The organism is Aeromonas sp. FDAARGOS 1404 (genome assembly GCF_019047085.1).
GTDB lineage: Bacteria > Pseudomonadota > Gammaproteobacteria > Enterobacterales > Aeromonadaceae > Aeromonas > Aeromonas veronii.
On sequence record NZ_CP077237.1, the window covers coordinates 2,847,501 to 2,960,074 of the forward strand.

Here is a 112,574-nt window from a genome sequence, read left to right on the forward strand (position 1 = left end):
AGCAGTGGGAGCCCTTCGGGGTGACTGCGTACCTTTTGTATAATGGGTCAGCGACTTACATTTTGTAGCGAGGTTAACCGTATAGGGGAGCCGTAGGGAAACCGAGTCTTAACTGGGCGTCTAGTTGCAAGGTGTAGACCCGAAACCGGGTGATCTAGCCATGGGCAGGTTGAAGGTTGAGTAACATCAACTGGAGGACCGAACCCACTAACGTTGCAAAGTTAGGGGATGACCTGTGGCTGGGGGTGAAAGGCCAATCAAACTCGGAGATAGCTGGTTCTCCCCGAAAGCTATTTAGGTAGCGCCTCGGACGAATACTACTGGGGGTAGAGCACTGTTTGGGCTAGGGGGTCATCCCGACTTACCAACCCCATGCAAACTCCGAATACCAGTAAGTAATATCCGGGAGACACACGGCGGGTGCTAACGTCCGTCGTGAAGAGGGAAACAACCCAGACCGCCGGCTAAGGTCCCAAAGTTCTGGTTAAGTGGGAAACGATGTGGGAAGGCTCAGACAGCTAGGATGTTGGCTTAGAAGCAGCCATCATTTAAAGAAAGCGTAATAGCTCACTAGTCGAGTCGGCCTGCGCGGAAGATGTAACGGGGCTCAAACCAGGCACCGAAGCCGCGGATTCACACTTATGTGTGAGTGGTAGGGGAGCGTTCTGTAAGTCTGCGAAGGTGTATCGAGAGGTATGCTGGAGATATCAGAAGTGCGAATGCTGACGTAAGTAACGATAAAGGGGGTGAAAAGCCTCCTCGCCGGAAGACCAAGGGTTCCTGTCCAACGTTAATCGGGGCAGGGTGAGTCGACCCCTAAGGCGAGGCCGAAAGGCGTAGTCGATGGGAAGCAGGTTAATATTCCTGCACGACTTGTAATTGCGATGGGGGGACGGAGAAGGCTAGGTGGGCCAGGCGACGGTTGTCCTGGTGAAAGTGCGTAGGTGGTGTTTCCAGGCAAATCCGGAGACACAACACTGAGACACGAGACGAACACACTACGGTGTGGAAGCCATTGATGCCCTGCTTCCAGGAAAAGCCTCTAAGCTTCAGATTACAAGTCATCGTACCCCAAACCGACACAGGTGGTCGGGTAGAGAATACCAAGGCGCTTGAGAGAACTCGGGTGAAGGAACTAGGCAAAATAGAACCGTAACTTCGGGAGAAGGTTCGCTCCTGACAGTGAAGTCCCTTGCGGATGGAGCAGTTGGGAGTCGCAGTGACCAGATGGCTGGGACTGTTTATCAAAAACACAGCACTCTGCAAACACGAAAGTGGACGTATAGGGTGTGACACCTGCCCGGTGCCGGAAGGTTAATTGATGGGGTTAGCGCAAGCGAAGCTCTTGATCGAAGCCCCGGTAAACGGCGGCCGTAACTATAACGGTCCTAAGGTAGCGAAATTCCTTGTCGGGTAAGTTCCGACCTGCACGAATGGTGTAACCATGGCCATGCTGTCTCCACCCGAGACTCAGTGAAATCGAATTCGCCGTGAAGATGCGGTGTACCCGCGGCTAGACGGAAAGACCCCGTGAACCTTTACTACAGCTTGGCACTGAACATTGAACCTACATGTGTAGGATAGGTGGGAGGCTTTGAAGGCGTGACGCCAGTTGCGCTGGAGCCGTCCTTGAAATACCACCCTTGTATGTTTGATGTTCTAACGCAGGGCCCTGAATCGGGCTCGCGGACAGTGCCTGGTGGGTAGTTTGACTGGGGCGGTCTCCTCCCAAAGAGTAACGGAGGAGCACGAAGGTTGGCTAATCCTGGTCGGACATCAGGAGGTTAGTGCAATGGCATAAGCCAGCTTAACTGCGAGACGGACAGGTCGAGCAGGTACGAAAGTAGGTCATAGTGATCCGGTGGTTCTGAATGGAAGGGCCATCGCTCAACGGATAAAAGGTACTCCGGGGATAACAGGCTGATACCGCCCAAGAGTTCATATCGACGGCGGTGTTTGGCACCTCGATGTCGGCTCATCACATCCTGGGGCTGAAGTCGGTCCCAAGGGTATGGCTGTTCGCCATTTAAAGTGGTACGCGAGCTGGGTTCAGAACGTCGTGAGACAGTTCGGTCCCTATCTGCCGTGGGCGTTGGATGATTGAAGGGAGTTGCTCCTAGTACGAGAGGACCGGAGTGAACGAACCTCTGGTGTTCGGGTTGTCACGCCAGTGGCACTGCCCGGTAGCTAAGTTCGGAATCGATAACCGCTGAAAGCATCTAAGCGGGAAGCGAGCCCTGAGATGAGTCATCCCTGACCCCTTGAGGGTCCTAAAGGGCCGTTGGAGACCACAACGTTGATAGGTGGGGTGTGTAAGCGCAGTGATGTGTTGAGCTAACCCATACTAATTACCCGTGAGGCTTAACCATACAACACCCAAGAAGTGTTCTAAGGCTTGTAACAGATACCAAGCGAACTACTAATTCAGTGATAATGACCTAGTCGTTATTCACGTCAGCTTTCTAGATTAAGAATTTGCCTGGCGGCCATAGCGCCGTGGAACCACCTGATCCCATGCCGAACTCAGAAGTGAAACGCGGTAGCGCCGATGGTAGTGTGGCATTCGCCATGCGAGAGTAGGACACTGCCAGGCACGCAATTAAACGGTGATGTGAAGAATCACGTCACTGGCTGCGAGGATGACACCTCACTGACGCGGCAAACAATTTAGCGCAAGCTAACCGAATGCGGAGCGGTAGTTCAGTCGGTTAGAATACCGGCCTGTCACGCCGGGGGTCGCGGGTTCGAGTCCCGTCCGCTCCGCCACTAATTTGAAGGCCTTCCCTACTGGGAAGGCCTTTTTTATATGGGTGATTTTTGCCCATAAGACCCACAGGTTTGCACGCCGGAACCAACACAAAGCCCAGTCTCTCGACAGGGCGTTGGTGTTTTTAGCGTGTTAAACAGCCAGTGTTAGCATTTATCTGCAGGAAGAGAACTAAAAAGCCTGTCATCTCCTCCATTTTCTATCTATATCAAGCTCTTATCTGATGGATTACTGGCCATTTTAACTGGTTTACTTTTGGCCAAACTCTGTTCATGGCGCGCGATTAGGGTTGTATCTCGCTTATAACTCGGTAGAGTAAGGGCATCTTGAGTTTGCCTGTCCCGCGCTGGGTTTGCCGGGTTCCAGGTGTAACTTGGCCAGTTTTTATCAACCTTAAGTCAGTGGTATCGATATGGAACAAGTAAACAAGTCCACCTTCAGCGATGTACTGGAATATGTGCGTATGTCCCGTCGCCAGAACAAACTCAAGCGTGAAATTGCGGATAACGAGAAGAAGATCCGTGACAACCAGAAGCGCGTGCTGCTGCTCGACAACCTGAGCGACTACATCAAGCCGGGCATGAGCATTGATGATGTACAGGCGATCATCGCCAACATGCGCGCGGACTATGAAGAGCGCGTGGATGACCACATCATCAAGAACGCCGAGCTTTCCAAAGAGCGTAAAGAGCTGAGCACCAAATTGAAGGGCATGAGCTCTCACAAATAAGCATTCAGCTTTCGCTTAAGAGACACCGGCCACAGGCCGGTGTTTTGTTATCAGCTCGGATCTCTGCCACTCCTGCAACAATCGGCTCCCCTTTTTAGAATTGCCCTGTTACCATCACCACAAAGCGGTCAATAGTTTCAAGCCATTGACTTGAAAAGACTAAGCTTGAGTGAAACACAATAAATTGCGCAACCATGGTGGGGCTGATATGGGCGCATCAGAACAGACGGATTTGACACAAGTGGCATCTCAAGATTCATCTGTCCAGACCTCGGACGGGAACCCAAAGCGCAAGCGTCGTCCCTGGTGGCGTTGGCTGTTCTGTTTTCTCTTTTTATTGTGCCTGGGGGCGGTGATCGCTCTGGTTGGCTATGAGATGAAAACCTCGAAGCTGCAATCTCAGGAGATCTCCCGCTATGCTGCCAAGCTCACCTATCAGGTCGAACCTGGTCAGAGCAAGCAGATCGCCTTCCCTGAGGATGGCCCGTTCGACAAGCGGCTCGGCTATGTGCAACTGCCGATGATGCAGGAGCGTTTGCTTCAGCGGGGCTATGAAGTCAGCAAGCAGGTGCATTTCTCCGACGCGCTCTATGACTATGCCAGTCGTGGCTTCTTCGTGCCCTATACCGAGAAGGTGCAGGCCGGTTTGACGCTGCACGATTGCCGCGCCGAGCCCTTCTATCAATTCAAGTATCCGACCCATCACTATCCGGATTTTGATTCTATTCCGCCTCTTGTCATCCAGTCGCTGCTGTTTATCGAGAACCGCGACTTGCTGAGCAACGAAGAGCCGTTGGCCAACCCGGCGGTCGACTGGCCCCGTTTTGCCAAGGCCGCGCTCTCTCAAGTGGGCAAGGCGCTCGATATGCAGGATCAATCTGCCGGTGGCAGTACCCTGGCGACCCAGGTGGAGAAGTATCGCCACTCGCCGGACGGGCTGACCCTGTCGCCGACCGAGAAGATCCGTCAGATGGCCTCTGCCAGCGTACGGGCCTATCGTCTCGGGCCGGAAACCCTCGAAGCGCGCAAACTGGTCGCCTGGGCCTACCTCAACTCGGTGCCGCTCTCGGCTGCGCCTGGATATGGTGAAGTGCATGGTCTGGGAGATGGTCTCTGGGTCTGGTTTGGTGCCAATGTCGATGACGTGAACCGTCTGCTGGATCCTGCCCGCAACCAGAATGCGCCGCTGGCCGAACAGGGACTTGCCCTGCGTCAGGTGGTCTCGCTGATGATTGCGCACCGCCGTCCTTCTTACTATCTGGCTCAGGGGCGAGAGGCATTGGCTACCCTGACCGACAGCTATCTGCGCCTGTTTGTGCAGGAGGGGATGATCACGCCACCTCTGATGGAGGCGGCGCTCAAGGCCAAGATTACGTTCCGTGACTTCCTGCAGTCCCCGGCTATCACCCGGGTGAACAATAACAAGGGGTTGCAGGTTGCCCGTACTCGCCTGAGCCGCCAGCTCGGGGTGCAGCTCTATGACCTCGACCGGATGGATCTGACCGCCGATACCAGCCTCAACATGCCGTTGCAGAACGAAATCTCCCGTTATCTGCAACAGCTGGCCGACCCGACGTTTGCCGCTCAGGTGGGACTGTTTGGTGAGCGCCTGCTCTCGCCGGAGAAGACCGGCGATGTGCGCTACAGCTTCACCCTGTTCGAGAAGTCGCCAGAAGGGTTCAAGGTGCGGGTGCAGACCGACAACACCGATCAGCCGTTCGATATCAACGAAGGTTCCAAGCTGGAGTTGGGCTCAACCGCCAAGTTGCGGGTGCTGACCACCTATCTGGAGATCGTGGCCGAGCTGCACGACAACTATGCCGGGATGCCGGTCGAGAATCTGCGTAAATTGGCGGCAGTCTCTCAGGACAACCTCAGCCGCTGGGCCATCTCCTATCTGATGACGGCTCAGGACAAGAGCCTGCCTGTAATGCTGGAAGCGGCGCTGGATCGCAAATACTCCGCCAGCCCCAACGAAGGGTTCTTTACCGGTGGCGGCATGCACACCTTCAACAACTTCCGCCGCGAGGATAACAATCGCATTCCGACGTTGCGTGACTCTTTGCGTGAGTCGATTAACTTGCCCTTTGTGCGGCTGATGCGCGATATCGTGCGCTACAGCCTCTACAAGGAGGGCAACCGTGCCCAGTTGCTGAAGGATGACAAGGATCCCCGTCGTCAGGAGTATCTGGCCAAATTTGCCGACAAAGAGGGCCAGACCTATCTGCTGCGCTTCTGGCGCAAATATCGCGGCAAGACTCCCGAAGAGCAGCTCGATACCTTCCTCGACGGTCTCAAGCCGAGTGCGGTACGTCTGGCGGCGGTTCACCGCTACCTGATGCCGGAAGCCAGCGAAGCGGCTTTTGCTGCCTTCCTGGCGGAGCGGTTGCCGAGAGAGAAGCTGAGCGCCAAGCGGGTCAATCAGCTCTATGTGAGCTATGGCCCGGGCAAGTATTCACTGCCGGATCAGGGCTACATCGCCCGGGTTCACCCGCTGGAGCTGTGGTTGCTGGCCTATCTCAAGGAGTTCGACAAGGCGACCTTTGCCGACGCGGTGGCGGCCAGTCGTGACGAGCGGCAGGAGGTCTACAGCTGGCTGTTCAAGACTCGCCATCGCAGTGCCCGTGACAGCCGGATCCGCACCATGCTGGAGGTTGAAGCCTTCCTCGATATCCATCAGCGCTGGGCCAAGCTCGGTTATCCGTTCGACCATCTGGTGCCTTCGCTGGCGACCGCGTTGGGTAGCTCCGGCGATCGTCCGGCTGCACTGGCCGAGCTGATGGGGATTATCCAGAATGGCGGTGTCCGCTCGCCAACCTTGCGTATCGAGCATCTCTCGTTCGCCAAGGGGACTCCCTTCGAGACCGAGTTTGAGCCGCAGCACACCGAGGGAACCCGGGTGATGCCGGCAGAGGTGGCGGCCGCCCTGCGCAGTGCGCTCTCCAAGGTGGTCGAAGGGGGCACGGCAAGACGTATCGCCGGTGCCTTTACCCTGCCGGATGGCACTGTGCTTCAGATGGGGGGCAAGACCGGGACCGGGGATAACCGGATTGAAACCGTGGGTCGTTATGGCAACGTGACCAGCTCGCTGGCGCGCAACCGCACCGCGACCTTCGTCTTCTATCTGGGTGAGGATCACTTCGGTACCCTGACCGCCTATGTACCGGGTAGCCAGTCTGACAAGTTCCGCTTCACCTCGGCACTGCCGGTGCAGGTGCTCAAGGGGATGGCTCCTCTGCTGACGCCTTACCTGCAACCGGGTTCCCATACCCAGTGTCTGGCGAACCAGTGATGCGAGCGAATTACCGCTCATCACGCAGATAACTGACCAGAAAAACGGGGAGGCTGACAGCCTCCCCGTTTTTATATCCTCATCGGGCGCAGCGGCGCTCGATTGCGATCAGGCGTTCAGTACGAACTGTTCGATCACCTGAGCTACACCATCTTCATCGTTGCGGGCGGTGGTGTGCTGGGCGAGCGCCTTGATCTCGTCGGTGGCATTGCCCATCGCAACCCCGAGGCCTGCGTACTCGATCATATGGCGATCGTTGCCCGCATCCCCGACGCAGATCACCTGATCGGCGGTCAGGCCAAGATGCTCGGCCAGTGCGGCCACGCCAGTTCCCTTGTTGCTCTGCTTGTTCATGAATTCGAGGAAGAAGGGGGCGCTCTGTACCACGGTATAGCGCTCATAGAGCTCAGCAGGCAGTCGCTCGATGGCGCGGGAGAGCTGGGGCGGCTCGTCGATCATCATCACCTTCATGATCTGCTCGTCGGCAGGCAGGGTGGCGAAGTCGATCAGATTGATCGGCATGCCGATCAGGCGAGATTCGTGCTCGGTGTAGGTACTGACACGGGGGCTGATCAGTCCACGGGTGACCGAGAAACCATGGACGTTCACTTCCAGCTCATCAGCCAGTTTGGCGACGGCGCTGGCGTCACTGCCGGTCAGCAGCTGGCTGCGGATGATGCGCTGATCGGCCACCTGTTGCACCAGAGCGCCGTTGTAGCAGATGACGTAGTCATGCTCTGTGGTGAGGCCGAGCTCTTCCAGATAGCGGCTCATCCCTTCCAGCGGGCGGCCGGAGGCCAGCACAACGGTTACCCCTTTGGCGCGCGCTGCGCTGATGGCGGCGTGGGTGCGGGGAGTAATCTGGCCCTGCGGGTTGAGCAGGGTGCCATCCATATCCAATGCGATCAGCTTGTACATCTCTCACTACCTGAGTCTGGGTGGCCCGCCCGGTGGGGCCAAGGAAGTGGCGAGTGTAGCGAAAATCGGCGGCGGGATCACGACCGGTTCAGCGATGGGGCTGTGCCGGTTGAGCTATTTGTGTCCCTCGTAAGGGGTCATCTCCAGGGTTTCATCATGGATGGTCAGGCGGGTAGGGCCTCGGGTGATGGTAACCTTGCGTTTGAAGCTGGCCATCTCGACCTCGATGCCGGAGTAGAGGTGCTGGGTGGCAATGACCTCCATCTGAGCCATCAAGTTTCGCAGCTCCTCCTGGTTGGCGGTGAGCTGCTCATCGAGCTGGGCCAGTTCGGCCAGCTGATGGTCCCGGATCGGTTTGAGCTTGCGCAGGGTATCCGGATTGCGCTTGTCGCCGGGCAGTTGCAGCAACTTCATGACCAGCTCCTTGATTTTCTCCAGCTGGGCCTGACACGCCTGCTGGCGCAGCTTGAGCTGGTGTTCCTGCTCCTTGTGGGTGAAGTAGCCGCCAAGGAGCTGCAGCCGGGTATGGTTGGCGGCCTCGGCCCCCAGGCTGGGGGCCATGATCAGGCGATTGGCAATGCTGGTGCCCCCCAGCAGAGTGCCTTTGCGCATGTTGCTATCGCCTACCTTGATATCTTGTCCGCTGCGGGAGTAGCAGTGGCTGAGCTGGCTCTGGATCTGGATATCCCCCCCCGCTTCCAGCTGGGCATACTGGGCGTAGCTGGCGTGGATTTCCCCTTGTGCATTGAGCTGGCAAAGGTACTCCCCCTGTTCGTTGCGGCGGCCAATGATGCCGTGGCGTACCGTGATGCTGCCCCCAGCTTCGATCCAGCCCCCTTCGATAAAGCCGCCGATGACGATGTCACCGCTGACCTTGATCTTCATGCCTGGGTTGACGTCGCCGCTGACGATTAAGCCCCCTTCAAAATCAATGTGGCCGTGGCGGGCATCCACCTGTTTGACGCTGAGCACCTCGTCCACCTTCATGCCCGCTTTCTCCTGACAGGGCAGGCCAGCCCGACCGGCAATCAGCAGGTCGGGATCGTCGGGGGAGATAAAGGTGCCCTCGCCAGCACTCATCGGGCTGTCTTTGCCATCCTTGGCTGGCAGGTCCTGACCGGTCACGGTAAAACCGGGCACCCCGACGGTGGCTGGATGACGGCGCATCAGCGGAGCGCCGGCCTTGACGGTGACGATGGAGCCGAGATCCCGCAGATCGACCTTGCCATGCCCCAGCTCCTGCGGTTTGAGGATCCGTTCGGCCGGGGTCTCCACCAGCCGCTCATAGCGAGTGTCCTGACCATTGACGGCAGGCTGGCCGTTGGCAATCACCAGCTTGAGCTGACTGCCGGGGGCGGCCTCCTTGGCTGACTGGATGGCAGCGATGAGCAGTTGCTCACTCACCCCCTGTTTGATTTCGCTGATGGCGATCGCCTCTTTCAGCTGTTCCAGCGTCACATACTTGCCACCCCAGTCGGCAGTGATCTGGGCGATGGCGCTCATGCGATCCTTCTCCACTATTACGGCGAGTCGGGCATCCTGACGCTTGCCGACAGGGATGGGGTTGGCGGGGACGGGGGCGGCAGGGTTGGTGAGCAGGGTATTAAGCAGGCTGATGGCCTGTTTGATCCCCTCGGGCAGAGGCTGATAGCGGCGACAGTTGGAAGCGAGCAGCAGAGCCTGCACATCTTGTTCCGTGACAGGTTTGGTGAGACCGGCGGCAATCCGCAGGCAGACCAGTTCCATATCGCTTGATAGCAGCAACCACTCTTTGCTTAACACCGCATCTCCTTGCTGGATGAGAACGGAACGATCGGCTCGCTCCTCTACTGTCATTTAATCTCTCAATGATTAATAAAGCGAGTCACCAACCCTGAGAGTGGGCAGTATTCAGATATTTCCTCTGAATGGTCAATGAATTGAAGTCAAATCGGTGATGGCGGCCAGATAAATGTGGGCGCTGTTTGGAAACGGAGTGAAAAGACGGATCGCAGCGCCAGCGACATAGGGTCGCTGGCAGGGGGGAGGTGGTTATCAGCTGCGCTGGGCTGTTCTGGCCAGGGTGAGGTAATCGCCGAGCACCGGTTCACCCAGCATATGGCGGCGCAGCATGTCGAGGGCGGCAAAGGCGAGGATCTTGCGGCGGCTCTCCGGGTCGGGGTGGCGGACCTTGACCGTCTGACCGACGTGTTTTCCATCGGCGCTGAGTAGCAGTGGTACACCCTCGGTGCCCTCTCGCCCTATGGTCAGTTGCAGGCCCGCATCGGCGGTCGGCAGTTGCGCCAGCTCATCGGCCAGTTGCGCGCTGAAGTGTGCTTCCAGCCGGGGATGGCCGTGACAAAGCGCCAGCAGCGCACCTCCACTCTCCCCCTCCAGCAGAGCCAGCGGTTTGCCTTGCAGCAGCGCAAGGATCTGCTGCGCCGGTTCCGTATCTCCGCCGCCAACCAGCCAGGGGCGGATCGTATCCAGCAGTCGGCGCTCTGCACTCTCCATGTCAGCGGCACTGGCGCCGTGGCCGATCAGCTTCAGCTCGATAAGGGGCATGGAGGAGCGGTAACCCAGCTCAATACCAGCTGGCCAGGGTTCGGCATCCAGCATATCGCTGAGCGCCGACTCCGAGACGCCGAAGGTGTAAAAGCGACGCAGCTCGGTATCGATCTGTGCCCCGGCCAGCTGTTTGAGGCGCGGCAGAATTTGCTCGCGTACCATCTGCTTGAATTCGAACGGCACGCCCGGGGTGAAGAAGAGCTGGCTCTGGCCACTTCGCACCACAAAGCCGCAGGCGGTGCCGACCGGGTTGTCGAGGATCTCGCACCCCTGTGGCAGCCATGCCTGTTTGGCATTGCTTTGTGCCATGGGGCGGCCACGGCTGGCGTAGCGCGCTTCGATGGTAGCGAGCCAGTCGGGGAAAAGGGTGAGCGGCTGGTCAAAGGCTTCAGCGGCGGCCTGAGCGGTGAGATCGTCGGCAGTGGGCCCGAGCCCGCCACACACCAGCACCACCTCGGCGCGGCTGGCACTCTCTTGCAGCACCGTTTTCAGGTCGGCGAGGTTGTCCCCTACCGTCAGGCGACGGCGCACCTGCCACCCCTGCTCCAGCAGCAGAGCGCTGAGCCAGGCCGCGTTGGTATCCACCACCAGACCCGTCACTATCTCGTCTCCGGTACTGATGATCTCGATACGCATGGCAGGCTCCTTGGATTAAACGGGTGGCAACGGTTGGTCTTGGGCCAACACAATCAGGCTTTGTTGTGCTCGAAGTAGTAGCTGATCCGGGTACGCGGATTGAGGTACTCGAACACGGCGGGCGGCAGCCGTTTGGGGTGGATCACCTTGGCGATCGACAGTTCGGCTTGCTGCAGGTCGATGATGGCGGCTTCCTGACGGGGAATGCGCGGATCGTAGACCAGCACCGAGGGGTAGAGCAGGCGGGAAGCGTTGACCGACATCACCAGCCCCACCTGACCGTTGGAGAGTTGCACCACGCTGCCGGGGGGGTAGATCCCCATCAGCCGGATCAGCATGCTGAGGTACTCCGGATTGAACTGCGCCTTGCGCTGCTTGTAGAGGCCGCTCAGGGCCGAGTAGGGCACCTTGGCCTGCATGTGGCAGAGGTTATCGTACTCGTTGATCAGCGACACCATCTGGGTCAGCGGATCGAGCTGGCCACCCTTGAGCCCTTCCGGCCCGCTGCCATCGAGATATTCGTGGTGATGGAGCACGATCCCCTTCGCCTCGGCCGGGAAATCCTTGGCCAGATTGAGCAGATCCAGCCCGTAGCGCGGGTGCTGGGCCATCAGGTTCTGCTCCGGCTTGGTCAGCGGCTCGGCCTTGCGCAGGATCTGGCTCGGGATCTTCAGCTTGCCGATATCGTGGAACAGCGCCCCCATGCCGACCTGACGGATCTCGTCGGCCGTCATGCAGCACTCCTTGGCCAGCAGCATGCTGAGCACGCTGACGTTGAGGGAGTGGAAGTAGAGGTTGTTGCCATCCTCGCTGTCGGAGACCAGATGGAGCACCATCTCGTCCACCGAGAGCAGCTGTTCTGTCATGGCGTTGACCAGCTCCTGCGCCTCGCCGATGGCATTGAGGGGGCGGGACTGGATCTTGCTCATCACGCTGCGCACCTGCGCCAGCGACTGCTGGAACTGCTTCTCGCATTGCTGCAGGTTGCGGCGATAGAGTTGCAACTGCTCGATGCGGCGATCTTTCTCCTGCTGCATCCGGGCCTGGCGCTGGGCGGCGTCTGCGCTCTCTTGTTGCTGAGGCTGTACCTGATTGAGGGGCTTGGGCGGAACGTCGCTCTTGTCGGGAATGATGGTGACCAGTTTCAGGCCGAGACGGCGGATCAGCTCGATTTCTTCTTCACTTTTGATCTTGAAGCTGGAAAACAGGAACGGGTGTTCGCGCCACCCCAGTGGCAGGGAGACATAGTTGCCGACTTGCAGTCGATCTACGGAAATCTTGATACCGGTCATTATCTTGGAAGCAGGAGACACACTGAGCCGTATGCTAGTCAAAGGCGGGGGTGAATACAAAAGGTATCTGATGACAGGGCAGGAGCTTTATTATAGGCTTCTGGATGTCCAGACATATTTACTGATGCAGTACAGGGAGTAAGCATGCCGATCAAGATCCCGGATCAGTTACCCGCCGCCGAAGTGCTGGGGCAGGAGAACATCTTTGTGATGACGGAATCCCGGGCCGTCACCCAGAACATCCGCCCGCTGCGGGTGCTCATCCTCAACCTGATGCCAAAGAAGATTGAGACCGAGATCCAGCTGATGCGGATGCTCTCCAACTCGCCGCTGCAGGTGGATGTGGATCTGCTGCGCATCGATGACAGGGAGTCAAAGAACACGCCACAGGCCCATCTGGAGAACTTCTATCACGACTTCGAGCAGGTGCGTGGCAACAACTACGACGGCATGATCATCACAGGGGCGCCGCTCGGGCTGGTGGAGTTCGAAGAGGTGGTCTACTGGCCGCGCATCGTCGAGATCATCGAGTGGTCCCATCAGCATGTCACCTCCACCCTGTTCCTCTGCTGGGCGGTGCAGGCGGCGCTGAAAGCCTTGTATGGCATGGAGAAGCAGACCCACGGCGAGAAGCTCTCCGGGGTTTACCGCCACCATCGCCTCGATGAGCACGAGCCGTTGCTGCGCGGTTTCGATGACGAGTTCGTCGCCCCGCACTCCCGTTACGCGGCGTTTGATGGCGATCTGATCCGTGCCCAGACCGACTTGCAGATTTTTGCCGAGTCAGAAGAGGCGGGAGTCTATCTGGCGGCGACCAAGGATTGTCGTCAGGTGTTTGTCACCGGCCACCCGGAGTACGATGCCCTGACGCTGGACGGGGAGTATCAGCGGGATTTGGCGGCAGGGCTCGAACCGGCTATTCCGGTCAACTACTACCCGAACAATGATCCGAGCCGGACGCCGCGCGCCAGCTGGCGCAGCCACGGTCATCTGCTGTTTGCCAACTGGCTCAACTACTACGTCTATCAGCTCACCAGCTATCGGGTGGAAGATATCGGCAAGGTCTTTACCTACGACCAGGGAGGCAAGTAGTCAGTCGCCCTGCGCCAGCCGCTCGGCCAGCTGGTCGAGCCACTGGCGGTGGCAGGCCAGGGTAAACGCCTTGGGTCTGTGGGCCTTGATGGCGACCATCGCCTCTTGCTGTTGCTGGCCGAGGGTCATCAGCAGCGCGGCGGCGACCAGACCGGTACGACCGCTGCCCCCTTTGCAGTGGATGACCAGATGTTTGCCATCCCCCAGCAGCTCGCGCAGCTGTGGCAGCGCCTGTTGCCAGGCAGCCTCGAAGTCGGCATCGGGGGCCAGATCATCCTCGATGGGCAGATGGAACCAGCGCATCCCTTCGTGCTCGACCTGCTGGCCGAGCTGCGCCAGTTCGAGTCGGATCAACTCGGCGCTTGTCATCAGGGTCACCACTCCGTGGGCACCGGCCAACCGCAGTTGATCGAGCGCCAGGGTCAGCGGCACCTGCTGGGTGCCGGGGCAGGGGGCCAGCAGCAGCTGACCGTCGACACGGGGAACCTCAAGGCTCCAGAAGGGGTGATACGGGTGCATGGCGGATCCTCGCGTGGTGGCCGCAGGGCTGTGACCGGTGAATGGCGCCAAGGATAGGCGGGGCAGGGGGGATGTCAATGGCCGTTGTGTTTGCCCCGGTTTACGGGCAGAGTCTAAAAAATTGAGCGGTTCAAGGAGTTAAGATGAGAAACCTGGATCAACTGGATTTGGATATCCTGGCCCATCTGTTTCGGGATGCGGGCATGACCAACAAGGATCTGGCCGCGCTGGTGGGCGTTGCCCCCTCCACCTGTCTGGAGCGGGTGCGCAAGTTGCAGCAGGATGGCGTGCTCAAGGGGGCGCACTGCGAAGTGGATTATCAGGCCCTCGGTGGCCACATTCAGGCCATGGTCTCCCTGCAGCTGGCCCGTCACAGCCGCCAGATCATCGATGCTTTCCGCGATGCCATTCTGGCGCTGCCCGAAGTGATCAGCCTGTTCCACATGGGGGGCAAGGATGATTTTCTGGTGCACCTCTGTGTCTCCGATACCGAGCACCTGCGCAACTTCGTCTTCGATCACTTCACCTCCCGCGAAGAGGTGGTGCACCTCGAAACCTCGCTGGTATTCGAGCACAAGTTCAGCCGCTCCCTGCCCTGCTTTCCCCAGCCATAACGGCCTGTGGGCCGACGGTATGGATAGATGGAAAAAACCGCCAGCTGGCGGTTTTTTCCATTCTGCTATCGGCTGAATCAGCACAGTTGGCTCAATTGGCGGCGGTGCGTTCATCCTTGGCCGTCTGATAGAGGCTCTTCTGATAGGCCATGCTGCCCCACAGGACAAGACCGAGGGCATCCTCCTTCAAGGCGTCCGGCTGCGCCGCCAGTGTCAGCTTCTCGCTGGCATTGTCGTAGACATAGCCCTCTGCCGCCCGCTCCGGTTGCAGGATCACCACATCCTTGCCGCGCATCAGGGCGAAGTTCTTGTCGTACTGCATGATGGCGCGCCCCGGCCAGTCGGCGGGCATGCGCGTCAGATCCTTGCCGAGCATGGGGTAGTCGGCACTGATCCTCATCAGGGAGAGCAGGGTCGGCGCCATGTCGATCTGGCTGACGATGCGCGGATCCTTTCTCGGCGCAATGCCGTCGCCCACGATAACCCCCGGAATATGGAAGCGGGGGATGGGCACCAGACTGGCGCCACCGACCCGGCTGTCGTGATCGGCGATGACCAGGAACAGGGTGTCCTTCCAGTATTCGGACTGTTTCGCCCTCTTGAAGAATTCTCCGATGGCGTAATCCGCATACTTGGCCGCGTTGTTGCGGGTCTGTTTGGGTTGCTCGAACAGTTCGATGCGGTTGTCCGGGAATTCGAACGGATCGTGGTTGCTGGAGCTGAACACCAGACTGAAGAAGGGTTTACCCTCCTTGTGCAGCGCTTTGAAGGTCTCGTCGGCCTTGGCCATCAGATCCTCATCGGAGGCGCCCCAAGAGCCCTTGAACACCGGATTGTCGAAATCCTTCTGCTCGACAATGGTGGTGAAGCCGTTGCCGAGGAAAAAGCTGCGCATATTGTCGAAGTGACTCTCGCCGCCATAAATAAAGCTGGTGTCGTAACCCCGCTGTTTGAGCAGATCAGCGATGGTGAAGAAGTTGGTCTGGCTCTTGCCGAGTTTGACCACCGCCTGTGCCGGGGTCGGCGTGAAGCCGGTCAGTACTGCCTCGATACCGCGCACCGAGCGGGTGCCGGTGGCGTAGAGCTGCTCGAAGGCCCACCCTTCACGGGAGAGCCCGTCGATATTGGGGGTAAGCGGCAGGCCGCCGAGGGAGCCGACAAACTGGGCACCCAGGCTCTCCTGCAGCAGGATCACCAGATTCTTCGGTTTACCCTGGAAGCTCGCCTCATTGAATGTCTGGCTGGGCAGTAGTTCGGAGTTGAAATCACTGGCTGGACGGCCACTCTCCTTGCGCATGACCTCGAGCACCTTCTGCTCGGTCATCTCGCCGTAAAACTGGCCGGCATCCTCCTCGGCGCCCATCTGCTTGATGGCAAAGAAGAGGGAGTAGGCGGAGTTGACGGTGAGCGAGTTGACCAGCGGATCTTCGGCAAAGGCGACCATGGCCGGGTTCAGGGCGCGGTGGCCGAGACTGGAGCGGGCACCGAGAAAACCTATGGCCAGAATGAGCAGGGCGAAAGCAGGACGCAGATACCAGCGGGGGAAGCTGAGGCCACGTACCAGACGGCCGCTCAGCCACCAGCCACCGGCCAGCACGGCGCCACTGAAGAGTAACGCCAACAGCAGCTCGGCTTTGCGGCCCGCCCACAGCATGGCGAACACCTCTTTTGGATAGATGAGGTACTCCACATAGAGGCGGTTGGGGCGCACGCCATACTCGGTGACAAACGAGGGGGTGGAGATCTCGAGGAACAGCATCAGCCAGAGTCCGACGGTCAGCCAGACGCGCATCAGTTGCAGCCAGCCCCGGCCGATGGCATGGGGGCCTGCCAGCAGCAGAGTGAGCATGGCGGGGACACCCCAGACCCAGCAGAGGGTCGCAAAGTCGACCCGGATCCCTTGCAGCAGCATCTCCTGCCAACCGGCCACGGCATCCACCCGTTCCAGTTGCCAGAGACCGAGGGCGATTCGGCTGAAAGAGAGAGAAAAAAGCGCGAGCGCGCAGAAGACGGCGAAGGGCCAGAACGGGCCGAGTCGCTGTTTTAGATCTGTCATGTTTGTTCCTGAATGAGACTGTAAACGTCTGTCCACAGACGTTTTTTTAGTTGTTGTGAGGTTATGACAGATCGAATTGGTTAAGGTTGCATTCAAGTTTGTTAAAAGTCGGCATTAACACATTTATCATCTAAAAATGTGATGTCGCGCCACTAATGAGCACAGCATAATCTGCTGGGTAAAATGTGAGCCGCAGCGTGTATGGATGGAGCGCTGGTGTTTATAATTGCCGCGAATTATCTCAATCGGAGCCGAAGGGATGCCGGTCTTTATCGATGTCGAGTATGTTCGGGGATGGCGCCTGTTTCTGGTGTTATCGGATGGCACCACGGGTGTGCTGGATCTGACCCCCTGGCGAACCCAGCCGCTGTTTGCAAAGCTGGAGAGCGAGCGTCACTGCGCCCGGGTCTTCATCAACCGTCACCACCAGCTGGAGTGGCCTGTTGGCTGCACGCTATCCGCTCATGAGGTCTATCACCTCATCTCTCCCATCGATGAGCGGGAAGCCTTCAGCTAATCCCCATTTTTTGTGAGCCAACGCCAGATTCCTGTTACTGGAATGTTTGCCCGTTTGCCTTTCTGAGCCAACTTGGGTAAAACCTGCGCAACATTTTGCCAACTTGCCTTCGCTTCACCTGACAGAGGCTTGCCGCTTTCGCGCCGCAGGCCTTTTTTGCGGCCTGATGGCAAACCTTTCCCTTGCTGAAAGGTTTGGTCGGTTGAATGAAAATAACAAAATAAACAAATACATAAGGAAAATGTATGGCTTGTCATATGCGCACACCTCTTGCCCTGCTGGTGGGCGGGCTCGCCTGTCACGGCGCTGCCGGTCAGGAATCGGTTCAACAGCTGGATCCCATGGTGGTGGTGGCAACCCGCCCCGCCAGCACCCTGGAGGTGACACTGGATCCCAAGAAGCCCGGTTCCCCCATGCCTGCTGCCGACGGCGCCGGTTATCTGAAGAATGTCACCGGCATGAACATGGTGCGCAAAGGGGGGCTGGGCGGCGATCCCGTGCTACGGGGAATGGGGATGTCCCGCCTCAACGTGCAGATGGATGGCGGCATGCTGGCCGGTGGGTGTGGCGGCCGCATGGACCCGCCCACGGCCTATGTGTTCCCCCAATCCTTTGACCGGATCCGGGTGCTGAAGGGGCCACAATCCCTCGAGCAGGGAGCCACCCTGGCGGGAACCGTGCTGTTCGAGCGGGACAGACCCGAGTTCACCGCACCGGGCCTCAAGGCCGATGCCTCGGCCCTTTATGGCAGCTTTGGCCGCGATGACCAGATGGTGGATATGACGGCGGGTTCGACCGATGGTTATCTGCGCGGTCAGTTCACCCACTCCGACAGCGACGATTACCGCGATGGTCACGGTAACAAGGTGCGATCCTTCTATCGCCGTGAGAACGGCACCGCCCAGCTGGGCTGGACGCCGGGGGAGCACACCTGGCTGGAACTCACCGCCGAGCGGAGCAATGCCCGCGCCGCCTATGCGGACCGCACCATGGATGGCCCCATGTTTGATCGCGAATCCTTCGGGCTGAAGCTCAAGCAGGAGCAGATCACCACTCACTGGCAGCGCAGCGAGCTGACCCTGTGGGACAACTACATCGACCACATCATGGACAACTTCAGCCTGCGGCAAAACAGCACCCCCAAATCCCTGAGCAACCCTGATCGCCGCAATACCGGCGGCCGCTGGGCCAACGATATCGCCCTTCCTGCCGACTGGTTGCTGACCGCCGGGTTCGACAGCAACCGGGATCAACACAGATTTCGCAAGGATCTGGATTATGCAGACAAGCCACGTCAGCGCACCCTGCGTTTCGAGCAGCAGGGCGGTTTTGCCGAGCTGGGGCGCCAGCAGGGGGCCCACAGCTACAAGGGGGGGTATCGTCAGGATCGGGTCGAGACAACCCGTTATGGTGCGGGTGATCAGACCCTCTACAGCGAGACCGAGCACCTCGACAGCGGTTTTGGTCGCTATGAGTACCAGTGGTCGCCCCGCTGGTCCAGTTATCTGGCGTGGGGACAGGCAGAGCGGGCGCCGGACTATTGGGAGCGCAACAAGGACAGCACCCCGTTCACCCTCAACCCGGAGCGCAGCCGCCAGTGGGATGCGGGACTGGCTTTGCGCAGTCGCGAGCTGGACCTGACCCTCTCCCTCTTTAGCGCTGACATCAAGGACTACCTGCTCTACAACAGCAAGTCGAACAAGGTGCGCAATATCGATGCCCAGACCCGGGGTGGCGAGTTGGAGGGGCGCTGGCAGTTTGCCGAGCAGTGGCGTCTCGATGGTGGTCTGGCGGTGGTCTATGGCGAAAATCAGAGCGACAACAAACCGCTGGCGCAGATGCCACCGCTCGATGGCAAGCTGGCCCTTGGTTGGCAGCCAAATGAGGCGCTGAACTTCACCCTGCTGGGGCGCGCGGTGGCGGCGCAGGATCGGGTAGATCTCTGGTCCGGTACCGTTGCGGGTCAGGATCAGGGGGAGACCCCAGGCTTCTTCACCATGAACCTGAGCGGCGCCTGGCAGTTTGCCAAGGGGTGGCAACTCTCAGCTGGGGTAGACAACCTGTTCGACACCTTCTACTACGAGCACCTCTCCAAGTCGGTGCACGCCAGTCAGGCGGGGTTGGGCTATGAGCAGAGCGGCCGCATCCCCGAGCCGGGGCGTGCCTACTGGCTCTCGCTCAACTACCGTTTTGCCTCGGCAGGGGTGCTCTAACCAGTTGAGTCAGATAACGTTTTCAGTCACAGACACCGCTGTGTGAGCATCGCTATCATGGTGAAAAACAGGCGTATCAGACGCCTGCTCTCACAGCGGGAACATAACAATGAAACAGGGAACGTTACGCTATGGCGGCCTGCTCGGGGCCGCCCTGTTACTTGTGGCTTGCGGCGGCAGCGGTAGTTCAGGCGGGGAGGGCGCTCCCCCCGTCGTCAATCCGCCGGTCACCCACCCTCCGGTCGCCACGGCCAGTCGTGCCTGCTATGGCGATGAGCAACCCGCCTGCAATCTGCGCATCTATCAGGTGATGGTGGAGTCGTTTGCCGATGGTGACGGTAGTGCCAACTACGGCGTTGGCTATGGCCCCTCCCAGCACAACGGCGATCTGCAGGGGATCATCGACAGTCTCGACCACATCAAGAGTCTCAACGTCAACGCCATCTGGCTCACCCCGGTGTTCGACTCCTGCGCGGGGCAAGGCGGCGATAACAAGCTCGATGCCACCGGCTACTTCGCCTGCGACTTTTTTACCGTTGATTCCAACTTTGGCAGCAATGCCAAGCTCAAACAGCTGGTGGACGGGGCGCACCAGCGCGGCCTCTACGTCTTCCTCGACGGGGTGTTTGGCCACGTCAACAAGGTGGGGGTGAGCAAGCCCTCGCCAGAGGGGCGTCAGCCAGCCCTCACCAGCGGCGGTGCGGGTTATCCTGGCCAGCTGGTGGATTACAGCAAGCCGGAGAGCCTCGCCTACTTCAAGGAGGTAGCCCGCTACTGGGTCGAGCAGTACGGCATCGACGGCTGGCGCCTCGATCAAGCCTATCAGCTTGGGCTGGATGATTGGCGCGCCATTCGCAGCGAGGTGGAGCAGGCCAGCGCAGCGCGCAAGGCCGCCGGTCAGCAGTGGGGCACCCTTGGCTACATGGTGGGCGAGGTGTGGAAGGGGGCTGACGACATTCGCGCCCAGGCTTATGGCAGCAGCGACAATCCGGCGCTCTCCTCAGCCTTTGACTTCCCGTTGCGCTACGGCATTGTGCAGGCGCTGGCGGTGGAGGAGTCCGGCAAGGGCGGGCAGGGGGCCAGCGTGCTCGATGCCAGCTGGAACAAGGTGGAGAACTACCCGAATCACGCCATGCCGAATCTGATGCTGGGCAACCATGATCTGGTGCGTTTTGGTGATCTGCTGGAGCGTGGCAACTTCAAGCCGACCGAGTACTGGCAGCGCCACAAGGCGGCCTTCAGCTTTATGGCGGCCCGCTCCGGCCCCATCACCTTCTACTATGGCGAGGAGTTTGGCGACGAGGTGCCGGGCTTTGCCGCCAAGGTTGGTGGTGACTGCGCAGCGCAGGGCTTGTGCGACGATCATGTGGCCCGCAGTGATGGCAAGGTGCCCGCTGTCACCGGTTTTGTGCCGGGTAGCGAACAGGCTGAGCTGAAAGAGTGGCTCGCCCAGCTGCTGGCGATGCGTGCCGCGCACCCCGCTCTCTATCAGGGAGAGCGAGTCAAGCTGGTGGCCGATGGCAGCCTCTATGGTGACATCAAGCAGACGGCGGGAGAGCAGATAGTCTACCTGCTCAACCTCTCCACCACGGCGCTCAGCTACAACCTGCCGACGGGCAAACTGCGCAGCGGCAGCGCGCTGGTGGATCTGCAAAGCGGCGAGAGTCTGGCCATCGGCGGCAGCAGCGTAACGGTGGAGATACCGCCCTTGAGCGGGCGTTTCCTGCGTCTGCAATAAGTCAGCCGCAGTACGCTTTGATATGAGAGAGGGCCCCTTCGCGGGGCCCTCTCTGTCATTGGGGGCGACAAGGTCAGGACCGGTTATACGGTGGTCTGGCCCCGGTTTTCCAGCCGCTGGCGGAAGGTGCGGGCCAGTCGCTCATAGAGATCCTGCGCCTCCTTGTCTTCGATATCACCGCGGATCCAGGGGTTGTCGACGATCTCCAGCAGCACGCAGTCACGCCCCTGCTGGCGTAAATCGAGCCCGTAGAGGCCATTACCGAGCTGATGCACGGCACGGCGAGCGGTCTGCAGCACCCGCTCCGGCACTTCGTTAAGCGGCAGCGCCTCGATGCGGCTCATGTCGAGGGGGTGCTTGCGGCGGCGAATGCGGTTGCCGGGTTCGGGCCGGTAGCGGCGGCAGGCGAACAGCGGCGAGCCGTCGAGAAAGCCGATGCGCCAGTCGAACTCGGCGGGGATCCGGCTCTGCACCAGCAGCAGGGCGGAGCGGCCCAGCCCCTCGTCCAGCAGGCGGGCCAGCTGTTGCTCGTCGCTGGCCATGGCGAGATCGCGCCCTTGCGCCCCGTCGGGCACCTTCACCATCAATGGCAGGCCGAGCCGCTGTACCAGCTCATCCACATGGTGGCGGCCGCGGCGGGTGACCACCATGGTGGGCGGCATGGGCACGCCGCTGCGCACCATCAGCTCGTAGAGATAGAGTTTGTTGCTGCAGGCGAGGATGGCGCGGGAGCTGTCGATCACCGGCATCTTGAGCTGTTCGGCGCGATGGGCAAATTCGAAGGTGTAGTGGCCGACCGCGGTTTCGGCACGCAGCCAGAGGGTGTCGAACTCCGGCAGCCGCTCGATGGCCGACGGTGGCAGGATCTCGGCCCGGATGCCTTGGGCGGCAGCAGCCCGGATAAAGCGCTCCAGCGCCAGCCCATCACTGCTGGCACGGCCGTCATCTGGGTCGACCAGAATGGCGAGCTGGTAGAGCGGCGCCGCCTGCTCCTCATCACCGGTGCCCACCAGCGCCTGGGCGTGGTGCAGCATCAACTCTTTCTCGCTTGGGCTCAGCTCCAGCGGTGACAGGCTCTGCTGCTGTCGCACCGACCAGCCGTGGCGGCCGCGCTTGAGGGTCAGCTCCTGCAGCGGCAACTGGCTCAGGCCGTAGTAGTAGCGGGCCAGTCCCGCCAGCTCGCTCTGTTCACACTGGCCGAAGATGGCGCGCACTCTAATCCGATCCTCGCTCTGCTGGGCCAGCCACCCTTGCGCCTTGCGCCACAGCTTGGCCGGTGGCTGCTGGGGTTGCAGTCGGCTGATGGCCTGCAGACCCGGCAGGCAGTGGTGGCCGCGGGCCTGGGCCAGTAGCGAGCAGTAGTAGCCTGCGCTCAGGTGCTCCAGATTGCGGCAGAGGTTGATGATGCGGGGTCGGCCGCCGGTGGTCGGCACGCCATGTTGCAGATAGGTGCGGGCGGTCAGCAGATAATCGGCATGGCAAGGCCAGTCGCCCAGCTCTTCGACGATGACATAGGTACTCATATTTTCGGCTCCACAGATCAGACTGCCTGAACAGGCAGGATCCCCAGTGGGCTTCGATGCACCGACAAGCACGACAATGGCGCGAGGGGAAACAAGAGGTTACAGTGCCTAATATGACGCCTTGGTAACTTGTGATACAAGTCGCATTTTTGGTGCTGAGGATAAATAACCGAACAAGGACTCCCCGTGTTGACCGTACGTGCGGCCCGAACCGATGATCTGGGCGCCATCGTTAATCTTGAACGCTACTGTTTTCCTCCCGAAGTCGCCTTTGGCCGCAGCCGCTGGCACTATCTGCTGGCCCACGCCAAGGGGCGCACCCTGTTGCTGCTGGATGAGAAACATCAGCTGATGGGCTATCTCTGCCTGCTGGAGCACAGAGGCTGGGATCGGCTGGTCATTCAGGCGCTGGCCATCCGCTGGACAGTGCGCCGTCTGGGCTGGGCCCGCCGTCTGCTGGAGCAGGTGATCTGCGAGGGCAAGGCCGCGGGATGGGGGGCAATTCGCCTCGAAGTGGGGGACGCCAACGAAGAAGCGTTGGCGCTCTATCAGGGGTTGGGATTTCGTCCCCAGCAGCGGCTGGCGGACTACTATGGCCGCGACCAGCACGCCCACCGGCTGGTGCTGCCGCTGGTGAGCGACGAGGAGCGTGAGCGGCGCAGAGTGGCTCGCACTCTGGCGCGCAAGCCCTCTGCGCATGCCAACTGACCATATTGAACGAGCAGAATCGAGGAGCAGGATGAGCTGCGACAACTGTCTTGCCACCGCCATCAGGGCCAAGCTGGGGCGCTGTCCGGTCTGCGCTGGCCAGACCTTCGTCATCGGCCTGATTGGCTGGCTGGTCTGGTGGTGGTGCGGTGCCGACACCTCGGTCAACGCCCTCACCGGCCTGCTGTTCGCGCTGGGCGGCTCAAGCCTGTTGCTGCTCCATCTGGTGGTATTTGTCTGGCGCAAGGCGACCGGACGTGAATTGAGCGATGAATAAATCAGATTGGTTTCAACAATATAAATAACAATATCGGTTGAGATAATGGAGGTTCAGATGATTGCAATGGTAACGGGCGCCTCGTCCGGGTTTGGTGAGTCCATCAGCCGTCAGCTGGTGCAGGCGGGCTACAAGGTGATCGGTACCGGTCGCCGTGCAGAGCGGCTCGCTGCGCTGGCTGACGAGCTGGGCGAGCAGTTTCTGCCGCTGGCATTCGACGTGCAGGACAAGGCGGCTACCTGCGCCGCCATCGCTGCTCTGCCAGCCGAGTGGAGCGAGGTGGATCTGCTGGTCAACAATGCCGGTCTGGCGCTGGGGCTGGAGCCGGCCCACAAGGCGGATCTGGAAGATTGGGAGCAGATGATTGCCACCAACATCAGCGGCCTGACCCTGCTCACCCGCTTGCTGCTGCCGGGCATGGTGGCGCGCAATCGCGGCCATGTCATCAACATCGGCTCCATCGCGGGCACTTACCCCTATCCGGGCGGCAACGTCTACGGCGCCACCAAGGCGTTCGTGAAGCAGTTCAGCCTCAACCTGCGCGCCGATCTGGCGGGCACCGCCATCCGCGTCACCAACGTGGAGCCGGGCCTGTGCGGCGGCACCGAGTTCTCCAACGTGCGCTTCCACGGTGACGATGCCAAGGCGGCCTCCGTCTATCAGGGGGTGGAGGCGATCCAGCCGGAAGATATCGCCAATACCGTGCTCTGGGTGAGCCAGCAACCGGCTCACGTCAACATCAACAGCATCGAGATCATGCCGGTGGCGCAGACCTTCGGCCCGCTCAATATCAGCCGTCGCTGATCGTTGCATTGGCTGAAACGAAAGAGGCTCCCGTGGGAGCCTCTTTGCGTTGGCGAGCCGGTCACAAGCTCATGATCTTCTTGAACTCCTCCGGCGAATACTTCTTCTCGGTGCGCTTGGTCAGATCCGTCATCAGCTTGTAGCGCAGAGTTTTGGCCATCTGATAGGTCTGCTCCAACTGGCCATAGGAGTAGTCGGCGGCCAGCCCGATGGCGGTAGCCTTGTCGCTGGCATAGGCCTGCTTCAGGCTCTTGTCGAGGACGGCGACCTCCTTGTAAAGCTTGCTGCTCTCCTTGCTCCAGACGCCGCGCAGCAGCGGCAGGTACTTGTCCGGATCGGCGCTGGCCAGCGCGGTCAGGCTGCGGAACTGCCAGTAGGCGGAATCATCGGAGTAGCTGTCGCTGCCGGTGCGATAGGGCAGGGGGTAGGATTCCAGGGTGTTGTAGAGCGGCACCATCACAGATTCGGCCAGCACGCCGTAGCTCTGCCAGATCAATCCCTGCAGCTCTTTGGGCATCTCCTTGCGCAGCTGGATGACGTGAGATTCCAGCTGGCGATCGATGCGGATCGGCCGCTCCGCCTTGCCCGCCAGCGGCGTGCCCTCATAGGTGGCGCTCAGCAGTTTGGCTACGTCCGGCACGGCGATGGGGGCATCCGGCTTCATAAAGAGCGGATATTGCGCCTGCCGGGTCGGCTGCGGGTGGCTGGCGGTCAGCATTTTCTGGCCAAGCCACTCCCGATCCACGTTGTAGGGGTCGGCAATCACCCCGAACGCCTTGGCGAAGTTGAACTCTTTCGGATCGGCGTTATCCAGCAGTTTGTGCTCGCGCACGAACTCCAGCAGCTTGGGCGAGTGCAGCACATCGGCGCTGTCGAGATTGACGCCGTGGATGCGCAGGCCGTTGGCCACCATGGCGTAGCTGTCGTCCGGCACCCGCACCGCGATCCAGTGGTGGCCGGAGCCGATCTCCATCAGCCAGGCCTCGTTCACATCCGCCAGATAGAGGCTGTTGCCCTCACCGGCGCCATATTGCTCCACATAGCGGCCAAGCAGCTCGACCCCCTCTTTGGCCGTCCTGGCCTGCGGCAGGATCAGGGTGGGGATGATGGCTTCAATCACGCCCTTCTCGATCAGCGGATCGGCTTTCTGGGCCTTGTCGTTGACCTCGGCACTGGTGGTGGCCGAAATGGCGACGTTGAACTCGTTGATGCCGCGCTCCTCGTAATATTTGCCTGCCGGATCGCTGGTGGTGGCATCCCAGTCGTGGATGGCGGAGTAGGCGAAAAATGCCTTGGGCATCGGCACTTCCAGCCCGTTGCCCAGTTTCCAGACTTTGCCCTCGTTCTGCTGCGCGGGCCGGAAGGCGAGGTACTTGTTCCAGTTGTTGACGCCAAAATCCTCGTTTCTGGCGATCATCACACTGCCGTCGGCGCTGGCTCCCTTGCCGACGATGAGGCCGGTACAGGCGTCGGCACTGGTGCCAAGCAGGGTGAGCAGGGTGGCGGAGAGAAGACTCAAGGGGTGTTTTTTCATAGGTGTACCCGAAGGGTTGCGGTGAGTGAGAGCCAGACGAGGGGATGAGGTGTGTGGAGGCTGCAACTCCGAACTGGCAGCGGAGTGAGCACGACAGATTGGTCTGCCTGTTATTAGTTTTTCGAACAGATCATCCATGACACGGCTGGCTGGTTGTGATGTGCGCCAAAATTGTATTCCCGAGTGGTTGTTTATTTTGTGATCGAACGACTGTTCCTGACTTTTCTCTGGCATCGTGGTGCGTGGACGGCAAAATGTGCCAAAACAGCGTGAGCTGGCAGCAGATGAGTCATGATTCTGACGCCTGCTTGCGTGGGATGCGTGGTGAGATCCGCCATATCTCTGGATCTCGCACTATCTGACAAGTTGGCCTGTAACTTGCTGGTTTAATTGATAATGGTGGGGCCTGACGCCCCATGTGATCGGATCAGCCTGTGCCCATTGCCGCAGATGCGCACTGAATTGGAGCCCCCCATGGATATCAAACCCTACAGCCAGCAGCTTGCCCAGAGCGCATCCAACAACCGCGCCCTCGCTACCCTCAACAGTGCCAGTAGCGGCGGTCAGGGTGGTGGCTGGGAGGAGATGGTCAGCCTCTCCACCCAGCGCATGACCGGCCAGGCCCAGCAGGTGCTGACCTACGAACATCTGGCCAAGAACAACAAGTTGCCACCGGCGCTGGATATGAGCTCCGACAAGGGGGGCGTGGTGCAGCAGCTGGTGGACAAGGCGCTCGGTTTCGATCGCAAGAAGTTCAACGAGATCGAAGAGAAGCTCAAGACCATCGCCGATAACAAGAAGCTGACGCCGGAAGAGCGGGCGGAGCAGAGCAAACCGCTCAACGAACAGCGAGAGGCGATGCTCAAGGAGGCGATGGATCGCCTGACCGGCAAGAAGAGCTCATCCAAAGATGAGGCCAAAACTGCCTGATCCTGCCGCTGTTCTGAGATCTACCCGGTCGGCACCGATGGGCCAGTGTCGACCGCCGATGGGCAAGCTTCTGCCACCTCTTTTGACCTCACCTCCCCACAGGCGCACAATGTTCGCGCATTGAGCCAGTCGAGGAGTCCGCCGTGTACAACTTCCAATATGCCAATCCGACCCGTATCTGTTTCGGCGAGGGGCAGATCGCCAGCCTGCCCGAACTGATCCCGCCCGGCAGCCGGCTGCTGGTGCTCTACGGCGGTGGCAGCATCAAGCAAAACGGCGTCTATGAGCAGTTGACCCGGGCGCTGGAGGGGGTGACGTGGCAGGAGTTTTCCGGCATCGGCGCCAACCCCAGATTCGAGCTGTTGATGGAGGCGGTGGCGCAGGTGAAACGCGAGCGCATCGACTTCTTGCTAGCCGTCGGCGGCGGCTCGGTAGTGGATGGCACCAAGTTTGTTGCAGCGGCCGCCTGCTACGAGGGGGATGATCCCTGGGATATCTGCGGTAAACAGGCGAGTGTGCACAAGGCGCTGCCGATGGGCTGTGTGCTGACCCTGCCAGCCACCGGCTCCGAGAGCAATCCCACCTCGGTGGTGAGCCGGGGGGATGTGAAGATCTCCTTCAGAAGCCCGCTGGTGCAGCCGCAATTTGCGGTGCTCGATCCGGCGACCACCTACAGTCTGCCACCGCGCCAGACCGGTAACGGAGTGGTGGATGCCTTCGTCCATATTGCCGAGCAGTACCTCACCTTTCCGGTGGGAGGCGAGGTACAGGATCGGCTGGCGGAAGGTTTGCTGCAGGTGCTGGTGGAGAACGGCCCCAAGGCGCTGGCGGAGCCGACCAACTATCAGGTGCGGGCCAATCTGATGTGGGCGGCCAGTTTGGCGCTCAACGGCCTTATCGGTTGCGGAGTGCCGCAGGATTGGGCCTCTCACGCCATCGGCCATCAGCTGACGGCGCTCTATGGGCTGGATCACGGCCAGAGCTTGGCGGTGGTGCTCCCCTCACTGCTGCGTGAGCGGGCGAGCCAGAAGCAGGACAAGCTGGCCCAGTTTGCCGAGCGGGTGTGGCATTCGACCCGCGAGGACAAGGCCCTGCGCATCGAAGAGGCGATCATCCGTACCGAGCAGTTCTTCCAGAAGATGGGATTGGGTACCCGGCTGGCCGACTATGGCCTCAGCGAAAGTTGCATTCCGGCGGTCTGTTCCAACCTTAAGCGGGTGGGGCGCACCGCGCTCGGTGAGCAGCAGGATATCGACCCGGATCGGGTGGCACGCATTCTCGCCCGCGCGCTATAAGCCGGCGCCGGTGTGTGTCCCTGGCTGATTCATTTTCCCAATTAAAGAGGGCCGCTTGTTGCGGCCCTCTTGCATGACGGGTTAGCCGATCACTCGGTGCGTGCCTTCAGATAACCGGCGTAATCCGGGATCTGTACGCTGAACGCTTGCCGCATATGGGGGCTGTCCATAATGAAATCGGCGGTCGCCTCGTTGGTGGCGACCGGGATGTTCCAGACCGCCGCAAGGCGCAGCAGCGCCTTCACGTCCGGGTCGTGGGGCACCGCATTGAGGGGATCCCAGAAGAAGATCAGCACGTCGATCTTCCCTTCGGCGATCAGGGCGCCGAGCTGCTGGTCGCCCCCCATGGGGCCGGAGAAGAGGCAGGTGATGGGCAGTTGCGCCTTCTTGCCGAGCATGGTGCCGGTGGTGCCGGTCGCATAGAGATGGTGGAGCTTGAGCTCCTCCTTGCGGCGCATCACCCAGTTCAGCAGAGGGGGCTTCATGTTGTCGTGAGCCACCAGTGCCACCCGTTTGTGGGGTGCCATCTCGCGTGCAATCTGTTCCATGGAAATCGTCCGTAGCATTGTTATTGGAAGAGAGTCGTATCCTAATCGAAAGCCATGACAGATGCTGTGTCGGGCGTATTAACTGTGATCCTGTCGAAAAGTTTTCGGGTCATGGCTGCTCAAATGAAGAGACCCGCGCTGGCGGGTCTCTTTGCTTGCTGGCCTGCTGGCTCAGGAGCCGTGGTGCAGTTGCGACTGCTGGTAGTTCTCCAGCCCGATGCGATCGATAAGGTCTAGCTGGGTCTCCAGCCAGTCCACGTGCTCCTCCTCATCCTCCAGGATCTCCTGGAACAGGTCGCGGCTGATGTAGTCCTGCACCGACTCGGCATAGGCGATGGCTACCTTGAGGTCGGGGATGGCATCCATCTCCAGCGACAGGTCGCAGCGCAGCATCTCTTCCACCGTTTCACCGATACGCAGCTTGCCCAGATCCTGCAAATTGGGCAGCCCTTCGAGAAACAGCACGCGCTTGACCAGCTCGTCGGCGTGTTTCATCTCATCGATAGACTCGTGATACTCCTTGTGCCCGAGCGCCTTGAGGCCCCAGTCATCGTAGATACGGGCATGCAGGAAGTATTGGTTGATGGCAATCAGCTCATTGGCCAGCACCTTGTTGAGGTGGGCAATGATCTTGGGATCTCCTTTCATCGACAGTGCTCCTTGGTTCGTGCCTGAGGCTTCGATCGTTAGAGCTTAGTCCAGAAAAATGACAACAAGAGGTCTGGCGAGCCAGCTCGCCTGAGAAAAGGGGTGACCCTGTTGGCGGGTCGCATCAGAAAAGAGGTGTCCGGATCAGGCCACTTCGTAGTAGAGCACGGGTTGCTCCTGCTCCATCTTGTCGAGCTCGGCGGCGATGATCTCCATGGTCATGCGCACGCACTTGCCGCACTGGGCGCCCACCTCGAGCGACTGCTTGAGCTGGCGGAACTCGCTGCTACCTGACTGCACCGCCTTGCGGATCTGGGTATCTGTGATGCCGCGGCACAAACAGACGTACATGGTGGATTACCTCATATGAAATTGAGTGAAATCTAAATGAGAGTGGTTCGCAATGCAAATAACCATTGGTAATAAGATCCCCCGCTTGCCACTTGTCACCCCCTTGGGGAGAATGCCCTGATACAGAGGGAACCATCATGCTCAAGAAACTGTTCAGTGCCCTGTTCGGGGGCGAGCCAGCCAAGGCTGCGGAAGTCACCCCCACCGAATATGCCGGCTATCTCATCTATCCGGAACCCATGGCCGAAGGTGGTCAGTACCGGCTGGCGGGCCGCATCACCAAAGAGGTGGACGGCGTGCTGCAAACCCATCGCTTTATCCGCTCCGATCTGTTTGCCAACCCGGCCGATGCCGAGCGCTTCATGGTGCAGAAGGCCCACACCTTTATCGATCAGATGGGGGAGCGCATGTTCGAGCCCCGCAAACCGGCTGACAGCCAGGCTTCATGACGCCGCCTGAGCTCAACAGCCTGCGCGAGGCGCTGGCCCGCGCCGGCGAGCGGCGACTGATCTGGCTGGAGGGGGAGGAGGCCGAGTGCATTGCCCGCGCTCAATCCCTGCTCGGCGAGACCGTCTTCTGGCTGGGGGCCGGGCCCGAGAGTTATGCCCCGCAACCCGCTGCCAAGGCGCTACAGCGGCTCGGTCAGGAGTGCGACACGCTGGTATTCAACGCCTTCAGCGGCTTTCACCCCGATGCCTTCGGGGCGCTGGCAGGTACTCTATGCGCCGGTGGCTTGCTGTTGCTGCTGACGCCGCCCAGAGTAGAGTGGCCTTCATGGCCGGATCCCGACCGGATCCGGCTGGTGGCCCAGCCGGAGGAGGCGGGCCGGGCCGGCCACGGCTTTATCGCCCGGCTGGTGCGGTTGCTGGCGGGGGATCCTGCCCTCTCTCTGGAGCCGCCGGTTTGCTCGCAGCCGTGGCAACCGATTGGGCCCGCACGCAGGCTGAGCTGCGATCAGGCACGGGCACTGCCTGCCATCCACAAGGTGTTGCAGGGCCATCGTCGTCGGCCGTTGGTGCTGAGCGCCGACCGCGGTCGTGGCAAGAGTGCGCTGCTGGGGCTGGCTGCCGCCGAGTTGCTGCGCCAGCAACCCTCGCTGAACATAGTGGTGACGGCCCCCTCACAGGCAACGGTAGCGACCCTGTTTGCCCACGCCGCTCGCGGGCTAGATACTACGCCTGAACAGCTGACCGGACTGAGCTACTGCTCGCCGGATCGGCTGGTGCACGAGGCGATTAATCCCGATCTGCTGCTGGTGGATGAAGCGGCCGCCATTCCGACCCCGCTGCTCGAGGCCATGCTTGCCCGCCAAAGTCGCATCGTGTTTGCCACCACCGAGCACGGTTACGAGGGGACGGGGCGCGGTTTTCACCTGCGCTTCAAGCGTGTGCTCGATAGCCAGACCCCGGAGTGGCAGGAGATCCGCCTCTCTGAACCCATTCGCTGGAGTGAGCGTGATCCACTGGAGCCGCTGATTTTCCGCCTGCTCGGCCTCAATGCCGAAGTCGCAATGCCCTTGCCGCCGACCAGCCCGAGCTGGCGTCTGGTCAATCAGGAGGCGCTGGAGAGCGACGAGACGTTGCTCAACCAGCTGTTCGGCTTGCTGGTGCTGGCTCACTACCAGACTACGCCGAGCGATCTCAGATCCCTGCTGGAGAGCCCGGATCTCGATATCCATCTGCTGGAGCAGGACGAGAGCCTGCTGGGTGTGGCCTTGGTGGCGCGGGAAGGGGAGATAGAGCCCGAGCTGGCCGAGGCGATCTGGGCCGGGCGTCGCCGTCCGCGCGGCCATCTGCTACCCCAGTCGCTGCTGGCCCACGCCGGTTTCAAAACGGCGGGTGGGCGCAGCTACGCCCGGGTGATGCGTATCGCCATCCACCCCGAGCTGCACCGGCACGGACTGGGTTCGCTGCTGCTTGGCAAGCTTGAGGAGCACTATCGTCAGATTGGCATCGACTACCTCGGCTCGGCCTTTTCGGCCAGCGCCGACCTGCTCCCTTTCTGGCGCAAGGCAGGGCTGGAGGTGTTGCGCATCGGCCTGCAACGGGATGCCGCCAGCGGATGCCACGCAGCCCTGCTGCTCAAAGCGCTGAAACCCGAGCATGAGATCGAGTTGAATCAATGGCAGCAGCGTTTCATTCGCCAGCTGCCGACCTTGCTGGCGGGTGAACTGAAAGGATTGGATCCCGAGTTGGTATGGCAATGTTTGCAAGGCAGCACCGTCACCGCGGCTGAGCTTGGCGAGTTCGAGCGTGATGAGGTTGAGTGCTTTGCCCTGCATCACAAGCCGTTTGAACTGAGCCAGTCGAGCCTGCAGTTGTGGCTGGCGCGCAATCTGGATGTGCTGGCTTCGCTGACTCCTGACGAGCGTTATCTGCTGATCGCTACCATCTGGCAATATGCCGATTGGGGAATGCTGGCCGCGAGGTTGCAACTGGCGGGCAAGCCCGCCGTGATCAAGAGGTTGCGGGCGCTGCTGGCGCGTCTCTTGAGTTCCTCTACCACTCGATAGGTTTGCCCTGCCAGTCGAGAAAGCTCAGCTCGCCATCCGGTTGCAGCCGGTTCATCAGGTTAATCAGATGGTCGGCTACCAGCTCGGGACTCTGCACATTTCCCGCCGGTACATTGGCGTGAAACGGGCGGGAGAGTTGGGTATCCACGGTGCCGGGATGGAAGGCCAGCAATTTGACGCCTGGGGCCCGCCTGGCCAGCTCGATGGCGGCACACTTGAGCAGCATGTTGAGGGCTGCCTTGGATGCACGATAGCCATACCAGCCGCCCGCTCGGTTGTCACCAATGCTGCCGACCCGAGCGCTGAGAACGGCCAGAGTGCAAGGCTCGCGGCCAAACAGCGGTAACAACTTGCTGATCCAGCGCAGCGGCAGCAAGGCATTGGTCTGGTAGAAGCGGGTCATGGCATCGAGATTGATTGCTTCGAGTCGCTTCTCTGGCTGGATTTCCCCCTGATGCAGGATGCCGTTGCAGATCACCACCCGATGCGGTCTCGGTGCCAACTCCGCGATGTGGGCTACCGCAGTTGCCATCTTCTCATCGCTGTAATCACAACATAGCCAGTGCAGACCCGGCGATGAGAGGCCAGCAGGTGCGGGCTGACGGCTGATGGCAATCACTGGCCCGACACCCGCCGCCAACCAGTGTGTCACCAGAGCCGCCCCGATCCCGCCAGAAGCGCCAATCACGACGATACCTTCACTCATCTCAGGCTCCTTGTGAGTACATGATGGATTTCACCATCTGCCAATGTTGTCCTGAGTGGCAGATACGATCGTGCCAGCCTGCGGGATCAAGCGGTTAACGCTGCAATCTTGCCGAGATCCGAACCGTTGGGTGAATTCCATTCCTATACTGAGGGAAAACCGCAGCGGTCTGCTGCCCGCGCAACCTGAATGAGAGTCACCATGATGTCCAAAGATGGGGAAGAGCGTAAATCAATCCTGACCGAAAGTGGCACCAACGAGCTCGAGATCATCGAGTTTCACCTCAAGAAGCAGCTACCGGACGGCCGTGAAAAAACCGCTTATTACGGGATCAACGTCGCCAAGGTGCGCGAGGTGATCCGGGTGCCGGAAACCACAGATTACCCCAATGCCCAGCGCCATATGGTGGGGGTCTTCTCCCTGCGGGATCGCCTCATCCCGCTGGTGGATCTGGCGGGCTGGCTCGGCATCAAGACCAACCCGGACCCCAGCCACAAGGTGGTGATCGTCACTGACTTCAACAAGATGGCCAACGGTTTTCTGATCGATAGCGTCAGCAGGATCCACCGGGTCTCCTGGGAGGATGTGGAGTCCCCCAGCCAGTTTCTGGAAGCGGGGGAGAACGACTGCGTGGTGGCCGTGGTCAGGCGCGATGGCAACCTCATCATGATCCTCGATTTCGAGAAGATCATCGCCGATATCAACCCCGAGCTCAGCATGGAGAAGTACGACGTCACCCAGGACCGTAAGGTGCTCATAGACGATCGCATGATGGCGCTGCGCCAGGGCAAAACCATTCTGGTGGTGGACGACTCGGCCTTTATCCGCAAGATGATCGAAACCACCCTGCGTACCGCTGGCTACAACGTGATCACGGCCAAGGACGGCGGCGAGGGGTTGGAGATGATGACGGATTTCGATCGCCTGGCCCAGGAGGAGAGAATGCCGGTGACCGGCTTCGTCAATGCGGTGATCACCGATGTGGAGATGCCGCGCATGGATGGTATGCACCTGCTCAAGCGGCTGCGGGATACCCCCTCCTACAAGGAGATGCCCATCGTGATGTTCTCCTCCCTGATGAGCGATGACAACCGCCAGAAAGCGCTGCAACTGGGGGCCAACGATACCATCACCAAGCCCGAGATCGGGCGCATGGTGGGGATGATGGACCATATGCTGCTGGGGATCGCCCCGCCTTCGCCCGCCAACAACATCTGACCTGCCGTTAACTTCCAATTAGCCGGTCGAATCCACTGACCGGTGCCTCAAGCGGCCACTCCTTGCCAAGGGGTGGCCGCGCTGTTTTGGCTGTTTGCTGCGATCCCGACGCCCCTTGTCTCCCGGACATGATTCATGTAATGATAATTATTATCATTTGTTGGTGTGAAGCATATGACAGCAACCTGGGTGAAGGGGTGGGTCGAGTCGACCGAAGGTGGCAGCAGCATGAGTCACTGGAAACAGCAGACCCGAGAGGGCAACCGGCTGTTTGACTGCGGCGAGTATCATCAGGCGCTAGCTCATTATCAGCAGGCGCTCTGGCTGGCTCGTCAGCAATTGGTGCAGTGGCATGACGCCGATGAGGCGGTGGCGGCGCTGGTTGTGGCTCACCACAATCTGGCGGATCTGCTGGTGGCCATGACTCTGCCCGATCGCGCCGCCGACCTGCTCTGCTATGTGCACGACTGCCTGCTGGCGACCTGTCACTCCCCCGCTTGCTCCTCTCGCCTGCGAGAGGCTGCTTTGCGCCATACCCGCACAACCCGTGCCGAGTTGCTGACGTTCGTACAGCGCCACGGCAGCCACGCCGGGATCATGCGTTCGCTCGGTCACTGCCTGTGTCAGAGCGAGCCCTCATCCCGGCTCCATTAATCCGAACAGAGGTCATCATGAGCCATACCCTGCCAGCCCTGAACTATGCCTACGACGCACTGGAACCCCATATCGATGCACTGACCATGGAGATCCACCACAGCCGTCATCACCAGACCTATATCAACAACCTCAACGCCGCGCTGGAAGGGGCGCCAGAGCTAGCCGCAATGCCGGTAGAGGCTCTGCTGCGCCGCTTCGATACTCTGCCTGCCACCTTGCAGGGGGCGGTCCGCAACCATGGCGGCGGCCATGCCAACCACTCCCTGTTCTGGCTGGTGATGAGCCCGCAGGGGGGCGGTGAGCCGGGTGGTGAGCTGGCTCTGGCTATCGAGCGGGAATTGGGGGGATTCGATGCCTTCAAGCAGGCCTTCACTCAGGCTGCTCTGAGCCGTTTTGGTAGCGGCTGGGCCTGGCTGGTGGTGGACAAGGCGGGCAGATTGCAGGTGGAGAGCAGTGCCAATCAGGATAGCCCCCTGATGCATGGCCATACCCCGATCCTGGGGCTGGATGTGTGGGAGCACGCCTACTATCTCAAGTACCAGAACAAGCGTCCTGACTATATCGCTGCCTTCTATCAGGTGGTGGATTGGGCCGAAGTGGCCCGCCGCTATCAGGCGGCGCGAGGCTGACTTGGCCGCTGGGAATGGGTGTACAGGCTCACCGCCACAACCTGCGCTGTAATAACAAGACCCGCCAGTTGGCGGGTCATCTGTTTATGGTGTGACTGTGCTGGCGCTGGCGGCTGAAGGGGCCACCGGCAATGTGGGCAAGGCCGCGCTGGGCGTCTTGGCGGTGGTTTCTACCGCGGGTTTAGCGGGAGTGACCGGCTCAGTCGTTGCCGCAGCGGATAAAGCAGGAGTGACTTGTTCAGTCGCGGCCGAGGCAGATGGAGTAGCCGACTCGGTGGCAACCGCGGCAGAGACTGCCGCTGGCTTGGCCTCATCCACTGCCGATTTGGGCTGCTTTAGGCAGGGTTGCAGGCTGCCGATGGTGCTCAGTGACTGGCAAGGCACAGGCAGACCGATGGGGACCGGTGCCCCGAGGAACTTGGGCCCCTTGTCCAGTACATAGAGGTCGAGTAACCCCATCAGGCGGGCAAAGACTTCCCGTACCCGGGTGCGGATCCCCTGATAGGCGCTGGGATCCTCGGCATTAAAGCCGACCGCGTCGATACCGAAATGGCGGGCGATGAAAATGGCCCGCTCGTTATGAAAGCCCTGGGAGACCACGGTAAAGCGCTCCTGGCCGAACACCTCTTTGGCGCGAACCACTGAGTCGAGGGTGCGGAATCCGGCGAAATCCATATAGATGGCGGAGGCGGGGATGCCCGCCTTGATCAGGGCGCGGCGCATCTGGCGTGGCTCGTTGTACTGCACGGTGGCGTTGTCACCGGAGACGATGATGAAGTCCACCTTGGCATTGTTGTAGAGCTCGGCCGCCGCCTTGATGCGGTATTTGAAGTAGTGGTTGGGGCCGCCACCGGAGAGATATTTGGAGGTACCCAGCACCACCGCAACCCGGTTGTAGGGCACTTTGTCTACCTGATCGTAGGTGTAGTGACGGGCATCCGAGACGATCCACTCGCTGTAGCCCAGCAGCATGGCAATCAGGGCCAGCAGCAAAACGAGGCAGGCGAGGAGGATCTTGGCAAACTTCTTCATGCGCGGTGCGGTCAGGGTCTGAAGTTGGGAGTGGCTATCGGCATTCTATTACAACTCGGCCGCCGGCGTCAGGCTTGATAACGGGCGGGCACCTCATTCGGGCAGAGGTTGTCGCAGCAGAGGCCGGGAGAGCGGGAGGATAAAGCGAGGGGCTGCGGCGGCAGCCCCTCTGTTGGGTGAAGGTCTATCAGTGGGCGGAGTCGTTACCCTTGCAGGCGTCTGACTCCTTGTTGGCTTGCCACCAGGGCAGCAGATCCCGGGCGAGCCACGCCTGATAGGCGTCGCTGTCGTTGGCGATCAGGCGGTCCAGCTCCCCTTCGAAGTCGCTCATCGCCTGCTGTCGATCCGGATTGCGCAGCGCCTGTGCCAGCGCCAGCCAGCTGGCGCCGCGACCGGTATCGTTGAGGAAGCGGTGCACGGTATAGGACCAGGAGTAGACCATCTCGCCACCCTGGTCGTAGTCAAGGTGGAGGATAGCCGCCAGTGTCGGGCGCTGGTTGGCGGGGCGGTTTGCCACGTTATCCAGACCTCGGGCAAAGCACTGACCGTGGGCGATGAACTCTGCAATCCCCTCGGCCCACCAGGTGGTGCGGTTGAGCGGATAGTGGCCGAAGCTGCCGTACTGGTTGAAGCGGCCGTCGAGATAGTGAACGTACTCGTGGCGCAGGTTCCACACCTGGAAGGCAGGGCGTTTCCACTCCGCCTCATAGGCGAAGAAGCGGGCCTGATTGCCGGGACGAGCCGGATCCCCCTCGATATAGATGCCGCCATTGTCGGTGGAGACACCAAACAGCGCGCTGCCGTAGCGGCCCCAGTCGGCGGAGGAGTTGAAGATCACCAGCTCCAGCGCTTCGTTGTGATCATCGGCCACCGGTTGCCAGCCTGTCTCCATCTGCTGGTGGAAGCGCTGCTCTTCATCACCCAGCTCGCGGCAGATCCCTTCGGCCTGAGCCTGGGTCAGATCCTGAGCGCGCAGACGCAGGGTGGGTGAGCAGGTGTGCTCGAACGGCAGAATATCTTCCATGCGGATCGGTGTGCAGAGCCCGGCGAACTCGCCGCTGATACAGGCTTCGCTGGTGCGATCCGTGTAGGTGAGGTAGTAGCTGGAAAGGGTCAGGGAGACCTCTTCCAACATGGCAGCCGGATGCTGTCCGCCCGGGATCAGCCCTTGCTGGCGCATGATGGCGATGACATCGCGATCCAGCTGTTGGCGATAGGCGATCGCCTTATCCGGGCTGGTGTGATGGAGGTAGCGCATCATCTGGTAGAGACGGCTATGGGCATCGAGGATGTTGTTGAAGATAAACAGATCCCGTGAGCCATCGCGCTGTTTCCAGAGGGCCAGCTCGCTCAGGCCAAGTTGCAGCAGGCTCTGGCGCAATGCCGCCTCCTGTTGCAGCACAGCTGCGCTGAAGTCAGCCTGCTGACCGTAAGAGGCGCTCTGATCGACCAGATTGAGCAGCTCGAACAGGCCATCGGCCCAGGGTTTGTGGCCATTGATCTGTGCCGCATGTTGCACCGCATAGCCGAGCGCCTGGTTGAGCTGGGCCAGCATGGGGGCGGCACTCTGGCGGAAGGCGGCTTGGCCAAGTTGTCCCTGCGCCGCTACGCTCCAGGCTTCCAGCACTGTGCCAGCCTGATCCTGTGGTTCGGCACCCAGCAGCAGGGGGTGGTTGAGCAGATCAATCATCACCCCGGCCAGTGCCCGGGCGGCCTGATCACTCTCCTTGCCAACGCCGCCATGGTAGTTATGGGCGCGCACATAGTAGAGCAGCTTGTCCATTGCCGGATGGGTCGGCTGGTTGGCCGCCAGCAGGGCACGCATCCCGCGAACCACCGCCATCAGCTTGGCGTCATCGTGGCCGTAATCCGCCTGCCAGGCAGGACTGTTCTGGCTGCTCACGTCGGCCACCAGTTTGGCGGCATCGCTGTCGAGCAGATCCACATCGGGTTGCTCTGGCTCGGAGCAGAGACGACCGTTGGCGCGACGACACTCCAGCTGCTCCTCTTTGCTGTCTAGCACAATGGGGCGATTGAGCACCCGGCTCTCCTGCCACGCTTTGCTCTCTGGCAGGGGTTGCCACTCGCCGCCAGCGACAGGGTATTGGTAGCCGCTATCTTGCAGCGTTACCTGCACCTCGCTGCCAGCGGGGATCACCTGACGACAGATGCGATAGCGGATGGTGTTGCTCCCCTCCTTGCGCTCCTGCGGCTCATCACACTCCTGCTGAGGCGTGAGCTGATCCAGCTGCCACTGATAGCGGCGCCAGACATGGATCTCGCTGACCTGAGCGGCAGCCTGACTGCCTGCCACCGGTTGCAGACGGAAGAAGATCTGCTCCAACCGGCCATCCCGCTCACTCGGGGTCTCTTCAAGTACCTGCAACTGCTGCCAATCCTGCGGCTGATAGTGCCACTCCGGCTCTGCGCAGCGGCCTTGTGCGTTGAGTTCGCAGCGATCCAGCTCCCTTTCGCTCTGACCCAGGATGATGGCTTGCGGCAGCGGCAGACGATCCTGCCGCTGGGCGGTCGGCGTGCCCGCCAGCTGCTCCCAGCGACCCTGCTTGAGGCCATAACCAAAGTCATAACTGCTGGCGGGAATGAGCTTGCCCGCCGGAATCCGAGCTTCACAGCGCACGAAGCGGATCTGCCAGCCCGCATCTACCTTGAGTTGCGGCTCGCCACATTGCTGCTCGGCGAGGGCCGCGAGATCGCTGCTCTGCCAGTCGAAGCGACGGTAGACCCTGAGCTGCTGGTAAGGAGCATTGCTGCTGCGCGCCTTGAGCTCGTAGGTGATCTCGGTGATGCGAGCGGCCAGTTGCCGGCTCGATTCGCCAGTCAGCTGATACTGTCGCCAGTCATTGGGGGAGTAGTTGGCTTGCGCCGAGGATGTAGCCAAAAGCAGGGGGCCTGCCAGCAGCAGCCACCCGGTACCCGAACGGTTCATTTTTATCCCTTTGTTCTGTTTGTGTATTGTCTTGCGAGTAATCGCAAGGCAATTTACAGGGACTCAAAAGAATATCAATGATTTTTTAAATAACATATAAATCAATGGTATAGTGTTGATTTATATGCTTGCTGTTTTTGAACTCCTGCCGCCGTAGTGAGGGCTCACATGCGACTTTATCGAAGAAGTTGTTAGTTGTGTAAAGTGCGTGTCAGATCTCATTTAATCAACACGAGACATGCAGCAAATGACCAGGAAAAGCGAGATGTCCCTATGGCTTAAGCCACATTATCTGGGCGTATGATGACTTGTGACTCAATCAGCAAAGCCAGCTATTTGAGCGTGAGGAGGCGGGATGAAAAGATATTGGCCGCCTGTATGGGTAGCACAGGCGACCTGATAAGAGCTTCTTTCAACACCACCTGCTCATCTGTTTCGCGCCAATTTCAGCATCACTACAGATGAGTCATCAGAGATAGCTGACAGTCACGATCGCCATGTTGCTGGCATTGGTCACTTTGTAGCTGATAGTGCTGCTAATTGAGCTGATTTGACCGGCTTGCTGCAAGTGAGCCAAAGGCATGGTCTGCTTGTTCATGCCTGAATAGCAGGTCACGCTGCTGTCAGAAAAATCACATGGAGATTCGTAGATAGTGCCAGTAAACGTCACTGAGCCATCAGCTGCAGAAGCAGTGGATGGCAACAAGGCGGTACCAAGCAGCAAGGAAGTGCATACAGAGAGAACTGTCTTGCGAACTAAACGGGAGGCGGTGTGTTGAGCTTTCATATCTATGTCCTTTTCGTCACAGGTGTTGTACGAAAAGGGCAACGCAATCAAAGAGTAATGCCATAAATCGGCAATAACATCACTCTTCTCAGGTGGCAGCTCCGCTGTCTTAGGTATCAAAACCCTTAGACCGGTGGCTTTGCGTCCCGACCTTTCGATCGGTTTGCCCTTTACTCTATGTCTAGATGATAACACTCCACTTTGAGAAATCAATCGGCTTAAAAATCATGAGAGATGGATCACAGTTAGTCTGCATAATTAATAACGTATATTTATTTTTTTTATCTCAAATCTTGCCTGTGAATATTGCGGACAAGCCTCTATATTAACGCGTCATATCTATGATTAATATGTAATGTAGTAGATGTATATTTATATGTGGGCTGCCAATGATTTGATTACCTGATTACCTGATTACCTGATTACCTGATTACCTGATTACCTGATTACCTGATTACCTGATTACCTGATTACCCCTTTAGGGGGCGATTCATGAAGTGGTTGATAACTATTGTCAAAAATAGATAGGTTATCTTTGTTGTGTTTTTGTTGGATTTTTGTGTGCAACTTTTAATTCATAGTCTGACAATATTGCAATAGATGTCCTTTATATGAACTTTATTTATTTCATGATATCGTTTTATGTTTTGTTGTTGGTTTAAGTCATTGTTTTTTAGGTGTTTATAAAAAAATTTATACAAATCAAAATGTATTTGATGTGCATCAAACGAGTCGTTAATTTGTTCGTCAAGCAAAAGCAGAATGCGGCTTTCTGCACAGACGACAAGGACGTATGTAGTTGTGCAGTTGAGGTGTAGCGGGAACTACCCCTGATGCGGTGTGCTGCTTTTGCTTATTTAAATAAACCTGAAGAGGCACAGTTTATTATTGGCATGACTTCTCATCGGCTTAATGAGAGACGAGCGCCAACAGTTGCTGTGCAGTATATCGCGGCATCACTTAATATCGTGACTCCAGCATGATTGGAGTGATGCAGTACAACACACGTTAATGTAGGTATAAACGAATGAAAGCTAATAAAATTCTGGTTGCTATGGGTGTTGGTTCCATGCTGCTGTGCGGCTCCGCTTTTGCTGCTGGTGGTGCCGGTTCCGGTAAAGTCACTTTTAACGGTGAAATCATCAACGCTCCTTGCTCTGTAGCCCCTGAGTCTGTTGACCAGGTAGTTGAAATGGGCCAGATCAGCACCAAAGAGCTGGCCAACGGTGGTGAGTCCAACTCCAAGCCGTTCAGCATCAAGCTGCTGAACTGTGAAATCTCCGACGCCGAAGATGCTGTCAAGGTGACTTTCAGCGGTGCCAAAGACCCGGTAGATTCCAGCCTGCTGGTGATCGGTGGTGGTGACGCCGCTGGTGCCGGTATCAAGATGACCGCTCCGGGTGGTGCTCCGATCGTGCTGGGTACTCCGACTTCAGCCTTTACCCTGGTTAATGGTGATAACGAACTGCCGTTCAGCGCCGTGCTGAAAGGCTATGCAAAACAAGACACCAACCCGCTGAAAGCCGGTGCTTTCACTGCAGTGACCAACTTTACTCTCTCCTACGAGTAATAGAGTGCCTTAACGTGTGACAAGGGTTGTGGTGGTGCGAGCCACCACAACTTCACACATTCTGTTTCCTCACATCGAACCCTAATCATGAAAACTTCAATGATGGCGGCCATGGTGCTGCAGCTGGTGATGATGGCGGGATCAGTCCACGCCAACGAACTCACGGATGGACTAGCCGAATCGGGCTGTACGCTGAAGGTGCTGCGCAGCATTCCGCTGCAGGCTCAGCAACCGGGTACGTTGAAAATCAGCGGTTGTCAGGTTGACGGGGCGACGGTGGCATCACTGCCTTTTATTTCCATGTCCGTGCGTGGTGCCATGAGCGATGAGCTGGGCATTCTCAATAACGGCCAATATCACAAGGTATCCGGTGAGCGCTTTATTGTCTCGGATATCGTCAACAGTGATCTGGAATTCAATTTGGGGCTCATCAGCAGTCAGCTGTTTTTTCCGGACAGTACGACGCTGTTAGAACTCAATTATATGTAAGCAAACCAATTGCTTAGTGTAGATACCTCATTACGTGAGACCTTTATGCAATTCCTAGAGTGAAAATATGAGCGTTTCAACATCAGACTCTGTGAGAAAAAAACATTATTCAAAAATGGCTTTTATGCTATGCGTGCCCAGCCTGATGGCGGTGGCAAATCACGCATGGGCAGAAACGGAGTTTAATATTGATGCGCTCGATCTGGATGAGCGGACCAAGATCGACCTCTCCCAGTTTGCCGACGAAGGCTACATCCTGCCCGGCGACTACTACCTCGAGATCGAGGTCAACAAGAACAAGCTGCCCCTGCAGAAAATCCCTTTCTACGAGAGCGATACTGGCAAGGGAAAGGGTGGGGTAGCCTGCCTGCCGCAAGACGTGATCCCCAAGCTGGCGCTGACCGACGAGGCCATCGCCAAGATCGATACTTGGCACGATGGTCAGTGTGCCAACCTGTTGGCGCTGGACGGCGTAGTGATCTCGAACGATATCGGTAACGGCTTGCTGCGCATTGCCATCCCTCAGGCGTGGATGAAGTACAGCGATCCCAACTGGATTCCGCCCGAGCAATGGGATGAAGGGATCCCGGGGATGATGCTGGATTACAACATCAATGCCCAGGTCAACGAAGGCGATGGTTACTCCAATCACAACATCAGCAGCTATGGTACGCTGGGGTTCAACTACGGCGCCTGGCGTCTGCGGGGTGACTATCAGGCCAGCTCTTACTGGGGTGATAATGAGCGGACGTCGACCGAGCTGAACCGTATCTATGCCTATCGTCCGCTGCCGAACATGGCCGCCAAGCTGACAGTAGGTGAGCAGCAGCTCAACTCCCAGTTAATCGATGGTTTCCGCTATACCGGCGTCAACCTGGCCAATGACGAGCGCATGCTGCCGCCTAGTCTGCAGGGTTATGCGCCGGAAGTGAGCGGTATTGCCAAGACCAACGCCAAGGTCACCATCTCCCAGTCCGGCCGGATCATCTATGAAACCAACGTGCCGGCGGGCCCGTTTCGCATCCAGGGGCTGGACAGCTCGGTGCGCGGCCGCCTTGATGTGCGGGTAGAGGAGCAAGATGGCAGTGTCAACTCGTTCCAGGTAGACACGGCAACCGTTCCCTACCTGACTCGCCCTGGCTATGTCCGATACAACCTGGCGGTTGGTGCACCTTCCGAACAGACGGATTCGGTGCACGATGTGCACGGCCCTGCCTTTGTGACCGGTGATTTCTCCTGGGGGGTGGCGAACTCCTGGTCGCTCTACGGCGGCAGCCTGATTGCGGGTGAATACAACTCCATGGGATTGGGTATCGGTCGTGATCTCTATGCCTTCGGCGCTATTTCCGCCGACCTGACCCAGTCCATCGCCAAGTTGCCGGGCCTGTCGACCAAGATTGGCCAGTCGGTACGGGTGAACTACGCCAAGCAGTTTGATGAATACAACAGCTCGATCACCTTCGCGGGTTATCGCTTCTCCCAACATGACTTCATGACCATGTCGCAGTTCCTCAATAACAAAGATCGGTTGGAGAACAACACTACGACCTCGAGCGATGATTACAATACCTGGGGTGACAAGGAGCTCTACACCATCACCGCCAACAAGACCTTCTGGGCGGAGGATGCAGCCAAGGCGCTGACTGTTTATCTGGACTACACCCACAGAACCTACTGGGATCACGAGGCAGAGGATCGCTACGGCCTCACTATCAACAAGAACGTGAACATCGGCAGCTTCAAGGATGTCTCCGTCTATGTGTCGGCCTACAAGACCAAGACCGAGAACTACGAGGATGACAAGAGCGTCATGTTGACCCTTAGCGTGCCAATAGGGGACAGAAAGAGCGCGGGATACAGCGTACAGTCCTCCAACGGCAAGGTGACTCACCTGGCCACCTATCAGGACTACAGTCGACCGGATGATACCTATCAGTTGGGGGCGGGCGTGCAGAGCAATGGCCACGCCGTGGCGCGGGGTTACTACAACCACAACAGCGACATCGGTGCAGTCAGTCTCAATGCCTACAGCGTGCAGAGCGAATACACCTCGGTTGGTGCCAGCCTGCGTGGCGGTCTGACGGCGACCCAGCACGGTGCAGCCCTGCACCAGGCGACTCGTCGTGGCGGTACCCGTATGATGGTGGATACCGATAATACCTCCGGCGTCTCTTTCAACAATGGCCGCGCCGTGACCAACCGCTTTGGCGTCGCGGTGATCAGCGACATGACCGACTATCGCAAGAGCGACACCCGGGTCGATGTGGATCAGCTGAGCGACGACATCGATGCGATGAATGCCATCAAGCAGGGGACCCTGACCGAGGGCGCAATTGGGTATAATGCTTTCGAAATTGCGGAAGGGTTCAAGCTGCTGGCCAATGTCAGACTACCCGATGGCTCAGTGCCGCCGTTTGGTGCCACCGTCGTCAAGGATTCCGGCCGTGTGCTCTCGGTGGTGGATGAAGATGGCCTGGTCTATCTGACCGGGGTGAAACCGAATGAAGCGTTTGAACTCTCCTGGGGCGGGGCCCGCCAGTGCAAGATAGTGGCGCCGCAACAAGTAACCGATCTGTCGATGAAGACTCTCACTTGCAAGTAATGGGATACCGATGAAAAAGCTGCTCTCTTATATCTGTCTGGCTGCACTTGGCATGACCTCACTCAACGTCAGTGCCGCCATTGTGCTGGATCGTACTCGTGCCGTTTATCCGGGCGGCGCAAAGTCCATCAGCCTCAACATCAAGAACGAGAACCAGAAGCTGCCCTACTTGGCGCAGGCCTGGATTGAAGATGCCCAAGGCCAGAAGATCTCTTCTCCCTTCGTGGTGCTGCCGCCGGTACAGCGGGTGGATGCCAACCAGAAGTCCATCGTGCGCATCGCCAGTGTGCCGGCCATCGACAGCTTGCCCAAGGATCGTGAGTCCATCTACTACTTCAACCTGCGCGAGATCCCGCCCAAGAGCGAGAAGAGCAACGTGATGCAGATTGCCGTGCAGTCCAAGATCAAGCTGTTCTACCGCCCCGAGGCCATTCTGCCCGAGCGTGGGGCTGTCTGGCAGGATCAGGTGCTGATCACCAAGCAGGGCAAAGCCCTCAAGGTCAACAACCCGACCCCTTACTACATCACCTACGTGGGCCTGGGTCATCCGCAGGGCAAGGAGCGGACCACTATCAAGGGGTTCTCCGCCTTTATGGTTTCTCCCAAGTCAGAGCAGACGGTCACCATCCCGGAAGCACTGGGTAATGAATTTGTGATCAGCTATGTCAATGACTACGGCGGATATATGGATATCAAATACCAGTGCACAGGCAATGCCTGTAAAGCCGTGAAGAGCGAGTAAGCCTTATGCTACGTTCTATCTTCTGTTCAAGTCTTATGTTGTTGGCAGGAACGGCATTGGCAAATGGCTATGTGACGCCTAACCCAACCCATGATTACTATATATCGTTGGACAAGGCTGACATTCAAAACAGACCTGGTTTTACTACCAAGGCATTTGAGTGGAATTTGGGAGGGCAATACTCAGGTATCGTTACCTGCCCAGATAGAAGCATTCCACAATCTCCAGTGTACTATAAAGCAACAATGACGGATGGCTTGCCTCAAGTTGGTGATGGTTTTGTAAAACTGAATGACTTTTTGGATATGAAAGTCGAAATTTGGATAGCCGGTTGGAAGAAAAAATTTGTTACAGCCCCATTCCCGAATGAAAGTAACGATTACCCAAATTACTCTTGTACTAAAGGGAAAGAGACAAGAATAAATAATTTCGAAAGCGGTAGCCGTGGAAAGGTAACTTTTCGCGTGAGAAAACAAATAATTAATGGTGTGCAAATATCAGATCGTCAAGTTGTAGAGATGTATGGCCGTCTAGGGGCTACAACGACAGACTTTAATAATTTGCCAATGTCTAGAATTACGATTACATCTGCAATTTTATATGTACCAGAAGAGTGCGTGATCAATGGTGGGCAGACGATTGAAGTAGAGTTTGGTGATTTGCCAGGATCAGGATTGGATGGAAATAACTTTGAAAAGACGGTTCCGCTGACATTTCAATGCCGTGGTGGTGTTTTCGAAGGGGATGCTTTGAAGATCAATCTTGGTATTTCTGGAAAACCAACCTCTTTCAGTCAAGACTATCTGCGGACAACTCGGGATGGCTATCAAGGTGGAAATGTTATTTCCGATTTAGGGATAAAATTCAAACAGCTGGATGGTTCTCAGCTGAAATTGAATACCTTCTATCCGGTTTCCATGCAGGGAAATATCGGTGACTGGGGCTTTATCGCGGCACCGGTAACCCCAGCAGGTGCAGATATTCCGGCGGGCGATTTCTATGCGACTGCCACCATCGTTGCCGAGTTCCAGTGAGGATTTGTAATATGTTGCGGACATTGTGGATAGGTTTGGCGCTTTGCCCGATGCTGGCCGTGACGGCGGCTCCTCGTGCCAGCAATGACCTGGAATTGCTTGGCAATACGGTTCATCTCCATGGCAGGATCATCGATCAGCCATGTGTGGTTTCTCCTGAATCCCTTGATCAGGAGGTCGAGATGGGGGTAGTTGACGTGAAGGAACTCTATGCCAACGGAGTCGGACAGCTAGTGCCGTTCTTCATTCGTCTGACCAATTGCAAGCCGGGTATTTTCCGCATGGCCAAGGTGACCTTTACTGGCTCGCAGGATACCGAACTCAGCGGCGGATTGGCATTCACGGCGGGGATTGCCAGGGGGGCAGGCATCCGCCTGTATGACGTGGCTCAATCACCTCTGAATTTGGGTAGTGCCTCCCGCGGCTATCTGCTAGGTGGTGCGGCAGATAATGAGCTGCAATTTTTTGCCAGAGTCGAAGGACATCCGGCGGCATTGACCGCCAAGAACATCCAGCCTGGCGACTATTCTGCTGTCGCCAATTTCATCGTTGCTTATGAATAAACTCAGAAGTCGTTGCGCTGGATGACTTTTGTATTGCCATGGCTGGGCCAGGTGATGACGCCACCTAGATAACTGGAAAGGTAAATACCTCCGGGCAATTGAATGAACTTGGCTTTTTGTTTGGGGGGCGTTAGCGCCGCGACCAGAGTGGCGACCATAGCGTTATTGGTCAGCGCCTGCTGGTCAATGAAATTGACAATGGTATTTTTTATCTCGACCGAAATATCGCCATTATCCCGCTCAAGATCTCCAACTGAATCCAGATTGAACAGCGTCTTTCCCTGATTGTCAGTGGCTATCACGGTGGCCACTACAATTTCTCTGTTCATGGTCACAATATATTTACTCTTTCTGGTCATTTCTACCCAGTTGTCTGGTGCCTGACAATCTCTGTGATATCTGACAGTGGTTTCTTGATTATTGTAATAGTTGTTGGAAACGTTATTTCCCTGCTGGTTCATGGTTGTGATAACGCATTGAACTTCTTCGGCCACAGGGTGACCGCTACGCAACAGGAAGATATTTTCGGATAATTTCCTGCTGCTATTGTTGATGGAAAAATAGCTGATAGCTTCTTTTCCAACCAGAATTGAAATCTGCTCATCAGCTTTACGTGAAACAGGTTTTATCAAGGGCGTCAGTGAATCTATTTTCACATTCAGTGCTTTTTCCGTCTCGCTGGTCATATAGAGAGAAATCTGACCTAAATTGATAGTGCGTAGTGTATTTGCTGTCGCATAGTTATAAATGACGAGGGCTAGTGAAGTCAGCGAGACCAGCAACAATGCAAACAGCAAAATACGCCTTGGGCTGAAATATCGGTCATATTTGCGGCGAGTATATTGCCGCCTGGCTTGAGGTGCAGGGGAAGGCGTCGGCGCTTGAATTTCTTCCGCTGGTGCTGGTTCTTCACTTTCCCCAGCGAGCTCAATCGGAGCACAAAACATATAGCCAACCCGTGGGATAGTATCGATCGCATCCATTAAGCCGAAGGATTCCAGCTTTCTTCTCAACGAGAGTATCTGCCGGTTCAAATTGGTATCGGTATTGTCCTGATTTGGCCACAAGGCATCCTGCAGTTTGCTTCTGGGAATGACAGTGCCTGCCTCATCACACAACATTTCGAGTAGCTCGGCTTCCTTGTTGCTGAGCTTGATGTCCTTGTCCCCTTTCGAGATTCGGAATATTGCAGCGGAGAAAAAGATATCCTCTGCAATTTTATAAATTCTGTTACTCATGTGTGACTCGTCTTACTGCCAAGGAGAGCATTTTACCACCACGCAGTCTTTGTTCAAATAATGATAAATCGTCAATTTCTTTTATTATCATATGGTTAGATTTCCTACTAAATGCATGGTGGAGGGTATGGTACTACAGCCAATTAATTTGGTTCAAAAAATGTGCAAAAAAAGGCCGTTTATGTAATCGTTCTCACTTATTCAGACTGAGGAGGAGGATTTTGATACCACCAGCATTTTATTTTGAGTCATATGTGTATTTGGATGGCTCCATGGTGTCAGTTTTTGTCGCATGAATAATTATTGCGACCTAATAATATTCTGAAATTGTTTTCGCTGTGGTTTGAGATTGCCGCCAAGATCGGGCCAGGGGAGCCAGTGGTCGGGGACCATAAAGCCGGGCAGGGCGTTACGGATCCAGGCTGCCAGTTCGGAGTCGGGAACTGGCTCGCCGTGCCAGTCGATAAAGGCGGCGGGGCGTTGTCCCCACTCATCGCTCGGTACCGGTACCACCAGCGCCTGGGCAACGGCGGGGTGATCTACCAGTCGCTGCTCGATGGTTTCGGGCTGGATGTTTTCGCCACCCGAGATGAAGAGGTTATCGAGCCGTCCCTCTACCAGCAGTTCCCCTGCCGCAGTGAACCTCCCCTTGTCGCGGGTATGAAACCAGCCTTCGTCATCGAGAGGCAGTTCCAGCTCTCCATCTCGGTAGTAACCGGCAAACAGGGTGGCGCCGCGCACGCAGATCTCCTGCTCCCTGATGCACACTTCCCGCCCCGGTAGCGGTTTGCCAACTACGCCTGCATCGCCGGGGATAGCGGTGCAGACCTGACTGCCCATCTCGGAGAGACCATAACTCACCTTGGGTTCGAGCCCCATGGCGCAGAGGCGGCTCACCAGCGGCTGCGGGATGGCGGCGCCACCGAGCAGCAGCTCGCGCAGGCGGGTACGGGAGGGATCAAAGCTCTCTGCCAGCAGGCGCCAGAGTTGGGTTGGTACCAGCGAGAGATGGGTAATGGGTTGCTGTTCAAGCCGCGCCTTGAGCGGCTGACTGCGATCGTCCAGCACCAACGTGGCGCCCGCCAGAAAGACCCGAAACAGGATGGCGTAGCCGCCCACATGGAACAGCGGCAGGGAGAGTAGCCAGCCGCAGGCCTCATCGAGGGGAATGAGGGTGGCAGAGCCGCGTGCCGAGGCAAGATGGTTGCAGAGCCGGTGCACCACCGCTTTCGGCGTGCCGCTGGAGCCGGAGGTGAGGATCATGTTGTTGAGTTGGGTCGATTCCAGCGACCATGTTTCCTCGCTTGCTGGCAGTTCGCGCGTAAAGTCGAGCTGCAAGGGCTGCCAGTTGCCTGCCGGGATCTCCCCTGCCGACCAGAAGGCATCGGTATCGAGTTGTACCGCCAGCTCGCGCTGCTTTTCGAGAGGAAAGGCGGGATTGAGTGGGCAGAACACCACGCCGCTGCGCACGCAGGCCCATGCCAGCAGCACATCTTCCAGCGCACCGCGCACCACCGCAGCCAGATGTTCGCCACGGCGCACTCCGGCTTGTTCCAGCTGTTGGCACAGGCTGTTGAGGCGGGCATCGAGCTGGCGGTAACTGAAGGGCGAGGCGGCGTGGATGGCAATGCGGTTCGGGGCTGTGATTGCCCGGTGGCGTACCGGGCAAGGTGTCTGTTCGGGTGAACGGGAGGGGTCAATCACGGTAATACAGTTGCTCCAGTCGGCTCAGATCCGGTTTGCCATCTTCCCCCAGCAGATTGCCTGCCATCCAGCGGCGAGTATCCAGACCCGGCGCCTGTTCGGGAGCCCATTCGCCCGCCAGATGAAAGAGCTGGTTCAGGCCCAGATCCGATTCGAAGCAGGAGGAGAGGATCACCTTGAGCCGCAGTTCGCGGGCGCGGGCGATCAGCGCTTCGCAGTTGGCCAGCGAACCGAGCAGGGTGGGTTTGAGCACCAGCGCGCGCAGTTGCGGGATCGGCTCCCACGGCTTGCCCTGCGCCAGCAGTTCGTCCAGCGCCACCGGCATGCCGGTGCGGTTGGCGACAAAGGCGATGTCGACAAAGTCGGCGCAGGGGTCTTCCAGATACTCGATGCGATTCGGGTCGAGGTGGCCGCAGAAGGTCCACGCCTCCTCGCGAGTCCAGCCCTGGTTGGCATCCAGCACCAGCTTGAGGGAGGGGAGGCGGTCGCACAGCAGGCGGATCAGTGCCAGCTCGTCACGCATCGGGTAGCGCGCCACCTTCAGCTTGGCCTTGCCGGGCGTGCGGTGCAGCCACTCTTTCCAGTTGCGCAGCAGCTCCTGGGGGGAGCCTTGAATGAGGGGATAGGGCTCCGGCAGCGGGTTGCGCTGCTCGGGCCATGTCCGGCGCGCGCAGTCGAGGCCAAATTGCACCGACGGCAGCACGGGGTTCGGGGTATCGCCGGTGGCCAGGGCCGCCAGCGTGGCAAGGGCTTCTGCCTCTGCCTGTTGCAGGCTCTCTTTCGAGAAGCCGGGCAGGGGGGCGATTTCCCCCCAGCCGTCGTTGATGCGTACCAACAGCCCCTCTCGCGCCACCTCCACCTTGCCGTGAAAGGTCAGTGGCTGGGTAAAAGGCAGTTGATAGCGATACAGGGCGAGTGTCATCAGGGGTTCCGCTTGTATTTGGAGAAGTCGGGGCGACGCTTTTCGTTGAAGGCGTTGCGGCCTTCCTGACCCTCTTCGGTCATGTAGAAGAGCATGGTGGCATTGCCCGCCAGCTCCTGCAAGCCCGCCTGACCATCACAGTCAGCGTTGAGGGCGGCTTTCAGGCAACGCAGCGCCATCGGGCTGTTTTGCAGCATTTCACGGCACCAGCGCACGGTTTCGCGCTCCAGTTCCGCCAGCGGCACGACGGTGTTGACCAGACCCATGTCGAGGGCTTGCTGGGCATCGTACATGCGGCAGAGGAACCAGATTTCGCGGGCTTTCTTCTGGCCGACGATGCGAGCCATGTAGGAAGCACCCCAACCGCCGTCGAAGGAGCCCACTTTCGGGCCGGTCTGGCCAAACTGGGCGTTGTCGGCGGCGATGGTCAGGTCACACATCATGTGCAGCACGTGGCCGCCACCGACTGCGTAACCGGCCACCATGGCAACCACAGGTTTCGGGCAGGTGCGGATGTCGCGCTGGAAGTCGAGCACGTTGAGGTGGTGAGTCCCCTCGTCATCACGGTATCCACCGTAGTCGCCACGGATCTTCTGGTCGCCACCGGCGCAGAAGGCTTTCTCGCCAAAACCGGTCAGGATGATGGTGCCGATCTGATCGTCATAACGGGCATCGGCCAGCGCCTGCAGCATCTCTTTGATGGTGCGGGGGCGGAAGGCGTTGCGCACCTGGGGACGGTTGATGGTGATCTTGGCAATGCCATCGTTGGACTTGTGATAGAGGATGTCCTCGTAACCGGCGGAGCAATCTTGCCATTCAACAGGTGCATACAGTTCAGCTTCCGTCATTGCTTCAATCATGACTCGTCTCTTCTTGTTGGTTGACCCACTCCGCGAGGAGTCGGGCAAAGTTATCAGGCTGATGGGCATGCAGATTATGGCCGCCATCCAGCACCAAGTGGTTGATTCTGCGATCCTGGTTCGCCAGCTGGCAAGCCAGCTGATGGAATTTGTGATCCCGCTTGCCACTCACCCAGGTGACCGGCAGCTGGCTCGCCATGAGCCAGGGGGCGAGATCCGGCTGCTTGCCGAGCGAAGTGGCGCGCAGCATGGTGGCGATGCCCTGACCGTCGTTGCCAAGGCGGCGGGCGATCTGGCGGGCCCGGGCCGCATCGTCGAGATCGGCAAACACCCCTTGCCGGTACCAGTCTGCCAGCACGTCAGCCAGGGGCTCCTGCTCGAAGCGCCGTGCCCACTGTTCATCGTGCTGGATACGGGCGGCCCGCTCATTGTCTGGTAACCCCGGGTTGCAGTTCTCCAGCAGCAGCCCCCGCAGTCCGGCGGGCTCGCGGCTGGCGTGATAGAGGGCCAGTCGCCCACCCAGCGAGTAGCCCGCCAGCAGATAGCGTTCAATGTGGCGGCTGGCCAGCTCGGCGACCAGCCACTGGTGGCTCTGCTCAAAGTCGCTGACGTTGAGAGCGCGATGCTGGCCGTGACCCGGCAGATCGAGGGCGATGCAGCGGATGGCGGGCAGCCGGTCGATCACCGGTTGCCAGTCGCCACTATCCCCCAGCAGACCGTGCAGCAGCACCAGCGGCACATTGGCATCTTTATTTGCCACGGATGGCGGCCCCCAGCGCCTTGAGATCATCGGCCACCTGCTCGCTCGGTACCCGGATCTCGATCAAGGTAACGCCATGTTGGAGGGCGGCGCGGTAATCGTGCTCGAACTCGGGCAGGGTGGTCGGCGCCCGATAGGCGAGGCCAAACATGGCGGCAGCATGTTCAAAGCTGAGGCCGTGGGGCAGCCGGTAGTAGCTCTCCAGCAGCTCCCCTTCGGTGGGCACCGGCAACATACGAAAGATGCTGCCGCCATCGTTGTTGAGCAGGATCACCACCAGCGGTCGGCTCGCCTTGCTGAGCAGGGCGAGGCTATTGAGATCGTGCAGGGCGCTGAGATCCCCAAGCAGCAGGGTGGTGGGCTCATCACTGTCCTGCTCGATTGATTGGGCAAAACCGTAGGCGGTGGCGATCAGGCCATCGATGCCGGAGGCGCCGCGGTTGGTCATCACCCGGCTCGGCCCCTTGCCCGTTTCGCCGAGCATATCCATCAGTCGGGCTGGCATGCTGTTGCCGACAAACAGTTGCCCTTCGATCAGGCGGTTGAGGCGATGGCAGACCCCGAGCTCGGAGAAGTGCTCGCAGGCGGCGGTGATCTGCTGGCTGGCGTTATGTTGCAGCTCTGCCAATGTGTGCCAAGGGGCTTGTGTGGTGACCGGATGGGCCGCAGCAAAGGCGCTGGCACTGCAGAGCAGCCGGTTGCGCAGCCGGTAGTCGGGATCTAGCCGCGCCGGTTGCGGATCCACCAGCCAGTAATCCTGCCATGAATGGTGTTTTATGAACTGGCCAAGCCGCTTGGAGACAAGCCGCGCGCCAAATTGCAGCAGCACCTCGGCGCGGCCCAGCTCGGCGACGAATTCAGAGTCGTTGAGCGCCATATCCATATGGATGAGGTTGCGGCTATCGAAGCGGATCTGGCTCTGCAGATCTGCCAGCAACGGCCAGCCAAGTTGCTCTGCCAGTTCGGCGACCACCTGTGCCTGTTCGGGGTCAGTGATCCTGCCGGCGACAATAATGCCGCGCTGTTGGCGAAAGGTTTCCCACTCCGCCTGAGGTGGGCAGCTCGGCTCGTTTTGCTGCCACGGGCTCCATGGCTTGCGCGAGCCGAGCCAGTCACCGAGGGGAGCCAGATAGTCGGAGAAATCCTGATAGTGCTCGCCCGGGTAGAGGGGCTCGGGGTACATGCAGTTGAAGTGCACCACCCCGGGGGTGAGCGCCTGTTTGGCCAGCGCCTGATCCACCGAGCTCAGCACAAACGCCGCCGGAATGGTCGGGGTGGGGCTCGGCAGGTTCTGTTGATAGACGGGGTAGTGGCCGAAGATCCCCTGCTGGTCGATCGCCTGATTGGCGCCGTTGTCGATCAGTTCGTGAGGACGATCGGCGGAGAGAATAATCAGCGGTACACCGGTGAGCTGGGCCTCTGCCACGGCGGGCCAGAGGTTGGCTACCGCGGTGCCCGAGGTCATGATCACCGCCACCGGCCGGTTGCTCCCCTTGGCCAGCCCCAGCGCCATAAAGCCGAGACCGCGCTCGTCAAAGTGCAGGTGACGACGAAAGCCCTGATGTGCCGCGGCGGCCATGGTCAGCGGCGCAGAGCGGGAGCCGGGGGCCAGCGCGATGTCGCGCACCCCGAGGCGAAAGAGCTCCTCCAGCAAGAGGGAGGACCAGACGTGGTTGAAGGTGGCGTGCTGGCTCGAAAACGGGGGGCAGGCAAACTCTTCGCTGGCAGGCTCTTTACGGGTGGGCATAGGGGCTCTCGTAGCGTGAAAAGGGTGAATGACTATCCCAGCAGGGAGAGCACATTGGCGATCTTGTTGTCGAGCTCGGCCCACTCGGCGACAGGCTCGGAACCGGCAACAATGCCGGCACCGGCAAACAGGGTGACGCTGCCCGGCTGAATGCGGGCGCTGCGAATAGCGACCGAGAACTCGGAGGTCTCCCTACTCAGCATGCCGCAGGCTCCGGCGTACCAGCCCCGATCATAGGGCTCGAACTCGCGGATAAAGGCGAGCGCTGCCTCGCGCGGGGCGCCGCCCACCGCCGGCGTCGGGTGGAGGGCGTCGAGCAACTGCCAGTCGCAGACCCCGGGCTTGAGCTCGGCTTCGATATCGCACTTGAGGTGTTGCAGCAGCCGCAGTTTGAGAATGCGTGGCTCGGTCAGGGTGGCATCGTGGGTCAGTGGCGCCAGTCGGCTGAGGATGTCGGCATGTACCAGCCGGTTCTCCAGCCGGTTCTTGCTGTCGGTCAGCAGCTCGGCGGCCAGTTGGGCATCGACCTCTTCATCGCCGGAGCGGCGGATGGTGCCCGCCAGCGCCTCGGTAAAGAGGTGGCGATCTTCCCGGCGGTAGAGCCGCTCGGGGGAGCAGGCGATAAAGGCCTGCTCGGGGGAGAATTGAAAACCGAAGTGGAAGCAGTCCTGGGCGTGGCGGGCCCACTGGTCGAGCATGGCCCAGGGATTGATATCCGCATCATGGTTCGGACTGGTCAGCACGCTCTCCCGCGATAGCACCACCTTGGGAGTGTGGGCCTGAAAATCGGGGGCGGTGACGCGCTCCACCAGCGTCTGCCACTGGGCGGGGCCGGGGCAATCCTGTCGCTGCCAGGGCTGCTTTTGCAGGGCGGGCAGCGGGGCTTCCGGGCGCAGGGCATCGAGGGCGGCTTCGGCCGCCTGCAGTTCGGCCTCGAGATTGTTTTCATCCAGCCAGAGGTTGAGGCAGAGACTGACGCACTCGCCACGGCGCACCAGCTCGATGCGGGGCAGCACGAAACGGCAGGGGCCAAACCCTTGCCAGCCGGACTGGGCCGGATCGAACGCCAGTCCACCATAGTAGCGAGGGCTGTCGTCATGATGCTGGTTGGCTGTGTTAGTGCACACCTGCTTGATGGCGTGCGGCTCGGTCAGTTCATGGATGGCGCCCAGCGCGACATACTCGGGACGAGCCTCTCCACGGGCCTGCCAGTAGATGCGGGGATAGAGGGTTTGCGCCGCGAGCCAGCCCAGAAAGGAGCGGGTTTCGATCGCCACTCGCAACCGTACGAAGCCGCTGACGTTGCTGTGACGCAGGGCGTCCAGTTGTTGCTTGATATGGGTCTGAGCCAACATGGATTCTTTTCTGAGCCGGGTAGTAACGAGCGATCCGGTAGCTGGATGCCGTAGGTTTATGCCAAAGGGCGATGATTTCCTATATATTATCTGCCCATTCGTCCATGTAAATCGCCCGCGGGAGCTTCACTCTCCGGGGCCAAGTATACCCAAATCCGGTTCGATAACCCTTAACACGATCAATATCCGATTGTTTGGCCATCACAAAATGACAAATACCTTCTCTGTTTGGTTGCTGGCGGCGCGTTTGCGAACATTGCCGCTCGCCTGCTCTTCCATCCTGCTGGGCTCGGGGCTGGCTGCCAGTCGTGGCGCCTTCGATGGCACCATCATGGCGCTCTCCCTGCTGACCGCCATCCTGCTGCAGATCCTCTCCAATCTGGCCAACGATTACGGCGATGCGGTCTCCGGCGCCGACAACGGTGAGCGGATCGGCCCGCAGCGGGCGGTGGTCTCCGGCCTTATCACCAAAAAGCAGATGTGCGTGGCGATGGGGCTGACCGCGCTGGCGGCGGTGGCCAGTGGCCTGCTGCTGCTGGGCTGTGCCTTCGGCGGCCAGTGGCTGCAGATTTTGGCATTTGTAGTGCTGGGTGGTGCGGCCATTGTCGCGGCGGTGACCTACACGGTCGGCAAGAGCCCTTACGGCTATCGCGGGTTTGGCGATATCTCGGTGTTCCTCTTCTTCGGCCTGCTCGGGGTGCTCGGCTCCTACTACCTCTTCACCAAGAGTCTGGAGTGGGACCTGCTGCTGCCCGCCACCGCCTGTGGTTTGCTGGCCACCGCCGTGCTCAATATCAACAATGTGCGTGACATCGAGACAGACGCCGCCAGCGGCAAGATCACTCTGGCGGTTCGCCTTGGCCGCAACCGCGCCATCGCCTATCACTGGGTGTTGCTGGGGGCGGCGCTGCTGGCAACCATCGCCTTTATCCTGATCCAGCCCGCCAGTTTCTGGCCGTGGATCTTCCTGCCCGCCATGAAGCCTCTCAGCGATGCGGCCAAGACCCTTCGCGAAAGCTACGATGGCGAGGTGCTGACCGGTGCCCTCAAGAAGACCGCCATCAGCGCCTTTCTGTTCAGTCTGCTGCTCTCCATCGGGTTGGCGCTCTCCTGACAGCTGGTCGCAGCTCGCCAAGGCGAATAATGAAAAGGGCTCCCGAGATGGGAGCCCTTTTTGGTTTTGGCGGGTTTAGCTGGCGCGCGCCGCCCTGAGCGGGTGACGGGAGAAAATCAGGGTATCCAGCAGCCAGATGGCGATCATGGAGGCGCCCACCAGCGGGAAGGCGATCCCCAGCAGGATCAGCAGGGCGATGGCTCCACGCATCGGCGGGAGTTTGGCAGGCAGTGGCGGCGCGGCGAGACGGCCCTGCGGACGGCGGCACCACCAGATCCACAGACCACTCACGGCGCTGGCCAGCACCATCAGGCAGATAAGCAGCATGGCGAGCTGATGGGGCCAGCCGTAGAGCTTGCCCATGTGCAGCATGACGCCGCTCTCCACCGTCTTGGCGACCGGGCCGTAATCCTGCCAGCGTACATCGGCCAGCACCTTGCCGCTGTATTGATCGATATGCAGGGTGGCGTCGTTGCGCGGATCGTCGGCAAACAGGGCGATGGTGTAGACGCCGGTGACGCCGACCGGCGGGGAGATGCTGTAACCCGGTTGGACTCCCCGCTCATGGGCGATCTCGACCACCTGTTGCAGCGGGATCCGCTGGCTGGCCATCACCACTCCCTCGTGCTCGCCGTGGTTCATGGCGCCGTGATCGTGCGCTTCATCGATCGGCTGCGAGCTGGGCATGGGGGTATTCTCCACCGCCCAGGGGACGGTCTGCTCGTGAGCCTGATTGAGGGTGCGGGCCAGTGGCGCCGATTTGGGCACCTCGTTCCACATGGCTGCCGGGAAGCGGTTCCAGACCGCGGCAAACTGATCGCCCCAGAAACCGGTCCAGGTCATGCCGCTCAACAACAACAGCAGCAGGAAACCAGCGCCCCAGAAGCCGACCACGGCGTGCAGATCCCGCCACCAGAGGCGGCCACGCAGGCTCACTCTGGGCCAGAGGATGCCGCCCACCCCGGGCCCCTTGCGTGGCCACCAGAGGTAGAGACCGCTCAGCAGCAGCACTATCCCCCAGCCGGCAGCCAGCTCGATCAGCCGATCCCCGGTGGTACCGAGCAGCAGGTCTGCGTGCAGGGAGCGAGCCACCGCTTGCAGATTCCACTTGTTATCCATGGTGCCAAGCAGGGCGCCGCTGACGGGATCCATAAACAGAGTCAGCTCGCGATCCCCCTGATTGACGATGAACTGGGCGCTGGCATCCGGGCTGGCTGGCGGCAGGTATTTACGCAGGCTGGCATCGGGCATGGTCATCATCGCCTTGGCCAGCAGCTGGTCGGCACTCAGGGTCTGGCTGGCGGGGGCGACCTTCATCAGCTCTGGGTACATCAGGTTGTCGAGCTGGGGTTTGAACAGATAGACGATCCCGGTCAGTGACAGCAGGATCAGGAAAGGGGCGACAAAGAGACCGGCGTAGAAGTGCCAGCGCCAGATCCGTTGGTAATGACTCGAGTCCCTGTTTTTCATTGCACATCCTTGTTGGGGTGCCAAACCTTTCGGCTGGTGGAATGTTTGTGGCGGCGCGGATAATAGCAGTAACGTTTCGTTAACTGCAATCACACATCTTGAGATCGGTTCGGTGCTGGATGTCGGTAACATGAGGTGCCGACGGTTTGCCGGATAGGATGAGCACGCTTTGGGAAAAGCCTGTTTGCTGCTGGACTTTTCCTTATAAATTATTACCTTGTGGTAACAATTTGCAGGCGATGGTGGTGGTAACGGAATGGGAGCAGTCATGCAGACACATGGGCAATTTGACATGGAGCGCAGGGGCCAGATGCTGATCTGCCGCCCGAGTGGTCCCTTCAATCTGGCAGGCGCCATGGCCTATGAGGCGCGCTTTCGTCACGAACTGGTCGGTCTGATGGATGGCCCCTGGGGGATTGTCGAGGTCGCGACCGAGTTCGAAGCGGCCGGGCCCGAGGTGCTGGCCCGTTTTCGTCGCCAGTTTGGCTGGTGTGCCGAGAGTGGCTGTCAGTTTCTGGCGGTGGTCTTCGTGGGGGGCTTCAAGCGCTATCTGGCGGATAACATCTTCAAGGGATTGCCCTTTCGGGCGGTACGTTACTTCGAGCAGGAGGCAGCGGCCATCCAGTGGCTGGGGGAGCAGCTCAACACCGCTCCCTGTGAACCTGTGAGCGCTTGACGACCCCGCCCACCGCTTGGGCGGGCTTCACTCCAGCTTGATAAACCACTTGTCCCGCTCGTCAACGCAGTCGGGTTCACCCATTTCGAATTCACGGCAGATCAGCGGTCGCACCTCGTAGATACGGCACATCATGGTGTTGCGGTCGAGGGCGGCGCACCAGCCATCGTCCAGCCGGCGCATGACCGGTATCTCGCCATCCCGTTCCAGTACATAACGGTCCGGCACGCCGGTATCGGTAAAGAGCATCACTTCGAGGCGGCAGCAGCAGGCTTCGCAGTTCTGGCAGCTCACATCGGTTTGGATTGCTTGGGTCATGGTGCCTGTCTTGCCGCATGGCGGCATCGGAGATATGAAACAGGCGCCTGTCAGGCGCCTGTGGTCTGGCTAACGGCTTGCAAAAAACCTTAGCCCAGTTTGCGGGCGCGGTAGCTGCGACCCTTGATCTTGCCTTCCTGCAACCGCTTGAGGGCGGCGCTCGCCACGCTGCGCTTCACGGCGACGTAGGAGTACTGCTCGGAGATCTGGATCTTGCCCACATCGGCACCGGCAATGCCGCCTTCACCGGTCAGGGCGCCGAGAATGTCACCGGCCCGCACCTTGGTCTTGCGGCCTGCGTCGATGGAGATGGTCACCATCTGCGGGGCGATCGGCTTGATGTCGCGGCCGATGCTGTCGAGATCACCCAGCGGCATCGGAGCCTGCTGGTACTCTTCGATAAAGTTGACGCGCTGGGCCTCGTTCGGCTGATAGAGGCTCAGAGCCAGACCCTGCTGGCCGGCACGGCCGGTACGGCCGATGCGGTGCACGTGCACTTCCGGATCATAGGTCAGCTCGTAGTTGATGACGGCGCCCAGCTCCTTGATGTCGAGGCCGCGGGCCGCCACATCGGTGGCCACCAGAATGGTGGCGCTGCCGTTGGCAAAGCGCACCAGCACCTGATCCCGCTCGCGCTGTTCCAGATCGCCATTCAGCGCCAGCGCCGAGAAGCCCTTGGCGGCCAGATGGTCGGCCACGTCGTTACAGGCGCGCTTGGTGTTGCAGAACACCACGCAGGAGCTTGGCTGGTAGTGACTCAGCAGCCAGGTGAGGGCGTCGAGGCGCTGACCGGCAGGCACTTCATAGAGCTTCTGTTCGATGGCGCTCCCCTCATGCAGGGACTCCACGCTCACCTCGACCGGATTGCGCTGCACGCCGCGGCTCATCTGGGCGATCCCTTCCGGATAGGTCGCGGAGAAGAGCAGGGTCTGACGCTGCTGGGGGGCATAGCTGATGACCCGGTTGATATCTTCGCCAAAGCCCATGTCCAGCATGCGATCCGCTTCATCCAGCACCAGCGTCTTGAGGCCGGAGAGTTCCAGCGTGCCTTGCTCCAGATGCTTGAGAATACGACCCGGGGTGCCGACGGCGATGTGGGCACCAAAGCTCAGGGTGGCGGACTGCGGTGCGGTCGGGGTGCCGCCGCACAGGGTGACCAGCTTGACGTTGGGCAGGGCGCGCGCCAGACGACGGATCTCGGTCGCCACCTGATCCGCCAGTTCGCGGGTCGGGCAGAGCACCAGCGCCTGCACTTCGAGGCGGTTGACGTTGAGCTTGGCCAGCAGGCCGAGGCCGAAGGCGGCGGTCTTGCCGCTGCCGGTTTTTGCCTTGGCGATCAGGTCTTTGCCATCGAGCACCAGGGGCAGGCTCTGGGCCTGGATCGGGGTCATCTGCAGGTAACCCAGGCTGGTGAGGTTCTCTTGCAGGGCGGGGGAGAGATTGAGGCTGCTAAATTCGCTGTTGTTCACAAAAGGACTCTATTTCGGAGAAAACGGGGATGCGCGAGCGCTAAGGCCGCGCATCATACCAGAATGTGGCGCCGGATGTGGCGGATTTTTGAACGGCTGGCCACGAGGGGCCATGAAAGGTTCATTTGTTGCCAAACAGATCGCGGACGATCACCGACATAGCAATAAGGACTATTTTTCAAACACTCATCTAATTATTTATTGCGGATAAACGTTTTCTATTTTCAGTGTTTTAATATAATGGCTGGAAAATATTCTGCGATCAGTTACTGCGCCACAAGGAATGTTGCAAAAATGCTGATTAAATATTTTCAAAGAATATGAAAACGGCGCCTCTATTACTCAACATTATGTTTTAAAAGGATTTATGTTATCTGTGTTGCGCGATTAATATCAGTTCATTGCACAATTAATTTAAAAACGTTTGTATTATCCCGCCTCCATAATATTGCGCGGGATTGTGATGGCTATCTGATTTTTAAATGTGCAAATGTCTATGATGGCGCCGGTCAAAAATTACAATTTACTCAGGTGCTACAGGTATGGAATACGTTCACTTTGTGCTCGGACTGGTGATGGTCCTCGCTCTCTCTCTGCTGGCTAACCGCCACAACTGGAAACAGATCAAACTGCGTTATATCGGTCAACTGCTAGTGGTCGAACTGGCGCTGGCCTGGTTCATGCTGAACTCCGAAGTGGGTCTGGCGGTGGTGGGTGGCTTCGCGGCCGGCTTCACCAAGTTGATGGAGTTTGCCAAACAGGGTACCGACTTCGTGTTCGGTGGTCTGGTCAACGAAGGAGCCTTCTCTTTCTTCCTGATGGTGCTGATGCCCATCGTCTTCATCTCCGTGCTGATCGGTATTCTGCAGTACATCCGTCTGCTGCCGCTGGTGATCCGCGGTATCGGTACCGTGCTGGCCAAGATCAACGGCATGGGCAAGCTGGAGTCTTTCAACGCCATCAGCTCGATGATCGTCGGCCAGTCCGAGAACTTCATCGCCCTCAAGAACATTCTGCCGCACCTGAACGAGAAGCAGATGTACACCCTGGCGGCGACGGCCATGTCTACCGTCTCCATGTCCATCGTCGGTGCCTACATGCAGCTGATCGAGCCGCGCTACGTGGTTGCCGCGCTGGTGCTCAACATGTTCAGTACCTTCGTGGTGCTCTCTCTGATCAACCCCTACGAGCCGGATAACTCCGTGACCGACATCAAGGCCATTGCCGAAGGTGACGAGCACCACACGCCGAAGAAAGAGAACTTCTTCGAGATGCTGGGTGAGTACATCATGGCCGGTTTCACCGTTGCCGTGATCGTGGGTGCCATGCTGGTGGGCTTCATCGCCCTGATCGCCCTCATCAACTACCTGTTCGAGATGGCATTTGGCGTGAACTTCCAGTTCGTCATGGGCTACCTCTTCTACCCGATCGCCTGGATCCTGGGCATCCCGAGTGGTGAAGCGCTGCAAGCTGGCTCCATCATGGCGACCAAGCTGGTGACCAACGAGTTCGTGGCGATGATGGATCTGGGCAAGGTGGCTGCCGAGCTCTCTCCGCGCACCGTCGGCATCCTCTCCATCTTCATGGTCTCTTTCGCCAACTTCAGCTCCATCGGCATCATCGCCGGTGCGGTAAAAGCGCTGAACGAAGAGAAGGGCAACATGGTTTCCCGTTTCGGTCTGAAGCTGGTCTACGGTTCTACCCTGGTCAGCCTGCTCTCTGCCGTTATCGCTGGCATTATGATCTGATCCTCTGGCGGCACCCGCCACGGTTTGAGCCCCTGACCTCGTCAGGGGCTTTTTTGTTTCTGGCTCACAGCCGCCAGCCGCACCACCAGCCGGCGACCAGCAGGGTGAGGGTGCAAAAGCCGGTTTCGATGGCACCGCCGCTGCGCAGCGGCCAGCCCGGCAGGCGGTAACGGCGCTTGATGGGCCAGAAGAGCGGAATGCCCGCCGGGGTGAGCCAGTCCCCCAGCAGATGGCTGAGGTAGCCGACGATAAGTGCATCCTTGACTCCCATGGGCAGGGTGTCCGGCGGCAGGCTCTGGTTCAGCCCCCAGACGGCAGCGGCGACCGCCAGCAGACTGTGGGTGAAGCCGCGATGGCCGAACAGCCGCGACAGGGGTTTCGAGATCCACGGCAGGCGCTGCCCCAGCACCGATTTGGGGTGGTCGAGGTCGGGCAACAGGGCGCTGGCCAGCGCGGCAGGGATGGTCTGCCACAGGCTGGCATCGGCCAGCGCCGGAGTGAGCTGCAGTTTGTGGGCGATCAGGGTGCAGGTAACGGAGAAAAGCAGGTGCCCTTGGGCGGTCATGATGATTACGGCGTGGACAAGATGGCGGCGCATCTTACCAGCCTGACGGTTGTGGTCAGCTCTTATTTTAAAAATCAGGATGTTACGGCGAAAAAGCGCCCATGTTGGGCGCCTTTAGGGTCTCTTTACAGCTTGCCTTTGACCAGCCACTTGTCGAGGGCATTGGCGAAGCGCTGTTTGTCGGCGGCATTGAAGGGGGCGGGGCCGCCGGTCTGCACGCCAGCCGAGCGCAGCTCTTCCATAAAGTTGCGCATGCCGAGTCGCGCCTTGATGGTCTCGCGGGTGTAGATCTCGCCGCGGGGATTGAGTGCCTCGCCACCGGCATCGATCACCCAGGAGGCGAGGGGGATATCACCGGTGATCACCAGATCGCCGGGCTGAACCTGCTGGGCGATGACATGATCTGCCACATCGAATCCCTTTTCCACCTGCTGGGTTTTGATGAAAGGCGAGGGGGGCACCCGCAATCCCTGATTGGCCACCAGGGTGGTGACGACCTGGGCGCGGTGGGCGGCGCGGTAGAGGATCTCCTTGACCGGAATGGGGCAGGCATCGGCATCAACCCAGATGGGCATGGCATGGTTTCCTGTAGTGAAAGCGGATGGAAAACGAGTGCGGCCATGTTAACACAGGCCTCCCCTTCCCGGCGCGGGGCTGAGTCGGCCCAACCTTTGGTGTAAGCTGGGGCCAGCACATGAAACGAGAAGGAGACGAGATGGATCGGGTGCCCGGTGAAGTGATTTATGCCCTGACTCTGGATGGCAAGGGTGGCATGGCGCCGCTGACGGCGGGAAGTGAAGTCCCGGCGGCGCATCCCGGCTGGCTGCATCTGGATTACGGCAATCCCGATTCGGCACGCTGGCTGTTGCAGACCCCCTTGCTCAGCGAGGCGGCCAGGGAGTCGCTGCTCGGCCAGAGCAATCGTCCCAAGCTGGTACGGATGGGGGAGACGGTGCTGCTGATCCTGCGTGGCATCAACCACAACAAGGATCACAGGCCCGAAGAGATGGTGGCGCTGCGTATTTTCATCACCCCGGATCTCATCATCAGCAGCCGTCGTCGTCCGCTGCTCTCCGAACAGGATGTCTTCAACCAGCTCAAGCTGGGTGGTGGCGCCGATACCCCGGCCGACTGGCTGGTGGAGATCTGCGATGCCCTGACCGATCGGGCGGGGGAGTTTGTCGAGGAGCTGCACGACAAGATCCTCGATCTGGAGGAGATGGTGCTGATGCGCGATATGCCCGCCAATGGCCGCTTGGCGCTGATCCGCAAGCAGCTCATCATGATCCGCCGCTACCTCTCCCCCCAGCGGGATCTGGTGGCGCGGCTGGCCAACGAGAAGATCAGCTGGCTGGATGAGGATGACCGCCGTCGTCTGCTCGATATCGCCGATCGGCTGCGGCGCTGGCTCGACGACCTCGATGCCGGAGTAGCGCGCACCGCTGTGCTGGCAGACGAGATCAACAATCTGATGGCGGAGGCGACTAACCGCCGCGCCTACCAGATGTCGGTGATGGCACTGCTCTTTTTACCTGCCAGCTTCCTGACCGGTCTGTTTGGCATCAACCTCGGCGGTATCCCCGGGGCCGAGAATCCGACCGCCTTCTGGGTCTTCTGCGGTTCGCTGGTGGCGCTGGCAAGCGGGCTGGCTATCTGGCTCAAACATCGGCGCTGGTGGTAAGGAGGCATAACCCATGTGGCAATCAATTGGTCTGACCCTGCTGCTGTTGCTGGGGCATACCCTGATCCGGCGGCTTATTCACAAGAGTCTGCTGGCGCTCGGTCAGAGCAGGCAGGTGAGCGAGAACCGGGTGCTCTACGTGGCCCATGTGTTCCACTTCCTGCTCGGCTGCGCCACCCTGCTGGTGCTGGCCGGGGTGTGGGGGCTCGACTTCTCCCGACTGGTGGTGCTCGCCTCCTCCTTCTTTGCAGTATTGGGGGTCGCCATGGTGGCCCAGTGGTCGATCCTCTCCAACATCACCGCCAGCATCACCATCTTCTTCGCCTTCCCCTACAAGATTGGCGACCGGATCCGCATCCTCGACAAGGATGATTCGGTCACCGGCGTCATCACCGAGATTGGCCTCTTCTATGTGCGGGTGCGTGATGACAACGGCGATCTGGTCACCTATCCGGCCAACCTGATCCTGCAAAAGCCGGTAAGAAAGCTGGAGGGCAAGGTGGCGGAACCGCTGCAACCGGAATAGAAAGCAACCGGAATAACAAAAAGGCTCCCTCGGGAGCCTTTTTAGTGTGTGGTGGGTGGGGTTAGCGTTCGAAGAAGCGGTAGAGGTGCTCCACCTGAACCGGGCAGTCGGCCACCTGATGCAGATGTTCGCGGGCCTGCTCGACGGTGCCGAAACTGACCGGGCAGCCGAGGGTGTCGGTCAGCTCGTAGAGGGCGCCATCCTTGCCTCTGAATTCGATGATCCAGCCGGGAATAGCCACGTCGTGGAGTATTTCGGCCTCTTGCAGGATCTGTTGCTGATAGAGCTTACGAAGTTCACTGACTGTCATGATGCTCTCCTGTGGGGAATATCCAGCTCCAGTCTATGCCTGCCCTTTATATGCGGCAACGGGATCATCCCCGCAGGACCTCCCATGCCCAGCGGATGCGGATAAAGGTCTCGGCATTGCCGCCCCGATCCGGATGGTGCTGCAATGCCAGCTCCCGCCAGCGGCGGCGGATCGCCTCCTGACTCGCCCCTTCATTCAACTCGAACAGGGCCAGCGCCTCGGCTTTGTGCCCCTCACCGTCATAAGCGCGCCAGAAGCGGTTGAGCAGGGCCTCAACTTCGGCACGATCGGTCTGCCAGAACACCTGCCAGTCGAGATAGTAGCTACGCAGATTTTCGCCAAGGGCAAAGCCGTGACTGGCCTCCGAGCTCCCGACCAGTGGTTCGAGCCGGATATCCAGGGTGCTGATCACCAGCCACCAACCCTCTTCATAAAGCTCGGCTTGCAACTGGTAGAGGGCGTTCATGATCAGGAAGTTGACCCGAAACAGCTGCAGCTGCTCATCGTCGGCCAGTACCGGAATTGCCCCCTGCTGGCGCAGAGCAGCCATCAGTTCATGCACCTTGTAGCTGCCCGCCGCCTGTTGCAATAGCACCAGTAGCGGGGCGACCAGCGGATTGTGGTTGGCGTCGCTCATTCGGCACCCTGCTCTCTGGGCGGTTGCAGGGCGATCAGCAGCTCACCCGCCTGCGGGGTGACGGGGCCGGTAACGATCTGGGGCTTGCCCTTGCCATCCATGATGAACAGCGGGATGGCGCCGGGATTGGCGGCCTGATACTGGGCCCAGTCGAACGCCTCGCTCAGGCGGGTCGCTTTGATCTGGCCACCCCGGCTCAGCAGGCCGCTCAGCCGGGCATAGTTGATGTCGGGGCCGAACAGGTTCTGGCGAGCGCGAAAGGTGGCGCTCTCCCGGTTGGCCTTGCCGTGTTGCTCGCTGGATCGCAGGGAGTAGACCTGCTCCTCGCCGTAGAGGTGGGCAAAGTGCAGCACCCCGAGGGCGTTGTTGTGGCGGTTGGGGGAGAGTGCCAGCACGGTACTGATGCTGGTAAGCGGCAGGTGCAGCTCGGCATGTTCCGACTGGGGGTTGCCGAAATAGCAGGGGAGGTTGCTCATCCGCGCCTGTTTGCAGAACTCCCAGGCGGGATCGCAGAGCTGTACCGGCACCCCCTGATCCGCCAGAGCCTTGCCGATGGCTCGCGCCACCGAGTTGGCCCCTATGATGAGCCAGGTATTGGGGGCGCTCTGGCGCATCTTGAGCAGGCTGGCCAGCGGTGCCGAGGTGAGGCTCTGCAACACCACGGTGGAGATGATCACCGCAAATACCAGCGGCACCAGCTTGTCGGCATCGGGGATCTCGGCCTGATGCAGGCTGATGGCAAACGAGGCACTGACTGCCGCTGCGACTATGCCACGCGGGGCGATCCAGCTCAGCAGGGCGCGAGCCCGCCAGGAGAGATCCGAGCCCCAGGTCGAGACCAGAATACAGAGCGGGCGCGCCACAAACTGCACCACGCACAGCAGCGCCAGCACCATGGGGCCGAGCTGCCAGAGCTGTGCCAGATCGAGGCGGGCCGCCAGCAGGATAAACAGGCTGGATATAAGGATGACCGCGAGATCTTCCTTGAACGCCAGCACCTCTTCCAGATCCAGCCCCTCCTGATTGGCGAGCCAGATGCCGAACACGGTCACCGCCAGCAGGCCGGACTCGTGGCTCAGCCAGTTGGAGAGGCTGAAGGTGACCAGCACCAGCGCCAGCACCCCGAACTTGTGCAGGCTGACCGGCAGCCAGTCCTTGCGAATGAGCAGGGTGGTGAGCCAGCCTGCCGCCACCCCGATCAGGGAACCGACCAGCACTGTCTTGCCCAGCGCCAGCAGGGTGTGGCTGATGAGATCCCCCTGACTGCCGAGGCGCACCGCCTCGAACACCAGCACCGCAAACAGGGCGCCGATAGGATCGATGACGATCCCCTCCCAGCGCAGGATGCGGTCCACCTCCCGGGTGGGGCGGATCACGTTGAGCATGGGGGCGATCACGGTAGGGCCCGTTACCACCAGTACCGCGCCGAGCATGGTGGCGACCCGCCAGTCCAGCCCCAGCAGGAAGTAACCGGCGCTACCGATGACGGCGAAACTGACCAGCATGCCGGTGGAGCAGAGATTGCGCACCACCTTGCCGATCCCCTTGAGCTCGGCGAGATGGAGGGTCAGCGCCCCCTCGAACAGGATGATGGCCACCGACAGGGAGACCAGCGGAAACAGCAGCTCCCCGAGCAGGGCATCGGGGTCGAGCAGGCCGCTGACCGGGCCCAGAGTCAGGCCGGTGAGCAGCAGAAACAGGATGGCGGGTACCCGCAGCGACCAGGCAAGCCATTGGGCCAGCACGGAGACCAGGGCGATCCCGGCCAGAGAGAGGGCAATCATGCAGACCTCGAGTCAGGCAGTGAGTATGGAGCTAGTGTAGTGGCTAAGTTGGTCAGATTGACACCTGAAGGAGCGTGCATCATGGCCGGGATGGGGAGATGTGCGACAGTCGGCGTCATGGTGGCTGGCGGTGGTGTGAAGGGCGCCAGCCAGACGCCAACCGTGGTGATGGTGTGGCCTCGGGGCCGGATTAGATGGGGCTCTCCTTGTGGAGCTCGCCGACACAGTCGGCCAGCGCCAGTACCAGTGCGGAGCGCACCATCTGATCGAGCCGGTTGAGCTGCATCTGGTAGAAGGCCCAATCCTCTTCGCTGGCGGGGGGCTCCAGCTTCATCATGCCGCCCTGATTGACCCCGTGCAGGCGGTCGAGCAGATCGCGGATCGGCTTGTCGCTGAAGCGGTAATCCTTGGGGTCGCGCACCAGAAAGTCGCGGATCTTGATATAGGCTTCGATATCCTGATAGCGCTCGAGTGAGATGAGGCCGAGGGCGAAGATGAGCTTGAGGCGCACCTCCAACTGGCCGAGGGGGCCGCTCTGGTTGAGCAGGGGTTCGATGGCGTATTTGACGGCATACTCCTCCTGACGGAACGCGCGTCGCATCAGGGAGTCGACCGCCTCTTCCAGGATGGTCACGGCTTCGAGAAAGAAGCCGCGGGGGCCATCCTGCTCGTTCAGTCGTTCCAGTACTTCATCTTCCTGGTGTGTGGTCATAGGTGCATTGGGTCCAGCTGACAGGGAGAGAGTGGGCCTCTCTCCCGGTTTTTATCATATGGGGCACATTCCCTTGCCATTCAAGCGCTTGGCGCGCTATCAGTGGTGGCTGAATGCGCCGCAAGCAGGGTTATTACAGGGTTTCGTAACGGGCGACAATGGCGCGAACCACTTCGCTCTCTTCATCCAGTCCGGTGACGCGGGCCAACGCTTTCGCCGGGCCCAGCTCCGCCAGCAGGGCTTGCAACTCCACCGCCTGCGGATCATCGGCATTGCGATAGTGGAGCGCCGCGGCGATCCCTTCCTGCAACTGCTCGTTGGGCAGGCCGTACTCCAGGGTGCCCAGCAGCGGCTTCACCAGTCGATCCCCCGCCGCCAGCTTGCGCAGTGGCTGACGACCGACCCGGTCAATCTCGTCCACCAGATAGGGGTTGGCGAAGCGGGCCAGGATCTTCTCGATGTAGGCGGCGTGCAGGCGCGGGTCGAAGCCGTAGCGTTTCACCAGCACGGCACCACTCTCCTCCATGGCGCGGCGTACCTTGCTGCGGATCACCGGATCCTCGATCGCCTCGCGCACGGTGCGGTAGCCCCGCAGTTTACCTAGGTAGGCGGTGACGATGTGGCCGGTGTTCAGGGTGAACAGCTTGCGCTCGACGAAGGCCATCAGGTTATCGGTGGGCTCCATGCCCGCCACCTGTGGCAGTTCCCCCTTGAACTGGGTCTGGTCGACGATCCACTCGCTGAAGCTCTCTACCGTCACTTCCAGTGGATCATCGTTGGCAGCCGCGGCGGGCGGCACGATGCGATCCACCGCCGAGTCGACGAAGCCGATACAGGATTCGAGCGTGGCATGATACGCGACCGGCAGGTACTTGAGTACCTCCCGCTTGAGGTGGCTGGTGCCGCGCACCATGTTTTCGCAGGCGATGACGTTGAGCGGAGTCAGGTTGCCGGCATCGAAACGGGCCTGCAGCCCCTTGGCAAGGGTACTGGCAATCTTGTCCAGAATGTTGGGGCCCACTGCCGTGGTGACCAGATCGGCAGTGATGATACGGGCGATCACCTCGTGACCGGCGGAGCTCACCGCCGCCACGTTGCGCACCACGTCCAGCTTCTGATCCGCTCCCACCACATGGACCTTGTACTCCTGGCGGTGGTTGAGCTGGTCGATCAGGGTGTCGTTGACGTCGGCGAAGGTGACCTGATGGCTGGCATCCGCCAGCACTTTACCGATAAAGCCACGACCGATGTTACCAGCACCAAAATGCAATGTTTTCATGATATTAACCTCTTGAACCAAAGACGATGAAAGATGATTACGCAGCCTGTTCGGCGCCCAGCAGATCCAGGAAGGCCTGGGGATCCGTGGTGCTGGCCAGCCGGTCGATGAGACCGGGTTCATCCAGTGCATTGGTCAGGCGGGTTATCACCTGCATGTGTTCGTCGTTGCGGGCGGCGATGCCGATCACCAGCCGCGCTACCTCATCGGCAGCCTCGCCAAAGGCGACCCCGGCCGGGTACTGGCAGATGACGATGCCGGTACGCTTCACAAACTCCTTGGCGGCGATGGTGCCGTGCGGCACGGCGATGGATTCGCCGAGGTAGGTGGAGACCAGTTGTTCGCGCTCCAGCATGGCGTTGACGTAGTCGGGGGCCACGTAGCCGCGCTCGGCCAGCAGTCGGCCAGCGGTCAGGATGGCGGCCTCCTTGTTGTCCGCTTTCAGTCCCAGATGCACGTCATGACGGCTCAGGGTAAAGACTTCGGCGGCCTGCGGCTCGTAGCTGTCGTCGTTGGCGGCCACCAGCAGTTGCGGGTTGGCGACGTCATCGTTGGCGGCGCGGCTCAGGCTCTGTACCAGCTCCTGATAGAGGCCGTTGTCGAGGAAGTTGGTCAGGGAAATATGGTGAGCGTTTGGCGCATGGCGACGGGCCCGCTCGGTCAAATCCTTGTGGGTGATGACCCAGTCCACCTGATCGTCGAGCTGATCGATGGCGCGGTTGGTGACGCTGATATCGAGCCCGGCGGCCTGCACCCGCTTGCGCAGCATGCCGGCACCCATGGCGCTGGAGCCCATGCCCGCATCGCAGGCGACCACGATATTACGTACCGCCATCAGTTCTCCGCCCGGCTTCTTGGCCGCTGCGGTTTCGGGCTTGCCGCCCTTCATGGCTTTCATCTTGCGAGTGGCTTCACCGAGGGCATCGGCCTCGTCAGCTTCTGGCTGCTGGGCGCGAACGAATACGGCAGCGACCAGGAAAGAGACCAGAGTAGCGCTGATGATGGAGAGGGCGACCCCGATCAGGGAGGCTTTCGGCGTCATCAACAACACGGCGAAGATGGAACCCGGTGAGGCAGGGGAGACCAGACCGGCGTTGAACAGGGTCAGGGTAAAGACCCCGGTCATGCCACCGGCGATCACCGCCAGAATGAGGCGCGGGTTCATCAGCACGTACGGGAAGTAGATCTCGTGGATGCCACCGAAGAAGTGAATGATGGAGGCGCCAGCCGCAGACTGCTTGGCCGCACCACGACCGAACACCATGTAGGCCAGCAGCACACCCATGCCCGGGCCCGGGTTCGCTTCAATCAGGAAGAAGATGGAGCTACCGTGCTCGGTGGCTTGCTGGATCCCCAGCGGCGAGAAGATGCCGTGGTTGATGGCGTTGTTGAGGAACAGGATCTTGGCCGGTTCGACGAAGATGGAGGTGAGCGGCAGCATGTGGTTTTCTACCAGGAAGCCGACGCCACCGGCCAGCAGGCCGGAGAGCACCTTGACGAAGGGGCCAATCACGAAGAAGGCGAGGATGGCCAGCAGCATGCCGATGAGGCCGGCGGAGAAGTTGTTGACCAGCATCTCGAAGCCGCTCTTGACGCGACCGTCCATCGCCTTGTCGAAGCGCTTGATGGCCCAGCCACCGAGCGGGCCGACCATCATGGCTCCCATGAACATGGGGATGTCGGTGCCCACGATGACGCCCATGGTGGTGATGGCACCTACCACGCCGCCGCGCTCACCGCCCATCAGTTTGCCGCCGGTGTAGCCAATCAGCAGCGGCAGCAGATAGGTGATCATGGGGCCGACCAGCTTGGCCAAGGTTTCATTGGGCAGCCAGCCGGTGGGGATGAAGAGGGCGGTAATAAAGCCCCAGGCGATAAAGGCGCCTATGTTGGGCATGACCATATTGGACAGGAAGCGTCCAAAATTCTGTATCTTGACTTTGGTATCCGGTGATAACATGTCGGGACCCCGTTTTAAGCCTGTTTGATTAAAAGTGGTAGTCGGGATGGCCGGTTTTGCCGAACCGCCATCCCGGTCGTCTAAGCAACTTCAATCTACCAGCTTGATATCAAATTAGGCTGAAAACGGGGTGTCTTGTGAGCTAGCTCTCAGATACCCAGCGATACCCCCTCCAGAACCAGTGACCTGCGTCACATTCGCATGCTGTAATTCGGCTACATTTCGATCTTTTCTGTTTTACGCGACCATTTTTTGTGACTTGGCTCACCGAAATTGCTTTGTGGCTCTCCTGTTTAAGGGTGATTGGTGTCACAAATCTGATTTTTGTATTCGAATGGGACAACTCATTAAATCACTCATCAGCGGGTAGTGACGATGGATCTATCGCAACACTCCATTGCTTATCAATGAATCAATAAATTTGTAACCCGCTTTCAGTTTTTACGGTTGGTGATGAGGTCTCTTTTGCTGCTTGTTAATGGGAATGGGCGCCAACATGCAGGATGCTATCGAGCTGCAGTGTTCGGGGCGCTTGTTTTCCGCGCAGGCCAGATTGCAGATAAAAACAAACCGCCAGCAGGCGGTTTGTCGTTTTTTGCGATCTGGCCCCTGTCGGGGCTGCGGCTTAGTAGAAGCCGGCATCCTCGGGGGAGGGGCGGGTCTTGAAGCGGCGATGGAGCCACATGTACTGCTCCGGCGCCTTGCGCACGGCGGCTTCAATCTCTCGGTTGGCGCGGGCGGCATCAACCATGTCATCCCCGCTGGGGTAGTCGGCGAGCGGCGCGCCGATATGCAGGGTGTAACCCTCGTTGGTGCGGATGTTGTAGCAGGGCAGGGTGACGGTGTTCTTCACCCTCGCCAGGGTGGCGGTGCCGGTGATGGTGGCCGCCTGCTCTACCGCGAAGTAGGGCACGAACACGCTGGCGTGGCTGCCGTAGTCGTGATCCGGTGCATACCAGAGGGCGTCGCCGTTGCGCAGCGCCTTGATCATCCCCTTCACATCCATCCGGTCTACCAGATATTTGTTGGAGGCACAGCGCCCGTGGTACTGGGCATACTCCAACACCGGATTGGTGTTGGGGCGATAGACCCCCACGCCGGGGCGCACCAGCCCGAAACAGCGGGCGTTGAGTTCCAGCGTCAGGAAGTGGCAGGAGAGCAGCAGCATGCCCTGACCTTTTTCCATGGCGGCGATGACGTGCTCTTCCCCTTCCACCTTCATCAGGTTGCGCATCCGCCAGTCTGGCCAGAACCAGGCGATCCCCACCTCGAACACGGCGCAGCCCACGCTCTCGAAGTTTGCCTTGAGCAGTTTCTCCCGCTCATCCCGGGTCAGCTCGGGCATCGCCAGCTCCAGATTGCGATGGGCAATCTTGACCCGGGACTTCAATATCCTGGCGGCGAGGCGACCGAGCTGACGGCCCAGCCACATCTGGCTGCGCCACGGCAGCAGGGTCAGCAACCAGAGCAGGCCGAGGCCGAACCAGCTGGCCCAGTAACGGGGATGAAACAGGCGGGGCTCCAGGCGGGGAGCGTTGTCATGGGCCATGGCTAATCTCTTGTTCGCAAACACAATCGGGGGATTCTAGCCGAAAAGGGGGGGCGGGGGCGAATGGCAGTGTGCTGGTCAGAGGGGTAGCCTGCGTCCGGTTAGCGTGACAGCGGCGGCAACTGCGGTCGGCTTTTTCTACACCGGATAAAAGAGTGTGATAAAATCTCCCGCTGATTTTTCAGGTTTTGAGAGTCGATACAGATGAAGATCACCCTGCCCGATTTTGAAAAAGCCCGCGTTCTGGTCGTTGGCGATGTCATGTTGGACCGTTACTGGCATGGCCCTACCGGTCGGATCTCCCCCGAGGCGCCGGTGCCCGTGGTCAAGGTTGAACACATTGAGGAGCGTCCCGGTGGCGCGGCCAACGTGGCCCTCAACTCCGCCGCCCTTGGCGCTCACGCCGTGCTGCTTGGCCTGACCGGTCAGGATGAAGCGGCCGATGCCCTGGCCGGTCAGATGGCTGGCGTCAAGGTGGCCTGTGACTTCGTTCGTCTGGCCGACTTCCCGACTATCACCAAGCTGCGGGTGCTGTCCCGCAACCAGCAGCTGCTGCGTCTGGACTTTGAAGAGCCCTTCCACTCCGTCGATGCCACCCTGCTGATGAGCAAGGTCGAGCAGGCGCTGCCGAATAGTGACGTGATGATCCTCTCCGACTACGGCAAAGGTGCTCTCAACGACGTGCCCGGCATGATCCAGCGCGCCCGTGCCGCCGGCATTCCTGTGTTGGTCGATCCCAAGGGGACCGACTTCGAGAAGTATCGCGGTGCCACCCTGCTGACCCCCAACATGTCCGAATTCGAGGCCGTGGTGGGCAAGGTGAAGAGCGAAGAGGAGCTGGTCGCCAAGGGGTTGGATCTGGTCAAGCGTTTCGAGCTGGATGCCCTGCTGGTCACCCGTTCCGAGAACGGCATGACCCTGATCCGCGAAGGTCAGCCGGAGCTGCATCTGCCGGCTCAGGCCCACGAGGTTTACGATGTGACCGGTGCCGGTGATACCGTCATCTCCACTCTGGCTACCTCACTGGCGGCAGGCAAGAGCCTGGACGAAGCCTGTGCGCTGGCCAATACCGCTGCCGGTATTGTGGTCGGCAAGCTGGGTACCTCTACCGTCAGCCCGGTCGAGCTGGCCAACGCCCTCTACACCGAGCAGGAGACCGGCTTTGGCGTCATGTCCGAAGCCCAGCTGAAAGTGGCGGTTCGTGCCGCCCGTCTGCGTGGCGAGAAGGTGGTGATGACCAACGGTTGCTTCGACATCCTGCACGCCGGCCATGTCTCCTATCTGGCCAACGCCGGCAAGCTGGGGGATCGTCTGATCGTGGCGGTCAACACCGACGAGTCGGTTCGCCGTCTGAAAGGGCCGGGTCGTCCGGTCAACCCGACCGAGCGCCGCATGGCGGTGCTGGCTGCGCTGGGTGCGGTGGATTGGGTTGTGCCATTTGGTGAAGATACCCCGCAGCGCCTGATCGCCGAAATCCTGCCCGACCTGTTGGTCAAGGGTGGCGACTACAAGCCGGAAGATATCGCCGGTTACGCCGAGGTGACCGCCAATGGCGGCGAGGTGCGCGTTCTCAACTTCGAGGATGGCTGCTCCACCACCGACATCATCAAGACGATCCGCGAGCGCGGCTAACGTTCTGCTGGCCCCGCAATCTGGCGGGGCTCGCTATCGGCGGCTGCAAGCCGACAGAAATACGGATAACAAAAAGGCGACCTTGCGGTCGCCTTTTTCATGTCCGATAGCGGCTATCAGCCTTTGGCTTTTGCCGTGGCGGGCATCAGGCCCTGGTTCACTTCCACCAGATCCTGCGCTTCCAGAATACCGGCAGCCTGTTTCAGGCTCAGGATATTGAGAATGTAGTTGTAACGGGCTTCGGAGAGCTTCTGCTTGGCCTCGTACAGCTTGCGAGTGGAGTCCAGCACGTCGACGATGGTACGGGTACCCACTTCGTAACCGGCTTCGGTCGCCTTCAGGGCGCTGTCGGCGGAAACCACAGACTGGCTGTAGGCGCGCACCGAGCCGATGCTGGCGTTCACGTTGTTGTAGGAGGAGCGCACTGTGCTCTGCACCGAGCGGAAGTTCTTCTCCAGCAGTTCGCTGGCCGCCACGTAGTTGTATTGAGCTTGCTTCACCTTGGAGCTGGTGGCGCCACCGCTGTAGATGGGCAGCTTGAAGGTCAGACCGATATTGGCCTGATTGTCATTGCCGCCCGGAATACTATCCAGCTTGTAATCGGTATTGCTGGTTTGCAGTCCGGCACCCAGATCCAGAGTCGGCTCATGGCCGGTTTTGGCCAGATCGATCTGCTCTTTGGCAATATCCTTGCTGATGCGGGCACTGTGCAGTTGCAGGTTCTTGTCCAGCGCCAGCTCCAGCCACTTGTCGGAGCCGAAGGCGGTCTTCTGCGGGCTGAAACGATCGGTGTTCAGCACGTCCAGATTGCGGTGATCGATACCGGTCAGCTCGCGCAGGGTCTCGTAGCTGTTGTCCAGCGAGTTTTCGGCATTGATCTCGTCGGCCAGCGCCTGGTCACGGGAGGCTTCCGCTTCATGGACGTCGGTGATGGCGGTCAGGCCCACTTCGAAACGCTGCTGGGTTTGCTCCAGTTGACGCTCTACGGCAACCTTGTTGGCACGGACGAACTCCAGGGTATCCATCGCCTTGAGCACATCAAAGTAGGCTTTGGCGGTGCGCACCATCAGGTTCTGGATTTCGAGGTTGTAGGCAACATCTGACTGGGTGGCCTGCTTCTCGCTGATATCCAGATTGACCCAGTTACTGCGACGATAGAGGGATTGCGACAGCGTCACCTCACCCTTGGCGTTGGTATTGCTCTGGGTATCGTTCTTGTTTTGCAGATAATTGAGCCCGGCACCCAGATCGATCTGGGGCAGCAGAGGGGCACGGGATTCGTTGATCTTCTCGAAGGCCTGGTCGCGAACGGCTTTGGACTGCAGCAACTGCGGGTCTTTGATCTGGGCTTGCTGGTAGATGTCGAGCAGGTTTTCGGCATGGGCACCGGCACTGACGCCCAGCAACACCATGACTGACAAAAGTGTTCTTTTCATAGATCGTTTTAACCTTATGTAGTAACCCAAACTGGTTGCTGGAGAGGCAAATATTGTCACCGACCAAGCTTGATTGCAGCTTAATCACTCTACTATAAGCAAAATTTAATGCTAAGAGTCTCAGGTCCGGTGACGGGAACGTCAAGAACCGGACGCAGTTTTCTCCCCGCGTGCCTAGCCAAATGGTCTGTGGCTGCTAAAATCCACCCCTCATTACCATGGCACGCCGAGTGAATGAACGTTCATTCATGTTCCTCGGATTTTATGGTCAAACTGATACAAGTCAAGCTGACGGGAGCCCCGGATGTCGCAGCAACCCTTGCCGCAAGATCGGCATTACGCCGCCGATGATGTGAAAATCATTGAAAAATCAGCTGGATATAACGGCTTCTTCAAGGTGAATGTCTATCGTCTGCAGCATCGGTTATTTGCTGGCGGCTGGAATCAGCCCATCGTGCGCGAGCTGTTCGAGCGGGGTCATGCCGCCGCGCTGCTGCCCTATGATCCGGTACGCGACCAGATAGTGCTGGTGGAGCAGTTCCGCATCGGCGCCATGGAGACCAGTCCGACCCCCTGGCTGCTGGAGCTGGTGGCCGGCATCATCGACGAAGGGGAGACCGCCGAGGCGGTGGTGCGTCGCGAAGCGGTGGAAGAGGCCGGTATCGAGGTTGCCCGCTGCGAGCATGCCATCAGCTATCTGGTGAGCCCGGGCGGCAGCACCGAGCGGATCGAGGTCTTTGTGGGCGAGGTGGATGCCAGCAAGGCCGAGGGGCTGCACGGTCTGGCTGATGAAGGCGAGGATATCCGGGTGCACGTGGTGAGCCGCGAACAGGCCTACGCCTGGCTCAAAGAGGGACGCATCGACAATGCGGCCTCGGTCATCGCCCTGCAGTGGCTGGCCCTCAACCATGGCGAGCTGCGTGCCCGCTGGCTGGCAGATCGCTGAGGTGGCGCTGACCCTGCAACAGAGCAGGCGCTATGTGCCTGATCTGATGTCCTTGCAGCGTACCTGCGAGGTCAACTACTCACGGGTGTTGATTGATGGAGCTTTGCGATGCCGTTAGTTCAATCCCGGACCAAACGTTATGTGCCGGATTTGATGTCTTTGCAGAGAACTTGCGAGGTCAACTACATGGCGTTGATGAAACTGCTGCCGCCTGATGGGGAAGTCGGCGCCGAGCGCCGCTATCGGGTCGGCAACGATCTGCAGTTCCAGCTCACCATCATTGGCGAGAGTCGCTTCACCAATCAGGTGATCCTGAGCCAGCACAACCCCGAATTGCCCGAATATTTACAAGCTCAGATAGAGATTCGTTTGTATCACGATGTGCGGATGGCGGAAGTGTGTGCAGCGCAACAGATTTCCCGTTTGCAACCACGTTATGATTATCCCAATAAAAAGATGCACCAGCGGGACGAAAAGGAGCAGGTAAATCTGTTTCTGGCCGAATGGCTAAAATTTTGTCTCAGACATGGTACCAGCCCGATCAATATCTCCAGTTGAACAAATAAAAAGAAGCGTGATTTTGGAAACAGAGCTCCCCCAGGCGCAGGACGGCAGTGTGCGCCTGTTGCAAATTACCGACACCCACCTCTTCGCGAGTGCCGAAGGGCGGCTGTTGGCTGTGCGCACCGCAGAGAGTCTGGCCGCCGTGCTGGAACAGGTGCAGGCCAATGAACACCCCTACGAGGTAATTCTGGCGACCGGCGATCTGTCGCAGGATCACAGCCCGGAATCCTATCAGCGTTTCGCCTCCATGATGGCGCCCCTGGGCCGCCCCATCTACTGGCTGCCGGGCAATCACGATGACAGCCCGCTGATGACCGAATATCTCCATGCCGCCGGGATCAGCGAATCCAAACAGCTGGTGGGCGACCACTGGCAGGTGATCCTGCTCGACACCCAGGTGCGCGGCAAACCCCACGGCATGATTGGCGATCACCAGCTGGCCGCCCTCGACCGTGCCCTGCGTCAATATCCTGATCGCCACGCCCTTATCACCCTGCACCATCAGGCGGTACCGGTGGGCTGCGCCTGGCTGGATCAGCACAATCTCAAGAATGCCGATGACCTGTTCGCCGTGCTGGCTCGTCATCCGCAGCAGAAGACCATCCTGTTCGGCCACGTTCATCAGGAGTTTGACGAGGTGCACCGCGGGGTGCGGCTGATTGCCAGCCCCTCCACCTGCATTCAGTTCAAACCGCTATCCGACGGCTTCGCGCTGGATGAATCCGGCCCGGGCTGGCGCTATCTCACCCTCTATCCGGATGGGCGGGTGGCCAGCGAGGTGTGGCGCCTGCCGGTGGGACAGTTTGTGCCCGACCCCAACGCCACCGGTTATTGAGGAGAGCATTCCATGAAGTCGGTTCTCCTTTATCTGCACGGTTTCAACTCCTCACCGGGCTCCGCCAAGGCGCAGCAGATGGCTGCCTGGGTGGCCGCCAATCGGCCCGACATCGAGGTGATCATTCCGGCTCAGCCCAATACGCCGGCGGCGGCTTGGGCGGCTATCGAACAGACCATTGCCGATCTGCTGCGTCGTTATGGTAGTGAATTCAAGCTCGGCGCCGTGGGCAGCTCACTCGGCGGCTTTATGGCGACCCGGGTGAGCGAACAGTACGGCTGCCGCGCGGCGCTGATCAATCCGGCGGTGCGCCCGCACGAGCTCCTTTGCGACTACCTCGGCCCCCAGACCAATCCCTATACCGGTGAGCAGTATGTACTGCTGCCTGAACATATGGATGAGCTGCGGGCACTGGCGGTACCGGTGGCGGCGCCGGAGCGACTCTGGATCCTGCAACAGCAGGGGGATGAGGTGCTCGACTATCGCAAGGCGCTGGATGAGTACCGCTTTGCCCGCCTCTCGCTGGAGTGCGGCGGCAACCACGCCTTTGTCGCGTTCGAGCGCTACCCCGCCCAGATCATCCGTTTCCTCGGGTTATAGTCAGGTTTGAGTCAATAAGGGCGGTCTCGCCCTGCTTGTTCTTCTCCAGATCAAGCTTTCGGTGCGGGGAGTTTGTTCTACCCCCGCCTAGCAGTTAAGATTCCCTCCAAACGTCAATTCGCAAGGCCCTCCATGTCTACTCAATACAATGCGGATGCCATTGAGGTCCTCAATGGCCTTGAGCCGGTGCGTCGCCGCCCCGGCATGTATACCGACACCACCCGGCCCAATCACCTCGGCCAGGAGGTCATCGACAACAGCGTCGATGAAGCGCTGGCAGGTCACGCCCGCAATCTGGAGGTGATCCTGCATGAAGACCAGTCCCTCGAAGTGATCGACGACGGCCGCGGCATGCCGGTCGATATCCACCCGGAAGAGGGTGTCAGCGGGGTGGAGCTGATCCTCTGCAAGCTGCACGCGGGCGGCAAATTCTCCAACAAGAACTACCAGTTCTCCGGCGGTCTGCACGGGGTGGGTATTTCGGTAGTGAACGCCCTCTCCGATCGGGTCGAGGTGACCGTGCGTCGTGACGGTCAGGTCTATGACATCGCCTTCGAGCGTGGCGAGAAGGTGCAGGAGCTGACCATCACCGGCACCTGTGGTCGTCGCAACACCGGCACCCGGGTGCGCTTCTGGCCGCAGGCGAGCTACTTTGATTCGCCCAAGTTCTCGGTCACCAAGCTGGAGCACCTGCTCAAAGCCAAGGCGGTGCTCTGCCCCGGCCTCACCATCAAGTTCCTCGACAAGAACACCGGCATCAAGCTGGAGTGGTGCTACGAAGATGGCCTCAAGGATTATCTGGTCGACGCGGTCAAGCAGTTCACCTGCCTGCCGGAGCAGCCCTTTATCGGCTCCTTTAGCTCCGAACAGTCGGCGGTGGACTGGGCACTCTGCTGGCTGCCTGAAGGGGGAGAATGCCTCGCCGAATCCTATGTGAACCTGATACCCACTGCGCAGGGCGGTACTCACGTCAACGGTCTGCGTCAGGGGCTGCTCGACGCCATGCGCGAGTTCTGCGAGTTCCGCAACCTGCTGCCGCGCGGGGTCAAGCTGACCCCGGAAGATATCTGGGATCGCTGCGCCTACATCCTCTCCATCAAGATGCAGGATCCACAGTTCGCCGGTCAGACCAAGGAGCGCCTCTCCTCCCGCCAGAGCTCGGCGTTCGTCTCCGGCGTGGTGAAGGATGCCTTCAGCCTCTATCTGAACAGCAACACCGAGCTGGCGGAGCAGATCGCCGAGATCTGCATCTCCAGCGCCCAGCGCCGGATGCGCGCCGCCAAGACGGTGGTGCGAAAGAAGATTACCCAGGGCCCGGCCCTGCCTGGCAAGTTGACCGACTGTAACTGCGCCGACCCCATGCAGGGGGAGCTGTTCCTGGTGGAGGGTGACTCCGCGGGCGGCAGTGCCAAGCAGGCGCGGGATCGCGAGTTTCAGGCCATCATGCCGCTGCGCGGCAAGATCCTGAACACCTGGGAGGTGGAGGCTGGTCAGGTGCTCGCCTCGCAAGAAGTGCACGATATCTCGGTCGCCATCGGGCTCGATCCTGACTCTGAGGATCTCAGCGGCCTGCGCTACGGCAAGGTGTGCATCCTCGCGGATGCGGACTCGGACGGTCTGCACATCGCCACTCTGCTCTGCGCCCTCTTTGTGAAGCACTTCCGCACGCTGGTGGAGAAGGGCCACGTCTATGTCGCCATGCCACCCCTCTACCGGATCGATATCGGTAAAGAGGTCTACTACGCCCTCGACGAGGACGAGAAGAACGGCGTGCTGCAGCGGGTCGAAGCCGAGAAGAAGAAGGGCAAGGTGATGGTGACCCGATTCAAGGGCTTGGGCGAAATGAACCCGAAACAGCTGCGGGAAACCACCATGGATCCCAACACCCGTCGTCTGGTGCAACTCACCATGGAGTCGGCAGGAGAGAGCGAAGGGGATGCGGCTGACGAGACCCTGCAGCTGATGGACATGCTGCTGGCCAAGAAGCGGGCGAGCGATCGCCGCGAATGGCTGGAAGAGAAGGGCAACCTCGCCATCATTTAAGCCGTCGGCTGGCCCGCACTGGGCCAGCAAGCATTTAGCCGGAGTCGCCCTGTGGCGGCTCCCGAACCGAAAGAGAAAATCACATGAGTGATGCTATCGAGCTCAGTCTGGACGGGGTAGAGCGCCAGCCAATGCGCACCTTTACCGAACAGGCTTACTTGAACTACTCCATGTACGTCATCATGGATCGGGCCTTGCCGCATATTGGCGATGGCCTCAAACCGGTGCAGCGGCGCATTATCTACGCCATGAGCGAGCTGGGTCTGTCGGCGCTCTCCAAGCACAAGAAATCCGCCCGTACCGTGGGTGACGTGCTGGGTAAGTACCACCCCCACGGCGACATCGCCTGTTATGAAGCCATGGTGCTGATGGCCCAGCCCTTCTCCTACCGCTACCCGCTGGTGGATGGTCAGGGTAACTGGGGTGCGCCGGACGATCCCAAATCCTTCGCCGCCATGCGTTATACCGAGGCGCGCCTGTCCCGCTTCTCTGAGCTGCTGCTCTCAGAGCTCGGCCAAGGCACGGTGGAGTGGACGCCGAACTTCGACGGCACCATGAAGGAGCCGGTGGTGCTGCCTGCCCGCCTGCCGCACATCCTGCTCAACGGGGTGACCGGTATCGCGGTGGGCATGGCAACCGACATCCCGCCCCACAACGCGCGGGAAGTGGCCTACGCCTGTGCCGAGCTGCTCGACAACCCCAATGCGGGGCTGGATGCATTGATGCAGCACATTCAGGGGCCGGACTACCCGACCAACGCCGAGATCATCACCCCGCGCGACGATATCCGCAAAATCTACGAGACCGGCAAGGGCTCCATCAAGCAGCGAGCGGTCTGGAGCGAGGAGGATGGCGACATCGTCATCACCGCGTTGCCTCATCAGGCCTCCGGCGCCAAGATCATGGAGCAGATTGCCGCACAGATGGTGGCGAAAAAGCTGCCGATGGTCACCGATCTGCGCGATGAATCGGACCACGAGAACCCGACCCGTCTGGTGATCGTGCCGCGCTCCAACCGGGTGGATGTGGAGGGGCTGATGGCCCACCTGTTCGCCACCACGGATCTGGAGAAGAACTACCGGGTCAACCTCAACATCTTGGGCCTCGACAACCGGCCGCAGGTGAAGTGCCTCAAGACCATCCTCAGCGAGTGGATCCAGTTCCGCCGCGAGACCGTGCGTCGCCGCCTGCAATTCCGCCTCGACAAGGTGCTGGCTCGCCTGCACATCCTCGAAGGCTTGCTGATCGCCTACCTCAACATCGACGAGGTGATCGAGATCATCCGTACCGAGGATGAGCCGGGCAAGGTGATGGTGGAGCGCTTCAACATTACCGAGACCCAGGCCGAAGCGATCCTCGAGCTGAAACTGCGCCATCTGGCCAAGCTCGAAGAGTTCAAGCTGCGCGCCGAACAGAACGAACTGGCCGAAGAGCGCGACAAGCTGGAGCAGATCCTGGGCTCCGAGCGTCGCCTCAACACCCTGCTCAAGAAAGAGTTGCTGGCCGATGCCGAGAAGTACGGCGACGATCGCCGCACCCCGCTGGTGGAGCGTGCCACCGCGGTGGCGCTGACCGAGAAAGAGCTGGTGCCTAGCGAACCGGTCACCGTCATCCTCTCCGACAAGGGGTGGGTGCGCGCCGCCAAGGGCCACGACGTGGATGTCGAGGGGCTCTCCTACAAGGCGGGGGACAGCTATCTGGCCCACGCCTGTGGCCGCAGCAACCAGCAGGCGGTGTTCCTCTCCACGTTGGGCCGAACCTACGCCCTCGAATCCCATACCTTGCCATCCGCCCGCAGTCAGGGCGAACCGCTCACCGGCCGCTTTGCGCTGGGGGCTGGGGAAGAGGTGCGCCATCTGGTGATGGGCAACGAGGGCGAGCCGTATCTGATCGCCAGCGATGCCGGTTACGGCTTTGTCTGCACCTATGACGATCTCATCGGCAAGAACAAGAACGGCAAGGCGCTGCTCACCGTGCCGGAAGGGGGCCAGGTGATGGCACCCCAGAAGATCGGCTCGCCGGAGACCGATCTCTGCATGGCCATCTCCAACGAAGGGCGCATGCTGCTGTTCCCGCTCAACACCTTGCCGGTGCTCGGCAAGGGTAAGGGCAACAAGCTCATCAGCATTCCGTCGGCTCGCGTCAAGGCGCGGGAGGAGTTTGTGGTGATGGCCGCCGTGATCCCGCAGGGTCAGTCGGTCACCCTGTTTGCCGGCAAGCGCAAGCTGACCCTCAAGCCATCTGACCTTGACTACTACCGCGGCGAGCGCGGCCGCCGCGGCGCCAAGCTGCCCCGCGGTTTGCAGCGGGTCGATCGCATCGAGATTGAACCCGCCGCCGGTGCCGAACCGGCAGCCGGGGAAAATCAGGAAGGGTAATTAATAGAAAGGGCGCGGAAGCGCCCTTGTCATTAACGGGAAAATAGACAATATAATCTTATGTCTTTTGCCATATCTCCAAAACAATATGGTCGATATCAAAAGCTTTTCTTGTCAATATTAGCGAGCTCTCATTTCCATTTTTAATCTTGTTAATAATCCCATGTTTTATCAAAATAGGCATTGCGATTTTAATAATTTCTTTTAGATTTTCATCAAGCGTTTTATAAATGTTCGATTGCTTTATTAGTCGCCCTGAAATAAATAGGGCTAAAATATCTTTTACAACATACTTTATAAATGGCTTCTCGTTTGATTCATATGAATTTATTTTTTCATGATGACCTTGCTCAACTTTTTTCCAAAAAACTTTATGTGCCTCTAAAGTCACACTTTCTGCAAATATCCTTGATGATTCTGCTTTTCTATCCCAGTCAATTTGTATCCATTCAGATTTGGATAACATAAACCTATCAAAAAGTCGGTGATGTGTTGGACATAGTACAAGTATGTTTTCTTCATTCTGTGTACCACCTAACTTATTTGGAATGATATGGCATCTATCTATAGACCTGTTCTCACCGCAAATTTCACAAGGCAGATTTCGATTTAGAATTTCTCCATCCCATTTTATCTCTGCTTTTAGTCTTGAAATATAAGGCGAGTCAATATCATTGAATGGTCTGTTCTCAAGAGATGAGTAAAATGCCTTATAGATTAGACTTTCAATTTCGTAGTGGTTAGATAACGGAGATAGAGTAGATGCTTTCTTTGCAACAGCATCAATTTCTTTATGCAGCTCAGCTATTTTTTCTTTATACAACGGTATTTTTGATAATAGAGTTTCTATATGCTTTAGTTCTTCCAAGTCGAATGGATAATCAGGAGTACCAGTTCCCATATTATCACTCCAAAATTTTTAATTAGTCGTCGAAAACGATGATTTTAACGAAAGCATGTTAAATGATATAGAAATTTTGTCTCAGACTTATAGTCCTAGGACTGTAGGTCTGATTAGTGAAGCGTAATCATGTATGTGAGAATGTCAGTTACCGTCATGTGGTTGCTAATTCAAATCCCCCCCCCCTCATTCTCAGTCCTTCTCCTGAAGGGGGGATATTATAAACTAATTTAACTCTTATCGTATGTTTTCGCTTCTCTTGCGATATTTGAAATTTGGTTTTGATTTGCTTTTTAGTTGTATCACTTCAAGCTCTAACTTAGCCAACTCCAATGTTCTTATCTTTAAATTTAGATAAGTTAATTCATTCATTGGTACTTGAACTTTTTTATACCATCTAGACAAACCTAAAATGAATAGTATTATTGCGAATGATGGTGTGATTAACAGAAACCAAAAAAATCTAGTGTTAAATATCCACTCGAAATTTTCTTTTAAAGGTTGAGATAACTCACTATACCTCTTGTATTCTGTGATAATACTTTCATCACTTCTCTTTATTGCTAGCAATATATCAAGCTCATCCTCCAATGACTCCCTTCTTATTTCCCTATATGGACATTTCTCTATATGCCCATGTTTTATTGCATCTATCCTGCAGTTTATTTCTCTTATGCTAATCTCAGCGTCATTTGATTGAAGGTGCAGATTTGTTGCTTTTTCGTAATTAGATAACAAGAATGTTAAATAAACAAGTCCAGCAATACTAAATAGCAGTATCAAAAGTCCTGATATAGCAGAAAATTTATATAAATTATCTGTTGGTGGCGAGGGTAATACATTCATTTTTTATGCCTTTTTATTTTTTTAATCATAGTTCATTAGGTGAAGCAAGAGTCTATGTTAATGTTGAGTCCATAGAACGCAATAGTTTGAACAAAATTTATTAATGCAAAGGCCGTAGGTCTGATTAGTGATGAAGCGTAATCAGACGATCGCGAAAATCGGTTGCCGCAATTCTGCAGGTGCGCCAGCTGCTCTCTTCTCTATCTCCATAGCCACCGGGATTGCGGTGCGAACGATTACGCTTCGCTAATCGACCCTACGCTTTCCTGCTTGATTTAACGTTCTGCGGCTTGTCGGTGGCTTCGGTTGTGATGGTTTGTTCCCCCTCATCCCCGACCCTTCTCCCCTTATCTATGGTAAAGAGTGGGAGAAGGGAGCAGAGATCGCAGCCATTGATCGTGACAGTGGTATGGCGTGATAGCTAAGGGTGACAGCTATGGCTACAGGTTGGCAGGCGCTGATCCCCTCTCCCCGTGGGAGAGGGTTAGGGTGAGGGGACGCTGACAATAGGGTAAACGCCACAGCGAGCGCCAGGTGGGCAACCTGAAATGAGTCATCCATCCCACCAAAAGAGAAGAGCCCCGCCATCCATGATGGCGGGGCTCTTTACATTATCAGCCGCATTGCTGATTCAACCGTTCGCACTGGCAGGGGCCAGTGAAATGGCTGGCCCGAACCCGATTAGACAGGAATGGCAGTGGCCGACGGAGGCGGGGTGATCTTGGAGGCGATCAGCTGGCGCAGGCGGGGCACCAGCAGTAGCAACACCACGCCGCCCGCCAGCGAGCCCCAGCCCAGCATATTGAATACCGAGCTGTAACCCGGGTTGGTGGCGACCGGGGTGCTGCCGATATTCTGCGGCATGGCGCTGGACACATAGCCCGCCAGCACGGAGGCGACGCCAGTCACCATCATCCAGCATCCCATCATCAAGCCTTGCAGGCTGGCGGGGGCCAGCTTGCCAATCATGGCGTAGCCGATGGGGGAGATAAGCAGCTCGCCAAAGCTCTGCAGCACATAGCTGATGGCGATCCACTTGAAGGCGACCAGCCCGTCGGCCCCCGCCAGATGGATGCCTAGCGGCAGCACCAGCATGCCGAGCCCCATGCAAAACAGGGAGGCGGCAAACTGGGAAGGGATGTCGATATTCCACCCCTGTTCGCGCAGCCGCTTGAACAGCAGTGCCATCAGGGGGCCACCGATAACGATGACGATGGTGTTGATGTTCTGGATCCACTGGGGGGCGACCCGCAGCCCGAACACGTTGAGGTTGATGTTGTGCTCGGAAAAGAGCATCAGCCCCATGGGCGCCAGCTGGTAGAGCGACCAGAAGATGAGGGAGCCGAGGGCGAGGATCAGGTAGGCCACCATGCGGCTGCGCTCGGCGGCGTCCGGATGGCGGGCGGTCATCACGCAGAGCAGTACCAGCACCACGGCCCCCAGGATCAGCACGAAGCTGCCGCTGAAGCTGGCGTGGGTCAGCAGCAGGCGCAGCGCCGGCACCAGCATGGCCAGAATGGCGATACCTGCCAGCATGCGGCGGTAGAAGCCGCTCCCTTTGACGTGGCGCAGCGGGGTGCTGATATCCGCCAGAATCGGCCAGCAGGCGAAGGTGGCGATGATGGCGATGATGTTGCCCAGCGTCGCGAACAGGAACAGGGTGCGGTAATCCTCGGTGAGCTGGAAGTAGCCCGCCACCGTGAAGCCGATAAAGAAGCCCAGATTCATCCCGGCGTAGTTCCACAGGAAGGCGCTCTCGCGGCGGTGATCATCCGGGGCGAAGCGCTGGGTCAGCATCATGTTGAGGCAGGTGACGTTGAGGCCGCTGCCGGTAAGGAACATGGCGAGCCCCCAGTAGAGGCCGGTGATCCCCATCTCGGCGATGAAGTAGCAGCCGATCACCTGCAGCACCATCCCCATCACGAACAGGTTGCGGTTGCTGAGGTAGCGCCCGCCGAGATAACCGCCAAACAGGTGCAGGCCATAGTTGAAGGCCCCGAAGACCCCCATCATGGCGTTGGCCTGGGATTCACTGAAGCCGAGTCGCTTGGTGGCGTAGAGCACCAGCGTGGAGTAGAGCACGGCAAACCCCAGGGTTGAGAAGGTCTGGATAAAGAACAGCGCCCCGGAGCCGGGGGGAATGGTGGGGTGTTGATTCGAAGCGCTCACGGTCTGTCTCCTGTGAGAGAAGAAAGTCATAACTCGTCCTGAGAGCGTGCCGGTCTGCTGCCGGCTAGCCTTGTGCGCTTCCATGCTGGTCTGAAGGCCGGTCTGTCATTTAGCGGCCAAGCGGTACAAATAGCCATACCTGAAATTTAATCCGGCGCGATTAATTGCTTTTTATTGATCTATTCCGCCTTTTTATGCGTGATTGAGTCGTGGTTGTAGCTCGGCTTACCACACGATTGCGGCACGGCTGATGTGATCCAGTCGGCTATTTGGTGCCGATTATGGCGCTGTAGCGGGATCTGTGTCCCGCTTTGTTGTCCCGAAACGCAGCTGGCGCCAAGCCGTTGTATCGCAGGTTGTTTATTCATCCTCGGGTCTTGAGTGAATAAATATCGGGAAGAGAAGGGGTAGCCTCAGGGTGACTTGCGCGTGTTACCTCTCTGCTGTCGAGAGGGTGAGGGGAGGATAGAACAACGCCCGGCGGGCCGGGCGTTGTGGTGCGACTGATGGGCGGCGAAAGCGGCCTTAGAAGTCGTGGTAGAGCGGCCAGCCGAGCAGCGGGTGCTTGAGACCGGCGCGCATCTCGATGTTGTCGAGCTTCTCCGGTGAGGCGTTCTCTTTTTGCAGCAGCTGGTACTGGCGCACAAAGCCGAGGGTATGGAGCAGGTTGGGCACAAAGCCCGGGCTCAGCTCCTGCCGCAGGGCGGCGGCCATGTCGGCGGGCAGCGCATTCAGCATCAGAGCCAGCTGGGCGGCGAGGTAGTCGGTGTCATACCAGCCCTCGTCGAGCTCAATTTCCCGCGCCAGTTTGCGCTTGAGATCCTGCTTCACCTTGAGCGGGGCGGCGCCACTGCCCTTGCCGCAGAGGATGCGGTAGAGCAGCGCTTCGGCCAGTTTGTCCTCCATGGTGGGGTGGTCGCTCTCGCAGGCGAAGAAGTGCTGGTCGATGAGATCCATCAGGCGGCTCTTGTTGTGCTCGGTCAGCGCCTTCTCGTACTCCTGCCACCCTTGCCACTCCTCCACATCGGGCGGGCTGGAGATCTTGTCCAGCAGGCGGGCATCCACGTCACCGTAGAGGCTGTTGCCAGCCTGCTTGGGGCTGACGGTGATGAGCATCGACCAGCCCTTCTGGAACGGCTTGATGGGGCCTTCCGGCGCCTGCAGCAGCGCCAGTGCCTTGGCCGGATCCCGCGCCGAGAGCTCCTGCAGGCCGAGGCTCACCACGCCGATGACGTCGTGGGCGGCCTGCTCCAGCAGGTGCATCTTGTACTTGTTGTAGTACTTGTCGGCGAATTTGAGGCTCATCAGCACCGCCTTGCCCTTGATGGCGGCCAGCTGTTGCTGACTCAAGAGTTCGTTGTCGCGGCCAAAGCGCAGCACCTGGCTCAGAAAGGGGCCCTGGTTGGCATCGCGAATGACTAACTGCATGAATGGGCTCCTTAATCCAGAAAGCTGAACATGTCGTCGACGTCGCCGTACTCGTCTTCCTCGACCTTGTTCTTCTCTTTGGCCTGCATCACCAGTTCGGCGGCAAACTTGTTGATGATGCCGTCCCAGCTGGAGTGCTCGTTGCGCAGCAGCGCCTTGATGGCTTTCTCCACCTCGGGGGCCAGCTCGCGAATGAGCATCAACAGGCTGCGCGGGTCGTCCAGCGCGTAGTCGTGGACATCCTCGCTCTGCTGGCGCTCGCTGTAGCGCAGGGACTCTTCGAGATCTTCCTCTTCGGCGTGCAGCACGTCGCGATAGCCTTCGTCCTCTTCATAGCGATCGCCGCGATAGAACTCGATAAAGGGGATGGCGAGGTAGAAGAGACCGGCCGGGTCTTCGGCCACGCACTCGAGGATCTCGCGCTGCTTGGCTTCGCTATCCTGGGTGCGGATCAGGTAGTTGAGGAAGTCGAAGGTGTGCTGTTGCAGCTCGTCGGCGTTGTTCTTGATCGCCTCTTCCCAATAGAGCGGCTGCTGGCAGACGATGTCGCGGATCCGCTCCGGGGTCATCAGCTCGGAGATGATGGAGGGGAAGGAGATATCGTGCTGGCCGTTAATCTGGGTCAGGGTAACGATATCAATGTTTTCAATCACTTCTGCCAGCTGGTCGTCAGACATGGTCTTGGCGATCAGCTCGAACTTCTCGCTGGCCTGCTTCGGCTCGATAACGGCCAGCTCTTTGATCTCGATGGCGGTAATTTCTATCAGACTGTTGCTCATGCCTTGCCCCAATTAGAAACGGACTTCGTCGTACATATCCTGATCGCCGTCGTCATCACCATAGCGGTCACTGCCGCCGTGGTAGTCGGCGTCGGCATCTTCCCCGTCTTCATCTTCTTCGTCGCGCAGCTCATAGTCGTCATCGCCGCGGTGGCTGCCGCGCGGCAGCGGGTTATCGAGCAGGAACAGCACGGCGCAGGCTTCCATCAGCTGATCTTCGCTCTGGGCCCGCACCGCCTTGACCAGCGGCAGGGCGGCGTTGTTGAAGCCGACGCTCACCTTGAACTCGTCCCAGCTTGGCTGCTCGCCGTTGGCGAGCCACTTGTTCCACTGCGACTTGGCCTTGGCCGGGAACTGCACCCGGCCATAGAGGGCCAGCGGCAGATACTCGGGCATAAACTCCAGCATGCTCATATCGGCCAGCAGCAGGCTCTTCATCTGGTCGGTGAACTGTTCCAGCCCCTTGGGGTCGTCCTGATCCCGGTAGGATTCGATGTTTTCGCTGGCATCGCTTTGCAGCGACTTGAGCCGCGCCTGGTCCCATCTCTTTTGCATAGTTGCTCTTTCTGCCTGCTGTTTCAGGGGTAGAACTGATCCCACATCTCCTGCATGGCGGAGGCGGGGTCGGTCACGATGACGTTGTTGAAATCCTTGATAAAGGCGGCCCGCTGTTTCGGATCGGACAGCACTTCATAGGCCTGCTTTACCTGGTGCAGCTTGATGGCTGCCTGCTCTTTCTCTTCTTCACTGGCCCCGTGCAGCTTGTCGGGGTGGTACTGGTTTGACAGCCGACGATAGGCTTTCTTGATGTCGTTTTCGCTGGCGTTGGACTTGACGCCCAGCACCCGAAAGTAGTTGTTCATGGCAGATCCTGCATCACTGGCATCATAGGATTCACGCTGCGAGTGCCTGATGGTGGGGATTGGCAAACCAGGCACGGCAAAAACCCGTCATTTTAACGGAAACAGCCCGCCAACGCGATGAGTTGGGCGATCAATTAACGGGCGAGATGAAGAGGTGTCAGTTGAGCGTCTATTGTTGCCAGTCGGTCTGGCCAGTGCAAGGGGCGGGCACGGGAAGGCGATGAAAAAATGGTCAGGGGTGAGTGTGGGGTGAGATGGCGGCGGCAGCGCAAATCGGGCTGCCGCCGCAAGGGTTACTCCTCCCAGAAGGAGGCGGAGGTGTGGTAGATCATCTTCTTGCTCATCCCGCCATCGACCACCAGATTGGCACCGTTGATAAAGTCGTTGCGAGGATCCGCCAGAAAGAGGCAGGCGCGGGTGATGTCGTCGGGGCGCCCGACCCGGCCGCTCGGGTGCTGGCGATGATCTGCCTCGGTCAGGGTGTGGTAATCCTCCGCCTGGATCCAGCCCGGACTGATGGCATTGACCGTGACGGGGTAGTCTGCCAGCGAGTTGGCGAGGGACTGGGTGAGAGCGACCAGCGCCCCCTTGGAGGCGCCGTAGGCATCCCAACCCGGTTCGTTCTGCTGCCAGCGGGTGGAGGCAATATTGATGATACGGCCATAGGGCAACCCGCGGTTGGCCTGCACAAAGGCGCGGGCACAGAGCATGGCGCCGCGCACATTGACCGTCATCACCTGATCAAACTGGGCTGCGCTCAGATCCTCGAAGCGGGTGTGGAACTTGCTGATGGCGCCGTTGTTGATCAGCAAGTGGATGCCGCCATGCTGCGCACGCACCTCGGCAAAGAGCCGCACGATGGCCTGCTCATCGCGCAAGTCGAGCGGGTAAAAGTGGATTTCGGGATGGTCGAAAGCGTGAGGGGCCAGATCGGTGGCGATCACCCGATAACCCGCCTCGGCCAGTCCGATGCAGAGCTGGCGGCCAATCCCGCCAGCGGCGCCGGTGACCAGTGCAATTGGGGTGTGGTTGGTCCGCTCGTTCATTGCGCCGCTCCGTTGCGCGCCCGCAGCACCTTGATGAGGGCCGACACCTCCTGCTGACCAAATCCTTGCGCCACCCCTTCCTCAAACAGATCGGCGGCAAAGCGCGGGAAGCGGCTGTCGATCCCGGCATCGGTGGCGTGACCGGCGAGGCGGCTGATGGCGGCGCTCCAGGTTTTCAGGCTGGCGTAGGGGTGATCGAAATCGCCGTTCGCCAGCGTCTTGCCAAGGTGGGCCACATCGCCACCGAGAATGGGCGAGAGCTCGCTGAACTGGGCGCACACCTTGGCCACCGGCAGCCCTTCCGCCTCACAAATGAGCGCGCCGTGCAGGGCCCCCAGCAGACCGCCAGCAAAGTAGGCGGCGACGGCACAATCTTGCGCCGCAGCGGCGCCCACCGCCTCGGCCACATGGTCGAGGGTAGGTGCGAGCAGGCGCAGTACCGGCTCGGCGTCGCTAAAGGCGGCGCTGGCGCCCGAGCAGATGATGCTGGCATCACTGGTACCGATCTGATCCGGGAAGCAGAGGATGGCGCCATCGAGATAGCGGGCGCCGCGGGCGTGGCTCCAGCTCTCCAGCGCTCTGGCCCCCTGCGGACTGCCGGTGGAGAGCTGCACCAGCAGCTTGCCCGTCACCGCATCGCTCGCCTCATCCAGCAACTGCTGGCTGACGGCGTAGTTATCGACGCAGACAAGGGTGATATCGCTTGCGGCGATGGCCGCGCCAACCGAGGGGGCGAGAGTCGCGCCCAGCGCCTGCAGCGGGGCCGCCTTGGCGGCGCTGCGATTCCAGACGGTGACCGGATGGCCCGCCTTGATCAGGGTGGTGGCGAGGGCGGAGCCCATGGCCCCAAGGCCGATGACAGAGAGATGGCGCATGATGGCTCCTGACAGTGTTGATAGACGCTGATATAGAAAATTGGGATGCCTTGTGGCAGGTAAGCCACTATATTTGCCCAGTGTCGCCGTGAAAAATGGCTTTTATGACTGTCTGGCATAGGTGAATTCTATGGATGTGCGAACCCTGCGTGCGTTTGTGGCTGTCTTCGAGGAGCGCAACATCACGGCGGCGGCCACCCGTCTTTTCATTACCCAGCCCACCCTCTCCACCACCATCAAGACGCTGGAGGATGAGCTGGGGGTGACCCTGTTTGTGCGGCAGGCGCGCGGGGTGGAGGGAACCGAAGCGGCGCACCGGCTCTATCCCCGCGCCAAGCGGTTGATCGCCGACACCGACTCCCTCGCCCGCGAGTTTCGTGAAACCTCCCCCTGCCTCGAGCTGACGGTGGGAATTGAGGCTGATCTGGGTGATGGCGTGGTGGGGGCGCTGGTGCAAGGGGCGCTCGCCCACGAGGAGATCCTGCTGACCCTGGAGGAGGGCTGTTGTGGCGATGTGCGGCTGGGGTGTGAATCCCTGCGTTGTGGCGACGAGCTCTTTATCCCCCTGCTGGAGGAGGAGTTCGTGCTGGTGCTGCCGCCGGATCACCCGCTGGCGGGCAAGGGGACGCTCACCCCGGCAGCGCTGGCGAACGAGCCCTGGGTCACCTGCCCGCGCCACGACTCCCACCTGCGGCTGATCGCCATTCTCGGCAATCAGGCGCCGCTCTATCCACGGAGGGCGGGGTCGCTGCGACTGGCGGCGACTATGGTGGCCGCCGGGGCGGGGATCGCCTGGTTGCCCCGTTCGCTTTGTCCGCCCGGCTGTACAGTCGCCGAGCTGGCAGCCTCTTCCTTCAAGCGGCGGGTGGGGCTCTGCTACGCCCCGGATGCGTTGCGCTCGGCAGCGGTGGCGGCCCTGCTGGAGCAGGTGCGCGGGATGCAGCTCCCCGCCTGATGTCGGCATAAAAATGTCTGCATAAAAAAGGGCCATCCGGTGGGATGGCCCTGTTGAAGGCAATGTTGTTGCGTGGCTAGAGCGATGCCCACCAGAGCCGCAGCTGCAAGCCCCACTTCGAGCTCCAGCCGGTGGTGCTGCTCACAAGCGTCCCATCCTTGATAACGAGGAACGTCGGGGTGACCCCTACCTGCCACTTGGCGGCCAGCGCTCCCGACTCGTCGTTGTGGGTCGGGAAGGTGAGCCTCTTCTTGCTCATCCCCTTGGCTAACTGCTCCGAATTGCCGGAGCGCAGCGCCACCGTCAGCACGTGTTCCCCCTCTTGCCAGAGCTGCTGTACCGCCGGGGTGGTGAAACGGCAGACACCGCACCAGCTGGCCCAGTAGTAGACCAGCAGCGGCTTGCCCTGACTTAAGGTAGCGAGATCCGTGCTGCTGCCATCCTGCAGGGTGACGGGGGCGCTCATCGCCCCCTCTGGCAGGGTCGGGCTGCGCCACAGATCGAGCAGGGTCGAGATGACCAGCGCCATCAGCAGCAGCCAGAGCGCCTCCTTGCCCCAGCGGCGCCAGCGGGGTTGAGGGTTGGTAGTCATCGCTTACCCCTGCTTGGCCAGTTCGGCCTTCACCAGTTGCTCCAGCTCCTCATAAGGAATGGCGCCAGGTACCAGCTGGTTGCCAATCAGGGTCGCCGGAGTGCCCTGTACCCCGAGGATGGTGCCGATGCGCAGGCTGTTGCGCAGCTCCTCGGTCGCCTTGGCGGCCGGTTTGAGCGCGGTATTGCCGGTGGCGGCCAGCGCCTTGTTGATGTCCGCCTCGGTCAGCATCCCCTGCTTGCTCATCAGCTTGTCATGCAGGGTGAGGAAGCGGGCGGGATCTTGCTGCCACAGGGTCAGGCTGTATTGGGCCGCCTTGGCGGAGGTCTGCCCCTTGAACGGCAGCAGCTTGATCACCAGCCCCAGATCGTCCGGATAGGCCTTGAGCAGCTTGGTCAGCTGGGGATCGAACTGCTTGCAGTAGGGGCAGTTGTAGTCGGTGAACAGCACCAGCGTCAGCTTGGGGTTTTTGGCTCCCAGACGTGGGCTGGTGGCGCTGTTGAACAGCACATCCTTGTTGCCCTTGATGAAGTTGCCAAGCTGCGCCTCCTGGGCAGCCGCGTTCTGCTTCTCCCAGGATTCGGCGGCCTCGTCGAGGATCTTGGGGTTGGCTATCAGAGTCTCGCGGATCAGCTCCTTGATGCGGGCCTCCTGCTCCGGGGTGAAGGGGGCTGCGTGCAGAGCCGGAGCCAGCAGGGTTGCGGAAAGGGAGGCCAGCAGGGTCAGGGCGCTAAGAGTCGGTTTCATGGTTGCTCCTTAAAATCGGGTGGTGCCAGCCTGAAGCAGGCCAGCCTTGTGCAATGTGGTCAGCAGATCGTCCTTGTCGAGCAGGGGTGACAGCGTGACCCCCTGCGGCAACTCCGGGCCGTAAATCTGGTTGAAGGGGACGGCCGCCGAGCCCCGCTTACGCAGGAAGGCGGCGATGGTGTCGCTTGGTTTGCTCCAGTCGCCGCGCAGGGCCACCACATCGGGGGCCAAGAGGGCCTGTTGTACCTCATCGCGCAGCAACACGTTGTATTTGTTGGCCTTGCAGGTAACGCACCAGTCGGCGGTGACATCGATAAAGACCCGTTTGTTCTGGGCCAGCGCATCTGTGATGGCGCGTTCAGAGAGCGGCTGCCAGACCACCTTGTCAACGCTGGCCGAGCCCTGTGCGCTAAAGGCACCGCTCAGCAGCAGGGGGCTGCCAATCAGGGCGGCGAGGGCGATCGCCAGCGTGAAGCCGCGCATGCCGTAACGCCAGATGATGCCACTCAGCAGCGCCAGCAGCATGGCAACCATCAGCCAGCCTGTGGCATAGCGGCCGAGATGGTTGTCGAGCAGACTGGTGAGCCAGAGGCTGGAGCCCAGCATCATCAGGCCGAGCAGGATGCGCAGATGGTTCATCCAGCGCCCCGGTTTCGGCAGCCAGAGGGCGAGCCGTGGTAGGGCTGCCACCAGCAGCCAGGGCAGGCTCATGCCAATTCCCAATGCCGTGAAGATGAGCCAGAGCTGGCCAAGTGGCGCCGCCAGCGCAAAGGCCACCGCGGTACCGAGGAAGGGGGCCGAGCAGGGTGTCGCCAGCAGAGTGGCGAAGCTCCCCTGCAGGAAGTGACCGCCGAGGCCGTTGCCGCCGCTGGTGGCGAGGCGGGTGCTGAGGGCGCTGGGCAGGCGGATCTCGAACAGCCCCAGCAGGTTGGCGCAAAACAGCAGGGTGACCAGCACCATCAAGCCGATAAAACCGGCGCTCTGGAACTGGATGCCCCAGCCGACGGCCCCTTGCGTGGCGCGCAGCAGGCTGCTCATGGCCGCCAACACCCAGAAGGAGGCGATGATCCCGGCGCTGGCGGCGAGGAACTGTTTGCGCACGGTTCCCTGTTCACGATCCTGATGTTGCAGCACAGTTCCCAGCTTGAGCGCCAGCACCGGCAGCACGCAGGGCATCAGATTGAGGATCAGGCCGCCGAGCAGCGCTGCTCCCAGCAGCCAGAACAGCGAATGACTCTGGTTGGGCAGTGCGAGTGGCGCGCCGATCGTCCCCTTGCCCTGCCACGCCTGTTCGCCACTGGTGAGCAGCAGGCCGAGGGATTGGCCACGCAGATCCGGCGCATCCCCCTGCCAGCCATCGCTCACCGGCACCCGGGCGATCAGGGTGTTGCCTTCGACCTCAAGCGCCGGTTTGCCAAACTCGGCACCCTCCAGAGCGTCGATAAAGAGCGCTGGTGATTGCCAGCCCTCTGCCCGTTCGGCGCGCAGTTGCAGCTGGTTGTGCTGATAACCGAGCTCGACCCGGGTTTCGGCAGGCAATTGCTGGGGCAGGGTACTCATCGCCTTCGCCCAGGCAAAGTCGAAGTCGACCGGGGCGGCGCCATCCACCGCGAGGGTGAAGGGGAAGTCGGTCAGGATGCAGACATTGCTGCAGGTGGAGAGGCGCAGAGTTCCCTTGAGCAGTTGCCCGGCGGGATAGTTGAGGCTTAGGGGGAAGGTCACATCCCCCTGATAACCCTGGGTGCTGAGCCCGGCTACCTCGAAGTGGCGTGGCACCGGCCAGCGCCACTGAAAGTCACCGACCGGTTCGTCCCACAGGATCTGGGGAGCAATGCCCCCTTCTCCCGGGCTGTGCCAGTAGGTTTTCCAGCCCGACTCCAGCTCGACATCGAGCAGGATGCGGGTCTGATCTGCCGTGCTGCGGTCGGCCTGCAGCCGTACCCGGGCGTGATCATTCTGTGGGCTGGTGAGCCAGCCCGTGTCGCTGGCCAATCCCATGGATTGCCACAGCAGACCGCCCAGTAGCAGGGCCGCCTTGAAGAGATTCGACATCTTTTGGGTCTCGCAAAAATTGAGTGACAGCTAACGAAAGAACGCAGCCGAACTCATTCCCGCCAGACGCACAGGGTGAGGTGCAGACGCCGCTCGGGCGGCGAGATGACTCTGGGAGGGGGCAGTGGCGGTGTGTAGCGCCAAAGGGGAGCCAGCAGGGCGATCAGCACGGCCACGGCAAAGAAGAGCTGTTCGACGCAGAGCAGGGTGGCGGCGCTTAGCCACTTGCCGTTGAGCTGGCAGCTGGTGGGTTGCGGGCTGGCCGGTTTGGCATCCTCTTGATCCGTTGCCGAGCCTGGAACAGGCAGCGCCTGACAGCTGAGGGCGTGATCGAGCAGGGCAAGCCGGGCCAGCGGCTGGGCCGCACAATTGAGCACCAGCAGGCAGACCAGCAGCAGGAGATGTTTCGCTACCCGTTGTTGCAAAATCATGTTCGCCCCGTCCATCAAGATGGGGCCATCCTAACGACCAATGGCGGGTGGGGCAAGTCGGCGGCGTATTGATGAGCAGTACTGTGGGGGGCGCGACGGGGAGGGTGGTCGGTTCTGTTTGGCGAACGCTTGTTCGCTAAAAGGGGGATCAGTATACTGCGCCGAGTTAAAACTCGAGGTGTTCGATGCTCAAAATTGCCCGTGTGCTGCTGCTTGGTCTGCTGCTCATTTTCTGGTTCCTGTTCGGCCTGCTGCTCTGTCTGGTTCGTCCGCGCCATCCCAACAACGTCTATGTCTTCGCCCGCATGTATCACGCGGTCTGCCCGCTGATCGGGCTGCGAGTCAAGGTGACGGTGGCCGACGAGGTCAAATCGGTCGGCCCGGCGGTCTACGTCTGCAACCACCAGAGCAACTTCGACATCTTCACCGTGACCGGTGCGGTGCAGCCCGGCGTGGTGGCGGTAGGCAAAAAGAGCCTGCTCTGGCTGCCGCTGTTCGGCCTTATCTTCTGGCTCTCCGGCAACGTGCTGATCGACCGCTCCAACCGCTCCCGTGCCATCGGCACCATAGGTCAGGTGGTGGATCGCATCAAGAACCGCGGCACCTCCATCTGGATGTTCCCGGAAGGGACCCGCTCCCAGGGGCGTGGCCTGCTGCCGTTCAAGGCGGGCGCTTTCCACACTGCGGTACAGGCTGAAGTGCCCGTGGTGCCCATCGTCTGCTCCAGCTACTTCGGTCAGGTCGACCTCAATCGCTGGGACAACGGCGAAGTGCTGGTGGAAGTGATGGCGCCGGTCTGCAGCAAGGAGCACGGTGCCAGCGGCATTCGCGATCTCTCCGACACCTGCCGCGCCCGGATGGAGGCCAAGCTGACCGAACTGGACAGCAAGCTGGGCCACAGCCACGCCGCCTGACGGATATCGCAGACGAATCGACAAGGGAGCCAGAGGCTCCCTTTTTTGTTGGTAAAAATCACCACCTGGTTGGCTATTCTCACCAATAAACGCTTCTTGAATTTCCTCGGTAAATTCCCATCTATATGTAAAATAACAATAATTTTTCTTGGCACGGCTCTTGTAATGCAATGGGAAGAGATAGCCATCCCATCAACAAGGAGCCAGACCATGAGCGTATTCAGCCGCCTGACCGACGTGATTAATGCCAACCTGCACAGCCTGCTCGACAAGAGTGAAGAGCCGGAGAAGATGCTGCGCCTGATGATCGAAGAGATGGAGCAGGTGCAGGTCGAAATGCGTACCCAGGCCGCCCGCGTGATTGCCGAACAGAAGCAGCTGGAGCGTCACCAGCTGGCGTTGCAGGCGCAGATCCTGGAGTGGTCGGCCAAGGCCGAGCTCGCCATCCAGAAGGGACGTGAGGATCTGGCCCGCGCCGCCCTTACCGAGAAGCTGGCGGAGGTCAAAAAATGTGAACAGCTGGAGCAGGACAAGGCCCGGGTCGCCGAGGTGCTGGCCCAGCTTACCGCCGATAGCGAGCGACTGGCGGCCAAGCTGACCGAGGCGCGCGAGAAGCAGAAACTGCTGACCCTGCGCGAGCAGACTGCCCACAGCCGCATTCGTGCTCGCGCCCAGGTAGACAACCAGCGGATGCATGAGCTGATGGCGCGCTTTGATGGTTTTCAGGGCCGGGTCGATCAGCTGGAAGCCCAGCTGGAGGCGGCCACCCTGGGGCAGAATCCCTCGCTGGAGGCCCAGTTCCGCGAGCTGGAGCTCAATGACGAGATCGAGCGCGAGCTGGCTCGTCTCAAAGGCCAGAAGGCGGAGGTGTAATCATGAGCCCCTGGCCCAAGGATCTGGTGCATCGCAAGCTGACCGGGGTCTGCGCCGGTATTGCCAGGCGGTTGGGGGTCTCCAGAGTCACGGTGCGGGTGGTGGCACTGCTCGCCCTGATCCTGATGCCGCCGCTGGCTCTGGCCGCCTATCTGCTGGCGGTGTTGGTGATGCCGCCCCGTTATGAATTGAAGCGCTGGCTGGATTGACCGAAGGGTTGAACAGTCGGCAGACAAGGTACTGATAAGGAGCAAGTTATGCTGGAATTTTTCATCTTGCTGGTGGTGCTGCTGGTCATGGCACTGACCGGTTTTACCCTGGTAGCCATGTTGCTGGTGAGCGCCCTGTTCGTGCTGCTTGGGGCGCTGGGCGGCATGCTTGCTCTGATCATCAAGCTGGCCCCCTGGTTGTTGCTGGTGCTGGCGGTTTGCTGGCTGATCAGCAACCGTAGCAAGCGTTCCAATACCTACCTCTAACCCGCCTGAGGTTGTGCAAGACGTTGTGTGATGCTCCCTGATTTCCCCTTTCCGGCCACTCATCGAGTGGCCTTTTTTTGCCTGTCGTCCTCAAGGCTGGGTGGCTGCGGGTAACCACTGGGGGCTCCAGCTCTGCCAGAGTGCCGGGCTTTTTATCAGCTGTTCCTTGAAGGATTTCGGCTGCTGCTTGAGGCGATATTCGATGCGCAGAGCCGCCCCCTTCTCGCCGACTTCCTGTTGCCACGCCAGCGTCAGTGGCCCCTTGCCGCGCAGGGCGCGAGCGCCCTTGCCACTCTGGTGCTGGCGCAGGCGGCGCAGCGGATCCGTGCTGATCCCGGTATAGAGCAGGCCGGTGGCTGTACGCACCATATAGACAGACCAGCGGGAAGGGGCGGAAGGTTGCGGCGCTGGAGTGGTGGTCGCGGGTTCTCTCATTCAAATTCTCTGTGCCAAACTCAGAGGCAGCTCAAGGAGGTGCGATGAGAGTCTGGTTTTGGTTGTGGTTACTGTTGTCGGTCCCGGCTCTGGGGGAGACGATCCGTCTCTACGATTACCATCAGCATCCCCCCTTCAACACCGGAGTGGATGCAGGGCTGAGCCGCGAGCTGGTCAAGTATCTCAATGAAAAGCTGGGGGGTGAACCCAGAATCGAGCTTTGGCTGGTCAATCGGGCCCGGCTGGCGCTGGAGATGGCGGATCCCGACTTTGACGGTCTGGTGGTCTGGGTCAATCCCGCCTGGGTGGGGGATCCCCATCGCGAGCGCTATCTCTGGACTTTCCCGGTGATGCGCGACACCAACGAGCTGGTCTCGAACATTGACAACCCGGTCACCTATCGCGGGCCCGACTCCCTCAAGGGGTTGGTGTTTGGCGGGGTGGAGGGTTACCGCTATCAGGGGATCGATGATGCGGCTGGCCGCGGGGAGCTGGTACGTCAGGATGCCAAGAAGGTGAAGACCAACCTCGAGCTGCTGGTGCGCGGCCGCATCGATGTGACGCTGGTGAGTGGTTCATCGCTGGGCTTTTTCATCGACTCACAGCACTATCAGGGCAAGCTGTTTATCTCACCCTTCCCCCAATCCAGCTATACCCGCCATATCCTGCTGCCCAAATCCCGTCCCGAGCTGCATGCCACCCTCAACGACATCGCCGAGCAGATGGACCGGGATCCCCGTTGGCACAAGGTGCTGGAGTCCTATCGCGGTACGCCCTGAGGGCGGCGCTTGAGCCGGTGTAGCGGCAACAGGCTCACCAGCAGACCAGCCCAGACGAAGGCGAAACCGACCGCCTTGATGGGGTCTGGCGCCTCACCAAACCAGTAGATGGCGAGCAGGAAGGCGAGGCTGGGCTCGATATATTGCAGCAGCCCCACCGTGCTCATCCGGGTTCTCGCCACCGCGTAGCAGAACAGTCCCACCGGCAGCAGGGTGGCGGGCGCACTGCCCATCAGCAGCAGCTTGTCGGCCAGATCTCCGTTCACGAATGCCCCTTCCCCGTGCCATGCCAGCGTGCCGATGATGATCAGCGCGACGGGCAGTTGCACCATGGCTTCCAGATAGAGGCTGGTGCCGGTGTCGTAGTGGATCTTCTTCTTGATAAGGCCGTAGCAGGCGAAGTTGGCCCCCATGATGAGGGAGAACCAGGGGAGCTGGCCGTAGCAGAAGAGCATGTAGGCGAGACCCGCCAGTGCCAGAGCGACTGCCAGATGCTTTTGCGGGGTGAGCCGCTCTTTGAGGAAGATGACGGCGAATACAATATTGAACAGCGGGGTCATAAAGAAGGCGAGGCTGGTGGTCAGCACCTGTCCGGTAGTGAGGCACCAGGTGAACATGCACCAGCTGATGGACATGACGGGGCCCGCCAACAGAATGAGGCCGAGCTGGCGTGGCTCGCTGCGCAGTTGTGCCCAAGGCACCTTGTGGCCAAGTAGCAAAAACAGGGCTCCCAGCAGCACCACAGACCAGAGCACCCGGTGGGAGATCAGCTCCCACATGTTGACCTCGGGCATGAATTGATAATAGAGCGGCAGCATCCCCCACAGGATGAAGGAGAGGGTTGCGGTGCCGGTACCTAGCCAGTTTTTCATTATTATCCGTTTATTAAATTAAACATCCATGGCGATAGTAGGGGGCGCGCCCTGTTTCCACAAGAGGGAAAACAGGGAAATGCTGGTACTATCAACGTCATGCAGCGAATCGATAAGTTGTTTGAGCAAATCAGGGCCTGCCGTCTGTGTGAGGCTCATCTGCCGCTGGGGCCTCGTCCGGTGATCCGCGGGGCCGAGAGTGCCCGCTTGTTGATCATCGGTCAGGCGCCCGGCACCCGGGTGCATGCCAGCGGTATCCCGTGGGATGACCCCTCCGGTGATAGGCTGCGCCAGTGGCTCGGGGTCGATAAGGCCACCTTTTACGACGAATCCCGCATCGCCATCATGCCGATGGGGCTCTGTTATCCCGGCAGGGGAAAATCCGGCGATCTGCCGCCGCGCCCCGAATGTGCGCCCACCTGGCACGACAAGGTATTGATGCTGTTGCCCAATATCGAACTGACCCTGCTGATCGGCCAATATTCACAAGCCTACTATCTGCGGGGGGCAGCCAAAGGGTCACTCACCGACACGGTGCGCAGCTGGGCCGACTATGGCCCCGGCTGGCTGCCGTTGCCGCATCCCTCCCCGCGTAATACCCTCTGGCTCAGGAGGAATCCCTGGTTCGAGCAGGAGATCGTCCCCCATCTGCAGCAAAGGGTCGCCCCGCTTCTGGGGAGACCCTGAGTATTAGAGCGCTGGCTCGGCCAGCGGTTTTGGCTTGCTGCGCGCCATGGCGATAAGTGGCAGGACGATGCAGATACAGCCCAGCAGCAGCGGCAGGCCCGGCTGCTCGTCAAACAACCATACCCCGATGGCCACCGCCATCAGCAGACCGGTGTACTCCGCCGAGGCGATCTTGCTAGCCTCCGCCTTGCGATAGGCCACCACGCACAATCCCGCATAGACCATGATCAGCGCCGAGGAGCCAAAGGCGGGCCACCACATCTGCCACTGCCAGTCGCCCCCTTCCCACCAGGCCAGCGCGAGAATGAAGGGCATGCTCAGCACGTTGGTGAAAAACAGGGTCTGGGCGATGGGCTGCTTGAGCGGGATCCGCTTGATCAGCAGATTGTTCAGTGCCATCGACAGCGCCACCCCGAGCGCCGCCAGTGCGGCCCAGTTCACCTCGGTCGGGCGCAGCACGATCAATACCCCGATAAACCCGATAACCGCAGTCAGCACCTTCTGGCGCGAGATCGCTTCCCCCGCCATCCACACTGCCAGCGGCACCATCATCAGGGGGGCGGCATAGAAGAGGGCATTGGCAGTGGCGAGCGGCAAGCGGGTGAGGGCCACCACCATCAGGCAGACGCCGACCGCCCAAATATGGGCCCGCAGCAGGTGCCACTTGATGGCCACCGGTGGGTTGCGGCGCCATGACCAGAGCAGCCAGGGCATCAGCAGAATGGCGGCCGAGAGCTGGCGGAAAAAGACAAACTGGAAGATGGGCTGATCCGGCTCCAGCACCTTGACCAGCGCATCGGAAAAAACCGCCACCATATTGCCCAGCACCAGATAAAGGATACCGATCCCTACTGCATTCATACCACCTCCCACTTCAGATGAGCGGAGGGTAGCGTGCCGGTTGATATCCAGTAAAATGATAAAAAATGACCACTCATGAGATATTTAGATAGTGAAGCTTCCTCCCCTGCGTGCGGTGCAATATTTCGAGGTGGTGGCCCGGCTGCTCAGCTTCTCCCGTGCCGCCCTTGAACTGAACGTCAGCCAGAGTGCGGTCAGCCACCAAATTCGTCTGCTGGAGGATTTTCTGGGTGAGCGCTTGCTGCTGCGTCAGGGGAGGCTGCTTTCCCTGACAACCCAGGGGGAGAGTTACTTTGAGGGGATTGCCGCCGGGCTCAGCCAGATTGCCCAGAGCAGCGAACAGTTGCGTGGTGGCGGCGAGATGCGAGTCCGGCTCGCGGTCTACAGCTCGTTTGCGGTGAAGTGGCTGATCCCCCGCCTGGCCGGATTGCGCCAGCTCTACCCCGAGCTGGATTTGAGTCTGGAGATGGTGGCGGAAGATCCCGAACTTTCCGATCGGGTGGCGGACTGCTTTATCACAGTCTCACCCCACGGGCGTGGCTACTGTCACGATCTTATCTATCAGGAGCGGCTCTTTCCGGTCTGCAGTCGCCGTCTGTTGCAGCAGGTTAGCGGGGAGTGGCCTGAGGCCATCTGGCAGCTGCCGCTGCTCTCGGTGCAGTCCATTTACAAGGCGCGGGGGGAGGATTGGCAGCGCTGGGCCAAGGCGGGTGGGCTGGTGATCCCGGACGAGGCGCGGATGCACCATTTCAGCCATGTGCTGTTGGCGATGGAGGCGGCAGCCTGGGATCAGGGGGTGGCATTCGTGAATGATTACATGCTGCGGCCCGATGATCCCCAGCTGGTGGCCTTGCCGGTACACCAGCTGGAGACGGGGGATGCCTTCTACTTCACCTGCAAGCGCTCGCGGGCTCATGAGCCTGCCATCAGCCGGTTGCGCCAGTGGCTGATGATGGAGACACGCCAGAGCATGCCGCTCTAGCCTGCACCGTTACGCTCTCTTGAACTGGCTCAGCACAAACAGGCTGGTGGCACAGACGACGACCGAAGGCCCAGCCGGAGTATCCTGATACCAGGAGAGGGTCAGCCCGCCGAGTACGGCGAGGCAGCCGATCAGCGCGGCAAAGCCGGCCATCTGCTCCGGCGTCTGACTGAAACGGCGGGCGGTAGCGGCGGGAATGATCAGCAGGGAGGTGATGATCAGCGCCCCGACAAACTTCATCGCCACGGCGATCACCAGCCCAATCAGCAGCATAAGCACGCAGCGCAGCACATCGACCCGGATCCCTTCTACCCGTGCCAGCTCTTCCGAGATGGTCATGGAGAGCAGGGGATCCCACAACCGCCACAGGGTGAGCAGCACCAGCGCGCCACCGCCGTAGATCCAGAGCAGATCCATCGGTTGTACCGAGAGCAGGTCGCCAAACAGGTAGGCCATCAGATCCACCCGCACGTTATCCATAAAACTCAAGGTAACCAGACCGAGGGACAGGGCGCTGTGGGCCAGAATGCCGAGCAGGGTATCGGTTGCTACCTGCTGGTTGCGACTCATGATCACCAGCAGCATTGCCATGGCGAGGCAGCAGACCACTACCGCCAGGGTGAGATCGACCTGCAGCAGAATGCCCAGCGCGATGCCGAACAGACAGGCATGGGAGAGGGTATCGCCAAAATAGGCCATTTTTCGCCATACCACGAAGCTGCCGAGGGGGCCAGCCAGCAGGGCGATGCCGAGGCCGGCCGCGAGGGCGTATAACAGAAAGCTGTCCACTTGAATGTCCTGTTGCTTGCGCTATTTGCTGTGAGCGTTGTTGCGAGAAGGCAGGCGGATGACGGGGGCCTGCGGTTCATGATGATGGTGTTCGCCGTCGCAGTGGTGATGGTGGGTATAGACCGCCAGCACCTCCTGCTCCGGTCGCCCGAACAGACGGGCAAATTCGGGGTGGCGAGTCACGCTTTCCGGCTCGCCATGACAGCAGACGTGGCGATTGAGGCAGATCACCTCGTGGGTGCTGGCCATCACCAGATGCAGGTCGTGGGAGACCATCAGCACGGCGCAATTGAATTCGGCGGCGAGCTGGCCGATCAGGGCGTAGAGCTCGATCTGGCCAGTGATGTCCACGCCTTGAACCGGCTCGTCCAGTACCAGCAGCTCGGGTTTGACCAGCAGGGCGCGAGCCAGCAGCACCCGCTGCATCTCACCGCCGGAGAGTTTTTGCATCCGGTTTTCCAGCAATCCCTCTGCGCCCACCCGGGCCAGAGCTTCCTCGATGGAGAGGCGGCTATTTTTGCCCAGTTGCAGGAAGCGACGCACCGTCAGCGGCAAGGTGGGATCCAGATAGAGGCGCTGCGGTACATAGCCGACTCTCAGATCGCGGCTGCGGGTGATCTTGCCTGAATCCGGCGTGAGCAGGCCCAGCACCAGCTTGCTCAGGGTGCTCTTGCCAGCCCCGTTGGGGCCGACGAGCGTGGTGATTTTGCCTTTATTGAGGGTAAAGGAGACCTTGTCGAGCACAGAGCGTCCATCAAACGAGAGAGAGACCTCTTTCAGCTCTACCAGTTGGCTCATGACAACTCCGGGGTTTACAGCTAGTGAGAGTTATAATATAACAAAAAGCGGCTGTTATATTATCACATACTCACCCCCTGACGAGATTCACCAATGAGAATTATTGCGCTTTTCACTGCCCTGCTGGCGGTGAGTTTGCCTGTTCGTGCCATTGAGGTACTGACCACCATCAAGCCCCTTGGCTTCATCGCTGCGGCGATCACTGACGGCGTGAGTGAGCCCAAGGTATTGTTGCCGACCGGCGCCTCTCCCCACGATTTCTCCCTGCGCCCGTCCGATATTCGCAGCATCAACAGTGCTGGGCTGGTGGTGTGGGTTGGCCCCGAGCTGGAAGGGTTTATGGCCAAGCCGCTGGCCAATCATCCCCATGCTTTGGCCCTGACTCAGGTTGAGGGAATGCCGCTGTTCAACTACGCGACTCAGGATAGTCATGACTCCCATGACCATGATGATCACGATCATGCCGCCCACGAGCACGGTAACCATGATCATGATGAAGGGCATGAGGGACATCATCACGAAGGGGTCGATCCCCATATCTGGCTTGGTCCGACGCAGGCCAAAGTGATTGCCAAGGCGATCGCAAGTGAATTGGGCAAGCTGGATCCGGCCAATCAGGCTCGCTATGACGCCAACCTCGCGGCATTTGATACCAAGGTGGATGCCAAAGACAAGGTGATTGCTGGTCAGATGAAGGCGGTGAATGAGAAGGGGTACTTTGTCTTCCACGAGGCGTATGGTTACTGGGAGCGCCACTACGGCATGAGTTCAAAAGGTCACTTTACCGTGAGCCCTGAGCGTCGCCCGGGCGCCAAGACCCTGGTGGATATCCGCAAGGCACTGGAAGAGAAGCAGGCGAGCTGCATTTATGCCGAGCCGCAATTCTCACCGGCTGTGATCGAATCGGTGGCACGCAATACCGGCGCCAAGGTACTGTTGCTGGATGAGGTGGGTGAACAGGTGCCACTCGGCCCGGATGGTTATCCCCAATTCATGCAACAACTGGCAGACGCATTCGCCCAGTGTCGCTGATCGCCTGCTGAGCCTCTCATCCGGAGGGACTATACTGACCTCCAGCATCTGACATGGAGTGTCCGGTATGAAATGGTTGTTGATCCCGGTCTGCACGTTGGCGCTATGTTGCGCCAACGTGCAGGCTTCGCGTCTTTCCGAATATATTGCCAGTCCGGATCTGCGGGCCAAGCTACAGGAAGTGTATGGTGGCCGGGCCATCCAGCGGGCCGAGGCATTCTCTCGCCTGCTCACTCCCAGAGCGGGAACCACGGATCAGCAGAAGATCGAGCTGGTGAACAACTACTTCAACAATCTCACCTACAGTGAAGACCCCAAGCTGTGGGGAGATGAGGATTACTGGGCCAATCCGCTGGAGTTCATCGGTGCCCGAGGTGGGGATTGCGAGGATTACAGCATCTCCAAGTACTACACCCTGATGGAGCTGGGGGTGGATGAGAAGAAGCTGCGGCTGGCCTACGTCAAGGCGGTGCGTTACAACCAGTTCCACATGGTGACGCTCTACTTCCCGACACCCAAGGCTGACCCACTGGTGCTCGACAACATCAACAGCCGGATCCTGCCGGGCAGCAAGCGTACCGATCTCATTCCCGTTTACAGTTTCGATGCCAAAAGCATCTGGATCATGAAGTCACGGCGGGAAGGAACGCTGGCGGGGAGTGCCGATCGGTTGGCGCAGTGGACATCGATGAAGACCCGTTTCTCCAGCGAGCAACTGCGCTCTCCTCGTCGTCAGTTATAGCTTGCCCGCCGCCTTCAACTCATCGAAATATTTCGCCGCGCCCGGATGCTGTTCAATACTCAGCACCGGGCCGGTTTTATTGCGTGCCCGGTGAAACATATTGGCGTAGCCATAAGTCTGCTCATTGAACTTGGTCTGCTGGGTCAGCATGGCCTTGGTCAGACGATAGACAGACTCTTCCGGCATGGTGGCATTGGTAACCAGGGCGGCGGCAATGGCAAAGGTGGGAGTTGCCTTCAGATTGCCGGGGTAGATACGAGCGGGCACCTGACTACGTTGGTAATATTTGACCCCTTTGAGTAGCTGATCACGGGTGGCCCCATCGATGGGGAGGAAACTGACCGCGCAGCGTTTGGCGGTGTCGAGCACAATCCGGTTAGGATGCCCCATCACCAGTGCAAATGCGTCGATCTGCTTGCTGCAGAGTGCATCCGGCAGGTTGGCCATGCTCTTCAGATCGAGATCCTGCTCTTTCGCTCCCAAGATGTTGAACAGGGTCAGCGCCGTTTGGCGGGTTCCCGAGTTCTTCAACCCCATGTCGATGGGGGCGAGCTTGAGCTGCTCCAGTGATGTGATATCGCCGTCGGCACGGATCACTATGGTGAATGGCTCGGCATGGGTGGCAAACAGGGCGCGCAGCTCAGGTTGCGGCTGGGTGGTAAAAGGGCCCAAGCCCCGACTTGCCTGATATAGCCAGTCTGACTGCACCATGGCGTAGGAGGTCTCGCCACTCTTCAGCCGCTTCAGGTTTTCTATTGAACCCGATGAGCTCTGCAATGTGCACGCAAGTTGCTCATCGACCTCATGGGCCAGACGGCAAAACTCTTTGGTTATCTGGTGATAAATCCCCTGCTCACCCCCGGTGGTGATAGTGACGGTTTCAGCCATCAGGCCGGGTTGCCACAGTAGGGGCAACAGCATGGCGAGCTTCTTCATGATTGCGCCTCCTTGGCATAACCATCGATACCCCAGGTCCGCAGTTTGTCGATGTCGCGACACTCTCCCGATTCTGCCAGCAGGGTATAACCGGCGGCATGCATGGTTTGGGAGAGCAGATTCCAGTAGAGCGGCGCATCGGTCAGCTGACAGCTGATAAAGATGGGATTGAGCGGGTCAAGTTGATTGAAGGTATCCGCATTGAGGGGAATGGCGCTGAAAGCGAGCTCACACCCCTGTTCCTGCAACGCAGCCAATGTGGCTTGGCCGTGGGCGGGAAAGGTGACCACATCCCAGCGCCAATCCAGTGTTTTGCCGCGGCCCTGGCTTAGCAGAGGGGCGATCTCGGACCATTGCGGGTGATTGAGCAGGGAGAGGGGCAGCAAGACCCCTTCTATATGAGAGTGCTGCCACTGTTGCAGGGCGCTCTGGATGGTTGCGAGATCGCTGTCGGCACCGAGGGGCTGGCTGGGCAAGAAACGCTGATAGAGCGCGATCTCCCCTTGTGTGGAGACAAATTTTTGCAGTTGCCCGCCTTCCGGCAGCGGGCTCACTCCTTGCAGCGGCTGTGGGGTCGTCAGTGGCAGCTGTTTTCCCAGCTGGGTGATTTTGAGTCGTTGTTGCAGCAGATCCCGTTTGCGTTCGGAAACCAATTGGTTGATGGAAAGTGCCACTTCTCTGAGGTCTTGCAACCAGGGAGTGGGCAGGGTGCTGTTGAACTGGTGTTTGCGGATACGGATCAGCTGCAGGTTGATCTGCTCCAGGGGCTGCAGCAGGCGTTTGCAGACCAGAGAGATGATCAGGGTAAATACGACGAGGCCCGCCAGCAGCGCCAGACCGGTGCGACTGATGGCATTCCACAGATGCTGATAGGCGTAGCCGCTATGCCCCTCAAGGGTCAGAGTGCCCAGCATGCGCCAGCCATCGGTCAACTCTTGCTCAATCTTGACGGGGGGCATGCCGATAACCGAGGGAAGCCAGCCGGGGACATTTTGCTGGGTAGAGTGGAAGACCTTCTGAAACAGCAACTGGCCATCAGGATCGATCAGGGTGACCGAGCTGACGAAGCCGCCATCGAACATGGCATTGACGATGGTCTCGGCCAGCACATTGTCGTCATTAAGCAGGGTTCCTTGCAGCACCAGCCCGAGAGCGGTGATGGCGGTTTCCAGGTTGGCTGACATCTGGTCGAGGATGGATTGGCGGACCGTCGTGACTTCCAGTGCAAACAGCAGCGCTGCACCGATCAGGAACAGGACGACAATTATTCTGATTAACAGTTTTGCTAACGACATATCCACTCCATGGAAAAGTTATCGCAACATTTTGGGTTTCTATTCAGTAGCGAATCCGACCCGGTTCTTAAAAATAGGAAAAAATGGTTAAAAAAGACGATCATTTCTGCCCATCCGGGCGGGTTATGCATAAAATGTGAGGTTCATGCAGATTGTGATGAACTATTTGTAACTATTTGTGTCCAACAAACAGTTTTATACGGTTTTGTCACAACTGACATCACAACTCACACTCTTTAGATCTAAATACAGGATAGCGGATGAAACGTCTCCGTCCCTTGGTAGTACAGGCTGCCAATTGGGAACCACCGGTTCCCCGCAAACACTTTTACGCCATGCTGATGCTGACGGCCATGACCCTGTCAGCAGTGGCATTATTGCCAGCTCCGGGTGACATCCTTGAGCGGCCGCTGCGTCTTGAGTTGCCCATTGATACCGCAGGTACGGCAACCAACGAAAACAACACCGACTTTAACGAAATCCCCGATCACGAACTGGTTGATCAGAGTGCGCCGGATGACGACATCCCGGTTGACACCACCCCCCAGTGGCAGGATTACCGGGTCCGCAACGGCGAAAACCTGACCGCCATTTTTAACAATCTCGGTCTCTCCACCACCACCCTCTACAAGGTGCTGGACGCCGATAACAAGAATTATCTGGCGCGCCTCAAGCCGGGCCAGAATATCGAGCTGCTGATCGATCAGGACAACATCCTGCAGCAACTCAAAATCCGCCTGAACATCAAGCAGACGCTGGTGATGGCGCGCAGCGACGATGCCTATACCGCCTCCATGATCAATGAGAAGGTTGAGTGGCAACCGCAGCGTTACAACGGCGTGATCAACGGCAGCTTCTATGTCAGTGCCCGCAATGCGGGGATTCCGGCCAACCATATCCAGAAAATTGCCAACCTGTTCCAGTGGCGGATGAATTTCGCCAAGGATCTGCAGAAGGGCGACAAGTTCAAAGTGCTGGTACGCCAGGAGACGGTGGAAGGCAAGAGCACTGGCAACAGCCAGCTGCTGGGTGTGGAAGTGACCAGCCAGGGCAAGACGGTGTCGGCCTGGCTCTCCGATGACGGCAACTATTACGACGGTCAGGGCAACAGTCTGGAGCGCGGATTCCGCCGCTACCCGACCCACAGCCGCTATCGGATCAGCTCCAACTTCAACCCGGCCCGCAAACATCCGGTAACCGGTATGGTGCGTCCTCACGAGGGCACCGACTTCGCAGTGCCGGTGGGTACGCCAGTGCTGGCGACCGGTGATGGTATCGTCCAGAAGGCAACCAGCCACCCGCTGGCGGGTACCTATATCGTCATCAAGCATGGCCGTACTCTCTCTACCCGTTATCTGCACCTGAGCAAGCTGCTGGTCAAAACCGGTCAGCGAGTGAAGATGGGCGACAAGATCGGCCTCTCCGGCAACACAGGTCGCTCGACCGGTGCTCACCTGCACTACGAGCTGCGGATCAATAACCGCCCGGTCAATGCCATGACCGCCAAGCTGCCGATGGCTGAACCCCTGAGCGGCAAGGAGCGTCGTCAGTTCCTTGCCAAGGTGAAGAGCTACCGCAAGGAGCTGGCCGCGGGTTGATTCCTGTCGTCACAGCCTGAAATGAAAGGCCCCGCCAGATTGGCGGGGCCTTTTTACATGCGCAGTGAGGGTTAGTAACCCTTGTCGAAGTCGATCTTGCCATCCAGTGGCTGGCCATCGATAAAGCGGATGTAGTTGCGCACAAAGATCTGGGCTACATCATCCGGGAAGCTGTAGGCGCTGTTGTGGGGGGTGACGATGAGGTTGGGTTGGCCCCACAACGGACTGTCGGCGGGCAGCGGCTCCTGCTCGAACACATCCAGCACCGCCATCGCCAGCTTGCCGGTACGCAGTGCGGTGAGCAGATCGCCCGAGTGCACGGCGCTGCCACGACCGACGTTGAACAGGATGGCGCCCGGTTTGCAGTGTTCGAAGCGGGCGGCATTGAACAGATGACGGGTATCGCGGGTGGCTGGCAGCACGCTGACGATGACATCGGCCTGCGCCAGCATCTTGTTGAGCGCAGGTAGTTGATAAACCTGATCAAACCCGGCCCGCTCCCGACCGCTGCGGCTGATGCCCAGCACCTTCATGCCAAAATGTTTGCCGGTATGGGCGATATGCTGGCCAATGCTGCCGGTCCCCAGGATCAGCATGGTGCGCCCCTTGAGGCCCTGATAGGGGTGGCTCTGCCACAGTCGCTGTTTCTGCTGCTCCCGATAAAGGGGGATTTGGCGCATCAGGCTGAGCAGATGACCAAAGACATACTCGCTCATCAGCGGGCCGAAGATGCCGCGCACATTGGTGAGTTGATAGTCACGGCGACTGTCAGGGTCGAGCAGCACATCGACTCCCGCATAGGTGGACTGGAACCAGCTCAGCTTGTTGGCTTTGGGCAGCAGCGGTTTGGCACGGGCCGGTTCGGCCATCAGAATATGGGCTTCGCCGATCAGCTTCTCGGCATCGCTCTGGTTATCGGCTCGCAGAATGCGCAGATGGGGGAGATTGGCGGCCTTGAGCAGCCGT

The 112,574-nt window shown here is 59.5% G+C and carries 103 protein-coding genes, 1 tRNA gene, 2 rRNA genes and 1 riboswitch (2 of these 107 cut by a window edge); of the genes, 49 read left to right on the top strand and 57 right to left on the bottom strand.

Features of this window, described 5'->3' with window-relative positions; genetic code table 11:
* The 5 genes from I6L34_RS13230 to I6L34_RS13250 all read left to right on the top strand — a co-directional run.
* Window positions 1-2,369 (top strand): 23S ribosomal RNA (locus I6L34_RS13230) (it extends 521 nt beyond the left edge of the window).
* Between the two features lie 109 nt (window positions 2,370-2,478).
* Window positions 2,479-2,593 (top strand): 5S ribosomal RNA (rrf, locus tag I6L34_RS13235).
* A gap of 96 nt (window positions 2,594-2,689) precedes the next feature.
* Window positions 2,690-2,766: transfer RNA gene (locus I6L34_RS13240), tRNA-Asp, on the top strand.
* 413 nt (window positions 2,767-3,179) lie between these two features.
* On the top strand, window positions 3,180-3,497 hold the full coding sequence (gene tmaR, locus I6L34_RS13245; RefSeq protein ID WP_005336024.1) for a PTS system regulator TmaR: 318 nt from the start codon (window positions 3,180-3,182) through the stop codon (window positions 3,495-3,497).
* A 208-nt stretch (window positions 3,498-3,705) separates the two neighbouring features.
* The gene (locus I6L34_RS13250) at window positions 3,706-6,789 is read left to right on the top strand and encodes a transglycosylase domain-containing protein (protein ID WP_075116006.1); all 3,084 of its coding nucleotides are present in this window, start codon (window positions 3,706-3,708) and stop codon (window positions 6,787-6,789) included.
* Between the two features lie 108 nt (window positions 6,790-6,897).
* Here the strand turns inward: I6L34_RS13250 and yidA are convergent, their stop codons facing one another.
* From yidA to I6L34_RS13270, 4 genes are all read right to left on the bottom strand, one after another.
* Window positions 6,898-7,707 (bottom strand): sugar-phosphatase, encoded by an 810-nt coding sequence (yidA, locus tag I6L34_RS13255; protein ID WP_042056408.1) that lies wholly within the window; start codon window positions 7,705-7,707, stop codon window positions 6,898-6,900.
* A 114-nt stretch (window positions 7,708-7,821) separates the two neighbouring features.
* Window positions 7,822-9,489: a DUF342 domain-containing protein gene (locus tag I6L34_RS13260; RefSeq protein ID WP_075116055.1), complete on the bottom strand. Its 1,668-nt coding sequence runs from the start codon at window positions 9,487-9,489 to the stop codon at window positions 7,822-7,824.
* A 252-nt stretch (window positions 9,490-9,741) separates the two neighbouring features.
* Window positions 9,742-10,890, bottom strand: coding sequence for a CinA family nicotinamide mononucleotide deamidase-related protein (locus I6L34_RS13265; protein ID WP_075116007.1), 1,149 nt, complete (start codon window positions 10,888-10,890; stop codon window positions 9,742-9,744).
* 53 nt (window positions 10,891-10,943) lie between these two features.
* Window positions 10,944-12,182, bottom strand: coding sequence for an HD-GYP domain-containing protein (locus tag I6L34_RS13270; protein WP_058059392.1), 1,239 nt, complete (start codon window positions 12,180-12,182; stop codon window positions 10,944-10,946).
* A gap of 144 nt (window positions 12,183-12,326) precedes the next feature.
* Here I6L34_RS13270 and metA point away from each other — a divergent pair, with 144 nt between their 5' ends.
* Window positions 12,327-13,274 (top strand): homoserine O-succinyltransferase, encoded by a 948-nt coding sequence (gene metA / locus I6L34_RS13275; protein ID WP_040067127.1) that lies wholly within the window; start codon window positions 12,327-12,329, stop codon window positions 13,272-13,274.
* Here metA and I6L34_RS13280 read toward each other — a convergent pair whose 3' ends face one another.
* Window positions 13,275-13,793 (bottom strand): cyclin-dependent kinase inhibitor 3 family protein, encoded by a 519-nt coding sequence (locus tag I6L34_RS13280; RefSeq protein WP_216954823.1) that lies wholly within the window; start codon window positions 13,791-13,793, stop codon window positions 13,275-13,277.
* Window positions 13,794-13,936: 143 nt separating this feature from the next.
* Between I6L34_RS13280 and I6L34_RS13285 the strand changes: the two genes are divergently transcribed.
* The gene (locus I6L34_RS13285) at window positions 13,937-14,407 is read left to right on the top strand and encodes an Lrp/AsnC family transcriptional regulator (RefSeq protein ID WP_005336001.1); all 471 of its coding nucleotides are present in this window, start codon (window positions 13,937-13,939) and stop codon (window positions 14,405-14,407) included.
* A 91-nt stretch (window positions 14,408-14,498) separates the two neighbouring features.
* On the opposite strand, the gene I6L34_RS13290 is transcribed toward I6L34_RS13285, so the two are convergent.
* Window positions 14,499-16,463 (bottom strand): LTA synthase family protein, encoded by a 1,965-nt coding sequence (locus I6L34_RS13290; protein WP_058059391.1) that lies wholly within the window; start codon window positions 16,461-16,463, stop codon window positions 14,499-14,501.
* A 259-nt stretch (window positions 16,464-16,722) separates the two neighbouring features.
* Between I6L34_RS13290 and I6L34_RS13295 the strand changes: the two genes are divergently transcribed.
* A complete protein-coding gene (locus tag I6L34_RS13295) occupies window positions 16,723-16,980 on the top strand; it encodes a DUF2442 domain-containing protein (RefSeq protein WP_005335997.1) in 258 nt (85 codons plus the stop codon).
* On the opposite strand, the gene I6L34_RS13300 is transcribed toward I6L34_RS13295, so the two are convergent.
* Entirely contained in the window at window positions 16,977-17,237 is a 261-nt protein-coding gene (locus I6L34_RS13300) for a hypothetical protein (protein WP_141108901.1), read from the bottom strand. The genes I6L34_RS13295 and I6L34_RS13300 overlap by 4 nt on opposite strands.
* On the opposite strand from I6L34_RS13300, the gene I6L34_RS13305 reads away from it, so the two are divergent.
* Complete coding sequence (locus I6L34_RS13305; RefSeq protein ID WP_075116009.1) at window positions 17,226-19,193, top strand: TonB-dependent copper receptor; 1,968 nt, start codon at window positions 17,226-17,228, stop codon at window positions 19,191-19,193. The two genes, I6L34_RS13300 and I6L34_RS13305, sit on opposite strands and share 12 nt — an antisense overlap.
* A 109-nt stretch (window positions 19,194-19,302) precedes the next feature.
* Window positions 19,303-20,931 (top strand): alpha-amylase family protein, encoded by a 1,629-nt coding sequence (locus tag I6L34_RS13310; RefSeq protein WP_058057910.1) that lies wholly within the window; start codon window positions 19,303-19,305, stop codon window positions 20,929-20,931.
* An 83-nt stretch (window positions 20,932-21,014) separates the two neighbouring features.
* Here the strand turns inward: I6L34_RS13310 and I6L34_RS13315 are convergent, their stop codons facing one another.
* Window positions 21,015-22,454, bottom strand: a complete 1,440-nt coding sequence (locus I6L34_RS13315; RefSeq protein WP_058057911.1) for a RimK family protein — start codon at window positions 22,452-22,454, stop codon at window positions 21,015-21,017.
* A gap of 186 nt (window positions 22,455-22,640) precedes the next feature.
* On the opposite strand from I6L34_RS13315, the gene I6L34_RS13320 reads away from it, so the two are divergent.
* Genes I6L34_RS13320 through I6L34_RS13330 form a run of 3 tightly spaced genes read left to right on the top strand, consistent with a single transcriptional unit; the run spans window position 22,641 to window position 24,243 of the window.
* Window positions 22,641-23,162, top strand: coding sequence for a GNAT family N-acetyltransferase (locus I6L34_RS13320; RefSeq protein WP_058057912.1), 522 nt, complete (start codon window positions 22,641-22,643; stop codon window positions 23,160-23,162).
* A gap of 31 nt (window positions 23,163-23,193) precedes the next feature.
* The gene (locus tag I6L34_RS13325; RefSeq protein ID WP_058057913.1) at window positions 23,194-23,439 is read left to right on the top strand and encodes a DUF3624 domain-containing protein; all 246 of its coding nucleotides are present in this window, start codon (window positions 23,194-23,196) and stop codon (window positions 23,437-23,439) included.
* A 57-nt stretch (window positions 23,440-23,496) separates the two neighbouring features.
* On the top strand, window positions 23,497-24,243 hold the full coding sequence (locus tag I6L34_RS13330) for an SDR family oxidoreductase (RefSeq protein ID WP_058057914.1): 747 nt from the start codon (window positions 23,497-23,499) through the stop codon (window positions 24,241-24,243).
* Between the two features lie 61 nt (window positions 24,244-24,304).
* On the opposite strand, the gene I6L34_RS13335 is transcribed toward I6L34_RS13330, so the two are convergent.
* Complete coding sequence (locus I6L34_RS13335) at window positions 24,305-25,777, bottom strand: C69 family dipeptidase (protein ID WP_058057915.1); 1,473 nt, start codon at window positions 25,775-25,777, stop codon at window positions 24,305-24,307.
* A gap of 474 nt (window positions 25,778-26,251) precedes the next feature.
* Between I6L34_RS13335 and I6L34_RS13340 the strand changes: the two genes are divergently transcribed.
* Both I6L34_RS13340 and I6L34_RS13345 read left to right on the top strand, forming a co-directional pair.
* Entirely contained in the window at window positions 26,252-26,707 is a 456-nt protein-coding gene (locus I6L34_RS13340) for a hypothetical protein (protein ID WP_019446593.1), read from the top strand.
* 143 nt (window positions 26,708-26,850) lie between these two features.
* On the top strand, window positions 26,851-28,002 hold the full coding sequence (locus I6L34_RS13345; RefSeq protein WP_180343345.1) for an iron-containing alcohol dehydrogenase: 1,152 nt from the start codon (window positions 26,851-26,853) through the stop codon (window positions 28,000-28,002).
* 89 nt (window positions 28,003-28,091) lie between these two features.
* Here the strand turns inward: I6L34_RS13345 and I6L34_RS13350 are convergent, their stop codons facing one another.
* The 3 genes from I6L34_RS13350 to I6L34_RS13360 form a co-directional block, all read right to left on the bottom strand.
* On the bottom strand, window positions 28,092-28,550 hold the full coding sequence (locus I6L34_RS13350) for a methylglyoxal synthase (protein ID WP_216954824.1): 459 nt from the start codon (window positions 28,548-28,550) through the stop codon (window positions 28,092-28,094).
* A 171-nt stretch (window positions 28,551-28,721) separates the two neighbouring features.
* Entirely contained in the window at window positions 28,722-29,198 is a 477-nt protein-coding gene (gene bfr, locus I6L34_RS13355; RefSeq protein WP_005354959.1) for a bacterioferritin, read from the bottom strand.
* A 144-nt stretch (window positions 29,199-29,342) separates the two neighbouring features.
* On the bottom strand, window positions 29,343-29,549 hold the full coding sequence (locus I6L34_RS13360; protein ID WP_216954825.1) for a bacterioferritin-associated ferredoxin: 207 nt from the start codon (window positions 29,547-29,549) through the stop codon (window positions 29,343-29,345).
* 137 nt (window positions 29,550-29,686) lie between these two features.
* On the opposite strand from I6L34_RS13360, the gene I6L34_RS13365 reads away from it, so the two are divergent.
* Window positions 29,687-29,998 (top strand): HlyU family transcriptional regulator, encoded by a 312-nt coding sequence (locus tag I6L34_RS13365; RefSeq protein WP_124243183.1) that lies wholly within the window; start codon window positions 29,687-29,689, stop codon window positions 29,996-29,998.
* Entirely contained in the window at window positions 29,995-32,061 is a 2,067-nt protein-coding gene (locus tag I6L34_RS13370; RefSeq protein WP_216954826.1) for a tRNA(Met) cytidine acetyltransferase TmcA, read from the top strand. Before I6L34_RS13365 ends, I6L34_RS13370 begins: the two co-directional genes overlap by 4 nt.
* On the opposite strand, the gene I6L34_RS13375 is transcribed toward I6L34_RS13370, so the two are convergent.
* The gene (locus tag I6L34_RS13375) at window positions 32,048-32,767 is read right to left on the bottom strand and encodes an SDR family NAD(P)-dependent oxidoreductase (RefSeq protein ID WP_216954827.1); all 720 of its coding nucleotides are present in this window, start codon (window positions 32,765-32,767) and stop codon (window positions 32,048-32,050) included. The two genes, I6L34_RS13370 and I6L34_RS13375, sit on opposite strands and share 14 nt — an antisense overlap.
* Before the next feature lie 201 nt (window positions 32,768-32,968).
* Between I6L34_RS13375 and I6L34_RS13380 the strand changes: the two genes are divergently transcribed.
* The 3 genes from I6L34_RS13380 (at window position 32,969) to I6L34_RS13390 (ending at window position 35,271) form a co-directional block, all read left to right on the top strand.
* The gene (locus tag I6L34_RS13380) at window positions 32,969-33,985 is read left to right on the top strand and encodes a chemotaxis protein (protein WP_005335957.1); all 1,017 of its coding nucleotides are present in this window, start codon (window positions 32,969-32,971) and stop codon (window positions 33,983-33,985) included.
* Between the two features lie 174 nt (window positions 33,986-34,159).
* Window positions 34,160-34,639, top strand: coding sequence for a hypothetical protein (locus I6L34_RS13385; RefSeq protein WP_005354955.1), 480 nt, complete (start codon window positions 34,160-34,162; stop codon window positions 34,637-34,639).
* 17 nt (window positions 34,640-34,656) lie between these two features.
* Window positions 34,657-35,271 carry a superoxide dismutase gene (locus I6L34_RS13390; RefSeq protein ID WP_058059387.1) on the top strand — a complete coding sequence of 205 codons (615 nt, stop codon included), beginning with the start codon at window positions 34,657-34,659 and terminating at the stop codon, window positions 35,269-35,271.
* A gap of 84 nt (window positions 35,272-35,355) precedes the next feature.
* On the opposite strand, the gene I6L34_RS13395 is transcribed toward I6L34_RS13390, so the two are convergent.
* The 3 genes from I6L34_RS13395 to I6L34_RS13405 all read right to left on the bottom strand — a co-directional run bounded on the left by I6L34_RS13395 (window position 35,356) and on the right by I6L34_RS13405 (window position 40,037).
* Complete coding sequence (locus I6L34_RS13395) at window positions 35,356-36,303, bottom strand: vancomycin high temperature exclusion protein (RefSeq protein WP_216954828.1); 948 nt, start codon at window positions 36,301-36,303, stop codon at window positions 35,356-35,358.
* Window positions 36,304-36,490: 187 nt separating this feature from the next.
* Window positions 36,491-39,250, bottom strand: coding sequence for a collagenase (locus I6L34_RS13400; RefSeq protein WP_216954829.1), 2,760 nt, complete (start codon window positions 39,248-39,250; stop codon window positions 36,491-36,493).
* 469 nt (window positions 39,251-39,719) lie between these two features.
* Window positions 39,720-40,037 carry a hypothetical protein gene (locus tag I6L34_RS13405; RefSeq protein ID WP_058057921.1) on the bottom strand — a complete coding sequence of 106 codons (318 nt, stop codon included), beginning with the start codon at window positions 40,035-40,037 and terminating at the stop codon, window positions 39,720-39,722.
* Window positions 40,038-40,128: 91 nt separating this feature from the next.
* Window positions 40,129-40,215: riboswitch (cyclic di-GMP riboswitch) on the bottom strand.
* An 849-nt stretch (window positions 40,216-41,064) separates the two neighbouring features.
* Between I6L34_RS13405 and I6L34_RS13410 the strand changes: the two genes are divergently transcribed.
* From I6L34_RS13410 to I6L34_RS13435, 6 genes are all read left to right on the top strand, one after another.
* Window positions 41,065-41,607, top strand: coding sequence for a fimbrial protein (locus I6L34_RS13410; protein WP_026034942.1), 543 nt, complete (start codon window positions 41,065-41,067; stop codon window positions 41,605-41,607).
* 99 nt (window positions 41,608-41,706) lie between these two features.
* Entirely contained in the window at window positions 41,707-42,096 is a 390-nt protein-coding gene (locus tag I6L34_RS13415) for a hypothetical protein (protein WP_019445468.1), read from the top strand.
* Window positions 42,097-42,163: 67 nt separating this feature from the next.
* Window positions 42,164-44,698: a fimbria/pilus outer membrane usher protein gene (locus I6L34_RS13420; protein ID WP_216954830.1), complete on the top strand. Its 2,535-nt coding sequence runs from the start codon at window positions 42,164-42,166 to the stop codon at window positions 44,696-44,698.
* 10 nt (window positions 44,699-44,708) lie between these two features.
* Complete coding sequence (locus tag I6L34_RS13425; protein ID WP_058059366.1) at window positions 44,709-45,440, top strand: molecular chaperone; 732 nt, start codon at window positions 44,709-44,711, stop codon at window positions 45,438-45,440.
* A 5-nt stretch (window positions 45,441-45,445) separates the two neighbouring features.
* Window positions 45,446-46,474 carry a fimbrial protein gene (locus I6L34_RS13430; protein WP_058057924.1) on the top strand — a complete coding sequence of 343 codons (1,029 nt, stop codon included), beginning with the start codon at window positions 45,446-45,448 and terminating at the stop codon, window positions 46,472-46,474.
* A gap of 11 nt (window positions 46,475-46,485) precedes the next feature.
* Window positions 46,486-47,037: a fimbrial protein gene (locus I6L34_RS13435; protein ID WP_019445472.1), complete on the top strand. Its 552-nt coding sequence runs from the start codon at window positions 46,486-46,488 to the stop codon at window positions 47,035-47,037.
* Window positions 47,038-47,039: 2 nt separating this feature from the next.
* On the opposite strand, the gene I6L34_RS13440 is transcribed toward I6L34_RS13435, so the two are convergent.
* The 7 genes from I6L34_RS13440 to I6L34_RS13470 all read right to left on the bottom strand — a co-directional run bounded on the left by I6L34_RS13440 (window position 47,040) and on the right by I6L34_RS13470 (window position 55,623).
* Window positions 47,040-48,275 carry a winged helix-turn-helix domain-containing protein gene (locus tag I6L34_RS13440; protein WP_058057925.1) on the bottom strand — a complete coding sequence of 412 codons (1,236 nt, stop codon included), beginning with the start codon at window positions 48,273-48,275 and terminating at the stop codon, window positions 47,040-47,042.
* 300 nt (window positions 48,276-48,575) lie between these two features.
* The gene (gene menE / locus I6L34_RS13445) at window positions 48,576-49,979 is read right to left on the bottom strand and encodes an o-succinylbenzoate--CoA ligase (protein ID WP_058057926.1); all 1,404 of its coding nucleotides are present in this window, start codon (window positions 49,977-49,979) and stop codon (window positions 48,576-48,578) included.
* Window positions 49,972-50,901 (bottom strand): o-succinylbenzoate synthase, encoded by a 930-nt coding sequence (gene menC / locus I6L34_RS13450; RefSeq protein WP_058057927.1) that lies wholly within the window; start codon window positions 50,899-50,901, stop codon window positions 49,972-49,974. Before menC ends, menE begins: the two co-directional genes overlap by 8 nt.
* On the bottom strand, window positions 50,901-51,749 hold the full coding sequence (menB, locus tag I6L34_RS13455; protein ID WP_202904470.1) for a 1,4-dihydroxy-2-naphthoyl-CoA synthase: 849 nt from the start codon (window positions 51,747-51,749) through the stop codon (window positions 50,901-50,903). Before menB ends, menC begins: the two co-directional genes overlap by 1 nt.
* A 4-nt stretch (window positions 51,750-51,753) precedes the next feature.
* A complete protein-coding gene (gene menH, locus I6L34_RS13460; RefSeq protein WP_216954831.1) occupies window positions 51,754-52,551 on the bottom strand; it encodes a 2-succinyl-6-hydroxy-2,4-cyclohexadiene-1-carboxylate synthase in 798 nt (265 codons plus the stop codon).
* Window positions 52,511-54,268 (bottom strand): 2-succinyl-5-enolpyruvyl-6-hydroxy-3-cyclohexene-1-carboxylic-acid synthase, encoded by a 1,758-nt coding sequence (gene menD, locus I6L34_RS13465; protein WP_216954832.1) that lies wholly within the window; start codon window positions 54,266-54,268, stop codon window positions 52,511-52,513. Before menD ends, menH begins: the two co-directional genes overlap by 41 nt.
* 32 nt (window positions 54,269-54,300) lie before the next feature.
* The gene (locus I6L34_RS13470) at window positions 54,301-55,623 is read right to left on the bottom strand and encodes an isochorismate synthase MenF (RefSeq protein WP_216954833.1); all 1,323 of its coding nucleotides are present in this window, start codon (window positions 55,621-55,623) and stop codon (window positions 54,301-54,303) included.
* 208 nt (window positions 55,624-55,831) lie between these two features.
* Between I6L34_RS13470 and I6L34_RS13475 the strand changes: the two genes are divergently transcribed.
* Window positions 55,832-56,737, top strand: coding sequence for a 1,4-dihydroxy-2-naphthoate polyprenyltransferase (locus I6L34_RS13475; protein WP_216954834.1), 906 nt, complete (start codon window positions 55,832-55,834; stop codon window positions 56,735-56,737).
* A gap of 75 nt (window positions 56,738-56,812) precedes the next feature.
* Here I6L34_RS13475 and I6L34_RS13480 read toward each other — a convergent pair whose 3' ends face one another.
* Window positions 56,813-58,207: a PepSY domain-containing protein gene (locus tag I6L34_RS13480; RefSeq protein WP_216954835.1), complete on the bottom strand. Its 1,395-nt coding sequence runs from the start codon at window positions 58,205-58,207 to the stop codon at window positions 56,813-56,815.
* 268 nt (window positions 58,208-58,475) lie between these two features.
* Between I6L34_RS13480 and I6L34_RS13485 the strand changes: the two genes are divergently transcribed.
* Window positions 58,476-58,883, top strand: coding sequence for a hypothetical protein (locus tag I6L34_RS13485; RefSeq protein WP_216954836.1), 408 nt, complete (start codon window positions 58,476-58,478; stop codon window positions 58,881-58,883).
* Window positions 58,884-58,910: 27 nt separating this feature from the next.
* On the opposite strand, the gene I6L34_RS13490 is transcribed toward I6L34_RS13485, so the two are convergent.
* Together I6L34_RS13490 and dbpA are read right to left on the bottom strand one after the other, a co-directional pair.
* A complete protein-coding gene (locus I6L34_RS13490) occupies window positions 58,911-59,201 on the bottom strand; it encodes a YkgJ family cysteine cluster protein (RefSeq protein ID WP_005335921.1) in 291 nt (96 codons plus the stop codon).
* An 89-nt stretch (window positions 59,202-59,290) separates the two neighbouring features.
* Window positions 59,291-60,670, bottom strand: coding sequence for an ATP-dependent RNA helicase DbpA (gene dbpA / locus I6L34_RS13495; protein ID WP_216954837.1), 1,380 nt, complete (start codon window positions 60,668-60,670; stop codon window positions 59,291-59,293).
* Window positions 60,671-61,212: 542 nt separating this feature from the next.
* Between dbpA and I6L34_RS13500 the strand changes: the two genes are divergently transcribed.
* Complete coding sequence (locus tag I6L34_RS13500; protein WP_005363118.1) at window positions 61,213-62,418, top strand: NupC/NupG family nucleoside CNT transporter; 1,206 nt, start codon at window positions 61,213-61,215, stop codon at window positions 62,416-62,418.
* A gap of 64 nt (window positions 62,419-62,482) precedes the next feature.
* Here I6L34_RS13500 and I6L34_RS13505 read toward each other — a convergent pair whose 3' ends face one another.
* Together I6L34_RS13505 and I6L34_RS13510 are read right to left on the bottom strand one after the other, a co-directional pair.
* A complete protein-coding gene (locus I6L34_RS13505) occupies window positions 62,483-62,983 on the bottom strand; it encodes a metal-dependent hydrolase (RefSeq protein ID WP_041234360.1) in 501 nt (166 codons plus the stop codon).
* Window positions 62,984-63,108: 125 nt separating this feature from the next.
* Window positions 63,109-63,558, bottom strand: a complete 450-nt coding sequence (locus tag I6L34_RS13510; RefSeq protein WP_005335916.1) for a YaiI/YqxD family protein — start codon at window positions 63,556-63,558, stop codon at window positions 63,109-63,111.
* A gap of 140 nt (window positions 63,559-63,698) precedes the next feature.
* Here I6L34_RS13510 and zntB point away from each other — a divergent pair, with 140 nt between their 5' ends.
* Window positions 63,699-64,664 carry a zinc transporter ZntB gene (gene zntB / locus I6L34_RS13515; protein ID WP_005341467.1) on the top strand — a complete coding sequence of 322 codons (966 nt, stop codon included), beginning with the start codon at window positions 63,699-63,701 and terminating at the stop codon, window positions 64,662-64,664.
* 13 nt (window positions 64,665-64,677) lie between these two features.
* On the top strand, window positions 64,678-65,190 hold the full coding sequence (locus I6L34_RS13520; protein WP_005354921.1) for a mechanosensitive ion channel domain-containing protein: 513 nt from the start codon (window positions 64,678-64,680) through the stop codon (window positions 65,188-65,190).
* A 61-nt stretch (window positions 65,191-65,251) separates the two neighbouring features.
* Here the strand turns inward: I6L34_RS13520 and I6L34_RS13525 are convergent, their stop codons facing one another.
* The 7 genes from I6L34_RS13525 to lpxL all read right to left on the bottom strand — a co-directional run bounded on the left by I6L34_RS13525 (window position 65,252) and on the right by lpxL (window position 73,421).
* Window positions 65,252-65,500: a hypothetical protein gene (locus tag I6L34_RS13525; protein WP_005354919.1), complete on the bottom strand. Its 249-nt coding sequence runs from the start codon at window positions 65,498-65,500 to the stop codon at window positions 65,252-65,254.
* Window positions 65,501-65,564: 64 nt separating this feature from the next.
* Window positions 65,565-66,137: a DNA-J related domain-containing protein gene (locus I6L34_RS13530; RefSeq protein ID WP_058057934.1), complete on the bottom strand. Its 573-nt coding sequence runs from the start codon at window positions 66,135-66,137 to the stop codon at window positions 65,565-65,567.
* Complete coding sequence (locus I6L34_RS13535) at window positions 66,134-67,921, bottom strand: sodium:proton antiporter (RefSeq protein WP_058057935.1); 1,788 nt, start codon at window positions 67,919-67,921, stop codon at window positions 66,134-66,136. The genes I6L34_RS13530 and I6L34_RS13535 overlap by 4 nt, the downstream gene beginning before the upstream one ends.
* 190 nt (window positions 67,922-68,111) lie before the next feature.
* Window positions 68,112-68,633, bottom strand: coding sequence for an MltR family transcriptional regulator (locus tag I6L34_RS13540; RefSeq protein WP_005335907.1), 522 nt, complete (start codon window positions 68,631-68,633; stop codon window positions 68,112-68,114).
* Window positions 68,634-68,766: 133 nt separating this feature from the next.
* Window positions 68,767-69,912, bottom strand: a complete 1,146-nt coding sequence (locus I6L34_RS13545) for a mannitol-1-phosphate 5-dehydrogenase (RefSeq protein WP_005363105.1) — start codon at window positions 69,910-69,912, stop codon at window positions 68,767-68,769.
* A 37-nt stretch (window positions 69,913-69,949) separates the two neighbouring features.
* Window positions 69,950-71,872, bottom strand: coding sequence for a PTS mannitol transporter subunit IICBA (locus tag I6L34_RS13550; RefSeq protein ID WP_021231686.1), 1,923 nt, complete (start codon window positions 71,870-71,872; stop codon window positions 69,950-69,952).
* Between the two features lie 625 nt (window positions 71,873-72,497).
* Window positions 72,498-73,421 (bottom strand): LpxL/LpxP family Kdo(2)-lipid IV(A) lauroyl/palmitoleoyl acyltransferase, encoded by a 924-nt coding sequence (gene lpxL / locus I6L34_RS13555; protein ID WP_216954838.1) that lies wholly within the window; start codon window positions 73,419-73,421, stop codon window positions 72,498-72,500.
* Window positions 73,422-73,625: 204 nt separating this feature from the next.
* Between lpxL and hldE the strand changes: the two genes are divergently transcribed.
* Complete coding sequence (hldE, locus tag I6L34_RS13560) at window positions 73,626-75,053, top strand: bifunctional D-glycero-beta-D-manno-heptose-7-phosphate kinase/D-glycero-beta-D-manno-heptose 1-phosphate adenylyltransferase HldE (protein WP_005335903.1); 1,428 nt, start codon at window positions 73,626-73,628, stop codon at window positions 75,051-75,053.
* Window positions 75,054-75,169: 116 nt separating this feature from the next.
* On the opposite strand, the gene tolC is transcribed toward hldE, so the two are convergent.
* Window positions 75,170-76,489: an outer membrane channel protein TolC gene (tolC, locus tag I6L34_RS13565; protein WP_005335902.1), complete on the bottom strand. Its 1,320-nt coding sequence runs from the start codon at window positions 76,487-76,489 to the stop codon at window positions 75,170-75,172.
* A 304-nt stretch (window positions 76,490-76,793) separates the two neighbouring features.
* On the opposite strand from tolC, the gene nudF reads away from it, so the two are divergent.
* From nudF to parC, 6 genes are all read left to right on the top strand, one after another.
* Complete coding sequence (gene nudF, locus I6L34_RS13570) at window positions 76,794-77,435, top strand: ADP-ribose diphosphatase (RefSeq protein ID WP_005335901.1); 642 nt, start codon at window positions 76,794-76,796, stop codon at window positions 77,433-77,435.
* Window positions 77,436-77,543: 108 nt separating this feature from the next.
* Window positions 77,544-77,993 carry a DUF1249 domain-containing protein gene (locus tag I6L34_RS13575; RefSeq protein ID WP_042052480.1) on the top strand — a complete coding sequence of 150 codons (450 nt, stop codon included), beginning with the start codon at window positions 77,544-77,546 and terminating at the stop codon, window positions 77,991-77,993.
* Between the two features lie 22 nt (window positions 77,994-78,015).
* Window positions 78,016-78,834, top strand: a complete 819-nt coding sequence (cpdA, locus tag I6L34_RS13580) for a 3',5'-cyclic-AMP phosphodiesterase (protein ID WP_041202814.1) — start codon at window positions 78,016-78,018, stop codon at window positions 78,832-78,834.
* A gap of 12 nt (window positions 78,835-78,846) precedes the next feature.
* Window positions 78,847-79,434, top strand: a complete 588-nt coding sequence (locus I6L34_RS13585) for a YqiA/YcfP family alpha/beta fold hydrolase (protein ID WP_139440923.1) — start codon at window positions 78,847-78,849, stop codon at window positions 79,432-79,434.
* Between the two features lie 132 nt (window positions 79,435-79,566).
* Entirely contained in the window at window positions 79,567-81,477 is a 1,911-nt protein-coding gene (gene parE, locus I6L34_RS13590) for a DNA topoisomerase IV subunit B (protein WP_216954839.1), read from the top strand.
* An 83-nt stretch (window positions 81,478-81,560) separates the two neighbouring features.
* Window positions 81,561-83,855, top strand: a complete 2,295-nt coding sequence (gene parC, locus I6L34_RS13595) for a DNA topoisomerase IV subunit A (RefSeq protein WP_216954840.1) — start codon at window positions 81,561-81,563, stop codon at window positions 83,853-83,855.
* Window positions 83,856-83,913: 58 nt separating this feature from the next.
* On the opposite strand, the gene I6L34_RS13600 is transcribed toward parC, so the two are convergent.
* The 9 genes from I6L34_RS13600 to I6L34_RS13640 all read right to left on the bottom strand — a co-directional run bounded on the left by I6L34_RS13600 (window position 83,914) and on the right by I6L34_RS13640 (window position 92,762).
* A complete protein-coding gene (locus I6L34_RS13600; protein ID WP_216954841.1) occupies window positions 83,914-84,756 on the bottom strand; it encodes an HNH endonuclease signature motif containing protein in 843 nt (280 codons plus the stop codon).
* Window positions 84,757-84,993: 237 nt separating this feature from the next.
* Complete coding sequence (locus I6L34_RS13605) at window positions 84,994-85,602, bottom strand: hypothetical protein (protein WP_216954842.1); 609 nt, start codon at window positions 85,600-85,602, stop codon at window positions 84,994-84,996.
* A gap of 681 nt (window positions 85,603-86,283) precedes the next feature.
* Window positions 86,284-87,771, bottom strand: coding sequence for a peptide MFS transporter (locus I6L34_RS13610; RefSeq protein ID WP_254202863.1), 1,488 nt, complete (start codon window positions 87,769-87,771; stop codon window positions 86,284-86,286).
* Window positions 87,772-88,296: 525 nt separating this feature from the next.
* Window positions 88,297-89,199 carry a hypothetical protein gene (locus I6L34_RS13615; protein WP_216954844.1) on the bottom strand — a complete coding sequence of 301 codons (903 nt, stop codon included), beginning with the start codon at window positions 89,197-89,199 and terminating at the stop codon, window positions 88,297-88,299.
* Between the two features lie 11 nt (window positions 89,200-89,210).
* The gene (locus I6L34_RS13620) at window positions 89,211-89,978 is read right to left on the bottom strand and encodes a hypothetical protein (protein WP_005343119.1); all 768 of its coding nucleotides are present in this window, start codon (window positions 89,976-89,978) and stop codon (window positions 89,211-89,213) included.
* Window positions 89,979-89,990: 12 nt separating this feature from the next.
* The gene (locus I6L34_RS13625; RefSeq protein WP_216954845.1) at window positions 89,991-90,533 is read right to left on the bottom strand and encodes a hypothetical protein; all 543 of its coding nucleotides are present in this window, start codon (window positions 90,531-90,533) and stop codon (window positions 89,991-89,993) included.
* A gap of 23 nt (window positions 90,534-90,556) precedes the next feature.
* Window positions 90,557-90,841 (bottom strand): DnaJ domain-containing protein, encoded by a 285-nt coding sequence (locus tag I6L34_RS13630; protein WP_005343121.1) that lies wholly within the window; start codon window positions 90,839-90,841, stop codon window positions 90,557-90,559.
* A 293-nt stretch (window positions 90,842-91,134) separates the two neighbouring features.
* Window positions 91,135-91,887, bottom strand: a complete 753-nt coding sequence (locus I6L34_RS13635; protein ID WP_216954846.1) for an SDR family NAD(P)-dependent oxidoreductase — start codon at window positions 91,885-91,887, stop codon at window positions 91,135-91,137.
* Entirely contained in the window at window positions 91,884-92,762 is an 879-nt protein-coding gene (locus I6L34_RS13640) for an NAD(P)-dependent oxidoreductase (protein WP_216954847.1), read from the bottom strand. The genes I6L34_RS13635 and I6L34_RS13640 overlap by 4 nt, the downstream gene beginning before the upstream one ends.
* Window positions 92,763-92,892: 130 nt before the next feature.
* Here I6L34_RS13640 and I6L34_RS13645 point away from each other — a divergent pair, with 130 nt between their 5' ends.
* Window positions 92,893-93,717 carry a LysR family transcriptional regulator gene (locus I6L34_RS13645; protein WP_216954848.1) on the top strand — a complete coding sequence of 275 codons (825 nt, stop codon included), beginning with the start codon at window positions 92,893-92,895 and terminating at the stop codon, window positions 93,715-93,717.
* 76 nt (window positions 93,718-93,793) lie between these two features.
* Here the strand turns inward: I6L34_RS13645 and I6L34_RS13650 are convergent, their stop codons facing one another.
* From I6L34_RS13650 to I6L34_RS13665, 4 genes are read right to left on the bottom strand one after another with little or no spacing between them, the layout of a single operon-like run.
* Entirely contained in the window at window positions 93,794-94,309 is a 516-nt protein-coding gene (locus I6L34_RS13650) for a protein disulfide oxidoreductase (protein ID WP_216954849.1), read from the bottom strand.
* A gap of 3 nt (window positions 94,310-94,312) precedes the next feature.
* The gene (locus tag I6L34_RS13655; protein WP_005354886.1) at window positions 94,313-95,056 is read right to left on the bottom strand and encodes a DsbA family protein; all 744 of its coding nucleotides are present in this window, start codon (window positions 95,054-95,056) and stop codon (window positions 94,313-94,315) included.
* 9 nt (window positions 95,057-95,065) lie between these two features.
* Window positions 95,066-97,108 carry a protein-disulfide reductase DsbD gene (locus I6L34_RS13660; protein ID WP_216954850.1) on the bottom strand — a complete coding sequence of 681 codons (2,043 nt, stop codon included), beginning with the start codon at window positions 97,106-97,108 and terminating at the stop codon, window positions 95,066-95,068.
* Between the two features lie 53 nt (window positions 97,109-97,161).
* A complete protein-coding gene (locus I6L34_RS13665) occupies window positions 97,162-97,539 on the bottom strand; it encodes a hypothetical protein (RefSeq protein WP_005335876.1) in 378 nt (125 codons plus the stop codon).
* A gap of 185 nt (window positions 97,540-97,724) precedes the next feature.
* On the opposite strand from I6L34_RS13665, the gene I6L34_RS13670 reads away from it, so the two are divergent.
* From I6L34_RS13670 to pspG, 4 genes are all read left to right on the top strand, one after another.
* Window positions 97,725-98,453 (top strand): 1-acylglycerol-3-phosphate O-acyltransferase, encoded by a 729-nt coding sequence (locus tag I6L34_RS13670; RefSeq protein ID WP_005335875.1) that lies wholly within the window; start codon window positions 97,725-97,727, stop codon window positions 98,451-98,453.
* A 210-nt stretch (window positions 98,454-98,663) separates the two neighbouring features.
* Window positions 98,664-99,326 carry a phage shock protein PspA gene (pspA, locus tag I6L34_RS13675; RefSeq protein ID WP_201995167.1) on the top strand — a complete coding sequence of 221 codons (663 nt, stop codon included), beginning with the start codon at window positions 98,664-98,666 and terminating at the stop codon, window positions 99,324-99,326.
* 2 nt (window positions 99,327-99,328) lie between these two features.
* Entirely contained in the window at window positions 99,329-99,535 is a 207-nt protein-coding gene (locus tag I6L34_RS13680) for a PspC domain-containing protein (RefSeq protein WP_005335873.1), read from the top strand.
* Window positions 99,536-99,583: 48 nt separating this feature from the next.
* The gene (gene pspG, locus I6L34_RS13685) at window positions 99,584-99,802 is read left to right on the top strand and encodes an envelope stress response protein PspG (RefSeq protein WP_216954851.1); all 219 of its coding nucleotides are present in this window, start codon (window positions 99,584-99,586) and stop codon (window positions 99,800-99,802) included.
* Between the two features lie 90 nt (window positions 99,803-99,892).
* Here pspG and I6L34_RS13690 read toward each other — a convergent pair whose 3' ends face one another.
* Window positions 99,893-100,237 carry a GIY-YIG nuclease family protein gene (locus I6L34_RS13690; RefSeq protein WP_199427747.1) on the bottom strand — a complete coding sequence of 115 codons (345 nt, stop codon included), beginning with the start codon at window positions 100,235-100,237 and terminating at the stop codon, window positions 99,893-99,895.
* A 44-nt stretch (window positions 100,238-100,281) separates the two neighbouring features.
* Here I6L34_RS13690 and I6L34_RS13695 point away from each other — a divergent pair, with 44 nt between their 5' ends.
* Window positions 100,282-101,016, top strand: a complete 735-nt coding sequence (locus I6L34_RS13695) for an ABC transporter substrate-binding protein (RefSeq protein WP_108541231.1) — start codon at window positions 100,282-100,284, stop codon at window positions 101,014-101,016.
* Here the strand turns inward: I6L34_RS13695 and rarD are convergent.
* A complete protein-coding gene (gene rarD / locus I6L34_RS13700; RefSeq protein WP_042052465.1) occupies window positions 100,998-101,888 on the bottom strand; it encodes an EamA family transporter RarD in 891 nt (296 codons plus the stop codon). The two genes, I6L34_RS13695 and rarD, sit on opposite strands and share 19 nt — an antisense overlap.
* Before the next feature lie 99 nt (window positions 101,889-101,987).
* Between rarD and I6L34_RS13705 the strand changes: the two genes are divergently transcribed.
* Window positions 101,988-102,575, top strand: a complete 588-nt coding sequence (locus I6L34_RS13705; protein ID WP_058057957.1) for a uracil-DNA glycosylase family protein — start codon at window positions 101,988-101,990, stop codon at window positions 102,573-102,575.
* 3 nt (window positions 102,576-102,578) lie between these two features.
* On the opposite strand, the gene I6L34_RS13710 is transcribed toward I6L34_RS13705, so the two are convergent.
* Window positions 102,579-103,436, bottom strand: coding sequence for a DMT family transporter (locus I6L34_RS13710; RefSeq protein ID WP_058057958.1), 858 nt, complete (start codon window positions 103,434-103,436; stop codon window positions 102,579-102,581).
* Between the two features lie 91 nt (window positions 103,437-103,527).
* Here I6L34_RS13710 and I6L34_RS13715 point away from each other — a divergent pair, with 91 nt between their 5' ends.
* On the top strand, window positions 103,528-104,418 hold the full coding sequence (locus I6L34_RS13715; protein WP_075116033.1) for a LysR substrate-binding domain-containing protein: 891 nt from the start codon (window positions 103,528-103,530) through the stop codon (window positions 104,416-104,418).
* Between the two features lie 9 nt (window positions 104,419-104,427).
* Here I6L34_RS13715 and znuB read toward each other — a convergent pair whose 3' ends face one another.
* Window positions 104,428-105,207, bottom strand: coding sequence for a zinc ABC transporter permease subunit ZnuB (gene znuB, locus I6L34_RS13720; protein ID WP_005354863.1), 780 nt, complete (start codon window positions 105,205-105,207; stop codon window positions 104,428-104,430).
* Window positions 105,208-105,228: 21 nt separating this feature from the next.
* Window positions 105,229-106,005 (bottom strand): zinc ABC transporter ATP-binding protein ZnuC, encoded by a 777-nt coding sequence (gene znuC / locus I6L34_RS13725; RefSeq protein WP_075116034.1) that lies wholly within the window; start codon window positions 106,003-106,005, stop codon window positions 105,229-105,231.
* Window positions 106,006-106,098: 93 nt separating this feature from the next.
* Between znuC and znuA the strand changes: the two genes are divergently transcribed.
* On the top strand, window positions 106,099-107,037 hold the full coding sequence (gene znuA / locus I6L34_RS13730; protein ID WP_058057960.1) for a zinc ABC transporter substrate-binding protein ZnuA: 939 nt from the start codon (window positions 106,099-106,101) through the stop codon (window positions 107,035-107,037).
* Window positions 107,038-107,104: 67 nt separating this feature from the next.
* Complete coding sequence (locus I6L34_RS13735) at window positions 107,105-107,779, top strand: transglutaminase-like cysteine peptidase (protein ID WP_058057961.1); 675 nt, start codon at window positions 107,105-107,107, stop codon at window positions 107,777-107,779.
* On the opposite strand, the gene I6L34_RS13740 is transcribed toward I6L34_RS13735, so the two are convergent.
* Together I6L34_RS13740 and I6L34_RS13745 are read right to left on the bottom strand one after the other, a co-directional pair.
* Window positions 107,774-108,715: a TAXI family TRAP transporter solute-binding subunit gene (locus tag I6L34_RS13740; RefSeq protein WP_058057962.1), complete on the bottom strand. Its 942-nt coding sequence runs from the start codon at window positions 108,713-108,715 to the stop codon at window positions 107,774-107,776. The two genes, I6L34_RS13735 and I6L34_RS13740, sit on opposite strands and share 6 nt — an antisense overlap.
* A complete protein-coding gene (locus tag I6L34_RS13745; protein ID WP_058057963.1) occupies window positions 108,712-110,010 on the bottom strand; it encodes a LapD/MoxY N-terminal periplasmic domain-containing protein in 1,299 nt (432 codons plus the stop codon). Before I6L34_RS13745 ends, I6L34_RS13740 begins: the two co-directional genes overlap by 4 nt.
* Before the next feature lie 260 nt (window positions 110,011-110,270).
* Between I6L34_RS13745 and mepM the strand changes: the two genes are divergently transcribed.
* Window positions 110,271-111,608, top strand: coding sequence for a murein DD-endopeptidase MepM (gene mepM, locus I6L34_RS13750; protein WP_005354854.1), 1,338 nt, complete (start codon window positions 110,271-110,273; stop codon window positions 111,606-111,608).
* Between the two features lie 71 nt (window positions 111,609-111,679).
* Here the strand turns inward: mepM and I6L34_RS13755 are convergent, their stop codons facing one another.
* Window positions 111,680-112,574 carry the 3' portion of a D-2-hydroxyacid dehydrogenase gene (locus I6L34_RS13755; protein ID WP_005363043.1) on the bottom strand. 50 nt of this gene lie beyond the right edge of the window, so 895 of the gene's 945 nt are visible here — the last part of the coding sequence; its start codon lies off the right edge, out of view — the gene reads right to left on this strand; the stop codon is at window positions 111,680-111,682.

Coding starts and splice junctions, on each gene's coding strand:
- tmaR (WP_005336024.1), top strand. CDS start 3,180: ATGGAACAAGTAAACAAGTCCACCTTCAGCGATGTACTGGAATATGTG.
- I6L34_RS13250 (WP_075116006.1), top strand. CDS start 3,706: ATGGGCGCATCAGAACAGACGGATTTGACACAAGTGGCATCTCAAGAT.
- yidA (WP_042056408.1), bottom strand. CDS start 7,707: ATGTACAAGCTGATCGCATTGGATATGGATGGCACCCTGCTCAACCCG.
- I6L34_RS13265 (WP_075116007.1), bottom strand. CDS start 10,890: ATGCGTATCGAGATCATCAGTACCGGAGACGAGATAGTGACGGGTCTG.
- I6L34_RS13270 (WP_058059392.1), bottom strand. CDS start 12,182: ATGACCGGTATCAAGATTTCCGTAGATCGACTGCAAGTCGGCAACTAT.
- metA (WP_040067127.1), top strand. CDS start 12,327: ATGCCGATCAAGATCCCGGATCAGTTACCCGCCGCCGAAGTGCTGGGG.
- I6L34_RS13280 (WP_216954823.1), bottom strand. CDS start 13,793: ATGCACCCGTATCACCCCTTCTGGAGCCTTGAGGTTCCCCGTGTCGAC.
- I6L34_RS13285 (WP_005336001.1), top strand. CDS start 13,937: ATGAGAAACCTGGATCAACTGGATTTGGATATCCTGGCCCATCTGTTT.
- I6L34_RS13290 (WP_058059391.1), bottom strand. CDS start 16,463: ATGACAGATCTAAAACAGCGACTCGGCCCGTTCTGGCCCTTCGCCGTC.
- I6L34_RS13295 (WP_005335997.1), top strand. CDS start 16,723: ATGCCGGTCTTTATCGATGTCGAGTATGTTCGGGGATGGCGCCTGTTT.
- I6L34_RS13305 (WP_075116009.1), top strand. CDS start 17,226: ATGGCTTGTCATATGCGCACACCTCTTGCCCTGCTGGTGGGCGGGCTC.
- I6L34_RS13300 (WP_141108901.1), bottom strand. CDS start 17,237: ATGACAAGCCATACATTTTCCTTATGTATTTGTTTATTTTGTTATTTT.
- I6L34_RS13310 (WP_058057910.1), top strand. CDS start 19,303: ATGAAACAGGGAACGTTACGCTATGGCGGCCTGCTCGGGGCCGCCCTG.
- I6L34_RS13315 (WP_058057911.1), bottom strand. CDS start 22,454: ATGAGTACCTATGTCATCGTCGAAGAGCTGGGCGACTGGCCTTGCCAT.
- I6L34_RS13325 (WP_058057913.1), top strand. CDS start 23,194: ATGAGCTGCGACAACTGTCTTGCCACCGCCATCAGGGCCAAGCTGGGG.
- I6L34_RS13330 (WP_058057914.1), top strand. CDS start 23,497: ATGATTGCAATGGTAACGGGCGCCTCGTCCGGGTTTGGTGAGTCCATC.
- I6L34_RS13335 (WP_058057915.1), bottom strand. CDS start 25,777: ATGAAAAAACACCCCTTGAGTCTTCTCTCCGCCACCCTGCTCACCCTG.
- I6L34_RS13340 (WP_019446593.1), top strand. CDS start 26,252: ATGGATATCAAACCCTACAGCCAGCAGCTTGCCCAGAGCGCATCCAAC.
- I6L34_RS13350 (WP_216954824.1), bottom strand. CDS start 28,550: ATGGAACAGATTGCACGCGAGATGGCACCCCACAAACGGGTGGCACTG.
- bfr (WP_005354959.1), bottom strand. CDS start 29,198: ATGAAAGGAGATCCCAAGATCATTGCCCACCTCAACAAGGTGCTGGCC.
- I6L34_RS13360 (WP_216954825.1), bottom strand. CDS start 29,549: ATGTACGTCTGTTTGTGCCGCGGCATCACAGATACCCAGATCCGCAAG.
- I6L34_RS13365 (WP_124243183.1), top strand. CDS start 29,687: ATGCTCAAGAAACTGTTCAGTGCCCTGTTCGGGGGCGAGCCAGCCAAG.
- I6L34_RS13370 (WP_216954826.1), top strand. CDS start 29,995: ATGACGCCGCCTGAGCTCAACAGCCTGCGCGAGGCGCTGGCCCGCGCC.
- I6L34_RS13375 (WP_216954827.1), bottom strand. CDS start 32,767: ATGAGTGAAGGTATCGTCGTGATTGGCGCTTCTGGCGGGATCGGGGCG.
- I6L34_RS13380 (WP_005335957.1), top strand. CDS start 32,969: ATGATGTCCAAAGATGGGGAAGAGCGTAAATCAATCCTGACCGAAAGT.
- I6L34_RS13385 (WP_005354955.1), top strand. CDS start 34,160: ATGACAGCAACCTGGGTGAAGGGGTGGGTCGAGTCGACCGAAGGTGGC.
- I6L34_RS13390 (WP_058059387.1), top strand. CDS start 34,657: ATGAGCCATACCCTGCCAGCCCTGAACTATGCCTACGACGCACTGGAA.
- I6L34_RS13395 (WP_216954828.1), bottom strand. CDS start 36,303: ATGAAGAAGTTTGCCAAGATCCTCCTCGCCTGCCTCGTTTTGCTGCTG.
- I6L34_RS13400 (WP_216954829.1), bottom strand. CDS start 39,250: ATGAACCGTTCGGGTACCGGGTGGCTGCTGCTGGCAGGCCCCCTGCTT.
- I6L34_RS13405 (WP_058057921.1), bottom strand. CDS start 40,037: ATGAAAGCTCAACACACCGCCTCCCGTTTAGTTCGCAAGACAGTTCTC.
- I6L34_RS13410 (WP_026034942.1), top strand. CDS start 41,065: ATGAAAGCTAATAAAATTCTGGTTGCTATGGGTGTTGGTTCCATGCTG.
- I6L34_RS13415 (WP_019445468.1), top strand. CDS start 41,707: ATGATGGCGGCCATGGTGCTGCAGCTGGTGATGATGGCGGGATCAGTC.
- I6L34_RS13420 (WP_216954830.1), top strand. CDS start 42,164: ATGAGCGTTTCAACATCAGACTCTGTGAGAAAAAAACATTATTCAAAA.
- I6L34_RS13425 (WP_058059366.1), top strand. CDS start 44,709: ATGAAAAAGCTGCTCTCTTATATCTGTCTGGCTGCACTTGGCATGACC.
- I6L34_RS13430 (WP_058057924.1), top strand. CDS start 45,446: ATGCTACGTTCTATCTTCTGTTCAAGTCTTATGTTGTTGGCAGGAACG.
- I6L34_RS13435 (WP_019445472.1), top strand. CDS start 46,486: ATGTTGCGGACATTGTGGATAGGTTTGGCGCTTTGCCCGATGCTGGCC.
- I6L34_RS13440 (WP_058057925.1), bottom strand. CDS start 48,275: ATGAGTAACAGAATTTATAAAATTGCAGAGGATATCTTTTTCTCCGCT.
- menC (WP_058057927.1), bottom strand. CDS start 50,901: ATGACACTCGCCCTGTATCGCTATCAACTGCCTTTTACCCAGCCACTG.
- menB (WP_202904470.1), bottom strand. CDS start 51,749: ATGACGGAAGCTGAACTGTATGCACCTGTTGAATGGCAAGATTGCTCC.
- menH (WP_216954831.1), bottom strand. CDS start 52,551: ATGATCTCAAGGCGCTGGGGGCCGCCATCCGTGGCAAATAAAGATGCC.
- menD (WP_216954832.1), bottom strand. CDS start 54,268: ATGCCCACCCGTAAAGAGCCTGCCAGCGAAGAGTTTGCCTGCCCCCCG.
- I6L34_RS13470 (WP_216954833.1), bottom strand. CDS start 55,623: ATGTTGGCTCAGACCCATATCAAGCAACAACTGGACGCCCTGCGTCAC.
- I6L34_RS13475 (WP_216954834.1), top strand. CDS start 55,832: ATGACAAATACCTTCTCTGTTTGGTTGCTGGCGGCGCGTTTGCGAACA.
- I6L34_RS13480 (WP_216954835.1), bottom strand. CDS start 58,207: ATGAAAAACAGGGACTCGAGTCATTACCAACGGATCTGGCGCTGGCAC.
- I6L34_RS13485 (WP_216954836.1), top strand. CDS start 58,476: ATGCAGACACATGGGCAATTTGACATGGAGCGCAGGGGCCAGATGCTG.
- I6L34_RS13490 (WP_005335921.1), bottom strand. CDS start 59,201: ATGACCCAAGCAATCCAAACCGATGTGAGCTGCCAGAACTGCGAAGCC.
- I6L34_RS13500 (WP_005363118.1), top strand. CDS start 61,213: ATGGAATACGTTCACTTTGTGCTCGGACTGGTGATGGTCCTCGCTCTC.
- I6L34_RS13505 (WP_041234360.1), bottom strand. CDS start 62,983: ATGACCGCCCAAGGGCACCTGCTTTTCTCCGTTACCTGCACCCTGATC.
- I6L34_RS13510 (WP_005335916.1), bottom strand. CDS start 63,558: ATGCCCATCTGGGTTGATGCCGATGCCTGCCCCATTCCGGTCAAGGAG.
- zntB (WP_005341467.1), top strand. CDS start 63,699: ATGGATCGGGTGCCCGGTGAAGTGATTTATGCCCTGACTCTGGATGGC.
- I6L34_RS13520 (WP_005354921.1), top strand. CDS start 64,678: ATGTGGCAATCAATTGGTCTGACCCTGCTGCTGTTGCTGGGGCATACC.
- I6L34_RS13525 (WP_005354919.1), bottom strand. CDS start 65,500: ATGACAGTCAGTGAACTTCGTAAGCTCTATCAGCAACAGATCCTGCAA.
- I6L34_RS13530 (WP_058057934.1), bottom strand. CDS start 66,137: ATGAGCGACGCCAACCACAATCCGCTGGTCGCCCCGCTACTGGTGCTA.
- I6L34_RS13535 (WP_058057935.1), bottom strand. CDS start 67,921: ATGATTGCCCTCTCTCTGGCCGGGATCGCCCTGGTCTCCGTGCTGGCC.
- I6L34_RS13540 (WP_005335907.1), bottom strand. CDS start 68,633: ATGACCACACACCAGGAAGATGAAGTACTGGAACGACTGAACGAGCAG.
- I6L34_RS13545 (WP_005363105.1), bottom strand. CDS start 69,912: ATGAAAACATTGCATTTTGGTGCTGGTAACATCGGTCGTGGCTTTATC.
- I6L34_RS13550 (WP_021231686.1), bottom strand. CDS start 71,872: ATGTTATCACCGGATACCAAAGTCAAGATACAGAATTTTGGACGCTTC.
- lpxL (WP_216954838.1), bottom strand. CDS start 73,421: ATGGCCCATGACAACGCTCCCCGCCTGGAGCCCCGCCTGTTTCATCCC.
- hldE (WP_005335903.1), top strand. CDS start 73,626: ATGAAGATCACCCTGCCCGATTTTGAAAAAGCCCGCGTTCTGGTCGTT.
- tolC (WP_005335902.1), bottom strand. CDS start 76,489: ATGAAAAGAACACTTTTGTCAGTCATGGTGTTGCTGGGCGTCAGTGCC.
- nudF (WP_005335901.1), top strand. CDS start 76,794: ATGTCGCAGCAACCCTTGCCGCAAGATCGGCATTACGCCGCCGATGAT.
- I6L34_RS13575 (WP_042052480.1), top strand. CDS start 77,544: ATGCCGTTAGTTCAATCCCGGACCAAACGTTATGTGCCGGATTTGATG.
- I6L34_RS13585 (WP_139440923.1), top strand. CDS start 78,847: ATGAAGTCGGTTCTCCTTTATCTGCACGGTTTCAACTCCTCACCGGGC.
- parE (WP_216954839.1), top strand. CDS start 79,567: ATGTCTACTCAATACAATGCGGATGCCATTGAGGTCCTCAATGGCCTT.
- parC (WP_216954840.1), top strand. CDS start 81,561: ATGAGTGATGCTATCGAGCTCAGTCTGGACGGGGTAGAGCGCCAGCCA.
- I6L34_RS13600 (WP_216954841.1), bottom strand. CDS start 84,756: ATGGGAACTGGTACTCCTGATTATCCATTCGACTTGGAAGAACTAAAG.
- I6L34_RS13605 (WP_216954842.1), bottom strand. CDS start 85,602: ATGAATGTATTACCCTCGCCACCAACAGATAATTTATATAAATTTTCT.
- I6L34_RS13615 (WP_216954844.1), bottom strand. CDS start 89,199: ATGCAGTTAGTCATTCGCGATGCCAACCAGGGCCCCTTTCTGAGCCAG.
- I6L34_RS13620 (WP_005343119.1), bottom strand. CDS start 89,978: ATGAGCAACAGTCTGATAGAAATTACCGCCATCGAGATCAAAGAGCTG.
- I6L34_RS13625 (WP_216954845.1), bottom strand. CDS start 90,533: ATGCAAAAGAGATGGGACCAGGCGCGGCTCAAGTCGCTGCAAAGCGAT.
- I6L34_RS13630 (WP_005343121.1), bottom strand. CDS start 90,841: ATGAACAACTACTTTCGGGTGCTGGGCGTCAAGTCCAACGCCAGCGAA.
- I6L34_RS13635 (WP_216954846.1), bottom strand. CDS start 91,887: ATGAACGAGCGGACCAACCACACCCCAATTGCACTGGTCACCGGCGCC.
- I6L34_RS13640 (WP_216954847.1), bottom strand. CDS start 92,762: ATGCGCCATCTCTCTGTCATCGGCCTTGGGGCCATGGGCTCCGCCCTC.
- I6L34_RS13645 (WP_216954848.1), top strand. CDS start 92,893: ATGGATGTGCGAACCCTGCGTGCGTTTGTGGCTGTCTTCGAGGAGCGC.
- I6L34_RS13650 (WP_216954849.1), bottom strand. CDS start 94,309: ATGACTACCAACCCTCAACCCCGCTGGCGCCGCTGGGGCAAGGAGGCG.
- I6L34_RS13655 (WP_005354886.1), bottom strand. CDS start 95,056: ATGAAACCGACTCTTAGCGCCCTGACCCTGCTGGCCTCCCTTTCCGCA.
- I6L34_RS13660 (WP_216954850.1), bottom strand. CDS start 97,108: ATGTCGAATCTCTTCAAGGCGGCCCTGCTACTGGGCGGTCTGCTGTGG.
- I6L34_RS13665 (WP_005335876.1), bottom strand. CDS start 97,539: ATGATTTTGCAACAACGGGTAGCGAAACATCTCCTGCTGCTGGTCTGC.
- I6L34_RS13670 (WP_005335875.1), top strand. CDS start 97,725: ATGCTCAAAATTGCCCGTGTGCTGCTGCTTGGTCTGCTGCTCATTTTC.
- pspA (WP_201995167.1), top strand. CDS start 98,664: ATGAGCGTATTCAGCCGCCTGACCGACGTGATTAATGCCAACCTGCAC.
- I6L34_RS13680 (WP_005335873.1), top strand. CDS start 99,329: ATGAGCCCCTGGCCCAAGGATCTGGTGCATCGCAAGCTGACCGGGGTC.
- pspG (WP_216954851.1), top strand. CDS start 99,584: ATGCTGGAATTTTTCATCTTGCTGGTGGTGCTGCTGGTCATGGCACTG.
- I6L34_RS13690 (WP_199427747.1), bottom strand. CDS start 100,237: ATGAGAGAACCCGCGACCACCACTCCAGCGCCGCAACCTTCCGCCCCT.
- I6L34_RS13695 (WP_108541231.1), top strand. CDS start 100,282: ATGAGAGTCTGGTTTTGGTTGTGGTTACTGTTGTCGGTCCCGGCTCTG.
- rarD (WP_042052465.1), bottom strand. CDS start 101,888: ATGAAAAACTGGCTAGGTACCGGCACCGCAACCCTCTCCTTCATCCTG.
- I6L34_RS13705 (WP_058057957.1), top strand. CDS start 101,988: ATGCAGCGAATCGATAAGTTGTTTGAGCAAATCAGGGCCTGCCGTCTG.
- I6L34_RS13710 (WP_058057958.1), bottom strand. CDS start 103,436: ATGAATGCAGTAGGGATCGGTATCCTTTATCTGGTGCTGGGCAATATG.
- znuC (WP_075116034.1), bottom strand. CDS start 106,005: ATGAGCCAACTGGTAGAGCTGAAAGAGGTCTCTCTCTCGTTTGATGGA.
- znuA (WP_058057960.1), top strand. CDS start 106,099: ATGAGAATTATTGCGCTTTTCACTGCCCTGCTGGCGGTGAGTTTGCCT.
- I6L34_RS13735 (WP_058057961.1), top strand. CDS start 107,105: ATGAAATGGTTGTTGATCCCGGTCTGCACGTTGGCGCTATGTTGCGCC.
- I6L34_RS13740 (WP_058057962.1), bottom strand. CDS start 108,715: ATGAAGAAGCTCGCCATGCTGTTGCCCCTACTGTGGCAACCCGGCCTG.
- I6L34_RS13745 (WP_058057963.1), bottom strand. CDS start 110,010: ATGTCGTTAGCAAAACTGTTAATCAGAATAATTGTCGTCCTGTTCCTG.
- mepM (WP_005354854.1), top strand. CDS start 110,271: ATGAAACGTCTCCGTCCCTTGGTAGTACAGGCTGCCAATTGGGAACCA.